General features: G+C 69.2%; 106 protein-coding genes, 2 tRNA genes and 1 pseudogene (2 of these 109 running past the window's edge). 75 read left to right on the top strand and 34 right to left on the bottom strand.

Annotated features, from left to right (window positions below; all coding sequences use genetic code 11):
- The 3 genes from HQ314_RS04800 to HQ314_RS04790 form a co-directional block, all read left to right on the top strand.
- On the top strand, positions 1-3,894 hold the 3' portion of the coding sequence (locus HQ314_RS04800; protein WP_222647151.1) for an NAD-glutamate dehydrogenase. Its footprint begins 972 nt before the window's first position; the window shows 3,894 of its 4,866 coding nt (coding positions 973-4,866); the start codon falls outside the window, past its left edge; its stop codon occupies positions 3,892-3,894.
- Positions 3,895-3,956: 62 nt separating this feature from the next.
- Positions 3,957-4,388: a thioesterase family protein gene (locus HQ314_RS04795; protein ID WP_027505634.1), complete on the top strand. Its 432-nt coding sequence runs from the start codon at positions 3,957-3,959 to the stop codon at positions 4,386-4,388.
- Positions 4,385-5,056, top strand: a complete 672-nt coding sequence (locus tag HQ314_RS04790) for a hypothetical protein (protein WP_374197812.1) — start codon at positions 4,385-4,387, stop codon at positions 5,054-5,056. The genes HQ314_RS04795 and HQ314_RS04790 overlap by 4 nt, the downstream gene beginning before the upstream one ends.
- Before the next feature lie 21 nt (positions 5,057-5,077).
- Here HQ314_RS04790 and HQ314_RS04785 read toward each other — a convergent pair whose 3' ends face one another.
- A complete protein-coding gene (locus HQ314_RS04785; protein WP_374197811.1) occupies positions 5,078-6,691 on the bottom strand; it encodes a glycoside hydrolase family 13 protein in 1,614 nt (537 codons plus the stop codon).
- A gap of 247 nt (positions 6,692-6,938) precedes the next feature.
- Between HQ314_RS04785 and HQ314_RS04780 the strand changes: the two genes are divergently transcribed.
- The gene (locus HQ314_RS04780; RefSeq protein WP_222649368.1) at positions 6,939-7,370 is read left to right on the top strand and encodes a cupin domain-containing protein; all 432 of its coding nucleotides are present in this window, start codon (positions 6,939-6,941) and stop codon (positions 7,368-7,370) included.
- Between the two features lie 10 nt (positions 7,371-7,380).
- Here HQ314_RS04780 and HQ314_RS04775 read toward each other — a convergent pair whose 3' ends face one another.
- Both HQ314_RS04775 and HQ314_RS04770 read right to left on the bottom strand, forming a co-directional pair.
- The gene (locus HQ314_RS04775) at positions 7,381-7,776 is read right to left on the bottom strand and encodes a globin (RefSeq protein WP_222630239.1); all 396 of its coding nucleotides are present in this window, start codon (positions 7,774-7,776) and stop codon (positions 7,381-7,383) included.
- A gap of 20 nt (positions 7,777-7,796) precedes the next feature.
- Positions 7,797-8,750: a mechanosensitive ion channel family protein gene (locus HQ314_RS04770; protein WP_222630254.1), complete on the bottom strand. Its 954-nt coding sequence runs from the start codon at positions 8,748-8,750 to the stop codon at positions 7,797-7,799.
- Positions 8,751-8,986: 236 nt separating this feature from the next.
- On the opposite strand from HQ314_RS04770, the gene HQ314_RS04765 reads away from it, so the two are divergent.
- Genes HQ314_RS04765 through HQ314_RS04755 form a run of 3 tightly spaced genes read left to right on the top strand, consistent with a single transcriptional unit; the run spans position 8,987 to position 10,472 of the window.
- On the top strand, positions 8,987-9,709 hold the full coding sequence (locus tag HQ314_RS04765) for an HNH endonuclease (RefSeq protein ID WP_231476311.1): 723 nt from the start codon (positions 8,987-8,989) through the stop codon (positions 9,707-9,709).
- A 24-nt stretch (positions 9,710-9,733) separates the two neighbouring features.
- Entirely contained in the window at positions 9,734-10,003 is a 270-nt protein-coding gene (locus HQ314_RS04760; protein WP_027505641.1) for a hypothetical protein, read from the top strand.
- The gene (locus HQ314_RS04755; protein ID WP_222630258.1) at positions 9,990-10,472 is read left to right on the top strand and encodes a DUF5130 family protein; all 483 of its coding nucleotides are present in this window, start codon (positions 9,990-9,992) and stop codon (positions 10,470-10,472) included. Before HQ314_RS04760 ends, HQ314_RS04755 begins: the two co-directional genes overlap by 14 nt.
- An 82-nt stretch (positions 10,473-10,554) precedes the next feature.
- Here the strand turns inward: HQ314_RS04755 and pepN are convergent, their stop codons facing one another.
- The gene (gene pepN, locus HQ314_RS04750) at positions 10,555-13,137 is read right to left on the bottom strand and encodes an aminopeptidase N (RefSeq protein ID WP_222649367.1); all 2,583 of its coding nucleotides are present in this window, start codon (positions 13,135-13,137) and stop codon (positions 10,555-10,557) included.
- A gap of 188 nt (positions 13,138-13,325) precedes the next feature.
- Between pepN and HQ314_RS04745 the strand changes: the two genes are divergently transcribed.
- Positions 13,326-13,937, top strand: coding sequence for a DsbA family protein (locus HQ314_RS04745; RefSeq protein WP_027505644.1), 612 nt, complete (start codon positions 13,326-13,328; stop codon positions 13,935-13,937).
- Between the two features lie 39 nt (positions 13,938-13,976).
- On the opposite strand, the gene HQ314_RS04740 is transcribed toward HQ314_RS04745, so the two are convergent.
- Positions 13,977-14,687 carry a DUF429 domain-containing protein gene (locus HQ314_RS04740; RefSeq protein ID WP_231476312.1) on the bottom strand — a complete coding sequence of 237 codons (711 nt, stop codon included), beginning with the start codon at positions 14,685-14,687 and terminating at the stop codon, positions 13,977-13,979.
- 16 nt (positions 14,688-14,703) lie between these two features.
- Between HQ314_RS04740 and HQ314_RS04735 the strand changes: the two genes are divergently transcribed.
- A complete protein-coding gene (locus HQ314_RS04735; RefSeq protein WP_027505646.1) occupies positions 14,704-15,201 on the top strand; it encodes a ribose-5-phosphate isomerase in 498 nt (165 codons plus the stop codon).
- Between the two features lie 39 nt (positions 15,202-15,240).
- Positions 15,241-16,038, top strand: coding sequence for an Fpg/Nei family DNA glycosylase (locus tag HQ314_RS04730; protein WP_027505647.1), 798 nt, complete (start codon positions 15,241-15,243; stop codon positions 16,036-16,038).
- Between the two features lie 112 nt (positions 16,039-16,150).
- On the opposite strand, the gene HQ314_RS04725 is transcribed toward HQ314_RS04730, so the two are convergent.
- The 4 genes from HQ314_RS04725 to HQ314_RS04710 form a co-directional block, all read right to left on the bottom strand.
- The gene (locus HQ314_RS04725; RefSeq protein ID WP_222649366.1) at positions 16,151-16,966 is read right to left on the bottom strand and encodes a DUF1542 domain-containing protein; all 816 of its coding nucleotides are present in this window, start codon (positions 16,964-16,966) and stop codon (positions 16,151-16,153) included.
- A 37-nt stretch (positions 16,967-17,003) separates the two neighbouring features.
- Positions 17,004-18,020: an iron-containing redox enzyme family protein gene (locus tag HQ314_RS04720; RefSeq protein ID WP_222647157.1), complete on the bottom strand. Its 1,017-nt coding sequence runs from the start codon at positions 18,018-18,020 to the stop codon at positions 17,004-17,006.
- Positions 18,021-18,038: 18 nt separating this feature from the next.
- Positions 18,039-19,373, bottom strand: a complete 1,335-nt coding sequence (locus HQ314_RS04715; protein ID WP_222649365.1) for an EAL domain-containing protein — start codon at positions 19,371-19,373, stop codon at positions 18,039-18,041.
- An 88-nt stretch (positions 19,374-19,461) separates the two neighbouring features.
- On the bottom strand, positions 19,462-20,295 hold the full coding sequence (locus HQ314_RS04710) for a universal stress protein (protein WP_222649364.1): 834 nt from the start codon (positions 20,293-20,295) through the stop codon (positions 19,462-19,464).
- A 229-nt stretch (positions 20,296-20,524) separates the two neighbouring features.
- Here HQ314_RS04710 and HQ314_RS04705 point away from each other — a divergent pair, with 229 nt between their 5' ends.
- Positions 20,525-20,941 carry an STAS domain-containing protein gene (locus HQ314_RS04705; RefSeq protein WP_051613329.1) on the top strand — a complete coding sequence of 139 codons (417 nt, stop codon included), beginning with the start codon at positions 20,525-20,527 and terminating at the stop codon, positions 20,939-20,941.
- Positions 20,942-20,996: 55 nt separating this feature from the next.
- Here the strand turns inward: HQ314_RS04705 and HQ314_RS04700 are convergent.
- A tRNA-Gly gene (locus tag HQ314_RS04700) sits at positions 20,997-21,070 on the bottom strand.
- A 192-nt stretch (positions 21,071-21,262) separates the two neighbouring features.
- Between HQ314_RS04700 and HQ314_RS04695 the strand changes: the two genes are divergently transcribed.
- From HQ314_RS04695 to HQ314_RS04670, 6 genes are all read left to right on the top strand, one after another.
- A tRNA-Pro gene (locus tag HQ314_RS04695) sits at positions 21,263-21,336 on the top strand.
- A 115-nt stretch (positions 21,337-21,451) separates the two neighbouring features.
- Positions 21,452-22,870, top strand: coding sequence for a trigger factor (gene tig, locus HQ314_RS04690; protein ID WP_056445908.1), 1,419 nt, complete (start codon positions 21,452-21,454; stop codon positions 22,868-22,870).
- A 241-nt stretch (positions 22,871-23,111) separates the two neighbouring features.
- Entirely contained in the window at positions 23,112-23,708 is a 597-nt protein-coding gene (locus HQ314_RS04685) for an ATP-dependent Clp protease proteolytic subunit (protein WP_051613384.1), read from the top strand.
- Between the two features lie 79 nt (positions 23,709-23,787).
- Positions 23,788-24,453: an ATP-dependent Clp protease proteolytic subunit gene (locus HQ314_RS04680; RefSeq protein WP_027505653.1), complete on the top strand. Its 666-nt coding sequence runs from the start codon at positions 23,788-23,790 to the stop codon at positions 24,451-24,453.
- Positions 24,454-24,678: 225 nt separating this feature from the next.
- Positions 24,679-25,959, top strand: a complete 1,281-nt coding sequence (clpX, locus tag HQ314_RS04675) for an ATP-dependent Clp protease ATP-binding subunit ClpX (protein WP_027505654.1) — start codon at positions 24,679-24,681, stop codon at positions 25,957-25,959.
- Positions 25,960-26,066: 107 nt separating this feature from the next.
- The gene (locus HQ314_RS04670; RefSeq protein ID WP_027505655.1) at positions 26,067-26,336 is read left to right on the top strand and encodes a SelT/SelW/SelH family protein; all 270 of its coding nucleotides are present in this window, start codon (positions 26,067-26,069) and stop codon (positions 26,334-26,336) included.
- On the opposite strand, the gene HQ314_RS04665 is transcribed toward HQ314_RS04670, so the two are convergent.
- Positions 26,333-27,541 (bottom strand): acetyl-CoA C-acetyltransferase, encoded by a 1,209-nt coding sequence (locus HQ314_RS04665; protein ID WP_222649363.1) that lies wholly within the window; start codon positions 27,539-27,541, stop codon positions 26,333-26,335. The two genes, HQ314_RS04670 and HQ314_RS04665, sit on opposite strands and share 4 nt — an antisense overlap.
- A 45-nt stretch (positions 27,542-27,586) precedes the next feature.
- On the bottom strand, positions 27,587-28,408 hold the full coding sequence (locus HQ314_RS04660; protein ID WP_222649362.1) for an IclR family transcriptional regulator C-terminal domain-containing protein: 822 nt from the start codon (positions 28,406-28,408) through the stop codon (positions 27,587-27,589).
- A gap of 107 nt (positions 28,409-28,515) precedes the next feature.
- Between HQ314_RS04660 and HQ314_RS04655 the strand changes: the two genes are divergently transcribed.
- Genes HQ314_RS04655 through HQ314_RS04645 form a run of 3 tightly spaced genes read left to right on the top strand, consistent with a single transcriptional unit; the run spans position 28,516 to position 31,280 of the window.
- A complete protein-coding gene (locus tag HQ314_RS04655; protein ID WP_037185784.1) occupies positions 28,516-29,262 on the top strand; it encodes a CoA transferase subunit A in 747 nt (248 codons plus the stop codon).
- Positions 29,259-29,903, top strand: a complete 645-nt coding sequence (locus tag HQ314_RS04650; protein ID WP_222630304.1) for a CoA transferase subunit B — start codon at positions 29,259-29,261, stop codon at positions 29,901-29,903. The genes HQ314_RS04655 and HQ314_RS04650 overlap by 4 nt, the downstream gene beginning before the upstream one ends.
- A gap of 18 nt (positions 29,904-29,921) precedes the next feature.
- Positions 29,922-31,280, top strand: a complete 1,359-nt coding sequence (locus HQ314_RS04645) for an amino acid permease (protein WP_222649361.1) — start codon at positions 29,922-29,924, stop codon at positions 31,278-31,280.
- Here the strand turns inward: HQ314_RS04645 and fdhD are convergent.
- On the bottom strand, positions 31,249-32,097 hold the full coding sequence (fdhD, locus tag HQ314_RS04640) for a formate dehydrogenase accessory sulfurtransferase FdhD (RefSeq protein ID WP_027505660.1): 849 nt from the start codon (positions 32,095-32,097) through the stop codon (positions 31,249-31,251). The genes HQ314_RS04645 and fdhD overlap by 32 nt on opposite strands.
- A 164-nt stretch (positions 32,098-32,261) precedes the next feature.
- On the opposite strand from fdhD, the gene HQ314_RS04635 reads away from it, so the two are divergent.
- From HQ314_RS04635 to proB, 14 genes are all read left to right on the top strand, one after another.
- Entirely contained in the window at positions 32,262-33,251 is a 990-nt protein-coding gene (locus HQ314_RS04635) for an iron-siderophore ABC transporter substrate-binding protein (protein ID WP_156380558.1), read from the top strand.
- A 40-nt stretch (positions 33,252-33,291) separates the two neighbouring features.
- Positions 33,292-33,672 (top strand): dimethylamine monooxygenase subunit DmmA family protein, encoded by a 381-nt coding sequence (locus HQ314_RS04630; protein ID WP_222649360.1) that lies wholly within the window; start codon positions 33,292-33,294, stop codon positions 33,670-33,672.
- Complete coding sequence (locus tag HQ314_RS04625) at positions 33,669-34,589, top strand: PDR/VanB family oxidoreductase (protein ID WP_222649359.1); 921 nt, start codon at positions 33,669-33,671, stop codon at positions 34,587-34,589. The genes HQ314_RS04630 and HQ314_RS04625 overlap by 4 nt, the downstream gene beginning before the upstream one ends.
- A complete protein-coding gene (locus HQ314_RS04620; protein ID WP_222649358.1) occupies positions 34,586-35,557 on the top strand; it encodes a DUF3445 domain-containing protein in 972 nt (323 codons plus the stop codon). Before HQ314_RS04625 ends, HQ314_RS04620 begins: the two co-directional genes overlap by 4 nt.
- Before the next feature lie 18 nt (positions 35,558-35,575).
- Complete coding sequence (locus tag HQ314_RS04615; protein ID WP_222649357.1) at positions 35,576-37,630, top strand: alpha/beta fold hydrolase; 2,055 nt, start codon at positions 35,576-35,578, stop codon at positions 37,628-37,630.
- A gap of 9 nt (positions 37,631-37,639) precedes the next feature.
- Entirely contained in the window at positions 37,640-40,291 is a 2,652-nt protein-coding gene (locus tag HQ314_RS04610) for a valine--tRNA ligase (RefSeq protein WP_222649356.1), read from the top strand.
- A 29-nt stretch (positions 40,292-40,320) separates the two neighbouring features.
- Positions 40,321-41,724 (top strand): folylpolyglutamate synthase/dihydrofolate synthase family protein, encoded by a 1,404-nt coding sequence (locus HQ314_RS04605; protein WP_374197810.1) that lies wholly within the window; start codon positions 40,321-40,323, stop codon positions 41,722-41,724.
- Positions 41,721-42,119, top strand: coding sequence for a DUF4233 domain-containing protein (locus HQ314_RS04600; RefSeq protein ID WP_027505665.1), 399 nt, complete (start codon positions 41,721-41,723; stop codon positions 42,117-42,119). Before HQ314_RS04605 ends, HQ314_RS04600 begins: the two co-directional genes overlap by 4 nt.
- 46 nt (positions 42,120-42,165) lie before the next feature.
- Positions 42,166-42,579 carry a nucleoside-diphosphate kinase gene (gene ndk / locus HQ314_RS04595; protein ID WP_056445877.1) on the top strand — a complete coding sequence of 138 codons (414 nt, stop codon included), beginning with the start codon at positions 42,166-42,168 and terminating at the stop codon, positions 42,577-42,579.
- 433 nt (positions 42,580-43,012) lie between these two features.
- Positions 43,013-46,381 carry a translation initiation factor IF-2 N-terminal domain-containing protein gene (locus tag HQ314_RS04590; protein WP_222649354.1) on the top strand — a complete coding sequence of 1,123 codons (3,369 nt, stop codon included), beginning with the start codon at positions 43,013-43,015 and terminating at the stop codon, positions 46,379-46,381.
- Positions 46,382-46,628: 247 nt separating this feature from the next.
- A complete protein-coding gene (gene rplU, locus HQ314_RS04585; RefSeq protein WP_027505669.1) occupies positions 46,629-46,940 on the top strand; it encodes a 50S ribosomal protein L21 in 312 nt (103 codons plus the stop codon).
- 104 nt (positions 46,941-47,044) lie between these two features.
- Positions 47,045-47,308 (top strand): 50S ribosomal protein L27, encoded by a 264-nt coding sequence (gene rpmA / locus HQ314_RS04580; protein WP_027505670.1) that lies wholly within the window; start codon positions 47,045-47,047, stop codon positions 47,306-47,308.
- 188 nt (positions 47,309-47,496) lie between these two features.
- Positions 47,497-48,948 (top strand): GTPase ObgE, encoded by a 1,452-nt coding sequence (gene obgE / locus HQ314_RS04575; protein WP_027505671.1) that lies wholly within the window; start codon positions 47,497-47,499, stop codon positions 48,946-48,948.
- Complete coding sequence (gene proB / locus HQ314_RS04570) at positions 48,945-50,066, top strand: glutamate 5-kinase (protein ID WP_222630327.1); 1,122 nt, start codon at positions 48,945-48,947, stop codon at positions 50,064-50,066. Before obgE ends, proB begins: the two co-directional genes overlap by 4 nt.
- An 8-nt stretch (positions 50,067-50,074) precedes the next feature.
- Here the strand turns inward: proB and HQ314_RS04565 are convergent, their stop codons facing one another.
- From HQ314_RS04565 to ectA, 5 genes and pseudogenes are all read right to left on the bottom strand, one after another.
- Positions 50,075-51,253: an MFS transporter gene (locus HQ314_RS04565; protein WP_222649353.1), complete on the bottom strand. Its 1,179-nt coding sequence runs from the start codon at positions 51,251-51,253 to the stop codon at positions 50,075-50,077.
- Positions 51,250-52,029, bottom strand: coding sequence for a Sir2 family NAD-dependent protein deacetylase (locus HQ314_RS04560; protein ID WP_027505673.1), 780 nt, complete (start codon positions 52,027-52,029; stop codon positions 51,250-51,252). Before HQ314_RS04560 ends, HQ314_RS04565 begins: the two co-directional genes overlap by 4 nt.
- A 206-nt stretch (positions 52,030-52,235) precedes the next feature.
- Positions 52,236-52,634 carry an ectoine synthase gene (locus tag HQ314_RS04555; protein WP_027505674.1) on the bottom strand — a complete coding sequence of 133 codons (399 nt, stop codon included), beginning with the start codon at positions 52,632-52,634 and terminating at the stop codon, positions 52,236-52,238.
- A 43-nt stretch (positions 52,635-52,677) separates the two neighbouring features.
- Complete coding sequence (gene ectB, locus HQ314_RS04550; protein WP_027505675.1) at positions 52,678-53,955, bottom strand: diaminobutyrate--2-oxoglutarate transaminase; 1,278 nt, start codon at positions 53,953-53,955, stop codon at positions 52,678-52,680.
- A 60-nt stretch (positions 53,956-54,015) separates the two neighbouring features.
- A pseudogene (gene ectA, locus HQ314_RS21200) lies at positions 54,016-54,519 on the bottom strand (diaminobutyrate acetyltransferase); the annotation flags it as partial.
- Between the two features lie 320 nt (positions 54,520-54,839).
- Here ectA and HQ314_RS04545 point away from each other — a divergent pair.
- A complete protein-coding gene (locus tag HQ314_RS04545; RefSeq protein WP_222649351.1) occupies positions 54,840-56,381 on the top strand; it encodes a hypothetical protein in 1,542 nt (513 codons plus the stop codon).
- Between the two features lie 66 nt (positions 56,382-56,447).
- Entirely contained in the window at positions 56,448-57,092 is a 645-nt protein-coding gene (locus tag HQ314_RS04540; protein ID WP_222649350.1) for an SDR family oxidoreductase, read from the top strand.
- Here the strand turns inward: HQ314_RS04540 and HQ314_RS04535 are convergent.
- The 4 genes from HQ314_RS04535 to HQ314_RS04520 form a co-directional block, all read right to left on the bottom strand.
- Positions 57,075-58,823, bottom strand: a complete 1,749-nt coding sequence (locus HQ314_RS04535; RefSeq protein ID WP_222649349.1) for an ABC transporter ATP-binding protein — start codon at positions 58,821-58,823, stop codon at positions 57,075-57,077. The genes HQ314_RS04540 and HQ314_RS04535 overlap by 18 nt on opposite strands.
- A 102-nt stretch (positions 58,824-58,925) precedes the next feature.
- Positions 58,926-61,013 (bottom strand): RecQ family ATP-dependent DNA helicase, encoded by a 2,088-nt coding sequence (locus tag HQ314_RS04530; protein WP_222649348.1) that lies wholly within the window; start codon positions 61,011-61,013, stop codon positions 58,926-58,928.
- Complete coding sequence (locus HQ314_RS04525; RefSeq protein ID WP_222649347.1) at positions 61,010-61,903, bottom strand: PfkB family carbohydrate kinase; 894 nt, start codon at positions 61,901-61,903, stop codon at positions 61,010-61,012. The genes HQ314_RS04530 and HQ314_RS04525 overlap by 4 nt, the downstream gene beginning before the upstream one ends.
- Before the next feature lie 11 nt (positions 61,904-61,914).
- Positions 61,915-62,667 carry an aspartate/glutamate racemase family protein gene (locus tag HQ314_RS04520; RefSeq protein ID WP_027505679.1) on the bottom strand — a complete coding sequence of 251 codons (753 nt, stop codon included), beginning with the start codon at positions 62,665-62,667 and terminating at the stop codon, positions 61,915-61,917.
- A gap of 139 nt (positions 62,668-62,806) precedes the next feature.
- Here HQ314_RS04520 and HQ314_RS04515 point away from each other — a divergent pair, with 139 nt between their 5' ends.
- The 10 genes from HQ314_RS04515 (at position 62,807) to HQ314_RS04470 (ending at position 73,862) form a co-directional block, all read left to right on the top strand.
- Positions 62,807-63,220, top strand: coding sequence for a gamma-glutamylcyclotransferase (locus tag HQ314_RS04515; protein WP_027505680.1), 414 nt, complete (start codon positions 62,807-62,809; stop codon positions 63,218-63,220).
- A 3-nt stretch (positions 63,221-63,223) separates the two neighbouring features.
- Positions 63,224-64,285: an allantoicase gene (alc, locus tag HQ314_RS04510; RefSeq protein WP_222649346.1), complete on the top strand. Its 1,062-nt coding sequence runs from the start codon at positions 63,224-63,226 to the stop codon at positions 64,283-64,285.
- Positions 64,282-65,631, top strand: a complete 1,350-nt coding sequence (gene allB, locus HQ314_RS04505) for an allantoinase AllB (RefSeq protein ID WP_222649345.1) — start codon at positions 64,282-64,284, stop codon at positions 65,629-65,631. The genes alc and allB overlap by 4 nt, the downstream gene beginning before the upstream one ends.
- Before the next feature lie 45 nt (positions 65,632-65,676).
- On the top strand, positions 65,677-66,993 hold the full coding sequence (locus HQ314_RS04500) for an aspartate aminotransferase family protein (protein ID WP_222630350.1): 1,317 nt from the start codon (positions 65,677-65,679) through the stop codon (positions 66,991-66,993).
- On the top strand, positions 66,990-68,468 hold the full coding sequence (locus HQ314_RS04495) for an NAD-dependent succinate-semialdehyde dehydrogenase (protein WP_222649344.1): 1,479 nt from the start codon (positions 66,990-66,992) through the stop codon (positions 68,466-68,468). The genes HQ314_RS04500 and HQ314_RS04495 overlap by 4 nt, the downstream gene beginning before the upstream one ends.
- On the top strand, positions 68,465-69,151 hold the full coding sequence (locus HQ314_RS04490; protein ID WP_231476313.1) for a GntR family transcriptional regulator: 687 nt from the start codon (positions 68,465-68,467) through the stop codon (positions 69,149-69,151). Before HQ314_RS04495 ends, HQ314_RS04490 begins: the two co-directional genes overlap by 4 nt.
- A gap of 82 nt (positions 69,152-69,233) precedes the next feature.
- On the top strand, positions 69,234-70,418 hold the full coding sequence (locus HQ314_RS04485; protein WP_222649343.1) for a Xaa-Pro peptidase family protein: 1,185 nt from the start codon (positions 69,234-69,236) through the stop codon (positions 70,416-70,418).
- A gap of 5 nt (positions 70,419-70,423) precedes the next feature.
- The gene (locus HQ314_RS04480) at positions 70,424-71,650 is read left to right on the top strand and encodes a PLP-dependent aminotransferase family protein (protein ID WP_027505687.1); all 1,227 of its coding nucleotides are present in this window, start codon (positions 70,424-70,426) and stop codon (positions 71,648-71,650) included.
- Positions 71,647-72,879, top strand: coding sequence for a M20 family metallopeptidase (locus tag HQ314_RS04475; RefSeq protein ID WP_222649342.1), 1,233 nt, complete (start codon positions 71,647-71,649; stop codon positions 72,877-72,879). The genes HQ314_RS04480 and HQ314_RS04475 overlap by 4 nt, the downstream gene beginning before the upstream one ends.
- The gene (locus HQ314_RS04470; protein WP_222649341.1) at positions 72,876-73,862 is read left to right on the top strand and encodes a D-2-hydroxyacid dehydrogenase; all 987 of its coding nucleotides are present in this window, start codon (positions 72,876-72,878) and stop codon (positions 73,860-73,862) included. The genes HQ314_RS04475 and HQ314_RS04470 overlap by 4 nt, the downstream gene beginning before the upstream one ends.
- On the opposite strand, the gene HQ314_RS04465 is transcribed toward HQ314_RS04470, so the two are convergent.
- Entirely contained in the window at positions 73,797-75,143 is a 1,347-nt protein-coding gene (locus HQ314_RS04465; protein WP_222649340.1) for a DUF3533 domain-containing protein, read from the bottom strand. The genes HQ314_RS04470 and HQ314_RS04465 overlap by 66 nt on opposite strands.
- 75 nt (positions 75,144-75,218) lie before the next feature.
- On the opposite strand from HQ314_RS04465, the gene HQ314_RS04460 reads away from it, so the two are divergent.
- The gene (locus HQ314_RS04460) at positions 75,219-75,869 is read left to right on the top strand and encodes a TetR/AcrR family transcriptional regulator (RefSeq protein WP_222649339.1); all 651 of its coding nucleotides are present in this window, start codon (positions 75,219-75,221) and stop codon (positions 75,867-75,869) included.
- Between the two features lie 34 nt (positions 75,870-75,903).
- Here the strand turns inward: HQ314_RS04460 and HQ314_RS04455 are convergent, their stop codons facing one another.
- Positions 75,904-77,007 carry an NADH:flavin oxidoreductase/NADH oxidase gene (locus tag HQ314_RS04455; RefSeq protein ID WP_222649338.1) on the bottom strand — a complete coding sequence of 368 codons (1,104 nt, stop codon included), beginning with the start codon at positions 77,005-77,007 and terminating at the stop codon, positions 75,904-75,906.
- 156 nt (positions 77,008-77,163) lie between these two features.
- Here HQ314_RS04455 and HQ314_RS04450 point away from each other — a divergent pair, with 156 nt between their 5' ends.
- The 10 genes from HQ314_RS04450 to holA all read left to right on the top strand — a co-directional run bounded on the left by HQ314_RS04450 (position 77,164) and on the right by holA (position 86,747).
- Entirely contained in the window at positions 77,164-78,441 is a 1,278-nt protein-coding gene (locus HQ314_RS04450; protein WP_222649337.1) for a glutamate-5-semialdehyde dehydrogenase, read from the top strand.
- 55 nt (positions 78,442-78,496) lie between these two features.
- A complete protein-coding gene (locus HQ314_RS04445) occupies positions 78,497-79,378 on the top strand; it encodes a MoxR family ATPase (RefSeq protein WP_027505693.1) in 882 nt (293 codons plus the stop codon).
- Between the two features lie 3 nt (positions 79,379-79,381).
- Positions 79,382-80,824, top strand: coding sequence for a VWA domain-containing protein (locus tag HQ314_RS04440; protein ID WP_222649336.1), 1,443 nt, complete (start codon positions 79,382-79,384; stop codon positions 80,822-80,824).
- A 58-nt stretch (positions 80,825-80,882) separates the two neighbouring features.
- Positions 80,883-81,629, top strand: a complete 747-nt coding sequence (gene nadD / locus HQ314_RS04435; RefSeq protein ID WP_268788579.1) for a nicotinate-nucleotide adenylyltransferase — start codon at positions 80,883-80,885, stop codon at positions 81,627-81,629.
- On the top strand, positions 81,626-82,081 hold the full coding sequence (rsfS, locus tag HQ314_RS04430; RefSeq protein ID WP_051613344.1) for a ribosome silencing factor: 456 nt from the start codon (positions 81,626-81,628) through the stop codon (positions 82,079-82,081). The genes nadD and rsfS overlap by 4 nt, the downstream gene beginning before the upstream one ends.
- Complete coding sequence (locus tag HQ314_RS04425; protein WP_056445828.1) at positions 82,078-82,719, top strand: histidine phosphatase family protein; 642 nt, start codon at positions 82,078-82,080, stop codon at positions 82,717-82,719. The genes rsfS and HQ314_RS04425 overlap by 4 nt, the downstream gene beginning before the upstream one ends.
- On the top strand, positions 82,719-83,441 hold the full coding sequence (octT, locus tag HQ314_RS04420) for a diglucosylglycerate octanoyltransferase (RefSeq protein ID WP_222649335.1): 723 nt from the start codon (positions 82,719-82,721) through the stop codon (positions 83,439-83,441). The genes HQ314_RS04425 and octT overlap by 1 nt, the downstream gene beginning before the upstream one ends.
- A gap of 77 nt (positions 83,442-83,518) precedes the next feature.
- Positions 83,519-84,238 (top strand): ComEA family DNA-binding protein, encoded by a 720-nt coding sequence (locus tag HQ314_RS04415; RefSeq protein ID WP_222649334.1) that lies wholly within the window; start codon positions 83,519-83,521, stop codon positions 84,236-84,238.
- Positions 84,235-85,761, top strand: coding sequence for a ComEC/Rec2 family competence protein (locus HQ314_RS21640; protein ID WP_222649333.1), 1,527 nt, complete (start codon positions 84,235-84,237; stop codon positions 85,759-85,761). The genes HQ314_RS04415 and HQ314_RS21640 overlap by 4 nt, the downstream gene beginning before the upstream one ends.
- Positions 85,758-86,747, top strand: a complete 990-nt coding sequence (gene holA, locus HQ314_RS04405; RefSeq protein WP_027505699.1) for a DNA polymerase III subunit delta — start codon at positions 85,758-85,760, stop codon at positions 86,745-86,747. Before HQ314_RS21640 ends, holA begins: the two co-directional genes overlap by 4 nt.
- Positions 86,748-86,884: 137 nt before the next feature.
- Here holA and rpsT read toward each other — a convergent pair whose 3' ends face one another.
- A complete protein-coding gene (rpsT, locus tag HQ314_RS04400; protein ID WP_027505700.1) occupies positions 86,885-87,145 on the bottom strand; it encodes a 30S ribosomal protein S20 in 261 nt (86 codons plus the stop codon).
- A gap of 266 nt (positions 87,146-87,411) precedes the next feature.
- Between rpsT and HQ314_RS04395 the strand changes: the two genes are divergently transcribed.
- The 3 genes from HQ314_RS04395 to HQ314_RS04385 are packed head-to-tail and all read left to right on the top strand — an operon-like array spanning position 87,412 to position 90,886.
- Entirely contained in the window at positions 87,412-89,076 is a 1,665-nt protein-coding gene (locus tag HQ314_RS04395) for a circularly permuted type 2 ATP-grasp protein (RefSeq protein WP_197027785.1), read from the top strand.
- Complete coding sequence (locus tag HQ314_RS04390; RefSeq protein ID WP_027505702.1) at positions 89,076-90,047, top strand: alpha-E domain-containing protein; 972 nt, start codon at positions 89,076-89,078, stop codon at positions 90,045-90,047. The genes HQ314_RS04395 and HQ314_RS04390 overlap by 1 nt, the downstream gene beginning before the upstream one ends.
- A gap of 8 nt (positions 90,048-90,055) precedes the next feature.
- A complete protein-coding gene (locus tag HQ314_RS04385) occupies positions 90,056-90,886 on the top strand; it encodes a transglutaminase family protein (RefSeq protein ID WP_222630380.1) in 831 nt (276 codons plus the stop codon).
- On the opposite strand, the gene HQ314_RS21635 is transcribed toward HQ314_RS04385, so the two are convergent.
- Positions 90,870-92,303: an ATP-binding protein gene (locus tag HQ314_RS21635; protein ID WP_222649331.1), complete on the bottom strand. Its 1,434-nt coding sequence runs from the start codon at positions 92,301-92,303 to the stop codon at positions 90,870-90,872. The genes HQ314_RS04385 and HQ314_RS21635 overlap by 17 nt on opposite strands.
- A 191-nt stretch (positions 92,304-92,494) precedes the next feature.
- Here HQ314_RS21635 and HQ314_RS21630 point away from each other — a divergent pair, with 191 nt between their 5' ends.
- Positions 92,495-92,914, top strand: a complete 420-nt coding sequence (locus HQ314_RS21630) for a hypothetical protein (RefSeq protein WP_222649330.1) — start codon at positions 92,495-92,497, stop codon at positions 92,912-92,914.
- Positions 92,915-92,921: 7 nt separating this feature from the next.
- Here HQ314_RS21630 and HQ314_RS04370 read toward each other — a convergent pair whose 3' ends face one another.
- Entirely contained in the window at positions 92,922-93,503 is a 582-nt protein-coding gene (locus HQ314_RS04370) for a type II toxin-antitoxin system PemK/MazF family toxin (protein ID WP_222631571.1), read from the bottom strand.
- Between the two features lie 130 nt (positions 93,504-93,633).
- Here HQ314_RS04370 and HQ314_RS04365 point away from each other — a divergent pair, with 130 nt between their 5' ends.
- The 3 genes from HQ314_RS04365 to HQ314_RS04355 all read left to right on the top strand — a co-directional run bounded on the left by HQ314_RS04365 (position 93,634) and on the right by HQ314_RS04355 (position 97,315).
- Positions 93,634-94,638, top strand: coding sequence for an iron-siderophore ABC transporter substrate-binding protein (locus tag HQ314_RS04365; RefSeq protein WP_051613348.1), 1,005 nt, complete (start codon positions 93,634-93,636; stop codon positions 94,636-94,638).
- Positions 94,639-94,707: 69 nt separating this feature from the next.
- Complete coding sequence (lepA, locus tag HQ314_RS04360; protein WP_269320095.1) at positions 94,708-96,594, top strand: translation elongation factor 4; 1,887 nt, start codon at positions 94,708-94,710, stop codon at positions 96,592-96,594.
- 28 nt (positions 96,595-96,622) lie between these two features.
- Complete coding sequence (locus HQ314_RS04355; protein ID WP_051613349.1) at positions 96,623-97,315, top strand: TetR/AcrR family transcriptional regulator; 693 nt, start codon at positions 96,623-96,625, stop codon at positions 97,313-97,315.
- Between the two features lie 3 nt (positions 97,316-97,318).
- Here HQ314_RS04355 and HQ314_RS04350 read toward each other — a convergent pair whose 3' ends face one another.
- Positions 97,319-99,367, bottom strand: a complete 2,049-nt coding sequence (locus HQ314_RS04350) for a glycoside hydrolase family 15 protein (protein ID WP_027505707.1) — start codon at positions 99,365-99,367, stop codon at positions 97,319-97,321.
- 67 nt (positions 99,368-99,434) lie between these two features.
- Here HQ314_RS04350 and HQ314_RS04345 point away from each other — a divergent pair, with 67 nt between their 5' ends.
- The 6 genes from HQ314_RS04345 (at position 99,435) to HQ314_RS04325 (ending at position 103,769) form a co-directional block, all read left to right on the top strand.
- Positions 99,435-99,674: a hypothetical protein gene (locus HQ314_RS04345; protein ID WP_222649545.1), complete on the top strand. Its 240-nt coding sequence runs from the start codon at positions 99,435-99,437 to the stop codon at positions 99,672-99,674.
- Positions 99,675-99,737: 63 nt separating this feature from the next.
- On the top strand, positions 99,738-99,881 hold the full coding sequence (locus tag HQ314_RS21845; protein WP_374197809.1) for an Ms4533A family Cys-rich leader peptide: 144 nt from the start codon (positions 99,738-99,740) through the stop codon (positions 99,879-99,881).
- A 120-nt stretch (positions 99,882-100,001) separates the two neighbouring features.
- The gene (locus tag HQ314_RS04340; RefSeq protein ID WP_222649329.1) at positions 100,002-101,021 is read left to right on the top strand and encodes a sulfate ABC transporter substrate-binding protein; all 1,020 of its coding nucleotides are present in this window, start codon (positions 100,002-100,004) and stop codon (positions 101,019-101,021) included.
- A 2-nt stretch (positions 101,022-101,023) separates the two neighbouring features.
- Positions 101,024-101,926, top strand: a complete 903-nt coding sequence (gene cysT / locus HQ314_RS04335) for a sulfate ABC transporter permease subunit CysT (protein WP_222649328.1) — start codon at positions 101,024-101,026, stop codon at positions 101,924-101,926.
- Positions 101,923-102,726, top strand: coding sequence for a sulfate ABC transporter permease subunit CysW (cysW, locus tag HQ314_RS04330; RefSeq protein ID WP_027505710.1), 804 nt, complete (start codon positions 101,923-101,925; stop codon positions 102,724-102,726). Before cysT ends, cysW begins: the two co-directional genes overlap by 4 nt.
- 5 nt (positions 102,727-102,731) lie before the next feature.
- Positions 102,732-103,769, top strand: coding sequence for a sulfate/molybdate ABC transporter ATP-binding protein (locus HQ314_RS04325; protein WP_307108611.1), 1,038 nt, complete (start codon positions 102,732-102,734; stop codon positions 103,767-103,769).
- Between the two features lies 1 nt (position 103,770).
- Here the strand turns inward: HQ314_RS04325 and HQ314_RS04320 are convergent, their stop codons facing one another.
- The 5 genes from HQ314_RS04320 to HQ314_RS04300 form a co-directional block, all read right to left on the bottom strand.
- The gene (locus tag HQ314_RS04320; protein WP_222649326.1) at positions 103,771-104,253 is read right to left on the bottom strand and encodes a hypothetical protein; all 483 of its coding nucleotides are present in this window, start codon (positions 104,251-104,253) and stop codon (positions 103,771-103,773) included.
- A gap of 73 nt (positions 104,254-104,326) precedes the next feature.
- Positions 104,327-106,084 carry a GTP-binding protein gene (locus HQ314_RS04315; protein ID WP_222630393.1) on the bottom strand — a complete coding sequence of 586 codons (1,758 nt, stop codon included), beginning with the start codon at positions 106,082-106,084 and terminating at the stop codon, positions 104,327-104,329.
- Positions 106,084-107,010: a sulfate adenylyltransferase subunit CysD gene (gene cysD, locus HQ314_RS04310; RefSeq protein WP_222630395.1), complete on the bottom strand. Its 927-nt coding sequence runs from the start codon at positions 107,008-107,010 to the stop codon at positions 106,084-106,086. Before cysD ends, HQ314_RS04315 begins: the two co-directional genes overlap by 1 nt.
- Positions 107,007-107,738 carry a phosphoadenylyl-sulfate reductase gene (locus tag HQ314_RS04305; RefSeq protein ID WP_027505713.1) on the bottom strand — a complete coding sequence of 244 codons (732 nt, stop codon included), beginning with the start codon at positions 107,736-107,738 and terminating at the stop codon, positions 107,007-107,009. Before HQ314_RS04305 ends, cysD begins: the two co-directional genes overlap by 4 nt.
- A 70-nt stretch (positions 107,739-107,808) precedes the next feature.
- Positions 107,809-109,509 carry a nitrite/sulfite reductase gene (locus HQ314_RS04300; protein WP_056445789.1) on the bottom strand — a complete coding sequence of 567 codons (1,701 nt, stop codon included), beginning with the start codon at positions 109,507-109,509 and terminating at the stop codon, positions 107,809-107,811.
- Between the two features lie 298 nt (positions 109,510-109,807).
- Between HQ314_RS04300 and hemW the strand changes: the two genes are divergently transcribed.
- Positions 109,808-110,983 carry a radical SAM family heme chaperone HemW gene (hemW, locus tag HQ314_RS04295; RefSeq protein WP_056446332.1) on the top strand — a complete coding sequence of 392 codons (1,176 nt, stop codon included), beginning with the start codon at positions 109,808-109,810 and terminating at the stop codon, positions 110,981-110,983.
- A 127-nt stretch (positions 110,984-111,110) separates the two neighbouring features.
- Here hemW and HQ314_RS04290 read toward each other — a convergent pair whose 3' ends face one another.
- A complete protein-coding gene (locus HQ314_RS04290) occupies positions 111,111-111,416 on the bottom strand; it encodes a type II toxin-antitoxin system VapB family antitoxin (RefSeq protein WP_027505715.1) in 306 nt (101 codons plus the stop codon).
- A gap of 107 nt (positions 111,417-111,523) precedes the next feature.
- On the opposite strand from HQ314_RS04290, the gene hrcA reads away from it, so the two are divergent.
- The 4 genes from hrcA to HQ314_RS04270 all read left to right on the top strand — a co-directional run.
- Positions 111,524-112,567, top strand: a complete 1,044-nt coding sequence (gene hrcA / locus HQ314_RS04285) for a heat-inducible transcriptional repressor HrcA (protein WP_027505716.1) — start codon at positions 111,524-111,526, stop codon at positions 112,565-112,567.
- 73 nt (positions 112,568-112,640) lie between these two features.
- Positions 112,641-113,792 carry a molecular chaperone DnaJ gene (gene dnaJ, locus HQ314_RS04280; RefSeq protein ID WP_027505717.1) on the top strand — a complete coding sequence of 384 codons (1,152 nt, stop codon included), beginning with the start codon at positions 112,641-112,643 and terminating at the stop codon, positions 113,790-113,792.
- A gap of 18 nt (positions 113,793-113,810) precedes the next feature.
- Positions 113,811-114,572 carry a 16S rRNA (uracil(1498)-N(3))-methyltransferase gene (locus HQ314_RS04275; RefSeq protein ID WP_222649324.1) on the top strand — a complete coding sequence of 254 codons (762 nt, stop codon included), beginning with the start codon at positions 113,811-113,813 and terminating at the stop codon, positions 114,570-114,572.
- A 340-nt stretch (positions 114,573-114,912) separates the two neighbouring features.
- On the top strand, positions 114,913-115,343 hold the 5' portion of the coding sequence (locus HQ314_RS04270; protein ID WP_056446329.1) for a PhoH family protein. Its footprint extends 589 nt past the window's final position; 431 of the gene's 1,020 nt are visible here — the first part of the coding sequence; it begins with the start codon at positions 114,913-114,915; its stop codon lies off the right edge, out of view.

The raw sequence follows: 115,343 nt of genomic DNA, 5'->3' as shown, positions 1-115,343 counted from the left end.
ACCATCTCCGCACTGCACGGCAACGTCCTCGACATCCCGGTCGTGGGTGACCGCGTGCGCACCGTCATCGAGCGCGCCGGGCACACCCTGTCGTCGTACTCCGGCCAGGCCATGCTCGAGTCGATCCAGTCCTTCCCGCGCACCGAACTCTTCTCGGCGGACAGCAGGTCGCTCTTCGACACCATCTCGGCCGTGGAGCGCAGTGCCCTGCGCCGCGAGGTGCTGCTCTTCCTGCGCCGCGACGGGTACGGCCGGTTCGTGTCGGCGCTGGTCTACCTTCCGCGCGACTCCTACACCACCCGCCTGCGTCTCGAGACCCGCAGGATCCTGCTGCACGAGCTCGGCGGTACCGACGTCGAGTACGAGGCACGCGTCTCGGACAGCCCACTCGCGTTGGTGCACTTCACTGTTCGCTTCGACGGACAGAGCGCGGACGCCGTCGACGTCTCGGACGCCAACCGCGACCGCATCAGGGCCCTGATCGCCGACGCCACCCGCACGTGGGACGACGCTCTGCGTGAGGCGGCCGCGGCCGACCCGTCGGTGTCGCCCGACAACGCGGCGCGCTATGCCGTCGCCTTCCCCGAGGCCTACAAGCAGGACTTCGACGCGGACCGGGCGCTCGTCGACATCGCTCGACTCGACGCGCTCGTCGGCGACGACATCGACATGTGCCTGTACCGCCCGCGCGACGCCGAGGCGGGTCACTGGCGTTTCTCCCTCTACGTGACCGGCAGCGAGGTCTCGCTGAGCCAGGTGCTGCCCGTCCTGCAGAGCCTCGGTGTGGAGGTGGTCGACGAGCGGCCGTACGCCGTGGTGCGCAAGGACGGAACGCGCTGCTGGATCTACGATTTCGGCCTGTCCGCGGAGCCCGAGGTCATCGAGGGCGCCGAGAACCAGACGAGTGTGGTCAGCCGACGATTCACCGACGCGTTCGCTGCCGTGTGGAACGGCCACGCGGAGGCCGACCGCTTCAACGAACTGGTTCTGCGGGCCGGTCTCGAGTGGCGCCGCGCGGTGGTGCTGCGGGCGTACGCGAAGTACCTGCGCCAGGCCGCTTTCCCTTTCAGCCAGACCGGCATCGAGGGTGTTCTCCTCGCCAACCCGGTGACGGCTCGGCTGATCGTCGACCTGTTCGACGCGCAGTTCGATCCCGCCTCGGCGTCCGAGGAGCGTGCCGACGAGATCGCGTCGGAGCTCGCCGAACTGATCGATCAGGTGGTCAGCCTCGACGCCGACAGGGTGCTGCGTGCCCTGTTCACCCTCGTGCGAGCGACGCTGCGCACCAACCACTTCGTCGTCGACGAACAGGGTCGCGAGCGCGATTTCCTGTCCCTGAAGTTCGACCCTCGCGGCATCGACGTGCTGCCCAAGCCGCGCCCGCGTTTCGAGATCTTCGTGTACTCGCCACGCGTCGAGGGCGTGCACCTGCGCTTCGGCACGGTCGCGCGCGGTGGTCTCCGCTGGTCCGACCGGCGCGAGGACTTCCGCACCGAGGTGCTCGGACTGGCCAAGGCGCAGGCCGTCAAGAACGCGGTCATCGTGCCGGTGGGGGCGAAGGGCGGCTTCGTCGTCAAGCAGCCGCCGTCTCCGACCGGCGATGCTGCGACCGACCGCTCCGCGACCACCGCCGAGGGGCGAGCCTGCTACCGCATGTTCATCGCGGGGCTGCTGGACGTCACCGACAACCTCGACCGTGCCACCCGCGCCGCGATCCCACCGCAGCGTGTGGTGCGACGCGACGACGACGACTCGTACCTCGTGGTCGCGGCGGACAAGGGCACTGCCACGTTCTCCGATCTCGCGAACGAGGTGTCCGCCGAGTACGGCTTCTGGCTCGGCGACGCCTTCGCCTCGGGCGGGTCGGTGGGGTACGACCACAAGGCGATGGGCATCACCGCCAAGGGTGCCTGGGAGAGCGTGAAGCGTCACTTCCGCGAGTACGGCATCGACACGCAGTCCGACGAGATCACCGTGGTCGGTATCGGTGACATGAGTGGCGACGTGTTCGGCAACGGGATGCTGCTCAGTGAACATCTCCGCATCGTCGCCGCGTTCGACCACCGGCACATCTTCCTGGATCCCGCACCCGACGCGGCCGCCTCCTTCGCGGAGCGACGGCGACTGTTCGAACTGCCGCGCTCGTCGTGGGCGGATTACGACACCTCCCTGATCAGCAGGGGTGGCGGAGTACACGAACGCACCGTGAAGTCGGTACCGGTCAGCGCCGAGGTGCGCGCGGCTCTCGGACTGGCGGACGACGTCACCGCCCTGTCACCGCCCGAACTGATGCGCGCCATCCTCACGGCGCCGGTGGACTTGCTGTGGAACGGCGGCATCGGCACCTACGTGAAGTCGCGCACCGAGAGCGATGCCGACGTGGGAGACAAGGCCAACGACCCGGTGCGCGTGAACGGCGCGGACCTGCGGGCGCGCGTGGTCGGAGAGGGCGGCAACCTCGGGGTGACCGCGCTCGGCCGCATCGAGTACAGCGCCGCGGGCGGCAAGATCAACACCGACGCCGTGGACAACTCCGCCGGCGTCGACTGCTCCGATCACGAGGTCAACATCAAGATCCTGCTCGATTCCACCGTGACGTCGGGTGACCTGGCCGCGGAGGACAGGGAGTCCCTGCTGGCCTCCATGACGGACGAGGTGGGCGCCCTCGTTCTCGAGGACAACGTCGCGCAGAACGAGCTGCTGGGTGTCTCACGGGCACACGCCCCCGAACTGCTGGGCGTCCACGCTCGACTGATCGCCGACCTGGTGGCGTCGGGGCGGGTGGACAGGTCGCTCGACGCGCTGCCGACGAAGTCGGAGATCTCGCGACGCCTGCAGAACGGGCTGGGTCTCACCTCGCCCGAGCTGTCGACTCTCATGGCTCACGTGAAGTTGGCGCTGCAGGAAGACCTGCTGGCATCGGATCTGCCGGACAACGACGTGTTCGCCCCGCTCATGACGGACTACTTCCCGACGCCGTTGCGCGAACGTTTCGCCGGTGCCATCAAGGCGCATCCGCTGCGCCGGGAGATCGTGGCCACGCGGGTGGCGAACGAGACGGTCGACCACGGCGGCATCACCTACGCCTTCCGCCTCGCGGAGGACTCGGGAGTCGGGAGCACGGACGCGGCGCGAGCGTTCGCGGCGACGAGCGAGATCTTCGGTCTGCACGACATCTGGGCCGCGATCGCCGCGGCCGACATGCCCACGGACGCGTCCGACGAACTGGTGCTCGAGTCTCGTCGCCTCCTCGACCGAGGATCCCGCTGGCTGTTGTCGAACCGGCCGCAGCCCATCGCTGTCGGTGCCGAGATCACGAGGTTCGCGCGCAAGGTGCGGATCCTGGAATCGCAGCTTCCGACCTGGCTGAAGGGTCGGCAGGCACGCAGCGGACTCGACCGTGCCACGTCCGCCATCGAGAAGGGCGCACCGGAAGAGCTCGCGCACAGAGTGTTCCGGCTCCTCGACGTGTTCTGCCTGCTCGACGTCATCGAGACGGCGGACATCGCGAACGAGGACGACGAGGTGATGGCGAGCCTCTACTACGCCCTCAGCGAGCACCTCGGCATCGACTGGCTGCTGTCTGCGGTGTCCACGCTCGAACGCGGCGACCGCTGGCACTCCCTGGCGCGGTTGGCGTTGCGGGACGACCTGTACTCGTCGCTGCGTGCCCTCACGCTCGACGTGACGGGCGGCGGCGAACCGGGGGAGACGGCGGACGAGATGATCGCCGACTGGGAGTCCACCAATGCCTCCCGGCTCGCTCGTGCCCGAGCGGCCCTCACGGAGATCGGCGAGTCCGGAACGCTGGATCTGGCGACGCTCTCGGTGGCGGCGCGGCAGATCCGCAGCATGGTGCGAGGGGCGGGTGCGCGGACCGACGTCTCGCGTTGACCACGCCCGGGGGGACGGGCGTGCCCGGCCCGGTGCCGCGCCGGGCCGGATAGGTTGGGGGCGTGACAGACGACGAGCTCATCGGCTTCCACTGCCCCGTCGAGGTGCGCTGGTCGGACATGGACGTGTACCAGCACATCAACCACGCACGCATGGTGACGCTGCTGGAGGAGGCCCGCATCCCGTGGCTCATGGCCGACGGTGTCCCCACCGCGACCCTGCGGAACAGTGCGGTGATCGCCGACCTGCACGTGCGCTACCGCGGCCAGTTGCGCCACGAGGACACGCCTCTCGACGTGTTCATGTGGGTGGAGCAGTTGCGGGCCGTCGACTTCACGGCGGGATACGAGGTGCGCCCGCACGGCGCACCGATGAGTACTCCGCCGGCCATCGTGGCGTCGACGCAGATCGCAGCCTTCGACATCGACACCCAGCGCCTGCGCCGGCTGTCCGGCGACGAGCGTGAGTACCTGCAGCGCTGGCAGCGGCCGTGACGGGTGCGCTGGCCGAGCGGTCGGTGACCGTCCCGGACTCGCGGGACCGGGACGATCTGTCGACCTTCCTGACCCACGCCGCGCGGCTCGACCCGGGCGCGGTGGTGCGCCTCCGGCGCCGCGGTGACAGTCACGTGGTCGCGTGGATCGAGACCGGATTCGACGTCCTCGCCGCCCGCGTGATCCGCGCCCGGGTGCTGCCGTCGGACGTCACCGTGGCCGCGGACGGGCTCCTCTCGGCGATGCGATCCGCCGGACCTGCACCGTTCGATCCCGGCTTCGGCATGGACTCCGCCTGGCGCGGTCCGGTGCCGCCGGACGCCGGGTGGACCCATGTGGACGACGTCCCCGGTCCGGTGTTCGTGGAGCTGGCCGAGCGTGGTGTCGCCCTGGCCCGCGAACACGGAACCGATCACGGCCCGCCCGTGTCGCTGCTCGATCAGGGCGTGGTGACCGTCGAGGCCGACGGCGAGGCGGTGCCCGTGTCGATGCGCATGATCTTCGCGCTCAACGCCATGAAGTTCGTGCCCACGGTGTCCGACTCGTCGCGGAGTGCGGACGACGCGCGCGTCCGGGTGCGAATCGCTCGGTCCTGGATCCGGCTCGACGCCCGCTACGGATCGGTGTTCCGCAGCCGGGGCGCCACGATCCCGCTCATGGTGTCCTGACCGACCCGCACCGCGACTCGCTCAGACGAGCCAGGCCGCCGCGTCGGCCGGAAGCAGCCCGTCCTGCAGCGGTGCGCTGGCGAGCAGCAGCGCTCCCGGCGGCAGGGTGATGGGCTCGGACGTGGTGTTCAGAGCGCAGATGACGCCGCCGCGGCGCCGGAACGCCAGACACCCGGGAGGGCTCCCGTACCACTCGACTCCGGGCTCGCTGAACTCCGGCCGCGCGGCCCGCAGGCTCAACGCCGTCCGATAGAGGCTCAGCATGGACTCCACGTCCTCGAGTTGGCTCTCCACGGTCAGCGGGGCCCACTCGGCGGGAATCGGCAACCAGGTCTCCCGCGCCGTCGAGAATCCGAACGGCGGCTCGGTGCCCTCCCACGGCAGCGGGACGCGGCACGCGTCTCGTCCGCGTTCCTGGCCGCCGGATCGGAACCAGGCGGGATCCTGCAGAGCGGAGTCGGGGAGGTCCGCGTTGGGCAGCCCGAGCTCGGAGCCGTTGTAGACGAACACGACACCGGGGAGCGCCAGCAGGACCAGGGCCATCGCGCGTGCGCGCTGCAGACCCTGCTCACCTCCGCCGTACCGGGTGACCTCGCGGTCGATGTCGTGGTTGGACAGGGTCCACGTCGGCGTGCCGCCGACACGGTCGACCGCGTCGAGCGAGTTGTCGACGGCGTCCCTGATGGCCGAGGCGTCGAACGCGGACTCGGCCAGCCGGAAGTTGAAGCCCAGGGTGAGCTCGTCGGGACGGATGTAGCGACTGAAGCGTTCGTTGTCCTGGACCCACACCTCGCCGACCGTCATCGCGCCGTCGTACTCGTCCACGACCCGGCGGATGGCGCGGTGGATCTCGTGCACCCCGTCGTCGTCGAAACGGGGGTCCCCGTCCTCGTTGCGCATCAGCTCGTTCACGGACAGATCCATGTCCGGGAGATCCGCCGGCTTGGCCATGCCGTGGGCCACGTCGATGCGGAACCCGTCGACACCGCGGTCGAGCCAGAACCGGATCGTCGCCTCCAGGTCGGCGAGCACCTCGGGTTCGGTCCAGTTCAGATCCGGCTGCTCGGGCGCGAAGATGTGGAGGTACCACTGACCGGGTGTGCCGTCCGCCTCGGTGACGCGGTGCCACGCGGGACCGCCGAAGATGCTGGGCCAGTTGTTCGGCGGCTCGGAGCCGTCGCCCTTGCCGTCCCGGAACACGTAGCGGGCCCGCTCCGGGCTCCCGGGCGCCGCGGCCAGAGCGGCCTGGAACCATTCGTGCTGATCGCTGGTGTGGTTCGGGACCAGGTCCATCGTGACCTTCATGCCCCGCGCGTGCGCCTCCGTCACCACGGCGTCCATCGTCTCGAGAGATCCGAACAGCGGATCGATGTCGCGGGGATCGGACACGTCGTATCCGTGGTCGACCATCGGCGACCGCATCACCGGACTGAGCCAGAGTGCATCGACGCCGAGCAGTTCCAGGTATCCGAGCTTGTCCCGGATGCCACCCAGATCACCGATCCCGTCGCCGTCGGAGTCCGCGAACGAGCGGGGGTAGATCTGGTAGAAGACGGCGTCGGACCACCAGGGGGCCGGGGCGGACGGGCCGTCGGCGGGGGACGGGCCGGCAGACGCGTCGATCGGAGTGCTCACAGGCGCAATAGTGCCAAAGGCCGAGCCGCGAGGGGCGGTGCGCCCGTCACCACGACCCCTCCGGCCTGCCCGGCCTCTCGTGGCGACCGGCCTCCGGCCTGCCCGGCTCCCACGAGAATCACCACGCGTCCGCTGTTCATGCCATGGGAAGGTCGAGAAAATCGGGACGATCGGCGTGAAAACTACCCAAAGTTTGTTTGGTGGGGTATTTTCAGGCGGAACTTCAAGCGACGGTAAAGGAACCTCCATGACGACTCCTGTTTTCGAAGCCGTGAGTCTCGACTCCGTCGAGCTCCTGCCGGCTCCGATCGATCCTTCGTGGATCCTCGAGGGTGCTCCCGTCGCGCGCAGCGGTCAGTGGTCCTGCAGCCCGGACACCACCACGTCGTCGTGGGTCTGGGACTGCACCGCCGGCACCTTCAACTGGTACTTCGAGCAGGACGAGACCATCCACGTGATCGAGGGCGAGGTCGTCGTCCAGTCCGCGGGCAACGAGCCCCGCGTGCTCCGCGCCGGGGATGCCGCTCTGTTCTACGCCGGCACCTGGGCCGAGTGGCACGTGCCGCACTACGTGCGCAAGCACGCCATCCTGCGCCCCCACATCCCGCGTCCCCTGTGGTTCGCGATGCGTGTCGCCCGCAAGCTGCGGGGCAAGAGCCGCTCCGGCGCCCTCGGCTGAGCGCGCAGCACTACAACGGCGAGTTCACCATCGAGTTCGCCGCCATCTCGATGTAGTCGACGAACTGCTGTCGATGCACATCGTCCATCGTGTCCGAGTCGATCGACGCCAGGGCCGTGTGCATCGCGCGCAGCCAGGCGTCGCGCTCGAACGGCCCGATGACGAACGGCGAGTGCCGCATCCGCAGACGCGGGTGGCCGCGCTCGTCCGAGTAGGTACGCGGACCACCCCAGTACTGCTCGAGGAACATGCGCATCCGGCGCTCCGCCGGGCCCAGGTCCTCCTCCGGGTACAGCCGCCGCAGAATCTCGTCCCGCTCGACCTCGGCGTAGAAGCGCGCGGTCAGGGTGCGAAACGTCTCCGCACCGCCGACCGCGTCGTAGAAGGTCTGTGCCGGCTCGGTCATGGCTCCATTGTTCTCCACGATCACGTGCTCATACTCGGGGCGGGTCCGAAGGGCCGCCCGTTGGGGTAGGGCGCCGCGATGCCGGACTCGTCGAAGGCGTCCAGGATCTGACGATGCAACTGGCGCTGCACGGCCCACTGCCGGCCGGGTCGGACCTTGATGGTCAGGCGCAGCGTCACCGTGTCCGACGTGACGGCGTCGACGCCGAGCATCTGCGGGGCCTCGAGAATGTCCTCCTGGAACTCGCCACGCTCGATGGACTCGCGCGCCGTGCGCTCGGCCACCTCGCACGCGACGTCGATGTCGGCGGAATGACTGACGGGGAGGTCCAACACCGCGACGGCGTGACCCTGGCTCATGTTGCCGACACGCAGCACCTCGCCGTTGCGGACGTACCAGAGCGTCCCGGAGATGTCGCGGACCGTGGTGACCCGCAGGCCCACGGTCTCGACCGTGCCCGATGCCTCGCCGAGATCGACGATGTCGCCGACTCCGTACTGGTCCTCGAGCAGCATGAAGATGCCGGAGAGGAAGTCGCGGACGAGGTTCTGCGCGCCGAAACCGAGCGCGACACCCACGATGCCTGCGGACGCGATGAAGGGGGCGACGTTCACACCGACGATGGAGAGCGCGGAGAGCACGAACCAGACCAGGATGCCGACGGAGACCGCCGACTTGAGCACCGAACCGATGGTGCGGGCGCGCTGGTTGCGGCGCTCGTTCAGGATGGTGGTGGTGACGCCGGCGGGGGCACGTTCGCGCAGCGGCCTCAGCAGGGGCGGTTTACCCGCAGCGCTGCGACCCGCGCCGGGTGAGCGGCTGGTGAACCGGTCGATCATGCGGTGCAGGACGTAACGCAGAACCACGGCGAGCAGGGCGTACCCCAGAACCTGGAGCGGGCGTTGGATCAGCCAGTCGCGACCGGTGTCGGAGAGCGAGAGGGCGAGGACGTCGTTCGGGTCGAAGGAATACACCCGAAAAGTCTACGGATCTCCTCGGCGCACGCCACCTGTCACCACCCGTCTCGGCACCCACCCCGCCACCCGTGCGGGGGGACACCCGGAGTTCACCGCGTGGCCGTCGGCCGGACCTCGAATGAGCGTGCGAACGGCACCGATTCGTGATGCACTGTGGTTGGTCTTCACGTGCGGGCGGTGGCTGTCGCAAACCAGTGGTAGTCGCGCCGCGCGCAGTGGTCACTGGAGGTGGCATGAAGAAGAGCGGGACTGTCGCGAAGGTTCGGGCCGGGCATCGACAACTGTCGCCCACCGACGCCGTGCAGGGCGGCGCGTCGGGGGCGCGACCCCAGTCCGAACACCCTGTCGTCTTCGGCGGCGCGTCGTTGCACGCCGTCACCGATCACTCCGATCCGGCCGACGTCGACGGGCACCTCGATCACGAGGACGCCGTCCCCGCCTGGGTGAAGCGGCGCGTACTCCTCCTGAACGCCACGTTCGAACCACTCACCGCGCTGCCCATGCGGCGTGCCGTCGTCCTGCTGGTCTGCGAGAAGGCCGTCGTGGTGCACGACGACGACGACGGTCCCGTCGTCCACTCGGCGGACATCGCTCTGCAGGTGCCGTCGGTCATCCGCCTCCGCTCGTACGTGCGGGTGCCCTACCGGGCGCGCATCCCGATGACGCGGGCGGCTCTGATGCATCGGGACCGTTTCCGGTGCGCGTACTGCGGTTCCAAGGCCGAGACCATCGACCACGTGGTGCCGCGCAGTCGCGGCGGCGGTCACTCCTGGGAGAACTGCGTCGCGTGCTGCGCTTCCTGCAATCACCGCAAGGCGGACAAGATGCTCAGCGAGCTGGGGTGGACCCTGCGCGCCGCGCTGGTCCCGCCGAAGGGTCCGCACTGGCGACTGCTCGCGAGCATCAAGGAACTCGATCCCACCTGGCTGCCGTACCTGGGTGAGGGCGCGGCCTGACACCCGTCCACTAAGGTGATGGGCGTGAGCATCCTCGAAACCGCGCTGATCTTCGGACTGATTCCGTTGGCACTGTTCCTCGCGCTCTTCGTGTTCGCGAAGATCACGTCGACCGATCCCGCGCCGCGTCCCGCCCCCTACCGACTCGGGCAGCAGTGGGACCACGCCCCGGTGCTGTGGTCGGCCACGGACGAGGTGACGCCGTACTCGCAGCACGCTGCGCATTCGACACACGCCGAACTCACCGCGGGTTCGGCTTCGCTGGTAGGAGGCCGGGCAAGTGGCAAGTGGTGAACTCTCGACCCGTCGGATCGACGAGGAGAACCTTCCCGTCGGCCATGTGGTGACCGCGAGCGGTCGAGTCTCCGGTGTGCACCAGGTGGGCACCGTCAACCCCGACCTGTCCCCATTCGCGACCGACGAGCTGATCCAGCTCGACGAGTCGCTCATCGAGGCCACCCGCCGTACGGGCATCCGCTTCAACGTGCTGGTCGGTGACCTCGGCCCCGACACCGCCGCGGGTGCGGACGCCGCTCTCGCGGGAACGCCCGAGGCCGAGTACTCGGTGCTCATCGCCGTCTCACCGAACCAGCGCGCCATCGAGGTTCGTTCCGGTCGAGGCGTCGCCCATCTCGTCGACGACCGCATCGCGCAGCTCGGTATCACCGCGGCCACGGGATCCTTCCGTGACGGCGACCTGATCGACGGCCTCGTCGCCGCCGTGCGCGTCATGAGCGCGGCGATCACCGGCCCGTCCGCCTGACACGGCGCCACCCCGGCACAGAGACAAGGGCCCATCATCCACGAGGATGATGGGCCCTTGTCCGTGCGCGAGTCAGGTGCGGTCAGGCACCGTCCGCCGCACGGGCGGCGAGCGACCGCACCACGGACGCGCGACCCTCGACGACGAGGCGCGCGAGGGCCGGCGGGTGGTCGCCCGCGAGGAACTCGTCCGCCGCCGCCACCGACTGCTCAGTGATGGACCAGGTCGGGTACAGACCGACGACGACGGTCTGCGCGACCTCGCTGGAACGACGTGCCCACACATCGGAGATGGCGTCGAAGTAGCGGGAGACGAACGGCTCCAACAACTCTCCCTGGCCCGCACCGGGAAACGCGCCGATGATGGCACGTGCGGTGATGTTGGGTAGGGAGTCGTTGTCGATGACCGTGGTCCACGCCTCCTCCTTGACCGAGGCCTGCGGGCGGGCAGCTCGCGCCGCCGCCGCGTTGCGGGCACCGGCCGCGGTGTTGTCCTTCTCTGCCTCGGCGTCGATCACGGGTGTGTCGGACCCCGTGTCGATCGCGCCGCTGCGAGCCAGAGCGGTGACGAACCGCCAGCGCAGATCGGTGTCGACGGTGAGGCCGCCCAGATCCTGGCCGTCCACGTCTCCGTCGAGCAGCGCCTGCAGCGCTGTCGTGTGGCGCTCGGCCAGCACGGACGAGGCCAGCGCGTTGACGTAGGCCAGCTGATGATCCGACCCACCGTCGGCCGCGCGCGCCAGCTCGAGGAGACGGTCGGCGAACTCGGGCCATCCCGTGGACTGCGCCCACCCCGGCTCGGCATAGCTGCCGAGCGCGGTCTGCGCCTGCAGCAGGAGCCGCTGCACGACTCCGACCTCGGTCTCGGAGGTGATGCCGCGCTGCACCAGTGCGGCGAAGTCCCGTGCCTTCAGATCGGCCTGCCGGGTCATCTCCCACGCCGCCGACCACGCCAGGGTGCGGGGAAGCGACTCGGTGATGTCGCCGATGCGCGCGATGAGCGTCTCGAGCGAGGTCGGATCCAGCTGCAGCGAGCAGTACGTCAGGTCGTCGTCGTTGACGAGCACCAACCGACCGGCGGGCGTGCCCACCAGCGCGGGAACCTCGGTGCGCTCCTGCGGCTCGACGTCGAGCTCGACCCGCTGGGTGCGAGTGAGCGCGCCGGAGTCGTCACCGTCGTAGATGCCGACGGCGATGCGGTGCACGCGGCGCTCACCCTTGCCGGGTGCCGCGGCCCCCTGCACGACGGAGAAGGACGAGTAGTTGCCGTCGTCGTCGATCTCGAATTCCGGTGTCAGGGTGTTCAGGCCGGTGGTGCGCAGCCACTGATCACCCCAGTCCGACAGGTCGCGACCGGACGAGGCCTCGAGAGCCGACAGCAGATCCGAGAAGGTCGCGTTGCCGAAGGCGTGGTCGCGGAAGTAGCTGCGCAGGCCCGCGAGGAAGTCCTCGAGCCCGACGTAGGCGACGAGCTGCTTGAGGACGCTGGCGCCCTTGGCATAGGTGATGCCGTCGAAGTTGACCTCGACTGCGGCGAGATCGGGAATGTCCGCGGCGATGGGGTGCGTCGACGGCAACTGGTCCTGGCGGTAGGCCCAGCTCTTCTCGACGTTCGCGAACGTGGTCCACGCGCTGGTGTACTCGGTGGCCTCCGACTGGCAGAGCACCGACGCGAACGTGGCGAAGGACTCGTTGAGCCACAGGTCGTCCCACCACCGCATGGTCACGAGATCGCCGAACCACATGTGGGCCATCTCGTGCAGCACGGTCTCGGCGCGGCGCTCGTAGGAGTAGCGCGTCACCTTGGACCGGAAGACGTAGTCCTCCAGGAAGGTCACCGCGCCGGCGTTCTCCATGGCGCCCGCGTTGAACTCGGGCACGAACAGCTGGTCGTACTTGCCGAAGGCGTACGGGACACCGAAGTTACGGTGGTAGAACTCGAAGCCCTGCTTGGTCTCGGTGAAGAGGCGATCGGCGTCCATGTACTCCGACAGCGATGCGCGGCAGTAGATTCCGAGCGGAATGGTGCCGTGGTCGTCCGAGTAGGAATCGGTCCACTGCGCGTACGGGCCGGCGATGAGCGCGACGAGGTAGGTGCTCATCACAGGAGTCGTCTCGAACACGTGCGTCGTGGCACCGGACGCCTCGGAGGTCTCCGCGGCAGCCGCGTTGGAGATGACGGCCCAGTCCTTCGGTGCCGTCACCGTCACGTCGAAGGTCGCTTTGAGATCCGGCTGGTCGAAGCACGCGAACATGCGCTTGGCGTCCGCGGTCTCGAACTGGCTGTACAGGTAGACGGAGCCGTCCGACGGATCGACGAAGCGGTGCAGGCCCTCACCGGTATGGGAGTAGACGCATTCCGCGACCACGGTGAGCTCGTTGTGCTCCGCGAGGTCGGTGAGCGCGATGCCCGTCGATTCGTCGTAGGAGGAGACGTCGACGTCGGTTCCGTTGAGCGTCGCGGAGCTCACCGAGGCGGCGACGATGTCGACGACACTGGAGGCTCCGGCAGTCGCGTCGAAGGTGACGGTGGTGGTCGAGGAGAAGGTCTTCTCGCCCGGGCCACCGGCTCCGTCCGTCAGGTCGAGAGTGATGGAGTAGTGCGTGACCGTGAGCAGCGAGGACCGTTCCTCTGCCTGGTCCCTGGTCAAATTGGGGGCAACCACGTGCACCCTTTCTGTCGATTTCTTCTGCCACCGCCGAACTGCGGTCGCGGCTGTGTCCATCCCATCATGACGCCGGTCGCCGCGGGCGGGTAGAACAGGTGTGCAGAGTTCGTGTCACCGGCCCACTGTGCGGGACGCTCCGCAGACCAGCCGAACACCGAGCACTACCCGACGACGAAAGGACCGACGTGAGCGATAGCAAGGACGTGGCAGATTTCTGGTTCGACCCGCTCTGCCCGTGGTGCTGGATCACCTCGCGCTGGATTCTCGAGGTGGCGAAGGTTCGCGACATCGAGACGAACTTCCACGTCATGAGCCTGGCGGTCCTCAACGAGGGACGCGATCTTCCCGACGAGTACCAGGACATGATGAAGAAGGCGTGGGGTCCCGTCCGCGTCGCGATCGCGGCCGCGCAGGAGAAGGGCGACGAGATCCTCGCGCCGCTCTACACCGAGATGGGGACGCGAATCCACAACGAGGGCAACAAGGACTTCCCGGACGTGATCCAGAAGTCGCTCGCTGCACTGGACCTCCCGGCCTCGTTGGCCGAGGCCGCCGCGAGCAGTGAGTTCGACGACGCGCTGCGCAAGAGCCACCACGCGGGAATGGACAAGGTGGGCAAGGACGTCGGCACGCCGACCATCCACGTCAACGGTGTCGCCTTCTTCGGTCCCGTGCTGTCGAGGATCCCGCGCGGCGAGGAGGCCGGCAAGCTGTGGGACGCGTCGGTGATCTTCGCGTCGTACCCGCACTTCTTCGAGCTCAAGCGTTCTCGCAACGAGGACCCGCAGTTCGACTGAGTCGACCGCGCACCCCGTCGGTGATTCCGGCGGGGTGCGTCAGACCACGATGAGGTCGGGACGGCCGCGGCGATCGCGAGTGCCGTCCCCGAACTCCAGTGCCTCGCCGCCGAGCCAGCGGCGCGCGGACCAGGCGGCTGCCACCGCGTCGAGCACGTCGTCCATCGCGGGCCCGTCCTCGATCGCACTCGTGGCCTCCAGCAGCGCCGGCACGTCCACCACCACCGAGAGTGCTTGCAGCCGTTGCGCGATGCCGCGGGCTCGTTTCTTCGACGTGAAGCGGGTGGCGGGGGCGAGTGCCCGGAACGACGATTCCGGGTGCACCTCGATCACCCGCGCGATGTCTGGGTCGGCCGCGTCCCAGGCCCGGATGTGGTCGGTGAGGTACCAGGACTGCTTGCTGATGGCCTTGCCCGTGCGGGCGCGGGCGATCACGCAGGCGTCCTCCCAGGAGGCCGCCCACACCGCGTCGCGTACCGGCGTGGGGAAGAGCGACGATCGCGCCGGGCCCAGGAACGTCCGAACCTGGAGTTCGCTCGCTCGCACTCCGGCGTCGGGAACGGTCAGCGGCATGTCGACCCCGACGGCCGCGCAGTCCCGGGTGGTGTCCAGGACGGCCGCGACGGTGTCGACCAGGGTCAACGACACTCGTCCCTCGTGGAGGCGAGCCACCACCCACCGGCCCGCGGCGCCGTCCACCCCGGCGACGGGGCCCCACCCGCACGGTGGCGTCGGGGCGGAGGGGGGCACCTGTCAAACTCTAGCCATGCGCGTATACCTGGGTGCCGATCACGCCGGCTTCGAGTTCAAGAATCAGATCATCGACCACCTGCGGGAATCGGGACACGAGCCGATCGACTGCGGTGCGTTCACGTACGACGCGGTGGACGACTACCCGGCGTTCTGCATCGAGGCGGCTCGCCGCACGGTCGCCGACCCGGAGAGCCTCGGACTGGTGCTCGGTGGCTCCGGCAACGGTGAGCAGATCGCGGCCAACAAGGTCCCCGGCGCGCGGTGCGCTCTCGCCTGGAGCGTCGAGACGGCCCAGCTCGCGCGTCAGCACAACAAGGCGCAGCTGATCGGCATCGGCGGCCGCATGCACACGCTGCCCGAGGCGCTCGCGATCGTGGACGCGTTCCTCGAGACCCCGTGGTCGGGCGAGGAGCGCCACCAGCGCCGCATCGACATCCTGTCCGAGTACGAGCGCACCGGCGACGCGCCGGCCGTTCCCGGTGCACCCTCGGCCGACGGCGGCTCCGAATAAGAGGGTCCGCACCACAGCCCGAGTAGTCAGGTACCACCCATGCCCGAGGGGCACACTCTCCATCGTCTGGCGCGACTGCACCAGAAGCGTTTCGGCGGCCAGGTCATCGAGGTGTCCAGTCCGCAGGGACGTTTCGTCGACGGTGCCGAGTGGGTCTCCGGGCATGTCCTGAAGCGCGCCGACGCCTGGGGCAAGCATTTGCTCCACCGGTACGACAACGGGGCGATCGTCCACGTCCACCTCGGGCTGTACGGAAAGTTCGGCGAGCAGTCCGTTCCCATGAAGGAGCCCGTCGGCCAGGTGCGGATGCGCATGGTGGGGGAGGAGTACGGCACCGATCTGCGCGGCCCCACCCGCTGCGAGATCTTCGACGACACTCAGGTCGACGCGCTGGTGGCGCGCCTGGGTCCCGATCCGCTGCGCAAGGAGTCCGACCCGGAGAAGGCGTTCCACCGGATCCACAAGTCGGCCATGGCGGTCGGCGCGTTGCTGATGGAGCAGGACGTCATCGCCGGCATCGGCAACGTCTACCGGGCCGAGCTGCTGTTCCGGCACCGCGTGAGCCCGTTCCGCACCGGCAAGCACCTCGACCACGAGGAGTGGGACGAGATGTGGACGGATCTCGTCGAGTTGATGAAGGTGGGCGTGCGACGCGGGCGCATCATCACGCTGGACAAGGAACACGACTCGGGCACCGGGTCGCGAGGACCGGGACGCCCGCGTTCCTACGTCTACAAGCGGAACGGCCAGCCGTGCCTGATCTGCGGCACGACGATTCTCACCGCGGACATGAAGGGCCGCAACCTCTTCTGGTGCCCGACGTGTCAGGCGACGTGAGGTCGGTCGAGCACTGATCCGTCCGCACGAGTTCCGGGGGGCGCGCACCCGGTTCCGCTGACTGGACGGGGTGCACGGCACCGGGGGGTGTGCGGACCGGCGCCCGTGGAGGTCAGAAACCTCCGAAGTCGCCGCCGCCCCCGAAGTCGCCACCACCGCCGAAGTCGCCACCACCGCCGAAATCGCCACCACCGAAGTCGCCCCCGGCATCGCCGCCCATGTCGCCGCCACCGTCACCCGTGTCGCCGCCCATGTCGCCGCCGTCGTTCATGTCGGTCCCGTCGCCCTCACCACTGGCGAAGTTGTCCGCCCCGTAGCCCACGCCGGCCATCCCGGAGAACATCGCGGAGAACAGGAACATGGATCCCATGCCCCACGCGCCGGCCACGAGGGCGGGCTTCCACCACGGCTCGGAGTACCAGCCCGCAGGGACGGGGCGACCCGCCACGCGTCCGCCGGGGTAGTAGTTCGGCGTCTTCTCGGACGGTCCGGGGCTCGCGGTCACGGCCCGACCCTCGTAGTCGACGGTGCGTTCCTCGGTGACCTCGCCCGCGGACTTCTGTCCGTCGATCGTGGGGACCTCGGGTCCGGGGTCCATGCCCATCGCCAGCCGGGCAGCGCGGATGTAGTAGAGCCCTTCCAGCGCAGTCTGTTTGGCCAGACGCGCCTGGGTGGGGGACTGCGCCTGATCGATCTGTGAGCCCGCGGCCGTGTAGCGCTCGGACGCGTCGGCCAGAGCCTGCTTGGAGGCAGTGTCCGAGCCCACCAGGTTGTACACCTGGCCGCCGAGGCGCTCGATGGCCTGACGCGCGTCGGCCTTGGCGTCGTCGAGCGACTCGAGACTCCGTCGGCCGGACCTGCGCTGGGACGCGACGACGACGCCGACGACCAGAGCCACGACGACGATGATCAGGAGCAGAGGTTCCATGGTCCCAGTGTACGGAGAGTCCGGTTCCGGTCGCGGATCACGACGCGGGGCGCAGCGACTCTCGACCGTTGCTCCACGCGTCCATGAGATGGTCCGCCAGGACGTTCTCGACGTGGTCGATGGCGCGCATCCCGAAGACGACGTCCGCCTCGAGTTCCGGTTCGCGCGCGATGAGGTCGCCCACCACGTCGTGTCGCATGACCTGTTCGTGCACCGCGTCCGCCTCGACGTGCTCGGCGTAGAACGCGACGCACTCGGCCGGGAACTCCAACCGCTGCAACGCTTTCACCAGCCGCTGCGATCCGGGTGAGGAGGTGATCTCGGTCGCGGCGAGGTGTCCGACGGCGGCACCCCGCAGCGATCGGTGCAGACCGAACATCGACATCAGGTTGACCGGTGCGAGGGTCGGTGCACCCACCCGGTCGAGGTAACCGAGGTAGTTCGCGTCGAGTCCCGCCGCTGCCAGGAGGTCGCGAAAGAGGTTCTGGTGCATCCGGCTTCCGCGCCCGCCGCCGAACTCGTCGAACTCGACGGCGACGTAGGAGGCCTTGGCCTGACCCTGCAGCCGCGGGATCGTCCACGCGTGGGGGTCGGCCTCCTTGAGGTGGTACAGCGACCGGTGCGCGAGGTACTCCCGCATCTGCTCGGCGGTGCCGGTGTCGCGGAGGTGGAAGGACGGGCCGGACCCGTCGACGTGCTCCGTCGACAACAGGTCCATCTCGTCGGCCGCCGAGCCGCCCACCGTCACGTGCGCACGGACGTCGGCGAGGAAGGCGCTCTCCATCTCGGCACGCAGACGCAGGAGGTCGGGATTCCACTCCCAGGCGTCGTCCACACCGGGGAGCCCGCGGTAGTGCAGTTCGTAGCAGAGGTACAACGCGAGATGAAGGTCGTCGCCGTAGGGATCGGCGTCCGTGACGGGGGCGACGACGCTGCCCGCGTCCGACGGGGACTGCACGAGTGCGGACAGGACGGCGGAGGACAGCGGCCCACGCGCCGTCGGCAGCGCGGCTGCGGTCGGCGGGGTCGAGGTGGTCGGGGTGTCGTTCAGCATCGCGGTCACCTCGTCCGACTACCCGTTTCGACCGTGTCCGAACATGCGGGGCGGTCGCTGGGGTCCGAAGACGGGCAGCGGACCCGATCCGGGTTCGGTCGGTACGGGAGTGGTGCGGCGGAGCAACAGGGTGGCCGCGTCGAGCACCAGTTCGCGGTCGTACGTCAGGCGGTAGTCGAAGACCGGGTCCGACTCGGTCGATCCGTCGCCGTCCGTTTCGGCTCCGATGACGGCGGCGGTGAAGTGCGGGCTCACGACGATCACCGACAGTTCCCGCAACAGCGGGTCCGCGGCGGGCAGCCTCATGGTGTGCAGGCCGGGCACCGGCGGTGTGGTCGCCGCGCCGCCTCGTCCGAACAGGGCGACGAGCGTCCCGGACGCGGCGAGGTGCGCGGCCTGTTGCATCTGCTCGGCGGACACCTCGAACGAGTGCGGAACCGTGGCCAGCACGATGGTCGACGGTCCGGTGGCCGCCGCGTGGAGCGCGAACTGGTCGATGATCGTGGAGAGCAGGGACAGACGCCCGCGTCGGATGCCACCGGTGGCCGCGGCGAGTGCGAAGGGCGTCGGCGCGGACGGCATGCGGTGGGTGAGCCCGACGGCGAAGGGGGAGTCCGACGGCAGGTCGGCGGCGGTCGGGCCGGCGTGTGGCTCACGGCGCGGCAACGGAGCGGGCGTGCCGAAGAGCCAGCCCTGGCCGAGAGCAGCGCCCATCTCACGCGCGAGATGCAGGTGTTCCTCGGTCTCGATGCCCTCGGCGAGGACCACCGCGCCCGTGCGGTCGGACTCCGCCGAGACCGCCGCGAGCACCCGCGCGGTGTCCGCCGTCGCCCGCTGCTGGGTGAACGTCATGTCCAGCTTGATGATGTCGGGCCGCAGGAACGGCAGCAGGGCCAGGCTCGCCGTCTCGGCTCCCACGTCGTCCACCGCCACGAGCCACCGTCGGTCGCGCACTCGTTCCACTGCCTCGAGCAGCGATGCGGGGTCGGCGAGCAGGTCACGTTCGGTGATCTCCACGACCACCGACAGTCGCGACGCCTCGGCGAGCAGAGCGGCCACCCCCGCGGGAGGCGCGAGGTTCATCGCGCTGGGTTCCATGTTGACGAACAACTGCAACCCGGTCGGCAGATTGGCCTCCAGCGCCCCCCGGAGCGCACTGACGCGGCACATCCAGTCCAGCTGACCGACGGTCCCGTGCGCACGCGCCGACTCGAACAGCGCAGCGGGTGACTCCCAGGGTGTGCCGACGGGGCCGCGGGCGAGGGCCTCATAGCCGACCAGCGCACGCGTCGAGAGGTCGACGACGGGTTGGTAGAGGGAGTGGACCGTCAGGCCTGCGGGGATCTCTTCCACGCCCGGTCCTCTCGTCGGCGGACCGAGTCCGCGTGCCTGCAGCATCTGAAACAGTAGGCCGATCACCCCTCGCGAGGGCGAGGACGGATCAGACGGGCGACGGCACGACGGTGACAGGGACGTCCACCGAGTGCATCACGGCTCGGCTGGTCGATCCCAGCAGGAGCGAGGTGAATCCACCCCGCCCGCGGCGACCCACGACGACGAGGTCCGCCTCGGCCGATCTGGCCACGAGTTCCCGCACCGGCCGGTCCTGGACCACCACGCGCTCCACCTCGACGTCGGGGTAGTCCTGCGACCACCCGGCCATCGTCTCCGCGAGGACGGCCTCCTCGTCCTCGGCAGACCGACCGCGGCCGCCGGGAACGTCGATGTCGCTCCACGCGTGCACGGCGATCAGCGATGCCCCGCGTGACGAGGCGATCTCGAACGCCCAGCGGACGGCCGGCACGCTGTTGTCCGTGCCGTCGACGCCGACGACGACGGCGTGTCCCGTGCCCTCGTTCGGCGGCGTGTCCAGAGGCACCACGGTGACGGCGCACGAGGCGTGTGTCGCCACCGCCGTGCTCACCGACGCGGAGAGTCCTCCGGTGAACTCGCCGAGCCCCCGCGTCCCCACGACGATCATCGCGGCGTCCGTCGATCGTTCGACCAGTACTCCGGCGGGGGTGCCGTGGTGGGTCTCGGTGGAGACCGACACGTCGGCCGCCACGGCCCGCGCCGCGTCCACTCCGTCGGCGAGAATGCGGTCGAGTGCACTCGCTGCAGTGTCGTCGACGTCCGCGAAGGCCGGCGCGGACACCGCCGTGACCAGTACGAGGGGCAGGCCGCGAGCGGTGCAGAGCCGCGTGGCCCATCGCACGGCCGCGAGCGCTGCGGACGATCCGTCGACTCCGACGACGACGGGGTGGGACACGGGCATGCAGGCCTCCAGCGGTTCGAACGGACGGTGCCGAGATGACCACAGTGTTCCCGACGCGAGGCGATGTCATGCCCGGAACAGGCAGTTGAGTCTGCAACGGCGTTATCTCGATGTGCTGTGAACGTTATCGGATCGTGATGCTCTGCACGCAGCCTCGTCACTCTGGCGGGCGAATCTAAGGCAGACGCCGAGGAACGAGATCGACGCACACGAACCGGGAGACACAGCAATGACCGCACACGGACTCGACACCCACTTCTCTTTCGACGCCGCCGATCTCACCGTCCTCGAATACGAACGCGGCGACGTCGCCGTGGTGTCGGTCGGCGGCGAGATCGACATGAGCACCACGCCCGAACTCCGCGAGGTCCTGGCACGCGTGGCCGCTCGCGGCCACGAGGACGTGGTTCTCGACCTGTCGGACGTCACCTTCCTGGGCAGCGCCGGCGCCGTCCTTCTCCTCGGCGCGGCGTCCTCGCTGTCGGTCCGTCCGATGGTGCTGGTGGCCACCGACCCCGCAGTGCGGCGCCCGCTCGAGCTCCTCGGCGTCTGCTCGCCGATCACCGTGTGCGGAAGCATCTTCGAGGCAGTGTCGCTGGTCACCTCGGCGCGCGACGGCGCCGGAGTCCTGTCCGACGCCGGCTGACCCCCGAACACACGAGAGCCCCCCGATTCGGTGAATCGGGGGGCTCTCTCGTTCGTGGAGCGGGCGACGGGAATCGAACCCGCGTAATCAGTTTGGAAGACTGAGGCTCTACCATTGAGCTACGCCCGCATGCCTGCGGCGGTGCTGGGATCGCCAGCTCCTGCCGCCTGCGTTGAGGAACTGTACCGAACGTCGCGCGCGATCGAGAAATCGGCCCGCCGTCGGCGCCTCCGCGGTACCGCCGTAGGATCGTCGGCGCACGTCGCTGTGGCCTTGCCGGTGCGAATCGCCACGATCGAGGGTGACGGCGTGCACGAGGAACGGGATGTGGCGCAGCTTGGTAGCGCATCCGCTTTGGGAGCGGAGGGTCGCAGGTTCGAATCCTGTCATCCCGACAGACGTCGGTCGCCGCGATCGAATGGTCCAGATCCACCTTCCCACCGGAACCACCCCGCACCACCACAGTCCGACAACGAATCACTGCAGTCGAGCAGATGAAGGAGCACGTTCGTGAAGAGCACTGTCGAGCAGCTGAGCCCGACGCGAGTCCGTATCAACGTCGAGGTGCCCTTCGAGGAGCTGAAGCCTGATTTCGACCGCGCCTACAAGACGCTCGCGCAGCAGATCCGCCTGCCCGGGTTCCGGCCCGGCAAGGCGCCCGCGAAGCTTCTCGAGGCACGCGTCGGCCGCGCGAACGTCCTGAACCAGGTGGTCAACGACGCGTTGCCCGCCAAGTACAACGACGCGCTCAGCTCGACCGAGCTGAAGCCCCTCGGCCAGCCGGACATCGAGATCACCAAGCTCGAGGACGGCGAGGAGATCGTCTTCACCGCCGAGGTCGACGTGCGTCCCGAGATCACGCTGCCCGACTTCTCGAGCGTCACCGTCACCGTCGACCCGGTCGAGATCACCGACGAGGCCGTCGACGAGCAGCTGCTCTCGCTGCGTCAGCGTTTCGGCACCCTCACCGGTGTCGAGCGCGCTGCGCAGACCGGCGACTTCGTCTCCATCGACCTGTCGGCCACGGTCGACGGCGAGGACGTCGCGGAGGCCTCGACCGAGGGCCTGTCCCACGAGGTCGGCTCCGGCCAGCTCATCGAGGGTCTCGACGACGCGATCGTCGGCCTGTCCGTGGGTGACTCCAAGGAGTTCCCGACGACGCTGCTCGCCGGTGAGCACGCCGGCCGGGAAGCGCAGGTCACCGTCACGGTGAAGTCGGTGAAGGAGCGCGAGCTGCCCGAGCCCGACGACGAGTTCGCCCAGCTGGCGAGCCAGTTCGACACGTTCGACGAGCTGATGGCCGATCTGCGCGAGCGCGTGGCCCGCGTCAAGAAGGTCGAGCAGGCCGGACAGATCCGCGACAAGGTGCTCGAGGCTCTGCTCGAGTCCGTCGAGGTCCCGGTTCCCGAGGCCTTCGTCAAGGCCGAGGTCGATTCCGCGCTGCACGACGCGATCCATCCGCTCGACCACGACGAGGACAAGCTCGCGCAGCAGCTCGAGGCCGCAGGCTCCTCGCGCGAGGAGTTCGACACGAACGCGCGTGAGAGTGCCGAGAAGTCCGTGCGCACCCAGCTGTTGCTCGACACCATCGCCGACGCCGAGTCGGTCCAGGTCGGACAGGAAGAGCTGACCCAGAACATCGTCTTCCAGGCACAGCGGTACGGCATCGCACCGGAGGAGTTCATCCAGCAGGTGCAGCAGGCCAACCAGCTGCCCGCACTGTTCGCCGACATCCGACGCAGCAAGGCACTCGCCGCGATCGTCGATCGCGTCTCCGTGACCGACACCGCCGGTGCGAGCGTCGACACCAAGGAGCTCTTCGGAGATCCCGAGGACGAGGCCACCGACGAGACCGAGTCGGCGGAGATCGAGTCGTCCACGGACGAGTCGGCTGCGGACGATTCGTCTGCGGGCGAACAGCAGAAGTAACGCTCACAGCGAACGACGGCGGTTCCGGGACTCCGGGGCCGCCGTCCTTCGTTAGTGTCGGTGACAGAGAACGTGAGCGTTCCGTCCACAGGGAACGTTCGCGCTCACGGCGAGAAACTCGTTCAGGCGAGACCACATCGAGCACGAGAAGGCAGGTACCGTGACCACCACGAACCCGGCGACCAACACCGACCAGGCAGGGCCGTCCCGTCAGGCAGGGTCGATCGTGACCGCTCCGGCCATGACGTCCGCGACCGCCGGACTCAACCTCAGCGACTCCGTCTACGAGCGTCTGCTCCGTGAGCGCATCATCTTCCTCGGCACGCAGGTCGACGACGACATCGCGAACAAGCTGTGCGCCCAGATCCTCCTGCTCTCGGCAGAGGACCCCACTCGCGACATCGCGCTCTACATCAACTCGCCCGGCGGTTCCGTCTCGGCCGGCATGGCGATCTACGACACGATGAACTTCGCCGAGTGCGACGTCGCGACCTACGCGATGGGCCTGGCGGCGTCGATGGGCCAGTTCCTGCTCACCGCCGGGACCAAGGGCAAGCGCTACGCCCTGCCGCACGCCCGCATCATGATGCACCAGCCATCCGCCGGAATAGGTGGCAGCGCGGCGGACATCGCCATCATGGCCGAGCAGTTCGCCCTCACCAAGCGCGAGATGGCCGAACTGATCGCACAGCACACCGGCCAGTCGTTCGAGCAGGTCACCGAGGACTCCGACCGCGACCGGTGGTTCACGGCGCAGCAGGCCCTGGAGTACGGCATGGTCGATCACGTCATCACACGCGCCGAGCAGGCCGGCGGCACCAGCGGAGCCGACAACTGATCGGACCGGACAGCGCAGCGCGCGACGCGCTCGCTCCTGTCGGTCGTCCGATCTCTTCACCCACACCCTTGGAGTACTGATGTCCCAGCTCTTCGATCCCCGTTCTCTCCCCGGCTCCAGCTCGCCCGCCGGGCCCGATTCCCGCTACATCCTCCCGTCCTTCGTCGAGCACTCGAGCTACGGCGTCAAGGAGTCGAACCCGTACAACAAGCTCTTCGAGGAGCGCATCATCTTCCTCGGCGTGCAGGTCGACGACGCCTCGGCGAACGACATCATGGCGCAGCTGCTCGTGCTCGAGGGTCTCGATCCCGACCGCGACATCACGATGTACATCAACTCGCCCGGTGGCTCGTTCACGTCGCTGATGGCGATCTACGACACGATGCAGTACGTGCGCGCCGATGTCGCGACCGTCTGCCTCGGTCAGGCCGCGTCGGCCGCCGCCGTGCTGCTCGCAGCGGGTGCCCCCGGCAAGCGTGCGGCACTGCCGAACGCTCGCGTCCTCATCCACCAGCCGTCCACCGGCGGTGTGCAGGGCCAGGTGTCGGACCTCGAGATCCAGGCTCGGGAGATCGAGCGCATGCGTCGTCTGATGGAGACCACCCTCGGTCGCCACACCGGCAAGGACGCCGACGTCATCCGCAAGGACACCGATCGCGACAAGATCCTCACGGCCGAGGAGGCCAAGGACTACGGGATCATCGACACCGTCTTCGAGTACCGCAAGCTCTCCGCACGCAAGTGACGCCGGCCGGCCGGAGGCCGCTCCCGACACGCCCGGACGACGGGTCGTCGACGGGTGGCTCCGGCCGGTTCCGAGCCCCCGGACTGCATCGATTCACCCACGTCCGAGGGGGTGCGACGCCGCTCCGACATGCCTGCTCGGGTTGCGTCAGAAGTCGACCTCCGACCGCGAAGGCGGGTACGGTCGCACGCAGAGATTCTCTTTCACTAGTGAGGACTAACGCTCATGGCACGCATCGGTGACGGTGGTGATCTGCTCAAGTGCTCTTTCTGCGGAAAGAGCCAGAAGCAGGTCAAGAAGCTCATTGCCGGACCAGGTGTCTACATCTGTGACGAGTGCATCGATCTGTGCAACGAGATCATCGAGGAAGAACTGGCCGAGTCGAGCGAGGTCAAGCTCGACGAGTTGCCCAAGCCCGCGGAGATCCGCGACTTCCTGGAGAACTACGTCATCGGTCAGGACACGGCGAAGCGTCGTCTCGCCGTTGCGGTCTACAACCACTACAAGCGCATCCAGGCCGGCGACAAGGCCCGTGATGCCCGTGGTGAGACCGTGGAACTGGCCAAGTCCAACATCCTGATGCTCGGCCCCACCGGTTGCGGCAAGACCTACCTCGCGCAGACGCTGGCGAAGATGCTGAACGTCCCGTTCGCCATCGCCGACGCCACCGCGTTGACCGAGGCGGGGTACGTCGGTGAGGACGTCGAGAACATCCTCCTCAAGCTGATCCAGGCCGCGGACTACGACGTCAAGCGCGCCGAGACCGGCATCATCTACATCGACGAGGTCGACAAGATCGCTCGCAAGAGCGAGAACCCGTCGATCACGCGCGACGTCTCCGGCGAGGGTGTGCAGCAGGCCCTGCTCAAGATCCTCGAGGGCACACAGGCCAGTGTCCCTCCGCAGGGTGGACGCAAGCACCCGCACCAGGAGTTCATCCAGATCGACACGACCAACGTGCTCTTCATCGTCGCCGGTGCCTTCGCCGGGCTCGAGAAGATCGTGTCGGACCGCATCGGCAAGCGAGGCCTCGGCTTCGGCGCCGAGGTCCACTCCAAGGCCGAGATCGACACGCAGGACCACTTCGCCGAGGTCATGCCCGAGGATCTGATCAAGTTCGGTCTGATTCCCGAGTTCATCGGTCGCCTGCCGGTCGTCGCGTCGGTCACGCATCTCGACAAGGAGTCCCTCGTGACCATCCTGTCGGAGCCGAAGAACGCTCTGGTGAAGCAGTACACGCGCCTGTTCGACATGGACGGTGTCGAATTGGAGTTCACCCCGGACGCGCTGGACGCGATGGCCGAGCAGGCCATCCATCGCGGCACGGGCGCTCGTGGACTGCGCGCGATCATGGAGGAAGTGCTCAACCCGGTCATGTTCGACATCCCCAGTCGTGACGACGTGGCGAAGGTGGTCGTGACGGCGGAGACCGTGAACGACAACGTGCTCCCCACCATCGTGCCGCGCAAGCCGGACCGGCCGGAACGGCGCGAGAAGAGCGCCTGACCCCTCAGCTCGATCGAGAGCCCCGACGACCGATGGTCGCCGGGGTTCTCGTGCGTCGGGGCTCTGGAGCGTCGGGGCTCTGGAACGTCGGGGGTAGGGTCGCCGCCATGCGCGTCGCGATCACGTACTGCACCCAGTGTCAGTGGCTCCTGCGAGCCGGATGGATGGCGCAGGAACTGCTGCAGACTTTCGGATCCGACCTCACCGAGGTGGCGCTGATTCCCGGCACCGGCGGAGTCTTCCGCGTCGTGGTGGGGGAGTCCGTGGTGTGGGATCGCAAGGAGCGCGGCGGTTTTCCCGAGATCACCGTCCTGAAGCAACTCGTTCGAGACGAGGTCGACCCGGAGCGCGACCTCGGGCACGCGGACCGTCCCTAGACGCGCTCGAACACCGCCGCGAGTCCCTGGCCGCCGCCGATGCACATCGTCTCGAGGCCGTACCGCACGTCTCGTCGCACCATCTCGTGAGCGAGGGTGGTCAGGATGCGTGCGCCGGTCGCGCCGACCGGGTGGCCGAGGGAGATGCCCGAGCCGTGCGGGTTGAGCCGAGGGTCGGCGGGGTCCATCGACCACTCGGTCAGCACCGACAACACCTGGGCGGCGAACGCCTCGTTCAGTTCGACGACGTCCATGTCGTCGAGGGTGAGGCCGAGCCGGCCGAGAACGGCGGCCGTCGCCGGGACCGGGCCGATGCCCATCGTCGCCGGCGCGACACCGGCCACCGCCCATCCGGCGAGTCGGACCAGGGGTGTCAGCCCCAGCGCTGCGGCCCTGTCCGCCGTGGTGACGAGGCAGAGCGCGGCGCCGTCGTTCTGGCCGCTGGCGTTGCCGGCGGTGACCGTCGATTCCGGATCGATCGTTCCGCGGATCGGGCGGAGCCGGGACAGCGACTCGAGGGTGGTGTCGGCTCGGGGGTGCTCGTCGTCGGTGACGACGACGGGATCGCCCCTGCGCCGAGGCACCGTGACGGGCACGATCTCCTCGGCGAAGACGCCGCTCCGTTGCGCAGCGACGGCGCGCTGGTGGGACTGCACCGCGAAGGCGTCCTGGTCGGCGCGGGGCACACCGTACTGCTCGCGGAGGTTCTCGGCCGTCTCGATCATCCCACCGGGCACGGGAAAGTGTGTGCCGCCGGCCGTGATCCGGGCCCGTGCGAGCCTGTCCTGGAGGGGCACGGAGTCGGCGCCGACGCCCCACCGCACACTGTCGGTGTAGAACTCGGTGGAGCTCATCGACTCCACGCCGCCCGCGAGCACGACGTCGCTCACGCCCGTGGAGACCTGCATGCAGGCGTCGAGAACGGCCTGCAGCCCGGACCCGCAGCGGCGGTCGACCTGGCGGCCGGGGACGCCGATGCCGAGCCCCGCATCGAGTGCGGCGACGCGTCCGATCGCCGGTGCCTCGCCGTTCGGTGAGCCCTGCCCGAGGATCACGTCATCGATGTCGGCGCCGGACAGCCCGGTGCGCGAGAGGATCTCGATGATCACGGCAGACGCGAGGTCCGCTGCGGGAACGGTCTTCAGGGCCCCGCCGAAGCGGCCCACGGGGGTGCGCAGCGGAGCGCAGATGACGGCGTCGAGCATGGCGTGGTCTCGTCTCGTGTGTCGGTGGTCGGGTGGGGGGAGAGGTCAGGAGGTGCGGGCTGCGTCCGACCGCGACGCGACGCGGGCGAGATCGGCGTCGATGGCGGCCGCGGTGCTCAGCAGCGCCGGCACGACGGTGGTTCTCAACTCGTCGAGCGAGTAGCGCGCCGCGGGCGTGCTGATGTTGACCGCGGCGGTGACGGCGCCGCCGTGCCCGTGCAGCGGCGCGGCGACCGAGCGGAGTCCGATCTCGAGTTCCTGATCGACGATGCAGAAGCCCTGTGCCCGAACGCGATCGAGTTCGGCGCGCAGGCTCGACTCCGTCGTCACCGTTCGTCCCGTGAGGTCGCGGAGGTCGGTGCGCGCGAGAAGGTCCGCGAGAGCGTTCTCGTCGACACCGGCCCACAGGACTCTGCCCATCGAGGTGGCGTAGGCGGGGAAACGGGTGCCGATGGTGATGGACACGGTCATGATGCGGCTCACCGGGACCCGGGCGACGTAGACGACGTCGAGGTCGTCCAGGACGGACACCGACGAGGACTCGTGCACGCGCGCGGTCAATGCCTCGAGATGCGGTCCGGCGATCTCGGGGAGCGAGAGCGACGAGAGGTACGAGTAGCCGAGATCGAGGACCCTCGGAGTCGGCGCGAAGGTGGTGCCGTCGGTGCGGACGTAACCGAGTTCGACCAGGGTGAGCAGGAAGCGACGGGCCGTGGCGCGGGTGAGATCGGTGGCTCGGGCGACCTCGGACAGCGTGCGACGGGGATGGTCCGCGTCGAAGGCCCGGATCACCGCGAGTCCGCGGGCGAGGGACTGCACGTGATCCGCGGCGGCAGCGCGGGTCTGCGGCGGTGCGGGCTCGGTCATGGGGTCCACTCCTCGTCGGCTCGGATGCGCGTGTCTCATTGAAGCACAGTGTTCGCATCGCGGATTTCTGTTCACTTGTCGAACAGTGCGTTAGGGTCACGGTCATGATGAACAAGGTGGTGGCCTCGGCCGCCGAGGCGGTGGCCGACATCCCGAGCGGATCGTCGATCGCGGTGGGCGGATTCGGTCTGGTCGGTGTGCCGGAGCTTTTGATCGCTGCACTGCTCGATCAGGGTGCGACCGATCTCGAGACCATCAGCAACAACTGCGGGACCGACGGCTTCGGGTTGGGAATCCTGTTGGAGCAGGGCCGGATCCGCAGGACCGTCAGCTCGTACGTCGGGTCGAACAAGGAGTTCGCCCGCCAGTACCTCGGCGGTGAACTCGAAGTGGAGCTGACACCGCAGGGCACGCTCGCCGAGCGGCTGCGAGCGGGCGGCGCCGGAGTCCCGGCCTTCTTCACCCCCGCGGGGGTGGGGACCCAGGTCGCCGAGGGCGGGCTGCCACAGCGGTACGACGGCGCCGGCGGGGTCGCTCTCGCCTCGGCCCCGAAGGAGACGCGCGAGTTCGACGGTGTCACCCATGTCCTCGAGCGCGGGATCGCCGCCGACTTCGCACTGGTGCACGCCTGGAAGGGTGATCGGTACGGCAATCTCGTCTACCGGGCCAGCGCCCGCAACTTCAATCCACCGGCAGCGGAGTCGGGGCGCATCACCATCGCCCAGGTGGAGCATCTGGTCGAGCCGGGGGAGCTGACGCCCGAGGACGTGCACACGCCCGGAATCCACGTTCAGCGCGTCGTCGTCGTCGGGCCCGTGACGGTCGGGATCGAGCGCAGGACGGTGCGGTCATGACCCCGACTCCGCGCACACGGGACGAGATGGCGGCACGGGTGGCCGCCGAACTCGAGGACGGGCAGTACGTGAACCTGGGCATCGGTATGCCCACGTTGATCCCGGCCCACATTCCCCCCGACAGGACCGTGATCCTGCACTCGGAGAACGGAGTTCTGGGCGTGGGCCCGTACCCCACCGAGGACGAACTCGATCCCGAGCTGATCAATGCCGGCAAGGAGACCGTCACCGTGCTCCCGGGGGCCTCGTTCTTCGACTCGGCACAGTCCTTCGGCATGATCCGCGGCGGCGCCGTGGACGTCGCCGTCCTCGGCGCGATGCAGGTGGACAGCCGCGGTGATCTCGCCAACTGGATGATCCCCGGCCACATGGTCAAGGGGATGGGCGGCGCGATGGACCTGGTCCACGGAGCGCGACGCGTCATCGTGATGATGGAACACGTCTCCCGCAGCGGGGAGCCCAAGATCGTCGACAGGTGCACGCTCCCGCTCACCGGTCGCGGCTGCGTGCACCGCATCATCACCGATCTGGCGGTCCTCGACGTCACGGCGGACGGGCTCGAACTGATCGAGACCGCACCCGGCGTGGGGGTCGACGACGTCCTCGCGGCGACGGGCGCCGAGGTCCGCGTCCGGACGTAGCGTTACCGTTTCCTTCTCATGGTCGACTCACTCACCGACGGACTGAAGGTCCGCCACCTGACGATGATGGGCCTCGGCTCCGCGATCGGCGCCGGGCTGTTCCTGGGCACGGGCGCCGGCATCGCCGCCGCGGGACCCGCCGTCCTCCTGTCCTACGCCCTCGCCGGCTTCCTCGTGATCCTCGTCATGCGCATGCTCGGCGAGATGGCCGCCGCCTCGCCGTCGTCGGGATCGTTCTCGACCTACGCCGAGATGGCGTTCGGCCGCACCGCCGGCTTCGTCACCGGCTGGCTGTACTGGTTCACCCTCGTCATGGTCATGGGCGCCGAGATGACCGGCGCCGCAGCCTTCATGGGTGCATGGTTCGGCGTGGATCCGTGGATCCCCGCCCTCGTGGCCATGGTCGTCTTCGCCGCGATCAACCTCGCGAAGGTGTCGAACTTCGGCGAGTTCGAGTTCTGGTTCGCCGCCATCAAGGTCACCGTCATCATCGGGTTCCTCGTCGTCGGGACGTTGCTGGTGTTCGGCCTGCTCCCCGGTTCGGCCCCTGTCGGCGCCGCCAACTTCACCGGTCTCGGTGGGTTCGCGCCCAATGGCGTCTCGGGCATCGCCGCGGGGCTGCTGGTCGTGGCGTTCGCCTTCGGCGGCATCGAGATCGTGACCATCGCGGCGGCCGAGTCGAAGGACCCGGCCCTGTCGGTGGGGCGCGCGGTGCGCAGCGTCGTGTGGCGCATCAGCGTCTTCTACCTCGGGTCGATCCTGGTGATCACGTTGCTGCTGCCGTGGAACCGCCTCGACGAGGCGCAGTCGGCCGCGGAGAGCCCGTTCACGCTGGTGCTGCAGCAGGCGAACCTCTCCGGGGTGGTCGGCTTCATGGAGGCCGTCATCGTGCTGTCACTGCTCAGTGCCTTCAACGCGCAGATCTACGCGACCAGCCGGATGATGTACTCGCTGGCGTTGCGGGAAGGCCGGAGGGGGCCGTTGGCGCGGGTGGATGCGTCGGGGGTCCCGCGCGCCGCGCTGCTCGTCTCGGTGTTCTTCGGCTTCGTGGCCGTGCTGCTGAACTATCTCGACCTCGACGGTCTGCTGACGTTCCTGCTCAACGCCGTGGGCGCGTCCCTGTTGGCGATCTGGGCGATGACGGTGGCATCGCAGCTACGACTACGACGCCGTCTGGAGGCGGCAGGTCCACTGCCCGTTCGCATGTGGGCGTTCCCGTACCTCAGCTGGATGGCGCTCGCGCTCCTCGTGGGCCTGACCGTGCTCATGCTGACGGACGCGTCGTCCCGTCGTCAGGTACTCGCCACCCTCGCGGTGGTCGTGCTGTTGACCGTCGTCGGTCTGGTCACCGGGCGTCGTCGGGCGGCGGCTCGCTGATCACACGGTGGGCGTGGGTGTAGACGTTCATACCGTCTCCGCGGAGGAAGCCGACGACAGTCAGGCCGGACTCGTCGGCGAGGTCGACGGCGAGCGACGACGGCGCGGACACCGCGGCGAGGATCGGGATCCCGGCCATGACGGCCTTCTGCGCGAGCTCGAAGGATGCGCGTCCGCTGACCATGAGCACCGTTCCCGTGAGGGGAACCCGTCCCTCGAGAACCGCCCACCCGATCACCTTGTCCACGGCGTTGTGTCGGCCGACGTCCTCCCGCACCGCGAGAAGCGTGCCGTCCGTGTCGAAGAGCGCGGCCGCGTGCAGCCCGCCCGTGGACGCGAAGATGCGCTGGTGCTCGCGGAGGGTGTCCGGGAGCGTGGTCAGGACGGTCGTCGTGACTGTCGCGCCGTCGGCTCCGGGGGAGTGGCGGGTCTTGAGCCGCACCGCATCGAGTGACGCCTTGCCGCAGACGCCGCAGGACGACGTCGTGTAGAAGTTCCGTTCGACCCCGGGGTCGGGTGGTGGGACGTGCGCTGCCAGAGCGAGATCGAGCACGTTGTAGGTGTTGAGCCCCTCGTCGTCGACACCGTCGCAGTACCGTGCGGCCAGAATGTCGTCGCGGCCGCCGATGACGCCCTCGGTGGCGAGGAACCCGTGCGCGAGTTCGACGTCGTGTCCGGGCGTACGCATGGTGACGGCCAACGCCTTGCCGCCGACGCGTAACTCCAACGGTTCCTCGGCGACCACGGTGTCGGGCCGTGACGAGCGGTGCGGTCCGCGGATGCGGACGACCGGTCGGCGGACGGTGGCGCGGCCCATCAGTGGTGGCTCTCGTGCGACGTGCTCATCACTCCATAGTGGACCCGCGTCGGCCCGGCGCGCGGACGGACCCGTGTCCGAGGCGGCGGTGCATAAGTTAGCCTTGCCTACGCCAGGGGGGCTGGGTCCCCGCCGTCCATCGAAGGGACCACCTCACCATGGCCATGTCGGCCGGCGTCTCACGTCGTTCTTTCCTCCTCGGTGCCACCGGCGCGATCGTCGCGGTGGCCGCTGCGTGCAGCAGTTCGGACTCCGGCGGATCGCAGGACTCCGGCGCGACCGTGTCCACGAAGTACGGCGAGGTCAGCGTGCCGTCGGATCCGCAGCGCGTCGTCAGCGTCGGGTACAACGACCAGGACACCCTGCTCGCGCTGGGTGTCGTTCCGGTCGGAGTGTTCGACTGGTACGGCGACTACCCGTCCGCGACCTGGCCCTGGGCGCAGTCTGCGCTGGGGGGCGCCGCACCGGCGATCGTCGGGACCGCGTCCGAGGGCATCGACGTGGAGAAGGTGGCGTCGGCAGGCCCCGATCTCATCGTCGGTACCTATGCGGGTATCACGCAGTCGGAGTTCGACTCGCTGTCCCAGCTCGCCCCGACCGTCACCCAGCCGACCGGTTTCGTCGACTACGGCATTCCGTGGCGCGACCAGACCACACTGCTCGGCCAGGCGCTCGGTCGGGCCGATCAGGCGAGCACGCTGATCACCGATCTCGAGCGCGAGTTCGCCGACACGGCTGCCGCCAACCCGTCGTTCGCCGGCAAGACGGTGCTGCTCGGAGCGCTGCAGGGCCCCGGACAGTTCGGTGTCTACGGCGCGCAGGACCCGAAGGTGCGCTTCCTCAACGAACTGGGCTTCGTGAATCCGCCGGTCGTCGACCAGGTGGGCGAGCGCAACTTCGCCACCGTGAGCACCGAGCAGTTGTCTCTCGCCGATGTCGACGTGCTCGTCTGGTACGCCGGTGGCGGCTTCGGTGACAAGCTCCGTGCCGAGCTGGCGGCCACTCCCGTCTACCAGCAGCTGACCGCCGTCCAGGAGAATCGCGTGATCATTCTCGAGGACGAGGCCGCCGAGGCCATGGCGTGGAGCACCGTGCTCAGCCTGCCGTTCGCGTTGCAGGAGATCCCCGGCCGGCTGGCACCTCTCGTGCGCTGACAGGCCCGACGGTGGATCGGCCGGCGGTACTGTCGGCGGCGTGACCGTGCTGATCATCGGCGACGCCGACCGTCTGGACTCGGCCGGTGAGAGCCCGGGCCGATTCGCGGTGCGAGGTCCGGAGTCGGACGCGTGGTTCGACGCCGAGACGGACCGTGCGGTGGTCGGCTGGCGCTGTGTGCTGATCGGTTCCGCAGCCCATGTCGCGGTCTACCGCGAGCGAGCGCTGCGGGCGGGCGCAGAACCCGACGAGATCTCCGTCGTCGTCACGCAGGACGGCAGTGTCGACGTCTACTGCCCGGTGTGCGGAACGGTCGGACCGGCACCGCCCTGTGGGTCCTGCGGTGCGAATCTCGTGGTGACCGACCATGTCTCGAGCCGTCTCGCTGCTCGCCTCGGCGTTCCGGACGCCGCGTCGTGACACTGCGGGTGGTCCACTCGACCGCGGTCACTCCGGACGGTGCGGTGCGGCGCATCGACCTCGCGCCGCTGCGCTCGGGGGACGCGCTGCCGTCGTTCGTGCCCGGAAGCCACGTGGTGGTGCGCTGCGGCGACGACGCGTCCGCCCCGTACAACGCCTATTCCCTGATCGGGCCGCCGCACGCCCCGTCCCTCTACTCGTGCGCGGTACTCGCCGTCGGCGCCGGGTCGCGATGGCTGCAGAGCCGGCGCCCGGGTGACCTCGTCGAGGTCGACACTCCGCGCAGCACCTTCGCTCCGGTTCTCCGTGCGCGGAGGCACCTGCTGGTGGCCGGCGGGATCGGCATCACGCCGATCCTGTCCCTGGCGCGGTGGCTCGGGTCGACCGCCGAGGTGCACTACGTCCACCGGCCGGAACGCGGCGCGTTCGCCGAGGACGTGGCCACGTCGTGCGATGCGCGGATCAGCACCACCCGCGAGGACTTCACGAGCGGACTGGCGGACGCGCTCACCCGGCAGCCACTGGGAACTCACCTGTTCGTCTGCGGGCCACCCTCTCTCGTCGAAGCGACGCTGACTGCCGCGCGTGCGGTGGGCTGGCCGGAGAGCCGTCTGCACACCGAGGCGTTCATCCGCCCCGATACTCCTCGCCGGTCGTTCGTGCTCGAACTCGCGCGCAGCGGTCGCACCCTGCCGGTGTCGGCCGACGAGTCGGTGCTGGACGTCCTCGACACTGCCGCCGTGTCCGTCGACCGGCAGTGTCGTCACGGTGTCTGCGGTCGGTGTCGGACGCCCGTGCTCGCGGGCGCCGTCGATCATCGCGACCTGTTCCTGTCCGACGACGAACGCACACGGTCGGATTCGATGATGGTCTGCGTGTCCCGCGCCGCGGGGGACCGTCTGGTGGTGGACCTGTGACCGACCTACGGGCCTTCCCGTTCCCCTTCGACGGTGACACGTACCGGTACAGCACGAATCTCGAACCGGCGCGCACGGCTCATCGGACCGCCGCGGGCGGCTGGGGTGAGCACGTCGTCGAACCGGGCACCGACTATCGGGGCGCGCTGGCCGAACGCGCCCGCATCCTCGCACGGGACCCCCGGCGAGCGGTGTCGTTGCCGCACATGGCGCCGGCCGGGTGGGACGCGCTCGAGACGGTGCTGACCGAACTGCACCGCAGCATGCCCGACGAGACGACGCTCGATCTCGACGACGGGCGTGTCCGTTTCTCGAATAGATTGTCCGGCACCAGCATCGACGTCGCCAGAGGTGACCCGAGCGTCGACCCACTGCTGCTGGCGGCGGGGGAGACCCCGGACGATCTCGTCCTGCTCGACACCCGCGGGGGCGAGCTGTTCGCCGACGCGGGCGTGGTGACGTTCGCGTCGGGGTGGTCCGTGAACTTCGCTCTGGGTGCGAGCTTCGAGGACATCCACGGTCCCGTCCCGCGTGTGCGGGAGGAAGGGGTCGTGGCGCGGGCGCGCGCGTTCCTCCTCGGGCTGGGTGCGGGAGCGATCGTGCGGCGCACCAACTGGTCGCTCGGGGTCGATCATCGGCTCGACGCCTCTCTGGAGACGCGCGGGGAGTGGGCACCCGCGCGACGGCACCTCGAGACCGCGTCCGTCGACGAGGTCGGCCGGCGCCTCTGCCTGCGGGTCGAGGTGCAGCACCTGACGCGCCTCGCTCCGTCCGGTGCGATCCTCTTCCTCATCCGCACCCATCAGGCCTCGCTCGACGAACTCGCGGCGGTGCCCGGCTGGGCGGAGCGCGTCGTCGCGGTCACCGCGGAGCTGCCGCGTGACATGGCCGACTACAAGGGGCTGACCGCGCTGCGACCGGCGATCGACCGCTGGTGGCGGAGCAGACGTCGCGCGGTGCTCGGGTGATCGCCTAGGTTCGGGGGCATGACCGACGCGAGCGCTTTCCGGACTCCCGACGCCTACCTCGACCTTCCCCGCATCGCGGGCCTCGCACTGTCCGTCGACGGAGCGTCGCTCGTCACCACGATGTCCGAGCTGAATGCCGCACGGACGAAGTACGTCTCGAGTCTGTGGTCCATCGCGACGGACGGCACGTCGGCGCCGCGCCGGCTCACCCGGTCCGCCACCGGTGACTCCGCACCGACCTTCGCCGCGAACGGCGACCTGCTCTTCGTGCGAGCGGAGTCCGGTGACGACGACGCACCGTCCGCGGTGTGGGCGCTGTCCGCGCGGGGCGGAGAGGCCCGCAGAGTCGCGCACCGCGGCGGAGGGGTCGGGGGAGTCGTGGCCGCGTCCGACGCGCCGGTGTTCGCTGTCTCCGGTGAGGTTCTGGGCGACGTCGACCGTGACGAGACGCTGCGCGCGCTGCGGAAGGACAAGGCCGTCTCCGCGATCCTGCACAGCGGATATCCGATGCGGCACTGGGACAGCGACCTCGGTCCGGCGTCCACGCACGTCTTCGTGGGGAACCTCGGCGACACCGAGGACACCGATGTCGCACTGCGGACGGTGACGCCGCGACCCGGCGGTTCGGCGGGCGGCGGCGCGTACCGCGACACCTCCGTCGCGGTGGCTCCCGACGGCTCGTGGCTGGTGGCCACACGCAGGGTCGCGGGAGCCGATGCCACCACACGGCACGTGCTCGTCCGGATCGACACCTCGGACGGTGCCGACGCCGTGCTGGTCGACGACCCGGTGGCCGACGTAGGTGCCCCTGCCGTCTCGCCGGACGGAACGCGCGTCGCCTATGTGCGCGAGACGCATCCGGAGCCGGATGCGGCGCCGCGGACCACGCTGCACGTCCTCGACCTGACGACCGGGCTGCCGGAGCAGTGGGCGGCCGGGTGGGACCGGTGGCCGTCGTCGCCGGTGTGGTCCGCCGACGGGCGCAGCATCCTGGTGACGGCGGACGACGACGGCCGGGCACCGATCTTCGTCGTGACGCGCGACGCGGCCCGCCGCCTGACGCAGGACGACCACGCCTACACCGACCTGCGCCCGGCTCCGGACGGTGATGTCGTCCACGCGCTGCGCTCGTCGTATCTCGTTCCGCCGCATCCGGTCCGGATCACGCTCGTCGACGGTGCGGTGACCGAGCTGCGATCACCGGCCGCCACGCCGACACTGCCGGGCACCCTCGAGGACGTCGAGACCACCGCCGAGGACGGCGTGCGGGTGCGCGCCTGGTTGGCTCTGCCCACGGGCACGTCCGCCGACTGGCCCGCGCCGCTGGTGCTGTGGGCGCACGGCGGACCGCTCGGATCGTGGAACGCCTGGTCGTGGCGCTGGAATCCGTGGATGCTGGTGGCACAGGGATTCGCCGTCCTGCTCCCCGATCCGGCACTGTCCACCGGGTACGGACAGGCGTTCGTGCAGCGCGGCTGGGGCCGATGGGGGACGGAGCCCTACACGGACCTGATGGCCGTCACCGACGCCGTCGAGCAACGCGAGGACATCGACTCCACGCGCACGGCGATGATGGGCGGCTCGTTCGGCGGCTACATGGCCAACTGGGTCGCAGGTCACACCGACCGCTTCCGGGCGATCGTCTCGCACGCCGGTCTGTGGGCGCTGGACCAGTTCGGTCCCACCACCGACGAGGCGTCGTACTGGGCGCACGAGATGACGCCGGAGATGGCGTTCGAGAACTCACCGCACCTGGCCGTCGCGGACATCGTCACCCCGATGCTGGTGATCCACGGCGACAAGGACTATCGCGTGCCCGTGGGCGAAGCGCTGCGGTTGTGGTGGGAGCTGTTGTCCGAGTCCGGTTCTCCCGCCGACGAGAACGGGGAGACCGTGCACCGGTTCCTGTACTTCCCCGACGAGAACCACTGGATCCTCTCGCCGCAGCACACCGCTGTCTGGTACGGCGCCGTGCACGCCTTCCTGGCCGAGCACGTACTCGGACAATCCACTCCGATGCCCGAGATCCTCGCGGCGCGACCGGGCCGGACCGTCGATCCCGACGCGCACTAGAATCACCCGGTGACCAGATCGACGACAGCGCCCGACGAGAACCCTGCCGACCGCCTGCCCAAGGCCTGGAATCCCGGTGACGTGGAAGCAGGCCTCTACCAGGGATGGGTCGACTCCGGGTACTTCGTCGCCGATCCGGACAGCGCGAAGCCGGGGTACTCGATCGTGCTCCCGCCGCCCAACGTCACCGGCAGCCTGCACATGGGCCATGCCCTCGATCACACACTGATGGACGTCCTGTCCCGCCGCAAGAGGATGCAGGGCTACGAGGTGCTGTGGCTTCCCGGCATGGACCACGCGGGCATCGCCACGCAGTCGCTCGTGGAGAAGCAACTCGTCGCCGAGGGAACGTCCAAGGACGAACTGGGTCGGGACGCCTTCATCGAGAAGGTGTGGGAGTGGAAGCGTGAGTCCGGCGGCACCATCGGCGAGCAGATGCGCCGGATCGGTGACGGCGTCGACTGGAGCCGCGAGCGGTTCACGATGGACGAGGGCCTCTCGCGTGCCGTCCAGACCATGTTCAAGCTGCTCCACGATCGTGGCCTGATCTACCGCGCCGAGCGCCTCGTCAACTGGTCGCCGGTGCTGAAGACGGCGATCTCCGACATCGAGGTCAAGTACGAGGACGTCGAGGGCGAACTGGTCTCGCTGCGCTACGGATCGTTGAACGACGACGAACCGCACGTGGTGGTCGCCACCACTCGTGTCGAGACGATGCTCGGCGACACCGCCGTCGCCGTTCACCCCGACGACGAGCGCTACCGGGACCTGGTGGGAACGACGCTTCCGCACCCGTTCCTCGACCGCGAGATCCCGGTCGTCGCCGACGACTACGTCGACCCCGAGTTCGGCACCGGCGCCGTGAAGATCACGCCGGCACACGACCCCAACGACTTCGAGATGGGTCTCCGGCACAGCTTGCCGATGCCGTCGATCATGGACACGTCGGGCCGGATCGCCGACACCGGAACGCAGTTCGACGGTATGGACCGCTTCGAGGCTCGTGTCGCCGTGCGCGAGGCACTCGCGGAGCAGGGCCGCGTCGTCGCCGAGAAGCGTCCGTACGTCCACAGTGTCGGCCACTCCGAGCGCAGCGGCGAGCCCATCGAGCCGCGACTCTCCCTCCAGTGGTGGGTGAACGTCTCCTCGTTGGCGGCCTCCGCCGGCGACGCCGTGCGCGACGGGCGCACCGTGGTGCACCCGAAGAGTCAGGAACCGCGGTGGTTCGCGTGGGTCGACGACATGCACGACTGGTGCATCTCGCGCCAGCTGTGGTGGGGGCACCGCATCCCCATCTGGTACGGACCCGACGGTGAGACGGTCTGCCCGGGCCCCGACGAGACGCCGCCCGAGGGCTGGGTGCAGGACCCGGACGTGTTGGACACGTGGTTCTCGTCCGGCCTGTGGCCCTTCTCGACGATGGGCTGGCCCGACCGCACTCCCGACCTCGAGAAGTTCTATCCCACCAGCGTTCTCGTCACGGGTTACGACATCCTGTTCTTCTGGGTCGCCCGCATGATGATGTTCGGCACCACCGTCGGCGACGAGCTGCCCGGTCCGGTGCCGTTCCGCGACGTGTTCCTGCACGGGCTGGTGCGTGACGAGTTCGGCCGCAAGATGTCTAAGTCGAAGGGCAACGGCATCGACCCTCTCGACTGGGTCGACCGATTCGGTGCGGATGCACTGCGTTTCACGCTGGCGCGCGGCGCCCATCCCGGCGGTGACCTCTCCGTCGGCGAGGACAACGCGCAGAGTTCGCGCAACTTCGCCACCAAGCTGTTCAACGCCACCAAGTTCGCGTTGATGAACGGCGCTGTGGTGCAGGATCTCCCGGCCCGCGAGACGCTCACGGACGCCGACCGCTGGATCCTCGACCGGCTGGCGACGGTACGCGCCGAGGTGGACGACGCGCTGGACCGCTACGAGTTCGGCAAGGCGTGCGAGGCGCTGTACCACTTCGCCTGGGACGAGGTCTGCGACTGGTACCTCGAACTGGCCAAGGTGCAGTTCTCGTCGGAGAGCGCGGCGGAACCCACTCGTATCGTCCTCGGTGTCGTGCTCGACTCCATTCTCCGCCTGCTGCATCCGGTCGTCCCGTTCGTCACCGAGACGCTCTGGAAGGCGCTCACGGGCGGCGAGAGCATCGTGGTCGCACCGTGGCCGAAGGAGACCGGGGTCGGAGCCGATCCCGTCGCGTTGCAACGCGTGTCCGACATGCAGAAGCTCATCACCGAGGTGCGCCGCTTCCGCAGCGACCAGGGCGTGAAGCCGAAGCAGAAGGTCCCGGCGCGGCTGCTCGGGGTCGAGGAGGCGGACCTCACGGCACAGATCCCCGCGACCCGTGCGCTCGCCTTCCTGACGGAGCCGGAGGAGGACTTCGCCGAGACGGCGTCCATCGAGGTTCGACTCTCGCTCGGTACCGTCGTCGTCTCCGTCGACACGTCCGGCACCGTCGACGTGGCGGCCGAGCGCAAGCGCGCCGAGAAGGATCTCGCGGCCGCGGAGAAGGAACTCGCCGCCACCACGGCCAAGCTGGGCAACGAGGCCTTCATCGGCAAGGCCCCCGAGGCGGTCGTGGACAAGATCCGCGCACGGCAGCAGATCGCCCGCGAGGACGTCGAGCGCATCACCGCACGTCTGCGTGAGATGGGGCCGGCGTGAGCTATCCGGGAAACTCCGGGCCGGAGGGGGTGACGGGACCCTCCCTGGTCGATCTCGCCGAGTTCACGCTGGTGGAGTCCGAACTGGACCAGCGCTGGGGCGAGACGACCATCGAGCCGTCGCTCACGCGCATCAGTGCGCTGATGGACCTGCTCGGGTCCCCGCAGGCGAGCTACCCGTCCATCCACGTCGCGGGCACCAACGGCAAGACGTCGGTCACCCGGATGATCGAGTCGCTGCTGCGGGCGTTCCACCGGCGCACCGGTCGCACCACCAGCCCCCACCTGCAGTTGGCCACCGAGCGGATCGCGGTCGACGGGGTGCCGCTGACCCCTCGCCAGTACGTCGACACGTACCGCGACATCCTGCCGTACGTCGAGATGATCGACGCGCAGTCGGAGGCCGCGGGCGGGCCCAGAATGAGCAAGTTCGAGGTGGTGACCGCGATGGCGTTCGCGGCGTTCGCGGAGGCCCCGGTCGACGTCGCCGTCGTCGAGGTGGGTCTCGGCGGGCGGTGGGACGCCACCAACGTGGTGGACGCGCAGGTCTCCGTCATCACCCCGATCGGTATCGACCACATCGAGTACCTCGGTACCGATCTGGCCGGTATCGCCGAGGAGAAGGCCGGCATCATCAAGAAGGCCCCCGAACGGCTCGATCCGGTCGACACGGTGGCGGTTCTCGACGAGCAGCAACCCGAGGTCACCGACGTCCTGTTGCGGCGTGCCGTGGAGATGGACGCGGCGGTGGCCCGCGCCGGGTCCGAGTTCGTGGTCCTGGCCCGTCGCGTCGCGGTCGGCGGTCAGCAGCTCGAGCTCCGCGGCCTCGGCGGCGTGTACGACGACATCTTCCTTCCGCTCCACGGTGAACACCAGGCGCGCAACGCCTCGCTGGCACTCGCGGCGGTCGAGGCGTTCTTCGGCGCGGGTGCCGACCACGGACTCGACGTCGAGACGGTGCGCGAGGGTTTCGCCTCGGTGGTGAACCCGGGCCGACTCGAGCGGGTGCGCAACGCACCGACGGTCTTCGTCGACGCCGCGCACAACCCGCACGGCGCCGCCGCACTCGCCGCGACGCTCACGGCCGAGTTCGACTTCCGCAAGCTCGTCGGCGTCGTGTCCGTGATGAAGGACAAGGACGTCGACGGCATCCTGCAGGCACTCGAACCCGTGCTCGACGAGATCGTCGTGACCCACAACGGCTCCCCACGCGGGCTCGACGTCGAGGCACTCGCCGACGCCGCCGTGGCCAAGTTCGGCGACGAGCGTGTCGTCGTCGCGGAGACGCTCCCGGACGCACTCGAGATCGCGATCGGCATCGCGGAGGACGTCGCGGACGAGGGCGAGGCCGTCTCCGGTGCCGGCGTCGTCGTCACGGGATCCGTGGTGACCGCCGGTGCGGCACGCACTCTCTTCGGGAAGGACCCGGTATGACAGTCCCCGAGGCGGGCCAGGTCCCGCCGCCCGCACGCGATCCGTGGAAGGGGTTCCGCGGCGTCTGCGCCGGCACCCTCGTCCTCGAGGCGATCGTCGTCTTCCTGTCGCTCCCGGTCGTCGCGACCGTCGGCGGTGGACTCACGTGGATCAGTGGGACGTACATCATCGCGCTGGGCGTGGTCATGTTGCTCGGTGCAGGACTGCAGGGTCGGTCGTGGGCTCTGTCCTTCGATCTCGCGTTGCAGGTCCTGGTGATCCTCGGCTTCTTCGCGCACCCGTCGATCGCCGTCGTGGGCGTGCTGTTCCTCGCCGTGTGGGTGTACCTGCTGTATCTGCGCCGCGATCTCCGCAAGCGCATCGCCGAGGGCCGGTTGCCGAGCCAGCGAGAATGACGCCGGTGCTCCGGGGCCGATCGAGGGTCCTCTAGGCTCAGCGCTCGTGACCGAACGCACTCTCGTACTGATCAAGCCGGACGGCGTCGAACGTCGCTACGTCGGCGACATCCTCGGCCGTATCGAGCGCAAGGGGCTCGACCTCGTCGCCCTGAAGCTCCTGACGGTGGACCGCGAGGTGGCGGAGAAGCACTACGCCGAGCACGCCGAGCGGCCGTTCTTCCCCGACCTCATCGAGTTCATCACCTCGGGACCGCTCGTCGCGGCGGTGCTCGAAGGTCCTCGTTCCATCGAGGCCTTCCGTCAGATCGCCGGTGGCACCGACCCCGTGGCCAAGGCGACGCCCGGCACCATCCGCGCCGACCTCGCGCTGGACGGACAGAAGAATCTGGTCCACGGCTCCGACTCGCCCGAGTCCGCTGCTCGTGAGATCGCGCTCTGGTTCCCCGAGCTCGGCTGACGCTCCACCTCGAGTCCCACCCCCGACCGCCGGGCCGCACCGCGAACCCCGCAGTGGCACGCGGCGGTCGGGGAGTGTGGGATACTGGCCTAGGTCGCGGCGCGCACCACGCGAACGTGACCGGATGACAATCACGGACCGAAGCCCGTCATCGCGAACACGCGCAGGCATCGATGCGAGTCTCCTTCTCGCACCGCCGACGCGTCCCGCTGAAGATCAGGTGCTCGGATCGGCCATCCGCCCAGGCAGTGCGGTGACAGTCGCCGACCGTTCCGGTCGACGACCTGACGCAGTGCGAACCCGCTTTTTCGTCGGATCGTCCGATCCCGCGAACGAACCATGACTCCCGCGTGGCCGCGTGCCATTCGACGGACGACGCCCGATCGGGCACCTCGACCGTGGATGTTCGCGCCCGGGAGCCCGAGGAGAACACGTGGCCGACACCGTGCCGCCCCAGGAGCCGCTCGATCAGGGCGCCCCCACCTTCCCCGAGCGCATCCGCGTTCACGCGCTCGCCAAGCTGCTGGGAGTGACCAGCAAGCAGGTCGTCGCCCAGCTGGCCGAGATGGGCGTCGACGTCCGCAGCGTCCAGTCCAGCGTCGTTCGTGACGACGCGCAGACCGTCGCCTCCGCACTGGGTGCTCCGGCGCTCGACGCCGCCGACGTGGCAGATCTGCCCGCTGCCGAGAGCACACCTCCCGCCGCCGAGGAGACCAGCTCGGCGTCCACGGCCGACGAGAGTCCGGCCTCTCCCACCGAGCCGGACCTCTTCACGAACATCGAGACGGCCGAGGCGACGGCCCCGTCGTCCGCCGACCCCGCCACCGCGCCGCTGTTCCTGCAGCCCGAGGTCACCGAGGCGCCGAAGGCTCCCCGGACGCGGGCACGTCGCGCTCGATCCGCGCCGAAGAAGGCGGAGGTCGACGAGACCACGACAGCGGACGCACCCGAGGCCGACGGCACTGCCGACGTGTCCACCCCTGTCGTCGAGACGGCGACCGAGTCCGACACCTCCTCGTCCGATGCCTCCGCGTCCGACGAGGGCACCGACGACGACGCGAACGAGCAGGACGGATCGTCCGGTCCTCGCCGCCGCCGCCGTGGCCGTCGTGGCCGTGGTCGCGGACGCGGTGACAACCAGAACGACGACAACCAGAACGACGATCAGAGCGACGACGACGAGTCGGACGAGTCCGCCGCGGATCGCTCCGATGCGCCTGCCGCCGAGGACGCGACGGCGGAACCGGTGACCACGGACACGGACGACGCCGCGGAGGGCGACGACGCCCCGAAGCGCTCCTCGAGCCGCCGCTCGCGCAGCCGTCGTGGGTCGCGGGCGGACACGTCCGCCGACTCGGACGCGCCCGAGACCACCGATTCGACCGACGCGTCGAGCACGAGCGACACCACTGCCGGCGAGACGGAACCGTCCGCGGAGGACACCGACGGTGCCTCCGGGGAGAACGACGGCGCCTCCGGGGACAACGACGACGACTCGACCGGGGACAGCGCGAGCCGTCGCCGGCGCCGCCGTCGTCGCCGCAAGAGCGGTGGCGAGAGCGCGGACGCCGAGACCACGACCGACGACGATCCGCCCAACACGGTGGTGCACGAACGCGAGCCACGTCAGCGAGCGGCCAAGTCCAAGGACGAGGTCCAGGGCATCACCGGGTCGACCCGGCTCGAGGCGAAGCGTCAGCGTCGCCGCGACGGTCGTGACGCCGGCCGTCGCCGTCCGCCGATCCTGACCGAGTCCGAGTTCCTCGCGCGCCGCGAGTCGGTGGACCGGACGATGGTCGTGCGCGAGAAGTCGCTGGCCGGGCACCCGGACCTGACCCAGGTCGCGGTGCTCGAGGACGGCGTTCTCGTCGAACACTTCGTCACCAGCACGGCCTCGGGCTCCATCGTGGGCAACGTCTACCTCGGCCGCGTGCAGAACGTGCTGCCCAGCATGGAAGCCGCGTTCATCGACATCGGCAAGGGCCGCAACGGTGTGCTGTACGCCGGCGAGGTCGACTGGGACGCCGCCGGTCTGGGCGGCAACAGCCGCAAGATCGAGCAGGCGCTCAGGCCCGGTGACCAGGTGCTCGTGCAGGTCAGCAAGGATCCCGTCGGGCACAAGGGCGCCCGGTTGACCACGCAGATCTCGCTCGCCGGCCGCTTCCTGGTCTACGTGCCCGGTGGCTCGTCCACCGGCATCAGCCGCAAGCTGCCCGACAACGAGCGCAAGCGTCTCAAGGACATCCTGCGCGACATCGTCCCGTCCGAGGCCGGGGTCATCATCCGGACCGCGTCGGAGGGCGTCAGCGCCGAGGAGCTCGAGCGCGACGTCACCCGTCTGCAGGCGCAGTGGGCCACCGTCTCGGAGCGTTCGACGGGTGCCGAGGCCTCCAAGTCGTCGGCTCCGGTCACGCTGTACGAGGAGCCCGACCTCCTGGTCAAGGTGGTCCGCGATCTCTTCAACGAGGACTTCTCCAAGCTGGTCATCGAGGGCGACCGTGCCTGGTCGACGGTGCAGAACTACATCGAGACCGTCGCCCCCGACATGCTGCCCCGCGTCGAGCGGTACACCTCGGCGTCCAAGGACGTCGATGTCTTCGGTGCCTTCCGCATCGACGAGCAGCTGGCCAAGGCGCTCGACCGCAAGGTGTGGTTGCCGTCCGGCGGCACGCTGGTGATCGACCGCACCGAGGCCATGACCGTGGTCGACGTCAACACCGGCAAGTTCACCGGTGAGGGCGGCAACCTCGAGGAGACCGTCACCCGGAACAACCTCGAGGCGGCCGAGGAGGTCGTGCGGCAGATGCGCTTGCGCGACATCGGCGGCATGATCGTCGTCGACTTCATCGACATGGTGCTCGAGTCCAACCGCGACCTGGTGCTCCGTCGCCTGACCGAGGCCCTGGGCCGCGATCGCACACGGCACCAGGTGTCCGAGGTGACGTCGCTCGGACTGGTCCAGATGACGCGCAAGCGCATGGGTACCGGTCTCATCGAGGCGTTCTCCACGACGTGCGAGCACTGCCACGGGCGTGGGCTGATCATGCATCAGTTCCCCGTCGAGCCGGCCAAGGACGAGGGTGGGCGCTCCCACTCCCGCTCCGATCGGTCGCGGTCCGACAACTCCCGTTCGGACACCACCTCCCGCTCCGACAGCCAGGCCTCCGAGGGCGGCTCGCGTCGCAAGCGCGGCGGCCGGGACCGTTCGGAGAATCGAGTCGACGAGACGACGACGGCCGAGACCACCGAGTCCGAGTCGGGAAGCGACACGGCTGTGCGTCGTGCTCATCCCGTCGCTCTGGCCATGGCGGCGCACCTGCATCCGGACGATGTCGCCGAGGTGGCGGACACCGTGTCGGATCCGATCGAGGACGCGACGGCCGCCGTGGCAGCGGTGCGCGACGCCGCCGGCCGCAACGGCCGATCGGACTCGGCCGCCGAGGTGACCGAGACGTCGGACACGCCGTCGACACCCGATTCCGCCACACCCGAACCCGCAGCGCCGGAGCCTGTCGCTCCCGAACCCACCGCCGCGACGCGTCCGCGCCGCAGTCGTCGGGTGTCCCGAGCGGCGTCCGCGCCGGCCGGGGACTCCGCCGGCACGGTCATCGTGGTGCCCTCGGCACCCGAGACGTCCACGGCAGCACCGACTTCCGACAGCGGCGACGAGGGCGGCGCTGCCGAACCCGTTGCAGTGACCGTCGGGGGCGGCGCCTCCGTGGAGCCCGTCGCACCGGTCCGGCGTCCGCGCCGTCGGGCAGCGGGTCGGCCGGCCGGACCGCCGGTGGACGACGAGGCCTGAGCTGCGGCCGAGCACCGGGCCCGGCGGTTTGACCGGGCCACGGGCTCTACCGTAATCTTGGACAGTCGCTGCCGGCGACGTGGCTCCGTCCTGTCCTCCGCGAGGTGAGCGGGCGCAGCCACCCGGACTTCGGTTCGCCGGCGCAGGAGTGTGACCAGCAGGGGCTGCGGAACCGCAGCCACGAGACCAGTCACGTCCCCGACCAGGGACGTGAGAACGCATCAAAGAAGCAAGGGGTAGCCCTCCGATGGCAACGTACGCGATCGTCAAGACCGGCGGAAAGCAGTACAAGGTCGCTGTAGGTGACCTCGTCAAGGTCGAGAAGATCGAGGGAGCGCCCGGAACGGCTGTCTCGCTTGCTCCTGTTCTCGTCGTCGACGGGTCCGAGCTGACCACCGGGGCCGACAAGCTGGCCGGCATCACCGTCACCGGTGAGGTCGTCGAGCACACCAAGGGCCCGAAGATCCGCATCCACAAGTTCAAGAACAAGACCGGGTACCACAAGCGTCAGGGACACCGGCAGAAGCTGACCGTCCTGAAGGTCACCGGCATCAAGTAAGTCCTGATACCGGTCTCCATCCGGCGTCTCTGCGTCACCACGGCTCGTTCCACCAGGGCTCGTCCATCACGGCACCGGCTCCACCAACCCCGGGAGGGTTTCTCATGGCACACAAGAAGGGCGCGTCCAGCTCACGCAACGGTCGCGATTCCAATGCTCAGCGTCTCGGCGTCAAGCGCTTCGGCGGACAGTCGGTCAGCGCGGGCGAGATCCTCGTCCGTCAGCGCGGCACCCACTTCCACCCGGGTGTGAACGTCGGCCGTGGCGGCGACGACACGCTCTTCGCCCTCTCGGCGGGTGCAGTTCTCTTCGGCACCAAGCGTGGCCGCAAGACCGTCAACATCGTCCCGGCCGCCGCGGAGGCCTGATTCTCCTGCGGCGCCCGCGAGGTCCGGCTTCGGCCGTTCGCGCGACGTCAGTGCACGTTCCCGTCAGGGGCGGTTCGGAGGGCTCGTCCTCCGTCCGCCCCTGACGGCGTTTCACCCCTCGGCGCCCTGTCGGCCGCCGATCTCTCAGCAGTTCAGCATCATCTGCCTTTCGGAAGGACCCTCCACCCATGTCGCGTTTCGTCGACCGTGTCACCCTGCACGTCAGTGCGGGAAAGGGCGGTAACGGGTGCTCCTCCGTCCACCGGGAGAAGTTCAAGCCCCTCGGTGGTCCGGACGGCGGCAACGGCGGCCGCGGCGGCGACGTGGTCCTCGTGGTGGATCCGAGCGTGCACACCCTTCTCGACTTCCACTTCCACTCCCATGCGAAGGCAGGAAACGGCACGCAGGGGGCCGGCAGCAATCGCGACGGCGCCGTCGGCGAGGACCTGATCCTGGGTGTCCCGGACGGCACCATGGTTCTCGACAGCGACGGCCGGATCCTTGCCGACCTGGTGGGCGAGGGCACGCGTTTCGACGCGGCGGCCGGCGGTCGCGGCGGCCTGGGCAACGCCGCCCTCGCATCGCGAGCACGCAAGGCGCCCGGCTTCGCGCTCCTCGGCGAGGACGGGGTCGAGCGCGACCTGGTCCTGGAGCTCAAGTCCGTGGCCGACGTCGGTCTGGTGGGCTTCCCGAGCGCCGGAAAGTCGTCTCTCGTCTCCGTGCTCTCGGCCGCCAAGCCGAAGATCGCCGACTACCCGTTCACGACACTGGTCCCGAACCTCGGCGTCGTCTCGAGCGGCGACACCACGTTCACCGTCGCCGACGTCCCCGGCCTCATCCCCGGCGCCAGCCAGGGCAAGGGGCTGGGCCTGGACTTCCTGCGTCACCTCGAGCGCTGTGCTGTGCTCGCCCACGTCGTCGACTGCGCGACCCTCGATCCGGGTCGTGATCCCGTGTCCGACGTCGACGCTCTCGAGGCCGAACTGGCCGCGTACACGCCCGCCCTGTCGAGCGACGCCGGCCTGGGCGAGTTGGCAGATCGCCCGCGCATCGTCGTGCTCAACAAGGTGGACGTTCCCGAGGCGCAGGAACTGGCCGACATGGTGCGCGAGGACTTCGAGGCCCGCGGCTGGCCCGTCTTCGCCATCTCCGCGGTGAGCCGGGAAGGTCTGCGTCCCTTGACCTTCGCCCTCGCGGAGTTGGTCGCGCAGTACCGCATCGATCATCCCAAGGCCGTCGCGCGTCGGCAGGTCATCCGGCCCGTCGCCACCGACAAGGCGGGCTTCAGCGTCATCTCCGATCCTGACGAGCCGGGCGGCTTCATCGTGCGCGGCGAGCGCCCGGAGCGGTGGGTCATGCAGACGGCCTTCGACAACGACGAGGCCGTCGGTTACCTCGCCGACCGACTCGCTCGTCTCGGTGTCGAGGCGGAACTGGTCAAGCAGGGCGCGCAGCCCGGGGCGTCCGTGACCATCGGCGACGTCAGCTTCGAGTGGGAGCCGCAGACCCCCGCCGGTGTCGACGTCACCATGACCGGCCGCGGTACCGACTCGCGCATCGACCAGGTCGAGCGCATCGGCGCGCCCGAGCGCAAGCACGCCCGCCGTGTCCGTCGAGGGCTGGAGAGCGACGAGCAGTGACCGCGACGCAGCCGCACGGGAGTACGCGGGAGATCATCGCGTCGGCGCGCAGCATCGTCGTGAAGATCGGGTCGTCGGCTCTCACCAGCATGGAGGCCGGACTCGACCTCGCCCGGCTGGACGCGTTGGCGGATGCGATCGAGGCGCGGATGCGTGCCGGGTCCGACGTCGTCGTCGTGTCGTCCGGAGCGATCGGTGCCGGTATGGCGCCGTTGGGTCTCAAGCAGCGGCCTCGTGACCTGGCGACGAAGCAGGCCGCGGCCAGTGTCGGCCAGTTGGCGCTGGCGCACGCGTGGGGCACCTCCTTCGGCCGCTACGGTCGGACCGTCGGTCAGGTGCTGTTGACGGCGGACGACATCGCCCGTCGGTCGAATCACCGCAACGCTCAGCGCACCTTTGACCGACTGCGCTCACTCGGCGCCGTGGCCGTCGTCAACGAGAACGACACCGTCGCGACGGCCGAGATCCGCTTCGGCGACAACGACCGTCTCGCAGCCCTGGTCGCGCACCTCGTCGGCGCGGACGCGTTGCTGCTGCTGTCCGACGTCGACGGCCTCTACGACGGCGACCCCCGCAAGGACCCCGACGCGACCTTCGTCCGCGAGGTCGCGAGTCCCGAGGATCTCGACGGCGTCGTCGCCGGATCGGGCGGCTCCCTCGGCACCGGCGGCATGGCGTCCAAGTTGTCCGCGGCCCGCCTGGCAGCGGACGCGGGTGTTCCCGTCCTGCTGGCGGCGGCGTCCGAGGCGGCCTCCGCGCTCAGTGGCGGACCGGTGGGGACCACGTTCACCGCGCGCCCGAACAGGTTGTCGGCCCGCCGATTCTGGGTCCGTCATGCCGCGGACACCGCCGGCGCCCTCACGCTCGACGACGGCGCCGTCACCGCGGTGATCGGCCGACGACGCTCGCTGCTCTCGGCAGGAATCGTCTCGGTCAGTGGCTCGTTCGACGCCGGCGACGTGGTGACCCTGCACGGCGTCGACGGCACCGTGGTCGCGCGCGGAGTCGTCGCGTACGATGCGGCGGAGCTCGCCGGCATGATCGGTCGCTCGACGGGCGATCTCGCCCCCGAGGCCCGACGCCCCGTGGTGCACGCGGACGACCTCGTCCCGGGCTGAGCGACCGGTCAGGCCGGAGCCGAGGCGGCGAGCACGCGCCGGAGTGCGAGGGCCAGCAGCGCCACCGCGACACCGGCCGCGACCATCGACCACAGCGCCCAGCCGAAGCCGGTCAGCTCTGCGAGAGAGCCGAACGCGACGGGTGCCAGCAGCACCCCGATCCGGGCGATCAGCGACACCACTGTGAGGGCCGTGCCCGCGGTGATGCCGGGGAGTCGTCCGGCCAACCCGAACGCAGCCGGAAAGATCGGTGCCGCACCGAATCCCGCGACGGCGAACATCACCGAGGCGATCACGGGCGAGCTCACCACGGGTGCCGCCAGGAACGCGGCCGCGATGAGCAGTGCGCCGCCCATCAACACGGCGTGGCGTCCGACGCGGTCCACCACGGCGTCACCGACGAGGCGTCCGACGAACATCGCGGACGAGAAGGCCACGACGGTGAGTCCCGCCAGTCCCGGCCCGGCCCCGAGATCGGTGGAGTAGATCGCACCCCAGGACTGCGGCACGTCCTCGACCAGGGCGCACACCAACACGAGCCCTCCGAGCAACGCCAGGGCGCCGGAGAACACGCGCCGTGGCCCTCGGCCGGACGGTCGAGGGACGGTGTCGGGCACGGCGCGTCCGTCGGGAACCAGCGAGCGGTGAGCCACCAGCGCGAGCGCCAGCAGGACCCCACCGACGAGAGCGAAGTGGACGAGCACGGCGAGTCCGATCCCGGCCGCGGCGGCGCCCGTGAGGCCGCCGGTGACGGCCCCTGCGCTCCACGCCGCGTGGAATCGGTTGAGAAGCGAACGCCGCCGGTTCTTCTCGACGATCACCCCCTGCGCGTTCATCGCCACGTCCATGACGGCGTCGGCCCCGCCCAGGACGGCGAGAGCGAGTGCCAGTGCCCACCACGTCCCGGCGAGTGCCGGGAGTACAAACGCCAGGCACAGCACCGTCGCGGAGAGCAGGACGACTCGGCGACTGCCGAGCCGCCGGATACCGACGGCGGCCAGGGGAGTGGCGAGAAGGCCGCCGGTGCCGACTCCCGCGAGCGCCAGACCGAGCACCGACGCGTCGAGTTCGAGAGCGTCGCGGATCGCAGGCAGGCGCGGCGCCCAGTTACCGAGCACCGCACCGTTGACGAAGAAGATCGCCGCGACGGCCCACGGGGCACCGCCGACGGTCCTGCCGTCCGTCACAGAAAGGACGCCAGGACCTCGGAGCAGCCGGCCTCGATCTTCTGGGCGGCGAACTCGTCCCCGCGGGTGCGTCCTCGGTTGACGATGAACACCGGGATGTCGTTCTTCCACGCGTGCCGGACGAAGCGCAGTCCGGACATGACGGTGAGCGAGGACCCCAGCACCACGAGCGAGCGCGCGGCGTCGACCATGTCGTAGGCGCTCCGGACGCGCGGCTTGGGCACGCTCTCACCGAAGTAGACGATGTCGGGTTTGAGGATGCCGCCGCACACCTCGCAGCCGACCATGCGGAAGTGGGCGGTGCTCTCGATGATCGCGTCGGCGTCCGGGGCGATCTCGACGCCGTCGGCACCGACGACGGACTCGATGAAGCCGGGATTGGCAGCGGTCAGACGTTCGTCGAGAGCCACGCGGGAGACGAGGCGATCACAGTCGAGGCAACGGACCCGGCCGTACACACCGTGCAGGTCGATCACCGAGCGGGAGCCGGCCTTGGTGTGCAGCATGTCGACGTTCTGCGTGATGACGCCGGAGACGGTACCCACGCGCTCGAGCTCGGCGAGGGCGCGGTGCCCGGCGTTGGGGCGGGTGGCGTCCATGTGGCGCCAGCCGACGTGGTTGCGAGCCCAGTAGTGACGTCGGAAATCGTCGTCGCCGATGAACTGCTGGAACGTCATCGGGTTGCGCGGCGGAGAGTCCGGGCCCCGGTAGTCGGGAATTCCCGAGTCCGTGGACATCCCGGCACCGGTCAGCGCGACGACGCGGCCGTCGGCCATCGCGTCCTGCAGAGAGAGGGCGCTGCGCGGCGACCGATCGAGAGAGCGTGGGGAAACCGAGGTCACGTCTCCAGAGTAGGTCGCCGCGTGGGCTGGGGTGGAGCGGCAGGGTGGGATGTGCACACCTGCCACAGAGCGAACACACCCCGCTGCATCCTGAAGGGTGTCGTCGCTCGCGGCAGGGTGTGTCCGGTCGGCCCGTGGCGTCAGGCAGGAACCTCGATCAACGGGTAGACGCCGTTCTCGTCGTGACGCTCGTTGCCGACGACGGGCGGGTTGAACACGCACAGCATCCGCATGCGGGTCCGCGTCTCCACCGTGTGACGCTCGTGCCCGTTCAGCAGGTACATCGATCCCGGACCCAGGTCGTACGTCTCACCGGTCTCGCGGTCGGTGAGCGTGCCCTCGCCCTCGATGAGCCAGACGGCCTCGACGTGGTTGGCGTAATGGAAGTTGTTGACGGTGTTCGGCTCGATGGTGGTCTCGTGGAACGAGAACCCGACCTTGTCACCGCCCAGGACGATCCGCTTGGACCGCCACTGGCCGTCCTCGCTCGCGATGTCGCGCTCGGTTCCGGTGATGGCCTCGGTGGTGCGAACGATCATGTGGTCCTCCTCGTGCTGTGCAGACGTGCGGAACGCGATTCGGTCAGGAGCAGACGGTCGCGGTGGCGTCGGCCAGGATGCCGAGGCCGTGATCGAGATCCTCCTCGGTGATGGTGAGCGGCGGAAGCAGCTTCACCACCTCGTCGGAGGGTCCGGACGTCTCGGCGAGCAGGCCCTTGTCGTAGGCGAGCGCGGTGACCTTCGACGCCTTCTCCGCGTCGTCGAACACGAGACCCTGGACCATGCCGCGACCGCGGGTGCTCAGACCCTCGAAGCGGGCCGAGAGATCGATGAACGCGTCCTGGATCCGCTCGCCCTTGGCCAGGATCGACGCCTCGAACGCGCCGTCGGCCCAGTAGTGGTCGAGCGCGGCCTTGCTGGTGACGAAGGCCGGGCTGTTGCCGCGGAACGTGCCGTTGTGCTCGCCGGGACCCCAGACGTCGAGTTCCGGGCGCATGAGCGTCAGTGCCATCGGCATGCCGTAGCCGCCGATCGACTTCGACAGCGTGACGATGTCCGGCACGATGCCGGCGTCCTCGAAGGAGAAGAACGGCCCGGTGCGGCCGACGCCCATCTGCACGTCGTCCACGATGAGCAGGATGTCGCGGCGCTTCAGCAGATCTGCGAGCCCGCGCAGCCACTCGGCACGGGCGACGTTGACGCCGCCCTCACCCTGGACCGTCTCGACGATGACGGCCGCGGGGCGGTTGATGCCGCTTCCCGAGTCGTCCAGCACTCGTTCCATCCACTGGAAGTCGTCCGTGGCACCGCCGAAGTAGTTGTCGAACGGCATCGGGGTCGCGTGGACCAGCGGGATGCCGGCGCCGGCGCGCTTCATGGAGTTGCCGGTGACGGACAGAGCGCCGAGCGTCATGCCGTGGAACGCGTTCGTGAAGTTGATGACCGAGGAACGGCCGGTGACCTTTCGCGCCAATTTGAGCGCGGCTTCCACGGTGTTCGTTCCGGTGGGTCCGGGGAATTGCACCTTGTAATCCAACCCGCGGGGCTCGAGAATGCGCGTGGTGAACGACTCGAGGAATTCGCGTTTCGCGACGGTGGACATGTCGAGACCGTGCGTGATGCCGTCCCGCATGATGTAGTCGACCAGTGCCTGCTTGAGCACGGGATTGTTGTGGCCGTAATTGAGCGCACCGGCTCCGGCGAAGAAGTCGAGGTAGCGACGGCCGTTCTCGTCGGTGATCCACGAACCCTGCGCGGTGTCGAACACTGCGGGCCACTGTCGGCTGTAGCTGCGGACCTGCGACTCGCGGGCCTCGAAGATGTCGGTGGTGGTGTCGGTCGGGGTGATGCTGGTGGTCATCGAGGTCCTTCGGGTGTGGTCGTCGGAAGTGTCGGCGAGCGTGCCGTCGAACGGGCCGACCGTGTAGAGGTCCTCCGGCTCGTGGCTGTCGGGAAAGTCCTTCGCTGCGAACAGATCTCGTCGGGTGATGGTGGTGTCACGTCGTCGCGCCAGAGATGTGAAGAGGGCGATCGACGCGTCGTTGTCGGGGCTGATGGTGGTCTCGAGGAGGCGTGCTCCGCGTGGGGTGGTGCGGTCGACGAGGCCCTGCAGCATGCGCACGGCCAGGCCGTGCCCGCGCTGGTCGGAGTCGACCGCCACCTGCCAGACGAACAGGGTGTCGTCGGCGTCGGGACGGATGTATCCGGTGACGAAGCCGACCGGACGGTCGTCGGCGTCCACTGCCACGATCGAGGTGCCGGAGAAATCGCGGCACCACAGCACGTACGAGTAACTGGAATTGACGTCCAGTACTCGGGAGTCCCTCGCGATCTCCCACACTCGCGTCCCGTCGGCCACGCGTGGTGGGCGGAACGAGAAATCGATGTCGTCGGTCGGGGCGGCTCTCTGTAACACTGGCGTCATATTGCAGACGAACGTAACAAGGCTGACCGGACATGTCAGGCGCCCTCGTCGTCAGGCACGAGAATGGCACGCCTATCGCCAGTACGTTCGCCCCTTGTGAGTGTGGTCACACGACGATGCGTTCGTCGGCGACTCGGGGGCCTGCCGTGGTCCGCGGGAGGCGCGGGAACCCTCGCAGCGGCACCGCGGCGTGGGGCTGCTGTGACCAGTGTGAACAGGGTGATCAAGACTGAATGGTCTCGACGACGGTGAAATAAATGGTCAGAGCCCGGCGAGGCACCCACCGTTCCCGTTCGGTGATGGCTAATGTCCGGCACACTATGACTCCCACGGTCAGACTTCCCCGGCCCGCCCGACTGCGAGGCGCCGCTGCACGTGTCGGTGCAGCCAGCTCGACCCCCGTCGCGATGGTGCTCGCCGTTCTGCTCCCCACCGTGGCGGCCGGAGTGTTCTGGGTCTCGCAGACCGATCGCCCCGCCACCACCGGCACCGTTTCCGTCGCCGCCACTGCGGGCGGGTCCACGACGGACCCGCTCGGGTCGAGTCGGGCCGCCCTGACCAACACGGTCCTGCCGCTGCAGATCCTGAGTGGCGGTATGGCCGAGCTGTCCGACGGCAGCGTGGAGCTGGACGACGGCGCTCACCAGATGTCCGACGGCCTGCACCAGGCCCGCGACGGCTCGGCCGAACTCGCCGACGGCATGACCCAGCTCCGAGCCGGCCTCTGGCAGCTCGGTGACGGCTCGTCGCAGGTGAGCGGAGGAGTCGATCGCGTGGTGGGTGCGCTCACCGGCGTCGGAGCCGCGCAGGGCCAGATCGAACTGATCGTGCAGCAGACTCTCGACTCGCTCGCCGCGTCCACCGATCCGGGCGCCGCCGCGTCCGCGGATCAGCTGCGGCCGGTCCTCGACCTGCTGCGCACCCAGGGACTGAACGCCGGGGTGATGACCGACCTGCAGACGCTGCGCGATGGTGCGCGCACCGTGGCGTACCAACTCGACGATCCGTCCTCGGAGTTCGTCGACGGCATGGTGCGTGCCACCGACGGATCCGCGCAGCTGCGCGACGGCCTCGTCCTGCTCGACGACGGCGGGGTACGCCTCGTCGACGGCACCACGCGCCTGGTCGGGGGAGTCGGCCCGATGGAGACCATGTTCTCCACCCTGCGCACCAACGTGGAGAAAGCGTCCACCTCACTGCCGGCAGCAGAGCGGATCGAACCCGACCCGGCCGGCGGCGGTACCTCGTACGTGGTGCGGTCCGCCTCGGACGCGTGGCCGTACCTCGCGGCGGCGTTCGCGCTGGTCGCAGCAGCGCTCGTCGGATTCTTCGTCCCGCGCGCCCGCGCCGCGGTCCTGGGGGCGGTGGCCACCGCGTCGACGATGGTGTTGGCCCTGACGTTCGCCGACACCGGCGCGAGTCTCTCGGGCTCGATGGTCTCGACCGTCCTGATCGGAGTCTGGGTCGCCGCGGTGGCCACCGCGGCCCGTGCATTGCGCACCGCACTCGGAGCCGTCCGTGCCGGAGTGGTGCTCGGGGTCCTCGGGCTCGTCCAGGTGGTGCTCGGCGGGCTGGTCCTGCGCGGGGTCGGTGGTCTGCCCGACACGGTCGGACTCTTCACCCCCCTCGGCCAACTGGTCCGGTCGTTGGAGAACGCCGCCGCGGGCGGAAGCATCGTCACCTCGCTCGTGTCGGTGATCGCCGCACTGGTCACGGTGGCTGTATCGGTGGCCGTCCTGGCCGCGCATCGCACGATCGACGACGCGGAACCGGTCGACCACGGCGCCGATGCGGCTGTCGAGAACGACGCCGACGAGGCCGACCGAACCGAGGACGACAGCGTCTCGTCCTCCGTACGCTAGGACCACCGGCCGGACGATCCCGCGGCAGGAATACCTGTCGGCGCCGGGTGGGCGGAGGAGCGTGACGTGCTGCTCGACGGAGCCAACGCACTGATCTACGGGGGCGGCGGTGTCGTCGGAAGCCGGCTGGCCGTCGCCCTGGCCCGCGACGGAGCGCGCGTGCACCTCGCCGGCCGCTCCCGGACGAAGATGCAGCACGTCGTCGACATCATCCGCGCGGACGGTGGCCACGCCGAGGCGGCCGTCATCGACGTGCTGGACGAGGTCGACGTCGACGAGTACGTGGACGTCGTCGCCGCCTGTTCCGGGAGCATCGACGTGTCGATCGACGTCATCATCCCTGGCCGGGCGTCGCGTTCGACCCACTCCGAAGCGTCGGCGCGTCGGCTCGATCGCACCGAGGTCGCGGATCTCGAACGTCCGGTCCTGGACGCGCTGCGTGCCCACTTCATCACCGCGCGGGCGGCAGCACGGCACATGGTGTGCCAGCACTCCGGTCTCATCCTCGTTCCGCGCTGCCTGCCGACCGCAGGCGACGCGGGGCTGGACGCGTCGTCGCTGGCCTCCGTCGTCATCGATCGGCTCGCCGCGCAACTTGCCGGCGACCTGGTCAGCACCGGGGTGCGCGTCACCGCCGTCGACACCGATCCGACGTCGGCCGACGAGACGGCCCGACGGCTGGTGGCCGCGGCGTCAGACGGCGATACGTAGTGCCTCGACGAGATCCCGGTACAGGGTGTCGGTGTCGAGCAGCTCGCGGTGCGTTCCCTTCGACCGGACACGTCCGCGCTCGAGCACGAAGATGGTGTCCGCGTCGATGACCGTCGACAGGCGGTGCGCGATGGTCACCACGGCACCGTGCACCGACAGGTCGCGGATGGCGTCGTGGATGGCGGCCTCGGTGATGCCGTCCACCTGCGCGGTGGCCTCGTCCAACAGCAGGATGTCCGGTGGGCGGACGATGGCACGGGCCAACGCGATGCGCTGACGCTCGCCGCCCGAGACCGCCGAGTCGCGCAACTCGGTGGCGAGACCGGCCGGCAACAGCTCGATCTTCTCGGCCAGCCGCACGCGTTCGAGTGCCGCCCACAGCTCGGCGTCGGTCGCGTCCGGGTGGGTGAGCCGGAGATTGTCGGCGATCGTGCCCGGCAGTGTGGGTGTGGCCTGCTCGACGTAACCGATGCGCGCGCGGATCTGACTGTGGGACAAAGCCGAGTACGGGACACCGTTCAGGGCGAGTTCGCCGTCCCGCGGTTCGAGGAAGCGCAGGATCAACGAGAACAGCGTCGTCTTGCCGGCGCCCGACGGCCCGACGACGGCGGTGTGGCCGCGCGACGGAATGCTCATGTCGATCGCGTTCACCGCGGCGCCCTCGTCGCCGTACCCGGCCGTGACCCGAGTGAGGGTGAGCGCCGAGACCTCCGCGCTCGCCGGCAGGTCCGCGACCGCGGTGGGCGCCTCCTTCTCGAGGTCCATCACCTGCACCTCACGAACGCGGGCCGCGGCGGCGATGCCGCGCTGCAGCTGCGAGACGTAGAGCGTGAGCTGGGCGACCGGGCCCACCAACTGGAACGCGTAGAGCAGGAACGCGACCAGGCTGGAGACGGCCAGCGCTCCCGAGCTCACCCGATACGCGCCCACGCCGAGCACTGCGATGATGGTGAGCTGGATCCCGGAACCGGTGATGGTCCACGCCCAGGCCTCGAGACGCACTGCCCGGATACCGTAGGACGCCGAGACGCGGGCCTCCTCGATGACCAGCTCGCTCGAACGACTCTCCGCCCGACTGGCCTTGACCGTGCGAACGGCGCGCAACGCGCCCTCCAGGATGCCGCCGAGCCGACCCATCGCCTCCTGTGCATTGCGTTGAGCGCGAGCCACCTTCGGCATGAGGAACCCGGCGGCGACACCGATGAGACCGATGCCGAGCAGAGCCGTCCCGAGGAGGGGGAGGTCGAGGGTCGCCATGAGCACGATGACACCCACGATCGCGATGCTGCCGTTGACGATCTCGACCAGCGCCCAGGACGACGCCTCGCGGAGCAGCATCGTGTCGGACGTGACCCGCGTGAGCATCTCGCCCGCGGGACGAGCGGTGACCGCCGGGATGGTGGCGCCGAAGAACCGCCGCACCATCGATGATCGCGCCTCGAGCACGACGCGTTCTGCCATGGTTCCCAGGAGCAGGCGTTGAGCCAGACCCACGATGATCCCCACGACGAGGAGCCCGACCAACAGGACGATGGCCGACCGCGTGGCGCCCGGGACGTCGAAGGAGTCCAGCAGTCGCTTGGTGACCAGCGGAGTGGCCAGGGACGACGCGGTGACCAGCAGACCGAGGAGCAGACCGAACCGGAACAACCGGCGATGCGGGCGGATGAAGGTCCAGAGGAGGCGGAGATTGGGGAGCCGACCTGGTGCATCGGGAGTAGCTGTCGTCACCTCGTCACACTAGTCGCGCGCCGACAGACACCCCTTCTGTCGATCCTCCGGCCTACCCGGCCGGCCTCCGGCCTACCCGACCACCCGCGGCCGGCCTCCGGCCTACCCGCGACCGATCAACGCGAACGGAAGCACCGCATCGGCCCCCGCCTGCCGGAGCGCCCGCGCCGCCATGGTGAGCGTCCACCCGGTGTCGGTGGAGAGATCGAGCAGCAGGACGGGTCCGCGATGCGCCGTCAGATCGGGTGCCTCGAAGGCGTCCACCAATGAGGCGACGCGGAACGCGGAGTTCGCGCCCGAGACGGGCCGGGCATCGGGCCGACGGTGCAGAACGCCCAGTGGCTCCAGCCTGCCGACCCTCGCCAGACGCTCCCCGAGGTCGTTCAACAGCGCCGGTCGGGAGTCGCTCTCCATGACCATCAGCCCGGTGGGCCGCTCGTCCCACGTCCACTCCGCGAGGACCTTGATGCACGCGGCCTCCAGCCCGTCGGGTGCCGGACCGTCCTCGCCGTCCGTCAGCGCGCGCAGGCGTGGTCCCCACACCGGGTCGGTGAGACGGCCGAGGATGCGGCCGGTCTCCGGGCCGTCGGTGATCTTCCCCGACAGCTCGACGCCGACCTTCTTCAGTCCCGTCGGCCACTGCTTGCGGATTGCGAGGTCCAGCCCGGGTCGATCGAGACGCCGCCGGGTCGACTCCACGTGATCGGCCGACACGTCCGCGGAGAGGTGCTGACCGGTGCAGTTGTCGCAGCGCCCGCACCGGTCCGCCTCCGCATCCCCGGTGAGGGACGGATCGTCGAGTTGCCGGCGCAGGAACGCCATCCGGCACTCGTCGGTGCTCTGGTACTCGATCATCGCGCGCTGCTCGGACAGCCGTGCCTCGTCGAGTCGTTCGTAGCGCTCCCGGTCGTAGTGCCAGTGTTCCCCGGTGCCGAGCCAACCCCCCTTGACCCGCCGGACGGCACCGTCGACGTCGAGGACCTTGAGCACCATCTCGAGCCGAGTGCGTCCGAGCTCGACGAGCGGTTCGAGAGCCTGGGTGGACTGGGCGCGCTCGGTGTCCAGCACCTCGAGCACCCGACGTACGACGTGCTCGCGAGGGAAGGCGACGGACGCGAAGTAGCTCCAGATCTCCCGGTCCTCCGGACCGGGCAGGAGGACGACGTCGGCGCGCTCCGTGGCGCGACCCGCGCGGCCCACCTGCTGGTAGTAGGAGATGGGCGACGACGGTGCACCCACGTGCACGACGAACCCCAGATCGGGTTTGTCGAAACCCATGCCCAACGCCGAGGTCGCGACGAGCGCCTTCACACGGTTCTGCAGCAGATCCTGTTCCGCCGCTTCGCGTTCCGTCGGATCGGTCTGGCCGGTGTAGGCGGCCACCTCCATTCCTCGATCGCGCAGCAGCGCCGCGAGGTCGTTGGCTCCCGCGACCGTCAGCGAGTAGACGATGCCCGAGCCGGGCAGGGTCTCGAGATGGTCGGCGAGCCAGGCTATGCGCGCCGTCGGATGGGGGATGGTGACCACGGACAGGTGCAGCGACTCGCGCTGGAGACCGCCACGCAGGACGGTGGTGTCGGCCCCGCCGACACCGAGCTGTGCCGCGACGTCCTCGACCACCCGATCGTTCGCGGTGGCCGTGGTGGCGAGAACGGGGACCCCCTCGCGCAACTCGGCGATGAGCGACCTGATGCGGCGATAGTCCGGCCGGAAGTCGTGACCCCAGTCGGAGACGCAGTGCGCCTCGTCCACCACGACGAGCCCCGCGTCCGCGGAGAGCGAGGGCAGCACCTGATCGCGGAAGTCCGGATTGTTCAGCCGCTCCGGGCTCACCAGCAGCACATCCAGTTCACCGGCCGCGACGCGTGCGTGGACGTCGTCCCACTCGGTGACGTTGCCCGAGTTGATGGTGGCGGCGGTGACCCCGGCGCGCTCGGCCGCCGCGACCTGGTTGCGCATGAGCGCGAGCAGAGGCGACACGATGACGGTCGGTCCGAGCCCCTGCTCGCGCAGCAGGCGTGCGGCGATGAAGTACACGGCCGACTTTCCCCATCCGGTGCGCTGCACGACGAGTGCGCGTCGATGATGGACGACGAGCGCCTCGATCGCCGTCCACTGGTCCTCACGGAGAACGGCATCGGGGCCGGCGAGGTCGGTCAGCAGCTCCTGTGCGCGCTCACGGGTACTCATGCGTCACGCGTCCCGGCGAGGGCCCGGTCGACCTCGGTGACGGTGGGAGCCGAGGACCCCGCGCCGTCGCGCGTGGTGGCCACGGCCCCTGCCGCACACGCGCGCCGAACCGCGGCGGCGGGGCCGTCGCGCCACGCGGCGGCGAGCGTGCCGGCGAAGACGTCGCCGGCGCCCGTGGTGTCGACGGCCTCGACGGCGGGCGAGGGATGGGCGGTGACGACGCCGTCGGCGCCGTGATGGCGGGCACCGTCGGCCCCCAGCGTGGTGACCACGTGCGGAATGCGGGCGAGTGCGTCGACCCCCAGGGCTTTCTCCTCGTCGCGGTTGACGATCGCGACGTCGACGAGACCCAGCAGATCGTCGGAGAGCGGTTGCACCGGTGACGGATTGAGGAACACGAGCGTGCCGTTGGCCCGCGCGTGTCGCGCCGCCGCGACGACCGTCGCGACGGGCGTCTCGAGTTGGCACAGCAGGACGTCGGCTTCGGCGACGGCAGCCAGTTCCTCCGCCGTGAGCTCGGTCAGGGTCTCGTTGGCACCGCCCACGACGACGATGGAGTTCTCCGCGGCGTCGTCGACCGTGATGACAGCGACGCCACTCGCGCCCTCGACCTCGCGCAGCAGCGACGCGTCGACCTCGGCCCCGACGAGGGTCTCGCGCAGTTCGAGCGCGAAGGTGTCGGAGCCGACTGCTCCGACGAAGACCACCTCGGCGCCGGCCCGAGCGGCGGCGACCGCCTGATTGGCGCCCTTGCCGCCGGGGGAGGTGCGGAACGCGCTGCCGAGGACCGTCTCACCCGGTGCGGGCAGCGTGGGGGTGCGGGCGACGAGGTCCATATTGATGCTGCCGACGATGGTGATGCGGGGACGTGCGGTGTCAGGATCGGCCATGGTGCACGACACTAACGGGTGGTTCGGACACCCGAGCCGTCTCGACGAGCGGGCGGCCAGTCCACGAACGACTTGCTCCGCGGCGGCGCGAACGTGCGCACCTTGGACGTGCGGAGACCCTGCCGGACCAGCCCCTCGGCGACGGTGATCGCCGCGGTCACCCCGTCGACGACGGGAACGTCGACCCTGGCCCGCACGGCGGCGTCGAGACCGGACATTCCGCCGCACCCCAGGACGATCACCTCGGCTCGGTCGTCGCGCACCGCGCGCTCCGCCTCGTCGACGACGGCGCGCACCGCCGCGTCGGGATCACGGTCGAGGTCGAGCACCCCGAGGCCGCTGGCGCGGACCGACGCGCAGCGGGTGTGCAGGCCCGCGACGAGCAGTCGGTCCTCGATCAGCGGGACCGTGCGATCGAGGGTGGTCACCACCGAGTACGAACGCCCCAGGAACATCGCGGTGCTCGCCGCGGCCTCGGTGATGTCGACGACGGGAACGTCGAGCAGCTCCTGCAGGCCCTCGCGGCCGTGCTCGCCGTAGCCGGCCTGCACGACGGCGTCGAACGGTTCCGCGTACGCGCGGACGGTCTCCATGACCGCGACGGCGGCGAGGTACGACTCGTAGTTGCCCTCCACCGACTCGGCCCCGAACGCCGGCGTCAGCGCGACCACGGTGGTGCCCGGCGACGCGATCTCGCGGGCGCGCGCACCGATGGCCTCGGTCATGGATCGCGTCGTGTTGACGTTGACGACGAGGATGCGCACGGCAGCTCCGGAGTTCGACGGGAACGGGGTTCGGCGTCGCTCAGAGTAGACCCGCTCCGCAGGCCGGAAGATATATCGCGAACTCGGTTACGTTGGCAGCGCACGAGCGTGAACCGAACGAGAGGACCGGACCCACACCATGGCCGAACTGTTCTGCAACGGAGGCGCCATGCGTGGCGGCAACCTGCACCACAACGTCTCCAGTCACACCTTCCTCGGCTCGGTGCGGACGGCGCCGAACTACCGGTTCTTCGCGGTGCGCGACGAGTTCCCCGGCCTGCTGCTGACCGAGACCGGTGGCGCCTCCATCGCCGGTGAGCTGTACGACGTCCCGATGGAGAACATCCGCACCGACTTCCTGCCGGAGGAGCCCGTCGAACTCGAACTCTCGGTCATCGAGCTCGCCGACGGACGGTCGGTGATGGCCGTGGTGCTGCGACCGGGCCTGGTCGACTCGCTGTCCGCCGAGCTCACCGAGATCACGGATCTCGGTGGGTGGCGTGCCTATCGCGGGCTTCCCGATCCGGACGAGACCGTTTCTGCGGGAGCATGAGTCGTGTCCGCCGCTGCTGACTTCCTCCTCTTTCCCGATCTCGCCTCGCGCGCTCTGGGCGGGTCGGTGAGCGCCGCCAACGACGAGTTGTTCGCGCAGCGCGAGAACCTGATCAAGCCGACGGCGCCGTTCTTCGATCCGTCGGAGTTCGGCCACAAGGGCAAGGTGTACGACGGCTGGGAGACCCGCCGCCGACGCGACGACGGGCACGACTGGGCTCTCGTGCGGCTGGGTGCGGCGGGCATCGTGCACGGCGTCGTCGTGGACACCGCGTTCTTCCGCGGCAACTATCCGCCGTTCGTGTCGGTCGAGGCCGCGTCCGTCGAGGGCTACCCCTCGGCCGTGGAACTGTCGACGGTGCAGTGGCACACCATCGTCGAGAAGTCGCGGGCCGACGGCGACACGGCAAATCTGTATCCCGTGACCGACACCCGTCGCTGGACCCACGTCCGGTTGTCGATCTATCCGGACGGGGGAGTGGCGCGGTTGCGGGTGCACGGCGAGGTGGTGCCCGACCCGCGGTTCCTGACCGGAACGGTCGATCTGCTGGCGGCGGAACACGGTGGGCGGCTCGTGGAGTGCTCGGACGCGTTCTACGCGTCTCCGGCCAACATCATCCTGCCCGGCCGTGCCCGGAACATGGGTGAGGGGTGGGAGAACTCGCGTCGGCGAGGCGGCGGAAACGACCACGCGACGTTCGCTCTCGCTGTCGCCGGGGTGCCGCGGCACGTGGAGGTCGACACGTCGTACTACGTCGGCAACGCCCCGGGCTGGGTGCGACTGAGCACCGTCGACGATCGGGTCGCCGACGTCGCGGATCCGTCCGCGTGGGCCGAGGTCCTGCCGCGCACGGCGGTCCAGCCCGACACGCGGCACCTGTTCCTTCTCGACGGCGCCCCTGCCGCAACACATCTGCGCCTCGACGTCTACCCGGACGGGGGTCTGTCCCGGCTGCGGTTGTTCGGCGATCCGGACGAGCGTGGCCGCGTCGACGCGCGCGCCGCCTGGTGGGACGGGCTTCCCGCCGAACACCGCGCACTCCTCGCCGAGCAGGCCCCGGCATGAGCGCGTGGGATCTCGCGTTCCGCGCGCGCCGTGCGGTCGTGACCGCGGCCGACGGTTCCCGTACCGAGACGGCGTGCACGGTGGGGGTGCGGGACGGCCGCATCGTCGCCGTCGTGGGTCACGACGATCCGGTCGATGCGGACGTCGTCGTGGACCTGGCCGACGACGAGGTACTGCTCCCGGGCCTGGTGGACACCCACGTGCACGTGAACGAGCCCGGTCGCACCGAGTGGGAGGGTTTCGCGAGTGCGACGGCCGCCGCGGCCGCCGGGGGCATCACGACCCTGATCGACATGCCGCTCAACAGTATTCCGTCGACGGTCTCCACCGACGCACTCGACGTCAAACGAGCGGTGGCCGAGCCCAAGGCTCGCATCGACGTCGGCTTCTGGGGTGGCGCCGTACCCGGCAACGTCCCGGACCTGCGCGCGATGCACGAGGCCGGTGTCTTCGGCTTCAAGTGCTTCCTGCTGCACTCGGGTGTCGACGAGTTCCCGCCTCTCTCGCCCGACGAGCTCGAGGAGGCGATGCGGGAGATCGCCTCGTTCGACGGACTGCTCATCGTGCACGCCGAGGACGCGCAGATCATCGCCGACTCCGAGAACGCCGGCGGCCGGGACTACGCAGGTTTCCTGGCGTCGCGACCGCGCGCCGCGGAGAACACGGCCATCGCCGACGTGATCGCCGCGTCGCGGCGGACGGGATGCCGCGTCCACATCCTGCACCTGTCGAGTGCCGACGCCGTGCCGCTCGTGGCGGCGGCGAAGAAGGACGGTGTGCGGATCACTGCCGAGACCTGCCCGCACTACCTGTCGTTCGCGGCGGAGGAGATCGCGGACGGGGCGACCCAGTTCAAGTGCTGCCCGCCCATCAGGGAGGCCGACAACCGGGACGCGTTGTGGCAGGCGTTGTCCGACGGCGTGATCGACACGGTGGTCACCGATCACTCGCCGTGCACCACGGAGCTCAAGCGGTTCGACATCGGCGACTTCGGTGTCGCGTGGGGCGGCATCGCCTCGCTGCAGGTGTCCTTGGCCGCCGTGTGGTCCGAGGCCCGTCGGCGTGGGCACTCTCTCGCCGACGTCGTCGGGTGGATGTCCGCGGCGACGGCTGCTCAGGTCGGACTGGAGAGCAAGGGCGCGATCGCGGTGGGCAAGGACGCCGACCTGGCGGTGTTCGCACCGGACCAAGAGTTCGTCGTGCACGCGGAGGAACTGAGGCACAGGAATCCGGTGAGTGCGTACGACGACCGCACGGTGACGGGCTGTGTGCGCTCGACCTGGCTCGCCGGACGACGCATCGATCTCGACGGTCCACCGCAGGGAGGGCTGCTGACGCGCGGCTGATTGCAGATTGTTGACAATCAGACGATCGTCCTCGACAGTGAGGGCATGACTGCAGCAGCATTCGTGCCTCGAACAGCCGACGCCTCCACCGGTGCTCCCACCGCTCGGCTGTCGCCCGCCCTGAAGCAAGCCACACCCATCGTCGTGGATCACGCGTCGGGAAGTTGGATCACCGGGACCGACGGGCGCCGCTACCTCGACTTCACCACGGGTATCGGCGTGACCAGCACCGGACACTGCCATCCGCGCGTGGTCGCGGCGGCGCGCGAGCAGGTCGGCAAGATCATCCACGCGCAGTACACGACCGTCATGCACACGCCTCTGCTCGAGTTGACCGAGAAGCTCGGCACCGTCCTGCCGGTCGGCCTGGACAGCGTGTTCTACGCCAACTCGGGGTCCGAGGCCGTCGAGGCGTCGATTCGTCTGGCGCGCATGGCCACCGGCCGCCCGAACATCATCGCGTTCCACGGCGGCTTCCACGGTCGCACCGTCGCCGCGGCGACACTCACCACAGCCGGGACCAAGTTCCGGTCCGGCTTCGCTCCGATGATGGGCGGCGTCCACATCGCGCCGTTCCCGTACGCGTTCCGGTACGGCTGGGACCTCGACACCGCGGTGACCTTCGCCTTGCGCGAGCTCGACTACCTGCTGCAGACCGTGTCCGCCGTCGCCGACACCGCGGCGTTCATCATCGAGCCGGTCCTGGGCGACGGTGGTTACCTTCCCACCCCGCCGGCGTTCCTGGACGGACTCCGCGAGCGAGCCGATCGGCACGGCATCGTGCTCATCGTGGACGAGGTCCAGGCGGGAGTGGGCCGCACGGGGAAGTTCTGGGGTCACCAGTTCTCCGATTCCACCCCGGACGTTCTCATCACGGCCAAGGGTCTCGCCAGCGGCTTCCCTATCTCCGCGATCGCCGCCTCGACCGCCCTCATGAGTACCGCCCTGCCGGGATCGCAGGGCGGCACCTACGGCGGGAACGCGGTGGCCGCGGCGGCCGCCGTCGCCACGCTCGACGTGGTCGAGGACGAGGGCCTGGTGGAGAACGCCCGTCTGCGCGGGGAGCAGCTTCTCGGTGGACTGCGTGAGATCGCGGCTCGGCACGACGAGATCGGAGATGCCCGCGGGCTCGGTCTGATGGCGGCATTCGAGTTCGTCGACGACGCCGGGGACGCCGATCCGGGCGCCGCGCTCGCTCTGCAGAAGGCAGCTCTGGACCGCGATCTCCTGTTGTTGACGTGCGGTGCGCTGGGCAACGTGGTGCGCATCATCCCGCCCCTCGTGGTGACGCGGGACGAGGTCGAGCTGGGACTCGAGCGCATCGCGGAGGCGTGCGACGCGGCGCTGGGAGTTCGGTCGTGACGACGACGGTCGACCGACCCGTGCCGGTGGCCGATCGCAGCATTCTGATCGGTGGTCGTTGGCGGGACGCGGTGGACGGCCGCACGTTCGACGTCGAGAACCCTGCCACCGGTGAGATCATCGCGCGCGTCGCCGACGGGGGGCCCGCCGACGCCGCTCTGGCGCTCGATGCCGCGAGCGCCGCCCAGTCTGCGTGGGCGGCGACGTCGCCGCGGGAGCGGAGCGTCGTGCTGCGCCGTGCGTTCGACCTCGTGGTCGAGCGGACGGAGGACCTCGCCGCCGTGATGACCGCCGAGATGGGCAAGCCGCTCGCCGAGGCGCGCGGCGAGGTCGCCTACGCAGCCGAGTTCCTTCGCTGGTTCTCCGAGGAGGCCGTCCGCATCGCCGGCGATCACATCCTGACCGGCGACGGGTCGACGCGCATGGTGGTCACACGAGTACCGGTGGGACCGTGTGTGCTGGTGACGCCCTGGAACTTTCCGCTTGCCATGGGTGCCCGCAAGATCGGGCCCGCTGTGGCCGCCGGATGCACCATGGTGTTCAAGCCGGCCGAACAGACACCGCTCACCTCGCTCGCTCTGGCCCGCATCTTTCAGGAGGCCGGACTGCCGGACGGCGTCCTCAACATCGTCACGACCTCGGACGCGGGTGGCGTCGTCGAACCGTGGTTGCGCAGCGGTGTGGCTCGGAAGCTGAGTTTCACGGGCTCCACCGCCGTCGGCAGGCTGTTGCTCGGCCAGGCGGCGTCCACCGTCATGCGGACGTCGATGGAACTGGGCGGGAACGCGCCCCTCGTCGTCTGTGCGGACGCCGATCTGGGGACGGCGCTCGACGGAGCCATGATCGCCAAGATGCGCAACATGGGGGAGGCCTGCACCGCCGCCAACCGGTTGTTCGTCCATCGGTCCGTCGTCGACACCTTCGCGGAGCAGCTGACCGCGCGGATGGCCGAGCTGACCGTGGGAGACGGTGCGCACGAGGGTGTCCGGGTCGGCCCGCTGATCGATGCGGAGGGCCGCGCAAAGGTGCAGCGCCTCGTCGACGACGCGGTGAGACGCGGGGCGCGAGTCCTGACCGGCGGTGCCACGCCGGAGGGGCCGGGATACTTCTACCCTCCGACGGTGCTGGTAGACGTTCCACCCGACGCCGAGATCGTGCACACCGAGATCTTCGGGCCGGTCGCCGCGATCATCACCTTCGACGACGAGGACGAGGTGGTGCGCATCGCCAACGACACCGAGTGGGGTCTCGTGGGCTACGTGTTCACTCGTGACGTCGACCGGGCCTTCGATCTGGGCGAGCGTCTCGAGGTGGGCATGGTCGGTCTCAACACCGGGCTGGTGTCCAACCCCGCGGCACCCTTCGGCGGGGTCAAGCAGTCCGGACTGGGACGTGAGGGCGGGCGTCTCGGCATCGACGAGTTCCTCGAGGTGAAGTACTTCGCCGTGCCGCGTCGGCCGGGGCGGACGCTGTGACGGCCACTCGACGGCTGACGCCTCTCGACGCCCGCACCACGTCGATCGTCATCGCGGACCAGTTGCGCGAGCGCATCATCGACGGATCGTTCGCACCGGGGGAGCAGGTCCACGAGGCGACGGTCGCGACCGAACTCGCCGTCTCCCGCGGACCCGTTCGCGAGGCGCTGCAGCGGCTGAGTCAGGAGGGGCTGCTCGTCTCCTTCCGCAATCGCGGCGTCTTCGTCGTCGAGCTGGGTGAGTCCGACGTCGCCGAGATCTACCAGGCGCGCGCGGCCATCGAGATCGGTGCCGCGTTCACCGTTCTGCGGCGTGGTGACTCCGGACGCGTCGCGGACGCGTTGTCGCGCATCGTGGTCGAGATGCAGCCGGCCATCGACCGGGGCGACTGGCGGTCGGTGGCGGAGCGGGATCTCGCGTTCCACACCGCACTGGTCGCGGCGACGGGCAACAGCCGGATGGGCCGGATGTACGCGACGCTCGCCGCCGAGGCCCGCATCTGCATGGCCAACCTCGAGACCGCGTACCACCGGCCCGACGCGTTGATCGAGGAGCACACGCTGCTCGTCGATCTGCTGCGAGCGCAGGACTGGGCCCGGCTCGAACCTGCTCTGCGCGAACACATGGACACCGCCGTGCACGATCTGACGGCGTCGCTACGTGAGTCGGCGGAGACCGCGTAGTCACTCGCGCTGCGCCCGTGGGTGCGAGCACCTACGCTCGCTCCAGGAACCCGGATAACCTCGAAACTGTCAGGGGTACAGCATGATCGACACGATCAGTACGGCCGAACACAGCTCCCGCCTCGCTGCCGTGCGTGCCGTCATGGCCGAGCGGGGTCTCGCGGCGCTCATGATCACCGATCCGTCGAACATCTACTATCTGACGGCCTACAACGCCCTGTCGTTCTACACCCCGCAGGTGCTCTTCGTGCCGGCCGAGGGCGACATGCTGTTCTTCGCCCGCGCCATGGACGCGCACGGCGCCTCACGCACGTCGTGGCTTCCCGACGACCAGGTGTTCGGCTATCCGGAGACCCTGGTCCAACGGCCGGACACCCATCCCTTCGTCTGGGTGGCCGACACGCTGCGCGGACTGAGCCTGGTCTCGAACTTCGAGCACGGCCAGGTGGGGCTCGAGATGGACTCCTACTACTTCAGCCCGAAGGCGTTCGAAGCACTCGTGAAGTGCCTGCCGGAGTACCGGTTCGTCGATTCGCGTGAGCTGGTGAACTGGGTGCGATCGGTGAAGTCGGACAACGAGATCGAGCTGATGCGCGGGGCGGCGGCGATCTGCGAGAGCGCCATGGCGACCGCGATGGACGCGATCGCCGTCGGTGTGCGCCAGTGTGACGCCGCCGCGGCGATCTCCGCGGCGCAGGTACGCGGCACGGACGACTTCGGCGGCGACCACCCGGCCATCGTTCCGATGCTGCCCACCGGTGAGGGTGCGGACACCCCGCATCTCACCTGGACCGACCGGCCGTTCCGGGACGGGGAGTCGACCGTGGTGGAACTGACCGGGGTGTTCCGCCGCTACCACGTCCCGATGGCGCGGACGGTCTCGCTCGGGCGACCGGACCCGCGCATGGCCGGTCTCGCCGCCGCCACCGACGACGCACTCGGAGCCGTGCTCGCGGAGATGAGGCCCGGAGTGCAGACCAGTGACCTCGCGGCGACGTGGAACCGTGAACTGGGCCGAGCGGGATTTCACAAGCCTTCCCGCATCGGGTACTCGATCGGTATCGCGTACGCGCCGGACTGGGGCGAGCGCACCATCAGCCTGCGCAGCGACGACGCCACGATCCTGCAGCGCAACATGACGTTCCACGTCATCGGCGGTATGTGGCTCGACGGTTACGGATACGAGGTGTCCGAGTCAGTGGTGGTCACCGACACCGGTATCGACACCTTCACCGCCTACCCGCGATGCCTGACAGTCAAGGAGTGACGGACATGCACGCACAGACGTACGAGACGACCACGCTTCCGTGGGCGCTGCGCACCGATCACCTCGTCGGGTCGATGATCGACTCGTCGACCTCGCTGCTCGCCGCGCAGAAGCACGACATCGTGCGCTTCGCCATGGGATCGCCCGCCGCCGAGGCGGTTCCGCACGCGGCGATGGCGGAGATCGCGGGCCGAGTCCTGACCGCAGATGCCTTCGACTACGGTGCGACGGAGGGTGATCCGGCTCTGATCGAGCAGCTGGTGGCCTTCTGCGACGCCTTCGGTGAACCGACGTCTCCCGATCGGTTGGTCATCACGTCGGGTGGCATGCAGGGGCTCGATCTCGCGTGCACGCTGTTCGTCGACCCCGGCGATCTGGTGATCGTCGAGAGCCCGACGTACACGAACGGCACCGCGACCGTGCTCAGCTACGGTGGCGACATCCTCGAGGCGCCGATGGATTCCGACGGGCTGATCGTCGAGGCGCTTCCCGAGTCGGTCGCCCGCGCGGGCCGACTGCCCACGATGATCTACACCATCCCGACATTCCAGAATCCGTCCGGGACGACCATGTCGCTGCCGCGCCGACTGGCGCTCCTGGAACTCGCCCGCGAGTGGGGCGCCGTGGTGCTCGACGACGACCCCTACGGCCACCTCCGCTTCCAGGGAGATCCGGTTCCGAGCCTGCGAGCGCTCGCTCCCGACGACCCGCTCGTGTTCTCCGTGCGCACGTTCTCGAAGCTCATCGCCCCGGGTCTGCGCGTCGGGTGGGTGGACGCGGACCCCGCCGCTCGCCGGTTGATCATCAACGCGAAGCAGGCGATGGACACGTGCACCAACGTGCCGAACCAGCGGATCGTGGCCGAGTTCCTGCGACAGGGACTGCTCACCGAGCACCTGGCGTCCCTCGCGGACATCTACCTGCCCCGCAAGATCGCGATGCAGACGAGCCTGGAGCGGCACCTCGGTGGGAGGGTGCGCACCACCGATCCCGAGGGCGGCTTCTTCCTGTGGGTCACGCTGGTGGGTGACGATGCCGCAGTGGACACGCGGCGGCTGTTCGAGATCGCACTCGCGCACGGTGTCGCCTTCATCCCGGGTCCGGCGCTGTCCGCGAACGGCCTCTTCGGCGATGCGATGCGACTGTGCTTCGCGTCCTCGACCCCCGAGCGCATCGACGTCGGGGTGCAGCGGTTGGCGGGTGCGCTGGACGCGGCCCGAGCCGAACTGTGACGGCGGCCGACCTCCAGCAGGATCGCGCGTCGACCGACGTCGCGACGGTCGAGCGGATCACGAGAGCGCTGATCGACGCCGGTCCCGACGAGTCCGCCGTGGTGGCCGAGATCTGCCGCATCGCAGAGAGTCTCGGTCTGCAGACCGTCGTCACCGACGCGTCGCCGGGGCGGCCGAACGTCGAGGTGGTCCTTTTCGGCGAGCCCGGCCCGGGCCTGCTGTTCCTCGGACACTCGGACGTGGTGCCCGCCGGGGAGGGCTGGACCGGGGACCCGTTCCGCTCCCGGGTGCACGACGGACGGATCGTGGGACGCGGCGCCTGCGACATGAAAGGTGGTCTCGCCGCGATACTCGCCGCGATGGGGTCACTGGCCCGGCGCGGTGTGGTCCCGGCGCGCACCGTGACACTCGCCTGCGTGGTGGACGAGGAGGACACGGGCCTGGGCATCCGGGCATGGGTGTCCGACCGTACCGACCAGACCGGCCGGCCTCCGGCCTTCACGGTCGATGGCGGCCGGCCTCCGGCCTTCAGGGTCGATGACGGCCGGCCTCCGGCCTTCACGGGATGCGTCGTGGCGGAACCCACGGCCGGCACCGTGATCGTCGGGTGCCGCGGAGCGGCGAACATCGTGCTCACCGTCACCGGTCGGAGCGCGCATGCCGGCCGGCCCGAGAACGGTCGCAGTGCCGTGGTCGCGGCGGCCCGCCTCGTGGGCGAGATCGACGGGCTGCACGCGGAACTGGCCACCGTGCCGCACCCGGTGCTCGGCGCCGCGTCGTGGAACGTCGGCCGGATCGACGGTGGGACCGGACCGTCGATCGTCGCGGGCCGCTGCCGGCTGGAGATCGATCGTCGCCTGCTGCCGGACGACGACGTGGACGCCGTCGTCGCGGACCTGCTCCGCCGGGCCCGCCTCGTCACGGATCTGGACGTCGACGCGTACGTCGAGATGGAGATGCCGGGATTCCTCACCGACGAGTCGAGCCCGCTCGTCGAGTCGGCGCTGGCGGCGCTGCGCTCCACGGGTGCGCCGGACCCGTCGACCGCGGTGTGGACGGCGTCCTGCGACGGGGGGTTCGTCGCCCGTGACCTCGGAGTGCCCACCATCGTGCTGGGTCCCGGTGATCTCGAGGCGCAGGCCCATCAGCCCGACGAGTCCGTGGACCTGCTCGAGGTCGCTCGCCTCTCCCGGGCCTACGCTCGACTGATGACGGAGCAGCGACCGTGAGCCCCTCCCGCACGAACGGCGGAGCGAGGCCGATCATCACCGTCCTGCACGACGGACTCCTTCCCGACCGGGTGGAGGAACTCGACACCTCGTACGAGGTGCGGCATGCCACCGCCGACACGTTCGGCGATGCGGTCGACGGCGCGCAGGCGGTCCTGCTGTGGGACTTCTTCTCGTCGGCGCTCCGGGACCAGTGGTCGCGCTGCTCCGCACTCGAATGGGTGCACGTCGCCGCAGCAGGGGTGGACAAGCTGTTGTTCGACGACCTCGCGGCGTCCGACGTCGTGGTGACCAACGCGCGCGGGGTGTTCGACGTGCCGATCGCCGAGTTCGTGCTCGCGTCCGTGCTCGCTCTGGCGAAGGACGTGCGCGGCACCGTCGAACTCGGCCGACAGGCGCAATGGTTGCGCCGGGAGACCGAGAACATCGCGGGGCGTCGAGCTCTGGTGATCGGAACGGGCAGTATCGGCCGGGCCACGGCGCGCATGTTGCGTGCCGTCGGTATGGACGTCGCCGGGGTCGGACGGACGGCTCGCACGGGTGATGCGGATTTCGGAACCGTCCACGCCAGTACGGATCTCGCGTCGGTGGTACCCGGCGCCGACTACCTCGTTCTCATCGCACCGCTGACACCGTCGACACGGGGCATGGTCGGCCGCGACGTTCTCGCGGCGGCCGATCCCGGGGTGCGCGTGATCAACGTGGGTCGTGGCGAACTGCTCGACACCGACGCGCTGGTCGACGCTCTGCGCAGCGGCCACGTCGGGGGAGCTGCCCTCGACGTGTTCGACACCGAGCCGCTGCCACCCGAGCACGTGCTGTGGACCCTCGACCACGTGCTGCTGACCGCACACATGAGCGGTGACACCGTGGGGTGGCGCGACCGGCTCTACTCCGGTTTCGCCGAGAATGCCGAACTATTCGCGGCCGGCCGACCGCTGCGCAACGTCGTCGACAAGTCCCTCGGGTTCGTCGCCGGGTGACCCGGTGACCGCGGGCGTCCGGTCGTATCCCTTGCGGTCGTAGATCGCGATCACCAGAGCGCCGAGGACCAGGCCGATGACGAGCCCGAGCAGCGTCATGCCGAGTCCGTGGGCGAGACCCGAGTTCCAGCGTGAGTCGAAGTAGAGGATCGAGCGCACGGCGAGATACACCTGATGCATCGGTTCGAATTGCGCGAGCCACCCGAAGAGCGCAGGTGACGCCTGGATCGGGATGGTGGCGCCGGCGGACGGCAGGCCCAGGATCACGAAGACGACGAGGTTGAGGATCAGCCCCGGAGTGCCGAAGATCGACAGCACCGACACCGCGGTGATCCCGACGGCCGAGATCGCCAGCACTCCGAAGAGCCACAGGCCCAGCGCATTCGGGATCGGCATGCCCAGTGCGGTGGCGATCGCGACGTAGAGACCGGACACCACGAACCCGATCACCACCATCGTGAGCCATTTCGCGGCGAGCACGCGCAGGCGACTGTCGGTGGATCGGCGACGCTGCAGGAAGGTGGGGCCGAACTCGAGCGGCACGAAGCCGAGTGCGCCGTCGACGAGAGCGCTGGCGATCATCGCGCCGGTGAAGCCGGCGAGCACGAGCAGCAGGGCGTAGTAGAAGGCGGACAGCCCGAGCCCCGTGCCGTCCGGAAGTGGGTCGTAGGGAGTGACGACGATGTCGACCGGCGCAGCCAGTGTGAGGGCCGCGGCCCCGGAGAGGGTGGCGCCCGCGGGCAGTGCCTCGGTCACTTGCGTCGTGAGTCGTTCTCCCAGAGTGCCGTTCGCGGAGTCGAGCGCCGTGTCGCCGATGGTGGTCATGAGGGAGGACCCGAGTGTGCCGGCACGCGGATTGGTCATGATCGTCACGATGGGTCGCTCGATGTCGCCCGCCACGACGGAGCCCTGCGTCAGGATCGACACTCGTTTGGTGAAGTCGCTCGGCACGACGATCGCGCCGTAGACGTCGCCGTTCGCGAGGAGGTTCTGCGCCTCCGCGATACCGACCTGCTTCAGATCGATCTTCTCCGCGTCGATGCCGTCCGCGATGCCCTGGCCGATCTGCTGCCCCAGGTTCGCCTGCTCACCGTTCGGCAGCACGTCGCCCTCGTCGCTGACCACCAGTGCCACCGGGAAGTGGCGGAGGTTCTCCTTGGGGTCGAGGATGCCGCCGAGGTACAGCGCCGCGAGCAGCGACATGACGACGGAGACCGCGACGACCGGCAGCACCCAGGTGGTGGGGCGCCGGAATGCGGGCGCAGCGGCTTCGGGGGACATGGCGGGCCTTCCGTCGGCACGTTCTCGGGTGACCGATACACATCTGTATCGTCTCGTTCGATACGATAGTGGATCATGGCGGCGACTTCAGGCAACGTGACCGCGAGAACACGCAGGACCGCCACTCGCAGCAGAGCACAGACTCGCGAGCGAGTGCTGGACGGCGCCCTCGAGGTGTTCGTCGAACGGGGCTTCGGGCGATCGACCCCGGAACAGATCTGCGAGCGAGCGGGATTCACTCGCGGAGCGTTCTACTCGAACTTCTCGTCGATGGACGAGGTCTTCCTCGAACTGTGGACGCGACAGGCGTCGGGACTGATCACGCGGGTACGCGGAGTGGTCGACGCCCTGGAGTACGACGCGTCCGACGGGCGGTCCTTCGAGGAGATCGTCGTGGCAGCGCTGAGCGGACTGGTCGGCGACGTGTCGTGGCACGTACTCATGGCGGAGTTCGGCGCCCACGCGGCGCGGAACCCGGGGCTGGCGGCCGTGGTGACCGGGCACCGGGCCGCGCTCCGTGACGCCCTGCGTCCCATGATCGTTCACGGTCTCGCGATCCACGGGCGCGAGGTGGCGGTGGACGACGACACCCTCGGTCGGGGTGTCGTCGCCGCCTACGAAGGAGCGATGGCCCAGGCGATGATCGAGCCGGCCAACCCGGTACCCGCGCGACTCGCCCTCGAGCTCGTGGCCGCGGTCATATGGTCGTTCTCGCGCGAGCGCTGACTCCGCACATGGTCGTTCTCGCGCGAGCGCCGACTCAGAACGCCCGCTCGTACTGCGGAGGTGTGGCCGGGATGATGTCCGCGCCGAGCTCGCGTGCCGCACGACGGGCCCAGTAGGGGTCGCGCAGCAGTTCGCGCGCCAGGAACACGGCCACGGCCTCGCCGGACCCGATGATGTCCTCGGCCTGCTTGGGCTCGGTGATCAGTCCGACAGCGGCCGCGGGGATGCGCGTCTCGCTCTGGATGCGCCGGGCGAACGGCACCTGGTAGCCGGGTTCGACGGGGATGGACGCCTTTGCGACGTTGCCACCCGTGGAGACGTCGACGAGATCGACACCATGATCCTCGAGCTGCTGGGTGAGCAGGACGGTCTGGTCGGGCGTCCAGGCCTCGGAGTCGACGCCGCGCTCCTCGCCGGTCCAGTCGGTCGCGGACACGCGCACGAAGACGGGCTTGTCGGCCGGCCACACCTCGCGGATCGCGTCGACCACGCGCAGGGTCAGGCGGATGCGACCCTCGAAGCTGCCGCCGTACTCGTCGGTCCGGTGGTTGCTGGCCGGGGACAGGAACTGGTGCAGCAGGTAACCGTGCGCCGCGTGCACCTCGGCCACGTCGAAGCCGGCGGCCAGCGCGCGTACCGCGGCGGAGCGGAAGTCGTCGACGACCTTGTCGATGTCCGCGGTCGTCATCTCGCGCGGAGCCGGGTAGTGGCCGAACTCGACAGCGCTGGGTCCGACCGTCTCCCACGCGAGGGAGTCGTCCGCCGCCAGCGGCTTTCCGCCACGCCACGGTGCGTCGGTGGACGCCTTGCGACCGGCGTGGGCCAACTGGATCGCGGGCACACTGCCGTGCTGCCGGATCTCGGTGACCACCTCGGCCAACGCGTTCGCCTGATGGTCGTTCCAGATGCCGAGGTCCCACGGCGTGATGCGGCCCTCCGGGCTCACCGACGCCGCCTCGGTCATCACCAGGCCGACGCCGCCGACGGCACGCGAGACGAGGTGAGTCCGGTGCCACGGTGTGACCGCGCCCGTCGAGGGTCCCTCCGCGTCCGCCGAGTACTGGCACATCGGCGACATCCACACCCGGTTGGGAAAGGTGACCTCACGCAGGGTCAAGGGCTCGAATAGCAGGCTCACAGTCATCTCCTCGTCTCGTCCGACACGCGCGCCGTCCACGACGACAGCGCTCAGGATGAACGAACAATCGGGCCGGGCGATCATTCCCGTCGGCCGGATCGTCCCGGGTGCGCTCGGGCGTACGGGCTGGTGGGAGCGTGACCTACCCTGGACGGCGTGACTGCCACCACCAGCGCCGAGGTGTCCACCCCCGATGCTCTCGAAGCGGACGTGCACGCCGCTGCTGCCCGCGCTCGGGTCGCCGCGCGCGCGCTCGCTCTGCTGACGACCGCGCGCAAGGACGACGCTCTGCACGCCGCGGCGGACGCCGTCCTGGCCTCCGCCGACGCGATCCTCGCCGCCAACAGCGAGGACCTCGCACTCGCCGAGGCGTCCGGCACCCCGCCCTCGCAGCTCGACCGACTGCGGTTGACCCCTGACCGCATCGACGGCATCGCCGCCGGACTGCGCCAGGTGGCGTCTCTGCCGGATCCCGTGGGGGAGCTCCTCGAGGGTCGGACCCTGCCCAACGGACTCGAGATCCGGCAGCTCGCGGTGCCGCTCGGCGTCGTCGGCATGATCTACGAAGCCCGGCCCAACGTCACGGTCGACGCGTTCGGGCTCACTCTGAAGTCGGGCAACGCCGTCCTCCTGCGGGGGTCGTCCTCCGCCGCGCGATCGAACGCCGCGTTGGTGGGCGTTCTGCGGGCGGCCCTGTCGGCGCTGGACCTTCCCTCCGACGCCGTCCAACTCCTGTCCAGCGAGGATCGCGCGACGGTCACGCACCTCATCCGGGCTCGCGGACTCGTCGACGTCGTCATCCCGCGCGGTGGGGCCGGCCTCATCTCGGCGGTGGTGCGCGACGCGACGGTGCCCACCATCGAGACCGGTGTCGGCAACTGCCACGTCTACGTGCACGCGTCCGCGGACCTCGACATGGCCGAGCGCATCCTGCTCAACGCGAAGACACGTCGAGTGAGCGTGTGCAACGCCGCGGAGACGGTGCTGATCGACGCCGCCGTGGCCGACGTGGCGGTGCCGCGTCTGGTGCAGGCGTTGTCGGACAACGGCGTACGTGTCCACGGCGATCTTCCCGGTCTCGTTCCGGCCACCGAGAACGACTGGGCCGACGAGTACCTGTCCGACGACATCGCCCTCGCCGTCGTCGACGACCTGGATGCCGCCGTCGCGCACATCGACAGGTACGGCACGGGACACACCGAGGCGATCGTGGCATCGGATCTCGCTGCCACGCGTGCGTTCTCGGCTCGGGTGGACGCAGCGGCCGTCATGGTCAACGCCTCCACCGCGTTCACCGACGGTGAGCAGTTCGGCTTCGGAGCCGAGATCGGCATCTCCACCCAGAAGCTCCACGCCCGCGGCCCCATGGGGCTGCGGGAACTCACCTCGACCAAGTGGATCGTCCAGGGCGACGGGCACATTCGGCCGGCCTGACCCGCTCCACCACACTCGAATCACCGACTGTCTCGAACCATTCGAAAGGCCCGGCGTGACGCAGACGTACTCCGACATCGTTCCGTTCTTCTCCGACGTCGACGACGTGGCGACCCGCCTCGCCGCCACGGGGTACCTCGCCGACAAGGCGACCGCCACGGCGGTGTTCCTCGCCGATCGTCTGGGCAAGCCGCTGCTCATCGAGGGCCCGGCAGGCGTCGGCAAGACGGAGCTGGCTCGCGCCGTCTCGCAGGCCGCGGGAGCCGAACTGGTCCGCCTGCAGTGCTACGAGGGCGTCGACGAGGCGCGGGCACTGTACGAGTGGAACCACGCGAAGCAGATCCTGCGCATCCAGTCGAGTTCCGGCGCGGGGTGGGACGAGACACGCCACGACGTGTTCTCCGAGGAGTTTTTGCTGTCGCGGCCCCTGCTCACGGCGATCCGTCGATCGGATCCCACCGTGCTGCTGATCGACGAGACCGACAAGGCGGACATCGAGATCGAGGGCCTGCTCCTCGAGGTGCTCAGCGACTTCGCGATCACCGTGCCGGAGCTCGGCACCATCTCGGCGACCAGGCGGCCGTTCACGGTGCTGACCTCCAACGCGACACGCGAGTTGTCGGAGGCGCTGAAGCGTCGCTGCCTGTTCCTGCATCTCGACTTCCCGGACGCCGACCTGGAGCGGCGCATCCTGGCCAGCCGGGTCCCGGAGCTGCCGGAGGCGATGGCCGAGCAGATGGTGCGCATCGTGCAGGTGTTGCGGGACATGCAGTTGCAGAAGTTGCCGTCGGTCGCCGAGACCATCGACTGGGGCCGCACCCTGCTGGCTCTGGGCATGGACGAGGTGAGCGACACGGCCGTGCGGTCGACGCTCGGCGTCATTCTCAAGCACCGCTCCGATCAGGACCGCGCCGTCGCCGAACTCCGACTCGGCTGACCCGTGACCGGGACGGTGGACATCTCCGGCATCCCCGCACACCTGGTGGGGTTCGTGGAGGCGCTGCGTCGCCGCGGTATCGACGTCGGCCCGTCGGAGACGGTCGACGCGGGCGCGGTGCTGGCCGTTCTCGACATCCTCGATCGGGAGGTGGTGCGGGAGGGTCTCGCGTGCGCGCTGGTGCGCCGACCCGGCCATCGCCCAGCGTTCGACGCGCTCTTCGATCTGTGGTTCCCGGCCGCGATCGGTGCGCGGACCGCCGACGAGGAGAACACGGTCGGCCCGCCTCTCGCCGAGGACGGCACCGTCGATCTCGACGCTCTGAAACACGTGCTGGCGGAGCTGCTCGCGGACGGTTCCGCGGAGGCCATGGCGCAGGTCGAGCGCCTGGTGGGCGACATCGTCGAGACCTACGGCAAGTACAGCTCCAGCCGCGGCGAGTCGTTCTCGGAGTACCAGACGCTGCGCACGGTGGAGCCGTCGACGCTGCTGGCGAAGATTCTCGACGGACTGATCGGCCGCTCCAGCGGTCCCGGTGCACCCACGACCGGCGAGTTCGAGTCCGAACTGGCCCGTCGGACGGCCGCGGTCCGCATCGCGGAGTTCCGGTCGATGATCGAGAAGGAGACCCGTCGCCGCACCGCCGAGGTGCTGGGCAAGGAACGGGTGGCGTCCTACGGCGTCCCGCGCCTGGCCGAGGACGTCGACTTCCTCCGCGCGTCCGAGTCGGAACTGGCGGCCCTCCGCAAGAACGTCGCTCCGTTGGCGCGGCTCCTGGCGAGCCGACTGGCGGCCCGTCGACGGCGGTCGCGAGCGGGGTCGATCGACCTGCGGCGCACCCTGCGCAAGTCCTTGTCGACGGGCGGCGTCCCCATCGACCTGGTCAACCGCAAGCCCCGCACCGCGCGGCCCGAACTGGTGATCTTCTGCGACGTCTCGGGATCGGTCGCCGGCTTCAGCCAGTTCACCCTGCTGCTCGTGCACACGTTGCGCGAACAGTTCTCCCGAGTGCGTGTCTTCGCGTTCATCGACACCGCCGACGAGGTGACCCGGTTCTTCGACGCCTCGGCCGGACGCGCGTCGCTCGCCGAGTCGATGTCGCGCATGATCGCGGAGTCGGAGCTGATCACCTACGACGGCCATTCCGACTACGGCCACTCCTTCGAGACCTTCACCGCGCATCACCTCGATGCCATCGGTCCTCGGGCGTCGCTGTTGATCCTGGGCGATGCCCGCACCAACTACCGCGATCCGCGCACCGAGTCCCTCGCCCGCATGGTCACCGTCGCCCGGCGCGCGCACTGGCTCAACCCCGAGCCGAAGGCGCAGTGGGGGACCGGTGACTCGGCCGCCGACGTCTATCGGCGGGTGATCTCGATGCACGAGTGCCGGTCGGCGGCGCAACTGGCCGAGGTCGTGTCGCGGCTCCTTCCCACGGGATCCTGACGTCTCTCGGTTCGGCCGAATCCTCTGTTCGGGGCAGGTCCACGTAGAGTCGTCACTCGTGCAGGAACCGACGACGCCGCCCGAGGGCCGACGCCCGCGACGTCTCGGCGTCATGGGTGGCACGTTCGACCCCATTCACCACGGGCACCTCGTGGCCGCCAGTGAGGTCGCCGACCGGTTCCAGCTCGACGAGGTCGTCTTCGTTCCCACCGGCCAGCCCTGGCAGAAGCAGGACCGGACGGTGAGCCCGGCGGAGGACCGCTACCTCATGACGGTCGTCGCCACCGCGTCGAACCCTCGCTTCTCCGTCAGCCGCGTCGACCTCGACCGTGCCAAGCCGACGTACACCGTCGACACGCTTCGCGATCTCGCCGACCAGCATCCCGGTGACCAGTTGTTCTTCATAACCGGGGCCGATGCTCTCAGCAGCATCATCGGCTGGCAGAACTGGCAGGAACTGTTCGAGCTGGCCCGCTTCGTCGGCGTGTCCCGCCCCGGGTACGAACTGGGTGCCGACCATCTGGCCGAGTACCTCGATCGGTTGCCGAAGGACGTCCTGACCCTCGTGGAGATCCCGGCCCTGGCCATCTCGTCCACGGAATGTCGACGGCGTGCCGCCGAGAACCGTCCCGTCTGGTACCTCGTGCCGGACGGCGTCGTCCAGTACATCTCGAAGCGGGACCTGTATCGACCCGCCGGGGAGGAGCGTCACGACGGCATCGCGACCGTCTCCGAGCCCGCACCCCAGCACACCGGCACTTCCGCCACCACCGCATCAGCCCTACCAGGAGAGAACACCACGTGAGCGCTACACCCGAGGCCATCAGGGTCGCCAGCATCGCCGCACTCGCGGCGGACGAGAAGCTCGCCGCCGACGTCATGGCCCTCGACGTCTCCGACCAGCTGGTCATCACCGACTGCTTCGTCATCGCGTCGGCACCCAACGAGCGCCAGGTCAACGCCATCGTCGAGAACATCGAGGAGAAGCTCCGCGAGGCGGGCAGTCAGCCCGTTCGTCGTGAGGGCACCCGCGAGGGCCGATGGGCACTGCTCGACTACGTCGACGTGGTCGTCCACGTGCTCCACAACGACGAGCGTCACTTCTACGCCCTCGAGCGTCTGTGGAAGGACTGCCCGGTCCTCGAGATCGAGGGTCTCGGAGCCACGGACACCTCGACGCAGTACGGCACCGACGATCACGGTGTCGACGACGCCCTCGACCACGGTGTCGATCGCGTCACCGAACCGGACGAGTGACGTCCGTTCGTCGGCTGGTGCTGCTCCGGCACGGTCAGACCGAGTACAACGCGGCCTCGCGCATGCAGGGTCATCTCGACACCGACCTGACCGAGCTGGGTCGCACACAGGCCGAGGTCGCCGCTCGAGCGTTGGCATTGCTGCAGCCGCATCGCATCGTCTCGTCCGATCTGCGACGGGCACACGACACGGCGACCGCGCTGTCGACGGCCACGGGTGTTCCCGTCGAGCTCGACGAGCGGCTCCGGGAGACGCACCTCGGTGACTGGCAGGGGCTGACGCACCTCGACGTCGACGACGTCTCACCCGGCGTCCGCGAATCGTGGCGCGCCGACGCCGAGTTCCGTCCGCCGGGCGGCGAGTCGCGCGTGGACGTCGCCGAGCGCTCGATGCCGCTGATCCAGGAGCTGCTGAAGGACCCGGAGTGGACCACGGCGCCCGTCGTCGTGGTCGCCCACGGTGGAACCATCGCCGCGCTCACGGCCGCACTGCTCGATCTGCCGGTCGACCGGTGGCCGGTGCTCGGAGGACTGGGCAACGCCAGCTGGGTGCAGGTCGCCGGACACGGAACGGACGACGTCTCCTGGCGCCTGGACGTGTGGAATGCGACGGCCGCCGTGGCGGGTGACGTTCTCTGATGTCCGAGGCGGATCGCCCGGTCCTGCTCGTCCTCGCGGACTCGCTCGCGTACTACGGTCCCGAGGGCGGACTGCCGGCCGACCATCCCCGCATCTGGCCCACCCTCGTCGCGCGCGAACTGGGCTGGGACGTCGAGCTCGTCGGCCGCATCGGCTGGACCTGTCGCGACGCCTGGTGGGCACTCACCCAGGATCCCCGTGTGTGGGCGTCGATACCGCGTGCCGGGGCGGTGGTCCTCGCGACCGGCGGGATGGACTCGTTGCCGTCACCTCTGCCGACGGCCCTGCGGGAGCAGATCCGCTACGTCCGACCGCCCATCCTGCGGCGCGGTGTGCGCGCCGCCTACGGGTGGCTGCAGCCGCGGCTCTCACACCTGGGCCGTCCGGTGGCCCTGCCGCCGCAACTGAGTGTCGACTACCTCGAGCAGATCCGCGCCGCCCTCGCGGCAGTGCGTCCGGAGATACCCGTCATCGCGACGCTCCCGTCGGTGCATCGATGCGACGCCTACGGACGAGTGCACACCGGCCGCGAACCAGCGGTGCGCGCGACCACGGCGTGGGCGGTGGGACACGATCTCCCGCTCGTCGACCTCAAGGCGGCCGTCGAGGAGAACATCGTGTCCGGGAACGCGAATCCCGATGGTATTCACTGGGGTTGGGACGCACACGTGCGCGTGGCCGAGTCCGTCGTCGCTGCCGTGCGCGCCTCCGCCCGCATCTGATCCACAGGGTCGTGGCCGTCCACAGGTGAGCCCGGCGGCGGCTCGTCTCGTCCTGGCCCGGGCCTACCGTCGCGGGCATGGCACCCGAGATCGCTGCTCACGAGCCGGCCGACCCCGACGGCGGCCGGTCCGACGCGGTGCATCGCCGCGCGGGTCTCGTCGGCTCGCGCTTCCGGATCGATCCGGGGTCCCGCGGCGTCCGTGCCCTCGCCGTGGCCGCCGTCCTTCTCGTGGGCGCCGTGGGGGCAGTGGTGATGCGAGATTCTCCGCAGGTCATCGCGGTGCCGCCGCTTCCCCCTCTGATCACCGAGTCCGAGACGCCGACGACGTCGGCACCGGAATCCGCGGGAGTCGTGGTCAGCGTGCTCGGCGCTGTGATGCGCCCGGGACTCGTCACCGTTCCCGCCGAGTCCCGCATCGCCGATGTCGTCGCGGCCGCGGGTGGGCGCCGGGACGACGCGGACCTCTTCGGGCTCAATTGGGCGGCGAAGGTGTCGGACGGTGACCAGGTGGTGGTGGGGTCGACGACGGGGTCGGTACCGCTCGCTCCGGCGCCCGTGTCCGTGGCCGGTGAGGGGTCGTCCGATGCCGGCGGGAAGGCCCCGGGTCTGGTGTCGCTGAACGAGGCGACGGAGGCGGAGCTCGATGCCCTGCCCGGTGTCGGTCCGGTGACCGCGGGCGCGATCGTGCAGTGGCGCACCGAGAACGGCGGCTTCACGTCCGTCGATCAACTGTCCGAGGTGAGCGGCGTCGGCCCCGCTCGGCTCGAGAAGCTGACGCCCCTGGTCACGGTGTGACCGACGTACCGGCCGTGGATCTGCGGCTCGTCCCGAGTGCGGTGGGGGCGTGGGCTGCGACCGTGGTGGCCGTCGGCGCGGGGTGGCGGCCCGCGGCAGTGCTGGCCGCGGTGTGCGTTCTCGTGGCGGTCGTCGGCTGGTGGTGCCGGCGTCGGCACGGCTGGGGATCGGTGGTGATGCTCGTCGTCGTGGCGGCCTGCTGCGTCACCGCGGCGTTCGCGGCGATGTCGTCCCTGCGGATGCACGAGGTGACGACGGGCCCGGTCCGCGAGGGCGCGCTGCGCGGTGCGTACGCGACGGTCGAGGGCGTCGTCACGGACGATCCACGTCCGATCACGGGCTCGTTCGCGGATCAGGTGCTCGTGCCGATACGAGCGAGCCGAGTGACGCTGCGCGGCACCGTCGTCGATGGGTCGGCCCGGATCACCGTGTTCGCGCCCCCGGATCCGTGGCGGGCACTGGAACCGGGTGTGTCGGTGACGTTCCGGGCGCGGCTCGCGGCTCCCGATCGTGTGGGCGCGGTGGATGCCGTCGCACGTGCCACCGGGCCACCCGAGGTGGGGAGCGCGCCGGCCCTGCTCCGGTGGTCGGGCGTGGTGCGACGTGCTCTCGCGGAGGCCGCTGCCATCGCTCTGCCACGTGAGGAGGCGGGGCTGCTCCCCGGGATGGTGGTGGGTGACAGGTCGGGACTCGACGTCTCCGTCCAGGACTCGTTCACGGCGGCCGGAATGTCCCACTTGACGGCTGTCTCGGGCGCCAATTTTTCTTTCGTCATCGGGTGTGTCGTCCTCGGCTCTCGGCTGCTCTCGGCCGGGCCTCGAACCACCGCGGCGCTCGCGGGAATCGTCCTCGTCGCGTTCGTCGTGGTGGCGAGACCGTCACCCAGCGTCCTGCGTGCGGCGGTCATGGGTGTGCTGGGTCTGCTGGCAGTGATGACCGGCCGCCGTCGCCATGTGATGCCGGCCCTGTGCACCGCGGTGCTGGTGCTGCTGGCCGTCGATCCGGGACTGGCGGTGTCGTGGGGGTTCGCGCTGTCGGTGACCGCGACGGTCGCTCTCGTGCTGCTCGCCCCGGTGCTGACGGCGATGGTGAGCCGCGCCGACGCACCGCCCGGTCGCCGACGTCCGGTGTTGGACGCCGTGGCCGTGGCGCTGGCGGCGCACCTGGTGACCGCACCGCTGGTCGCCGCCATGGCCGGAACGTTCTCCGTCTACTCGGTGGCGGCGAACGTTCTCGCCGCACCCGTCGTCGGGCCGGTCACCGTGATCGGCGCGCTGGCGGCCGTGGTGGCCGTCGTGAGCGTGGAGGCCGGGGCCGTCGTCGCCGGGGTGGCGTGGGTGCCGCTGCGGTGGTTGCTGGCCGTGGCCGCGTACACGGCGGACGCTCCCGGTGCGACGGTGCTCACTCCGACCGGGCCTCGGGGCGCCGCCGTCGTCGGGGGATGTGTCCTCGTCGCGGCGGGCGCGGCGGTGCTGGTCCGGCGTCGGTGGCTGTCGGCCCACCGTGGCACCATCGACCGGTGAGTTCGACAGCGAGCAGCACCCGTCCCGAGCCCCTGCACCTCGTCCTGGGCGACGAGGAGCTCCTCGTCGAGCGTGCGGTGTCGTCCATCGTGGCCGCGATGCGCGCGGCAACGGTGGGGGCCGGGGCAGAGGTGCCGGTCGACCGTCTGCGGGCGGGGGACACGACGGTCGCCGAGCTCGCGGAACTGCTCAGCCCCTCCCTCTTCGCCGAGGATCGCGTGGTCGTCTTCGAGGCGGCCGCGGAGGCCGGTAAGGACGCGATGACGCTGGTTCTCGACGCCGCGGCGACGCCGGTGGACGGTGTGGTCCTGGTCGTTCTGCACTCCGGTGGAGGCCGGGCCAAGGCCATGGTGGGGGCGCTGCAGAAGTCCGGTGCCGTGGTCCACGAGTGCGCGAAGCTGTCCAAGGCGTCGGAGCGCGTCGACTTCGTGCGGGCCGAGTTCCGCTCCCACTCGGAGACACGCGTCGCTCCCGATGCCATCGCCGCGCTCGTCGACGCGGTGGGGTCCGATCTCCGCGAACTGGCCGCCGCGTGCTCGCAACTGGTGTCGGACACGGCGGGGAAGGTCGATGTCGCGGCGGTCCGCCGCTATTACTCGGGCCGTGCGGAGGTCACGGGCTTCGACATCGCCGACAAGGCCGTGTCGGGTGACCGTGCCGGCGCCCTCGAGGCACTGCGGTGGGCGATGTTGGGCGGCACACCGCACGTGCTGCTCGCGGACGCACTGGCCGAGGCCGTCCACACGGTGGCGCGGGTCGGTTCGGCGGGCCGCGGCGATCCGTTCCGGATGGCGTCCGAACTGGGGATGCCGCCGTGGAAGATCAAGAAGGCGCAGGCGCAGGCCCGCATGTGGGATCCGCAGCGCATCGCCGAGGCACTGCAGGTGGTGGCCGCGCTCAACGCGGACGTCAAGGGCCAGGCCGCCGATGCGGACTACGCGGTGGAACGCGCCGTGAACGTGGTGGCGGGGCTGAGTTCGCGCTGACAGCGCCGCCCGGGCACACGACTACGCCCCGGGCATCGTGCTCGCCCGGGGCGTAGTGCTGACAAGCTACTGCACAGGAACTCTCGAGAAGAACTGCACAGGGACTCTCGAGAGGAGCCGCGAGGGCTCGGGAGAGATCAGAGCTTGTTGAAGGCCAGCGACAGTGCCGACTTCTTGTTGGCAGCCTGGTTCTTGTGGATGACGCCCTTGCTGGCTGCCTTGTCGAGCTTGCGGCTCGCAGTCAGCAGGATCTCCTCGGCCTTGGCCTTGTCGCCGGCTTCGGTCGCCTCACGGAAGGAGCGAATCACGGTGCGGAGCGACGACTTCACCGACTGGTTGCGCAGGCGCTGACGCTCGTTGGTAGCGATTCGCTTCACCTGGGACTTGATGTTGGCCACGCGTAGTTATCCTTCGTCTCTTCTCGGTCCGGGACGGCTGACTCCGGGGAACACTCTCGAGCCGTACGTGCAGTGCTTGTGAAAGCTGGTGACGGTGGGTGCGCACGAGCGTGCCCACGTCCGACGTACGAGACTACCAGCGTCGGTCCGGTAACCCAATTCGGTGATCTCGCTGCAGGGAGTCGGTGTGCACGTGACTCGTGAGGTTGCATGGAATTAACGTGTCCACCGTGCTCCAGGGGTACCTGTGAGGCAGCATGGCGACCATGAGTCCCCGATCAAGCGCTGCACCACAGGCGAAGAAGAGCCGTTCGCAGTCGCAGTCCTCGTCCGGGCCGAGCGTCTTCGACGGTTACCGGGACATCGGGAAGTACGGACTGGCGTTCGACGAGATGTTCGACGGCGACGGCGGGCTGCGTGGACCGTACAAGGGAATCCACAAGGCGCTCGCGCCGTCGGACGCCGCGGAACTGGACGCCCGCTCGGACGCCCTCGGCCGCGCCTTCGTCGATCAGGGCATCACGTTCGCTCTCGAGGGGCAGGAGCGTCCGTTCCCTCTCGACCAGGTGCCGCGGGTCATCGCGGCGTCCGAGTGGAACAAGCTCGAGCGCGGGATCAAGCAGCGGGTCAAGGCACTCGAGTTCTTCCTGGCGGACATCTACGGGGAGCAGGAGATCCTGCGTGACGGCGTGGTCCCGAAATCTCTGGTGACGTCGTGCGAACACTTCCACCGCGAGGCGTTCGGCATCGTGCCGCCCAATGGTGTGCGCATCCACGTCGCCGGTATCGACCTGATCCGGGACGCCGAGGGCACGTTCCGTGTCCTCGAGGACAACCTGCGCTCGCCGTCGGGGGTCTCGTACGTGATGGAGAACCGCCGCACCATGGCGCGCGTGTTCCCCGACCTGTTCGCCAGCCACCGGGTGCGTGCGGTCGGTGACTACGCCACGCACCTGCTGCGCGCCCTGCGTGCCGCTGCCGCGATCAACGAGGCGGACCCCACCGTCGTCGTTCTCACACCCGGCGTCGCGAACTCTGCGTACTTCGAGCACTCCCTCCTCGCCCGGCTGATGGGCGTCGAGCTGGTCGAGGGCCGCGACCTCTTCTGCCGCGACAACGTCGTCTACATGCGCACCACCGAGGGCGAGCGCCAGGTCGACGTGATCTACCGCCGCATCGACGACGACTACCTCGACCCCATGCAGTTCCGACCCGACTCCGTTCTCGGTGTGGCCGGACTGGTCAACGCCGCACGTGCCGGCAACGTCGTCATCTCCAGCGCCATCGGCAACGGTGTCGGCGACGACAAGCTCACCTACACGTACGTGCCGACCATCATCGAGTACTACCTCGGCGAGAAGCCGCTCCTGGCCAATGTCGACACGTACCGGTGCTGGCTGCCGGACGAGTGCGAGGAGGTGCTCGACCGTGTCGACGAACTGGTGATCAAGCCCGTCGAGGGCTCCGGCGGATACGGCATCGTGTTCGGTCCGGACGCGTCGCCCAAGGAACTGGCCACGATCAGCAAGAAGATCCGGGCCGATCCGCGCGGATGGATCGCGCAGCCGGTGGTGCAGCTGTCGACGGTGCCCACCAAGATCGGTGACCAGCTCGCACCGCGGCACGTCGACCTGCGGCCGTTCGCCGTGAACGACGGTGACGACGTGTGGGTGCTGCCCGGCGGACTGACCCGAGTGGCGTTGCCCGAAGGGTCCCTGGTGGTCAACTCGAGCCAGGGCGGCGGCAGCAAGGACACGTGGGTGCTGGCCGGCCGCGCCACCAAGGAGGACGAGCGTGAGCTCGGCGGGGCGGAGATCGTATCCGAACCCCCGTCGTCACCCACCGCGGAGCAGGGCCCCGAGCTCAACAGCCAGCAGATCCAACAGCAGCAGCAACAGCTGACCCACTCCCCGAAGGACGGTGCCCGCTGATGTTGGCTCGTAACGCCGAATCGCTGTACTGGATCGGCCGCTACGTCGAACGCGCCGACGACACCGCGCGCATCCTCGACGTCACGGTGCACCAGCTGCTCGAGGACGCGACCGTCGATCCCGACCACACCTCCCGAGTCTTGCTGCGAGTGTTGGGATTCGAGCTTCCCGACGAGCGCCTGGACGTGTGGTCGCTGACGGAACTCGTCGCGTTCTCCCGCGAGGGCAACGGCTCCATCGTCGACTCGTTGTCGAGCGCCCGCGAGAACGCTCGCGGCGCACGCGAGGTCACCTCGAGCGAGATGTGGGAATGTCTCAACACGACGTACAACGCACTGGGTGAACGCATTCGAGCGTCGAAGCGTCTGGGCCCCCACGAGTTCCTGGGGTTCATCGAGGAGCGCGCAGCGATGTTCGCCGGCCTCGCCGACTCGACGCTCAGCCGCGACGACGGCTACCGGTTCCTGTTGCTCGGTCGCTCCGTGGAACGCATCGACATGACCGTCCGCCTGCTGCTCGCCCGTGCCGGCGACCGACCGTCGTCGCCGGCGTGGGTCACGGTGCTGCGGTCGGCCGGTGCACACGACACGTATCTGCGTACCTACCGTGGCGCTCTCGACGCTCAACGCGTCCTGGAGTTCATGCTCCTCGACCGGCTGTTCCCGCGCTCGGTGTTCTACGCACTGAGCGAGGCCGAACACTCGCTCGACAGCCTCGACCATCACCCCGACATGCGCGTCGGATCCCGTGCCGAGGCGCAGCGACTTCTCGGCCGCGCTCGCAGTGAACTCGAGTTCCTGCAGCCGGGTGTTCTGCTGGAGGACCTGCAGGACCGTCTGATGTCGTTGCAGGAGACCTGCCGCGAGGTGGGTGAGGCGATCTCCAAGCAGTACTTCCACGCAGCGCCCTGGGTCGCCTGGACGGACGCCGGAAGCCGAACGGACGAAGCACAATTGGAGGGTGAACTGTGAGCTGGCGGATGCGCGTCGTGCACACCACGGGGTACAACTACGACGCACCGGTCACGTCCTCGTACAACGAGGCGCGACTGACGCCGCGGAGCGACACCCGGCAGAACGTCATTCTGAACCGCGTCGAGACCGATCCGGCGACGAGGTCGTACCGGTACACCGACTACTGGGGCACCGCGGTCACGGCGTTCGATCTGCACGCTCCACACACGTCCCTCGAGGTGGCCGGGTCCTCCGTCGTCGAGACGGACGCGTTCGTCCCGCCGGAGGAGACCCTCGACTGGGAGGACCTGGCCGCAGACCCCGTGGTGGACAGGTTCAACGAGCTGCTCGGCCACAGCACCTACGTCCCTCGGAACCGTCAGCTGACGTCCGTCGCGAAGAAGTTGGCGAAGGATCTGGGGCCGTACGACGCCGTGGTGGCCGTCTGCGACTGGGTGAACCAGGAGATGTCCTACGTTCCCGGCACCACCGGGGTGCACACGTCCGCGGTGGAGGCGTGGGCCGAGAAGAAGGGCGTCTGCCAGGACTACGCACACCTCACGCTGGTGTTGCTCCGCAGTATCGGCATTCCTGCCCGCTACGTCTCGGGCTACCTGCACCCGAATGCCGAAGCGGTGGTGGGTGACTCGGTCGAGGGTCAGTCACACGCATGGATCGAGGCGTGGACCGGATCGTGGTGGGGCTACGACCCGACCAACGGTGTGCCGGTGAACGAACAGCACGTCTCGGTGGGTATCGGACGCGACTACGCCGACGTGCCACCCCTCAAGGGAATCTTCTCCGGTGGCGGGTCCACGGAACTGGACGTCGTCGTGGAGATCACCCGGCTGGCCTGACGCCGGATCCGCCCAACAGCGAGCGCGTCAGTCTCTGACGCTCGTCCACGCAGGCGGTGAGCACCGCGGCGACGTCGTCGTCGGTGATCACCGTCGGGTGCCCGTCGGCGCCATGGTCGTCGCGTTCGATCGCGGCCACCACGGTGCGGCGCACGAGTTCTCGGACGTACGAGGCGGTTCCACCCTCGGTCGCCTCCACCAGCGGTGTGAGATCGGCTGCCACGTTCACGGCCGACAGGTAGAGCCGTGCCAACCGTTCGCGACCGCGGGTGTCGGGCAACGGGATCTCGACCGCGAGGTCGATACGGCCGGGCCGGTCCCGGACCGCTCGCTCGATGGAGTCCGGTCTGTTGGTGGTCAGGACGAACGTGACGTCCGCGTCGCCGTCCATGCCGTCCATCGCGTCGAGCAAGGCGAACAGGAGCGAGTTCACACCCGTTTCCTCGCGCTCCCGGGCGATGAGATCGACGTCCTCGACCACCACGACCGACGGGCTCAGGCGGCGTGCAAGGGTGGTGGCCTCGGCGATGTGCCGCATCGCGGACCCGGTAAGTACGATCACCGTGCTCATCGGCACCAGTCCCAGCAGGTGACGGACGGTGTGGGTCTTGCCGGTTCCGGGCGGTCCGTACAGCAGTAGTCCGCGGCCCACATGCTGGCCGGCCTCGCGGAGCCGCGCCGCGGAGGACCCGACGGTGACGAGATGGCGAGTCATCGCCTCGAGGGTGCCGTCGGGAAGGATCAAGTCCTCGCCCGCGACGGTGGGCCTCGCCATGAACCTCACGAGGCCGTTGCCGCGTCCACCGCTCCCTCCCAGGGTCAGGACCTGCCCGCGCATGACGTCGTGGTCGGTCATGAGCGAGAGGAGGGCGTCCAGCGTGCTCGCACCGGCGTCTCGATCGCCGGACAGCACCTCGATCTGGAGTGGGGCCTGGTGGGCCGGGTCGGGAATGTGGAGCGCGACCGCCACGGGAATACCGCCGGGAGAGTGGGTGTCGAGCAACCCGAACACCGGGACGGACATCGTCGACGCGGGACCGACGTCCACCGACCGGTACTCGACCGGTGCGCCGCGACAACTGCCACCGCGACGGCAGGAACTCAGCATGGCGACGAGATCGTCGTGGTACCGCTCGTGGCCACGAACCGACGACCACCGTTGTGCCGCAGATGAAGTCGACTCCTCCGGGCGGTCATCGGCATAGGCCTCGACGGCGAGGACGAGGGTCGCGGCCTGATAGGCGGGGAGTGAGCGGCGATGCGAGATCACCGCATCCGGAGGCGCCGCCAGGTGCGAGAAGATGTGCAGCGCAGGCTCTTCGAGCGGACCGGTGTCGAGTGTCCGGGCGCGATGGGAGAGATGGGACAGGGCTCCGCTGACGATGTCGAGGGAGTCCGGGGAATGCGTGAGGGTCACAGTGAACGCACTACCAGTGCGGATGGTTCGAAGGAATGTGACGCAGGATGTGGCGCCCGTGAGAATGGGGAAGAATGGGGCGGAAATAACATCCGCACAGAGACGGTAGCACCGCGGCATGGATGTGCGCCAGAGTCGGCCGGAGCTGACGACCCTCGCGGCGTCCGGGCGGAGGTGATTCACCGGAGATTATGTCGGCCTCCGGATGGTTCCTCGTCGCCCTGGTCGTTCTCGTCGCCGCCGTTCTCGCGTTCCGACTTCTCGGACGCGCCGCATCCGGCAGGCCCACTACCTCCGGCGAGGTCGGAACGGTCGGGTTGGACGACGGTGCTCGCGCCGAGATTCATCGACTGCTGGCCGCCGACAAGAAGATTCAGGCGATCAAGGTCTATCGGGAACGAACTGGAGCCGGACTGCGCGACGCGAAGGTGGCGGTCGAGTCCCTCGAACGCGGTGAGTCCCTCACGCCGGGCCCGGCGCGGTGGGACGACCTCGTTCCACGCCTCACGGCACTGAAGAACGAGGGACAGGCGATCGCCGCGATCAAATTACTCCGCGAGCGGACCGGGTTGTCGCTGCTCGAGGCCAAGAACGCCGTCGATCGACTGTGATCCGAGTTCAGTGCCAGGAGAAGTCGGAGCGCAGGCGCTGTGCCACAAGGTCGAAACGATCACGGGGGAGGACGGCTCCCTCTCGTCGGATCCCGCCCTCGGGAACGTCGAGCACGCGGTCGAGACGGACCCAACTCGGGCGTCCCTGCGCGTCCCACGGCCCGCCGCCGAGGCCGAGCCAGTCGCGGTCGCCGTCGTGCTTGCTCTGACTCGAGAGCATGAGGCCGAGCAGAGTGGAACCGTCGCGGCCGACCACGAGCACCGGTCGATCCTTGCCCTGCGACGGATCCTCCTCGTAGGCCACCCACGTCCACACGACCTCGCCCGGATCCGCGGCGCCGTCCAGCGCGGGGGAGTACTCGATGCGCCGTGCGCGCATGGCGGTGGGAACCGAGGTCGACGTCACGGGCCGTCCCGACGGTGCTCCGGTGGGTGACGTGCCACCGGCACCGGACGCGCCGATGCGTGAACCCAACGACTGCGTCACCTTGTCGAGGGCGCCGGACCGCTGCAGCTGCCGGAACAGGCGCGGGCCTTCCGCCACTGCGAGTCGTCCCAGTTTCTTGCCGATCGACGCCAGAGTTGCCATGCCGACCAGGCTACCGAGACCCGAGGACGTAGCTCACCACCCGTGAGTGAGGTTCGGCTACCCTAAGTCCGATTTCGGGAGATTCCCGATGTGAAAGAGGGTTGTCGTGAGGCGTGGAAGTGTCGGACGTGTGGGTTACCGCACGGTGGTGGCCGTCGGACTGAGTGTCCTGGCGCTGGTGTCGGCGTGCTCGTCCGACACCGAGAGCGGATCGACCGAGGGGTCGGTGACCGTGACTCACGCCTACGGCGAGACCGTCGTGCCGGCCGATCCGCAGCGTGTGGTCTCGGTCGGACTGACCGAGCAGGACACCCTGCTGGCTCTCGGCGTCGTTCCCGTCGGTGTCACGGAGTGGTACGGAGAGCAGCCGGACGCGACGTGGCCCTGGGCTCACGATCTGCTGGGTGACGCCCGGCCCGAGGTGCTCACCCAGGACGACGGCATCCAGTTCGAGAAGGTCACCGCCCTCGAACCCGACCTCATCATCGGCACCAACGCCGGCATGACGCAGGACGACTACACCCGGTTGAGCGCCATCGCCCCGACCATCGCCCACAGCGACGTCGATTCCCCCTACTTCGAGCCGTGGGATCAGCAGACCCGCACCATCGGAGCCGCGCTCGGCAAGCCCGACGAGGCGGAGGCGCTCGTCGAGAACGTCCGCACCCGGTACCGAGAGGCCGCCGAGGCCCACCCCGAGTTCGCGGGGAAGAAGGCCGTCCTCCTGCAGAACGCGATCTACGACGGCAACGCCATCGCCTATCAGGACGGTCTGAGCACCGACTTCCTCACCTCGCTCGGGTTCGAGATCCCGTCCGAGCTCGACGCCTTCGTCCAGGAGGAGGACGCCCAGGCGTACATCCCGTTGGAGAACCTCTCCGTGCTCGACACCGCCGACGTGCTGCTCTGGGCCACCGAGTCCCCGGAGGACCGCGCGACCCTCGAGGCCGACCCGGTGTACTCGTCGTTGCAGGAGGTGCGGGAGAACAGGCTCGTCTTCACCGACGCGATCACGGCCGGCGCCATCTACTTCACCTCGCCGCTGAGCCTGCCGTACCTGCTCGACTCGCTCGTACCGGCATTCGAGAGCACCCTCGCGGGTGCCGGAGCGGCCACCACCACGGCCCCCGCCTGACCCCTCCGGCCTGCCCGCCCCACCTGCACGACCGGCCTCCGGCCTGCCCGGGACCCCGGCCGTGGTGACGTGCAGATATTCTGTACGTCACCACGGCCGTCTCGTCAGGAGTACCCCATCACCAATTTTGCGGACACGACGTTCACGGATCCCACCAGGATCCGTAACTTCTGCATCATCGCCCACATCGACCATGGCAAGTCGACGCTGGCCGACCGCATGCTGCAGCTCACCGGTGTCATCGACGACCGGTCGATGCGCGCGCAGTACCTCGATCGCATGGACATCGAGCGTGAGCGCGGCATCACCATCAAGGCGCAGAACGTCCGCCTGCCGTGGAAGGTGGGGGACACCGAGCATGTCCTGCACCTGATCGACACCCCCGGGCACGTCGACTTCACCTACGAGGTGTCGCGTGCACTCGAGGCATGCGAGGGTGCCGTGCTCCTCGTCGACGCTGCACAGGGCATCGAGGCGCAGACGCTCGCGAACCTCTACCTGGCACTCGAGAAGGATCTGACGATCATTCCGGTGCTGAACAAGATCGACCTGCCCGCGGCCGACCCCGACCGCTACGCCGCGGAGATCGCCCACATCGTCGGCTGCGAGGCGGACGACGTGCTGCGCGTCTCGGGCAAGACCGGCATGGGCGTCGAGGCATTACTCGACGAGGTGGTCCGTCTGGTGCCCGCGCCGGTCGGCGACGCCGACGGCCCCGCACGCGCCATGATCTTCGACTCCGTCTACGACGCGTACCGCGGCGTGGTGACGTACGTGCGCGTGGTGGACGGCAAGATCCTGCCGCGCGAGAAGGTCACCATGATGTCGACCGGTTCGACGCACGAGCTCGTCGAGGTGGGCATCGTCTCGCCGGACCCCAAGGCGACGAAGGGCCTCGGCGTCGGTGAGGTGGGCTATCTCATCACCGGCGTCAAGGACGTGCGTCAGTCGAAGGTGGGAGACACCGTCACCAGCGCCCGCAACGGCGCGACCGAAGCGCTCACCGGATACCGCGAGCCACGGCCGATGGTCTACTCGGGTCTCTACCCGGTGGACGGGTCCGATTACCCCGATCTGCGCGACGCCCTCGAGAAGTTGCAGCTCAACGACGCCGCCCTCACCTACGAACCGGAGACGTCCGTCGCTCTCGGGTTCGGGTTCCGCTGCGGATTCCTCGGTCTGCTGCACATGGAGATCACCCGCGAGCGCCTCGAGCGCGAGTTCGGGCTCGACCTGATCTCGACCTCGCCCAACGTCGTGTACCGGGTGGAGATGAACGACGGCGCCGAGCACATCGTCACCAACCCGTCGTACTGGCCGGAAGGCAAGGCGCGCGCGGTGTTCGAGCCGATGGTCAAGTGCACCATCATCTCGCCGAGCGAGTTCATCGGGTCCATCATGGAGCTGTGCCAGAGCCGCCGCGGTGAGCTCGGCGGCATGGACTACCTGTCGGAGACCCGCGTCGAGCTGCGCTACACCATCCCGATGGCCGAGATCATCTTCGACTTCTTCGACATCCTCAAGTCGCGCACCCGCGGATACGCGAGCCTCGACTACGAGGAGATCGGCGAGGAGTCGGCCAACCTGGTGAAGGTGGACATCCTGCTGCAGGGCGAGGCCGTCGACGCGTTCTCGGCCATCGTGCACGCCGACGCGGCCGGTGCCTACGGCAACAAGATGACCACCCGACTCAAGGACCTGATCCCGCGCCAGCAGTACGAGATCCCGATCCAGGCGGCGATCGGGTCGAAGATCATCGCGCGCGAGAACATTCGTGCGATCCGCAAGGACGTCCTGGCGAAGTGCTACGGCGGTGACATCAGCCGTAAGCGCAAACTGCTCGAGAAGCAGAAGGCCGGCAAGAAGCGGATGAAGACCATCGGTCGTGTCGACGTGCCACAGGAGGCGTTCGTCGCTGCCCTGTCCACCGACGCGTCCGCGGACAAGAAGAAGTAGGTCCGCGGTCGCTCCCGCGGGGACACCCATGACCAGGACCCCGCCGGCCGGCACCGGGTCCGCCGCCGACGACGATCCGCCGTCGCTGGCCGACGCGGACCTGCTCCGTACTCCGCCGGCGACGCCGCGCGGAGTGCGCACGCGCGCTGCGCTCGTCGCGGCGGCACGGGTGGTGTTCGAGCGTGCCGGGTACCTCGACGCCCGTCTGGTGGACATCACCGCCGAGGCTCGCTGCTCGTCCGGCACGTTCTACACCTACTTCGCGAGCAAGGAAGAGATCTTCGCGGCGGTGCTCGAGGTGTCGCAGGACGACATGATGCACCCCGGTACCGAACACGTGCCGGACGACGGTGATCCGGTCGCCGTCATCGAGGCGAGCACGCGCGCGTACTTCGAGGCGTACGAACGCAACGCGAAGCTGATGGAACTGCTCGAACAGGTGGCGGCCATCGACATCCGGTTCCGGCGGCTCCGACGCAACCGTGCCGACGCGTTCGTCCGTCGCAACGCGCGCAGCATCGCCGGTCTCCAGCGACGAGGCCTGGCGGACAGCGGCGTGGATCCCGTCGTCGCATCACTCGCGTTGTCGGGCATGATCTCCCGGCTGGCGTTCACCCATTTCGTGGTGGAGCCGTCCCTCGGCGAGCCGCCGACGTGGTCGTCGGATCAGCTGGTGCACGCGGCGACGCGCCTGTGGGTCAACGCCCTCCGACTCGACTGACCGTCACGAGTGCGGGTGGCCGTGGGCGGGCTGGAACTGCCCGGCCTGCGCTGCCTCCTCCGCCCGGATGACGTGCACCACGGCGTTGATCAGCGCGAGGTGGGTGAACGCCTGCGGGAAGTTGCCCAGGTGCCGACCCGTCTTCGCGTCGATCTCCTCCGCGTAGAGTTTCAGTGGGCTCGCGAACCCGAGCAGCCGTTCACACAGTCGCTTCGCGCGGTGCAGTTCGCCGATCTCGACCAGTGCGGACACCAACCAGAACGAGCAGATGGTGAAGGTGCCCTCCTCGCCGGAGAGCCCATCGTCCGTGGTGTCGACGCGGTAGCGCAGTACCAGGCCGTCCTCGGTGAGCTCGTCGGCGATGGCGAGCACCGTCGCCCGGACGCGCTCGTCGTCCGAGGGCAGGAACCGCAGGAGCGGCACCAGCAGCAACGAGGCGTCGAGTGAGTCGTCGCCGTATCGCTGGGTGAAGACTCCGCGCGAGTCGACGCCGTGCTCGAGAACGTCGGCCTTGATCTCGTCGGCGATGCTCGACCATTCCTCGGCGTACGCCTTCTCGCCGTGCAGCACAGCAAGTTTCGCTCCGCGGTCGAGCGCCACCCAGCACATCACCTTGGACGACGTGAAGTGCTGCGGTTCCCCACGTACCTCCCAGATGCCCCGGTCGGGCTCGCGCCAGTGCTCGATCGCTTCCTCCACCTGACGCTTGAGCAAGGGCCACAGCGACTCCGGAACATTCTCCCGCGAGCGCACGTGCAGGTAGACGGAATCGAGCATCGTGCCCCAGATGTCGTGCTGCACCTGGTTGTAGGCACCGTTACCGATGCGCACGGGGACGGCTCCGTCGTACCCGGACAGGTGTCCGAGCTCCTCCTCCTCGAGCGTGCGTTCGCCGCCGATGCCGTACATCACCTGCAGCGGAACGGGTTCGCCGTCCGGGCCCGACGTCACGTCGGAGATGAAGGCGAAGAAGTCGTTGGCCTCGCGATCGAGCCCGAGCGTGTACAGACCCCACAGGGCGAAGGTGGAGTCGCGTACCCAGGCGTACCGGTAGTCCCAGTTCCGCTCTCCGCCCGGCGTCTCCGGCAACGACGTGGTGCTCGCGGCGAGCAGCGCGCCGGTCGGTGCGTACGTCAGACCCTTGAGGGTGAGCGCGCTGCGCTGCAGGAACCCGCGCCACGGATGGTCGGGAAAGCGGCCGATGGTGATCCACTGGCGCCAGCACTCCGCTGTCTGCCACATCTTCTCGGCGGACTCCTCGAAGGTGCGGGGAGGATCGAGCGTCGACCACGACAGCGCGACGAAGACGTTGTCGCCCTCCGTCATCCGAGTCCGGGCGCGGGCCTCTCGCCCCTCGAGGCCGATGCGCAGATTGGTGGTCAACTTGAGAGTGGGTTCGGTGCCGTCGCCCGCCGTGGCGGTGGCCGTCGCCTCCTCGTAGACGTTGCCGGTGTACTCCCACACGGCAGGCTTGCGGTGGTAGTCGAACGCGGGCTCACAACTCATCTCGAGCTCGACCGTTCCGCTGACACACTTCACACTGCGGATGAGGCAGTGCTCGGCGTCCCAGTCGGACGGGGCCCGGCGGTGCGTGCGGGAGCGCTCGTCCGTGTTGTGCCACTTGCCCATCACCAGAGCGTCGCGGACCACCAACCATCCGGTCTCGGTCTGCCACGTGGTCTCGACGATCAGACCGCCCGGGAGATAGCGCCGCGCCGCGGGCACGTTCTGACCGTAGGGGCCGATGCGGAACTGCCCTGCGCCGCGATCGAGCACCGCTCCGAAGATGCTGGGGGAGTCCGGTCGCGGAATGCACATCCACTCCACCGCACCGTTGCGAGCGATCAGACACGTGGTCTCGCAGTCCGACAGGAAGGCGTAGTCGTCGATCGGCGGAAACGTCGTGCGATGCGGCAGCCAGGTCTGGGCCGTGCCGGGAACGGTGTCGAGCGCGCCGCCCTCCTCGGCCGGCTCGGCCGCGCCGGGGCCGAAGACGGCTTCCCCCGCGCTGGCGACGCGGGGGACCACGGACTGTTCGTCGAACGGGCTCATCCGCCCATCATGAAGCCGTCCGGCGCCCCAGTCCACCGCGGAGAGCGAGGGACTACTGTCGTGAGGTGTGAACGCAGTGGCCACGTGGTGGGACGGAGTCGAACTCTGGATCGCCGGGTTGCCGTTCGTGCCCCAGGTCGCCGTCGTCCTGCTGGTGGTCGTGCCGGCAGCGGCACTCACCGCGCACGTCGTCGACATCGTGTTGTCTGCGCTCTTCGATGCCAGGCGGCGCTACTTCCGCCGGACACCCGCCGACCGGGATCCCGCAGCCGTGACCACCGGCGACTCCGACCCCCGAGAGAAGTGACACCGTGCCCCGCTCCCGTGTGACCCTGGCCCTCATCGCGCTGATCGTGCTGGTGATCGTCGCGTGGCTGCTGACTCGGTAGCAGGCTCTCTCCGACTTTCTGCTAAATTCTCGGCTGTGTCCGACGCAGCCCCGCACCCGATCCGCCATGAACTGGCGCTGATCGCTGTCGGCATGCTCGCGGTCGCTGACGTCGACTGTCGCTGACCCCACACGGCGCGCCCTCACCGATTCCGGCGCGCTCCGCTCGTCAGTTCCGTCCATCACCGCTGTTCATGTCCGTGCCGCCGCGCGCTCGCGTGTGCCGCACTTTTCGAGAGGTCCACCGTGTTCCCATCACGTCGTGTCCGCCTGCTGTCCGCCGCCGCCGTCGCGGCCGCCCTCACCCTGACCGCGTGCTCCACCGGGTCCTCCGACACCGTCGGTGAGACCGCCGCGTCCACGTCCGGTCCGTCGCTCACCCTCGTCGGGTACGCCGTGCCCAAGAACGGGTGGGATGCCATCGGCGCCGCGTTCGCCTCCACCGAGAACGGTGACAACGTCACCATCAACGCCGACTACGGCGCCTCGGGCAACCAGTCGCGCAAGGTCGCCGACGGCGCACCGGCCGACATCGTCAACTTCTCGGTCGAGCCCGACGTCACCCGACTGGTGAAGGCCGGCAAGGTCGACGAGGCCTGGAACCAGAACGCCTACGGTGGCGTGCCGTTCGGCTCCGTGGTGTCCATCGTGACGCGACCGGGCAACCCGAAGAACATTCGCACGTGGGAGGACCTGATCCGCCCCGACGTGCAGGTCATCAGCCCCAGCCCGCTCAGCTCCGGCTCGGCGAAGTGGAACTTGTTGGCGCCCTACGCCTCCGTGAGCAACGGCGGCCAGGATCGCCAGGCCGGCCTGGACTACGTCACCGAACTGGTGAAGCACTTCCCGGTGCAGCCCGACTCCGGCCGCTCCGCGTCCGAGGCGTTCCTCCAGGGCCAGGGCGACGTCCTGCTCAGCTACGAGAACGAGGCGCTGTTGCTCGAGGGGCAGGGTCAGCCGGTGGAGCACATCGTTCCGGACCAGACCTTCCGCATCGACAACCCCGTCGCCGTGATCAACTCCAGTGCGAATCTCGAGCAGGCCAACGCGTTGAACGACTACCTCTACACCGCGGACGGCCAGAAGATCTGGGCCGACAGCGGTTTCCGTCCCGTCGACCCCGCAGTCGCCGCCGACTACACCGACAAGTTCCCGACGCCGCAGAAGCTGTACACCATCGACGATCTCGGTGGCTGGGCTGCGGTGGACAGTGACCTGTTCGGCGAGAACGGTGCCATCAACGCGATCTACAAGGCATCGAGCTGACCATGACGACAGAGGTCGCCGGTCGGCGAAAGTTCCTCCCTCGCCGCCCGGCCTCCGGCCTTGCCGCCCGTCGCCGGCCGGCCTCCGGCCTTCCCGCCTCTCGCCGGCCGGCCTCCCATCTTCCCGGGGGATCGCTCACGCTCGGCACCGTCGTCCTGTGGCTCTCGATCATCGTCCTGCTGCCCCTGGCGGCCGTGCTGAGTCGCTCCCTGTCCGACGGACCCGCCGAGTTCTGGGACGCGGTCACCGATCCGCGGGCGCTGGCCACTCTGCGCGTGACGGTGCAGGTCTCGGTGGTGGCGGCGCTGATCAACGTGGTGATGGGCACCGTCATCGCCTGGGTGTTGGTGCGAGACGACTTCCCGGGCAAGTCCGTCGTCAACGCCCTGATCGACCTGCCGTTCGCCCTGCCCACCATCGTCGCGAGCCTGGTGCTCCTGTCGCTGTACGGACCGATGAGTCCGGTGGGCATCACGTTGAACGCCACCAAGGCCGGTGTCGTGCTCGCCCTCGCCTTCGTCACGCTTCCGTTCGTCGTCCGCGCGGTGCAGCCGGTCCTCATCGAGCTCGACCGGGAAGTGGAGGAAGCGGCCGCCTCGCTCGGTGCGAGCAATCTGGTGATCTTCCGGCGGGTCGTGCTGCCGGTGCTGCTGCCGTCGATCCTCTCGGGTGCCGGACTGGCCTTCTCGCGGGCACTCGGCGAGTTCGGATCGGTCGTCCTCATCGGTGGCAACATTCCCGGCGAGACGCAGATCGCGTCGCAGCTCATCCGCGAGCAGATCGAGACCGATCAGCCCGTCGACGCGGCCGCGATCTCGGTGGTGCTGTTGCTCATCGCCTTCGTGGTGCTGTTCGTGCTGCGCATCTCCGGTAGCCGCCTCGCCCGGCGGGAGGAGCAGAAGTGAAGCTGTCCACCGGAACTCGACTGAGCCTCCGTACGGTCGCTCTGCTCTACTTGGCCGTGCTGGTGGTGTTCCCGCTGGGCGCGATCCTGTACCGCACGTTCGAGAACGGCATCGTCTCGTTCTTCCAGCTCATCACCACACCGGCCGCACAGTCGGCGTTGCAGTTGTCGCTGATCATCGTCGCGATCGTCGTGCCGCTGAACGTGGTGTTCGGCGTCGTCACGGCCCTGGCTCTCGCGCGCGGCAACTTCCGTGGCAAGGGTCTCGTGCAGGCGGTCGTCGATCTCCCGTTCGCGGTGTCCCCGGTCATCGTGGGTGTCGCGCTCATCCTGCTGTGGGGTGCCGGCGGCTGGTTCGGCTTCCTCGCCGAGTGGGGCATCACGATCATCTTCGCGCTGCCCGGCATGGTACTGGCCACCATCTTCGTCACGCTGCCGTTCGTGGTGCGCGAGGTGGAACCGGTGCTGCACGAGATCGGACAGGAACAGGAGGAGGCCGCGGCCACGCTGGGCGCGACGTCGTGGCAGACCTTCTGGCGCATCACACTTCCCGCCATCCGCTGGGGGCTGACGTACGGCGTCGTCCTGACGGTCGCCCGCGCGCTCGGCGAGTTCGGTGCCGTCATCATCGTCTCCACCAACCTGCCGGGCATCTCGCAGACGCTGACGCTGCTGGTGAACGCCAGGTACGAGGACTTCAACCAACCGGGCGCGTACGCCGCGTCGACACTTCTCATGGTCGTCGCCGTCATCGTGTTGTTGCTGATGACGGTTCTGGACCGCAAGCGAACCAAGGAATGAGCACCGTGACGACGACGACCACGACGACAGAGGAGCGCACGGGCGGCATCGAGATCTCCGTCCGGGGAGCGCGGAAGAACTACGGCGACTTCGCGGCCCTCGACGACGTGTCCCTCGACATCCCGTCCGGATCGTTGACGGCGCTGCTGGGGCCCAGCGGGTCGGGCAAGTCGACACTGTTGCGGTCGATCGCCGGACTCGAGGAGCTGGACTCCGGCGTGGTGGTCATCGCCGGCGACGACGTCACCACCGTCAGTCCGCAGAAGCGCGACATCGGATTCGTCTTCCAGCACTACGCCGCGTTCAAGCACCTCACCGTGCGCAAGAACGTCGCCTTCGGGCTCGAGATCCGCAAGCGGCCCAAGGCCGAGATCGACGAGCGCGTCGATCAGCTGCTCGACATCGTCGGCCTCTCGGGTTTCCAGACGCGCTTCCCGGCGCAACTGTCCGGTGGACAGCGTCAGCGCATGGCCCTGGCCCGCGCGCTCGCCGTGGATCCGCGGGTGCTGCTGCTCGACGAGCCGTTCGGTGCCCTGGACGCCAAGGTGCGGGCCGATCTCCGCACGTGGCTCCGTCGACTGCACGACGAGGTGCACGTCACCACGGTGCTCGTCACGCACGATCAGCAGGAGGCGCTGGACGTCGCCGACCGGATCGCGGTCATGAACAAGGGCCGGATCGAACAGGTGGGCGCCCCTCGCGATCTCTACGACACCCCGGCGAACGATTTCGTCATGTCCTTCCTCGGCGAGGTGTCGCGGCTCAACGGCCAGCTGGTCCGTCCGCACGACATCCGGGTCGGCCGCACACCGGATCTCGCGAACGCGCAGCAGACCGGCACGGCCGAGAACGCGGGGGTGTTGCGGGCGACCGTCGAGCGTGTCGTGCACCTGGGCTTCGAGGTGCGGGTGGAGCTGCGCAACGGCGCCACCAACGAGCTGTTCTTCGCGCAGATCACCCGCGGCGACAACGAGGCGCTGGGGCTGCAGAGCGGGGAGACCGTGTACGTGCGTGCCACGCGCGTGCCGGTGATCCCCGGCTGACTCACGCGCGTTCGACGCACCCCGACCGGACACACACGGTCGGGCCACGGAACGCCGGATCACCGCATCGCGTGACCATCGCCAGCACGTCGCCGGCGTGGATGTCCGACGGCAGGTCGAGCGCGGGGCACACGCAGCGCCCCGACCGGGTGCAGAGGCAACACGGAACCGGTCGGCACACCGGATGGCGCGAGGCGAGGCGGACGGACACCGGGGCGACACCCGAGTCGGCACCGGTCGTGACGACGCGGAGGAGCCCTCGGTACACGTCCACCGACCGGACTCGGGTCACCGTGACCACCGCGGTGCCCGCTCGGACGGCCACGGCGTCGCCGTACTCGTCGCACAGATCGTCGAGGAACGTCTCGGCGCGCCCGTCGCTTCGGACACACAGCCTGCCCCCGTGGGTGTGAATCTCCCCGGGCCACAGCGCACGAGCATCGTCCGGAGACGACAGCGACGGCAGTAGTTCACGCAAGGTCATGACTCGACCCTGCATGCTCCACTGCCGTCGTCGGCGGTTCCTGACGTCGTCTCGACGCGGGGGCGTCTCTTCCTTACGCGTTCGATGCGCGCAGCACGGCTGCCGCGACCTCGGCCGGCGTCGCGGTGTCGTCGGCATCGACGTGGTGATCGGTGACCGGGATCCCGGCCGCAGCGATCTCGACTCGCGCGGCAGCGAGATCCTCGCCGTCCGCCGACGAGATGGGCACGATCGCGACCACTCCGGCATCCGCGAACAACCGGGCCAACCGGGCGAGTTGCACCGTCGCGGCGCGGGTTCCGGCTGCGGCGTCGATGTCGAGGACTCCGCGGACGTTGTCACCGCCGACGATGTAGGCGGTGCGACCGGAGGCGGTCAGTGCGTCCTCGAGCGCGACGGCGACCGCGGCCTTGTGCGAGGACGGGTGGCCGGTGAGCCAGATCGTCGCACCGTGCTGACCGGTACGGCGGACACGCTCGTCGCGGGTGATCGACGACGGAACCCAGGACGGGGTGTCCGAGCGGTCGAGCACCGCGCGGGACCCCTCGATGATGCCCGCGGCCACGGTGTCGTTCGTGTGCTCGTCCAGCAGGATGAACGCACCGGAGTCGCGGTTGTCCGCGTAGTCGTCGGTCACGATCACCGCACTGGTCCGCAGCGTCACCCGTGCGATGTCGTTGAGCGACAGGTTCTCCGAGCCGGGATGCTCGTCGAGCGTCTCCGGATCGAGTCGCGAGTGGATGCGCTGCACCGTCGCGCGCACCGTGGTGGTGGTGTGCTTGATCGCCAGTCGGTCGCCGACACCGAGAGGTGCCTCCGCCAGCCAGCACACGGTGGCATCGAATTCCCGTGCGAGCGTGGGCAGGTGGGCGTCGGGCTCGCCACTGACCAGGACGTCGCCGCGGGCCACGTCGATGTCGTCGGCCAGTTCGACGGAGACGCTGAGCGGAGCCACGGCGACGTCGCGGGCGTCGTCCAGCGTGTCGAGCGCCGTGACCACGCTGCGCGATCCGGACGGCAGCGCGACGATCGAGTCGCCGATCTGCACGGTGCCGGCGGACAGCCGGCCGGTGTACCGACGGCGTTCGCCGTCGGTGGGGCGAGAGACCCACTGCACGGGCAACCGCAGCTCCGTGGCGACCGGTGCGGGAGCGACCAGGTCGATGCTCTCGAGGTGATCGAGCAGAGTGGGGCCCGTGTACCAGGGCATGGTCGAGGACGGCCGAACGACGTTGTCGCCCAGCTTCGCCGCGATCGGGATGACCAGAATCTCCGTGCCGAGGCGGGCACCGAGGTCGGCGAGCTCGCGCTCGACGTCACGGAAGCGGGACTCGTCGAAGTCGATGAGATCCATCTTGTTGACGGTCGCCACCAGGCGGTCGACACCCACGAGCGTCGCGATCCGGGCGTGACGACGCGTCTGCCGCAACACGCCGGCGCGGGCGTCCACGAGCAGGATGGCGACGTTCGCGTTGGAGGCTCCCGTGAACATGTTGCGCGTGTAGCGCTCGTGTCCCGGGGTGTCTGCGAGGACGTAGCTGCGACTCGGCGTGGAGAAGAAGCGGTAGGCGACATCGATGGTGATGCCCTGCTCGCGCTCGGCACGCAGACCGTCCGACAGGGCGGCGAGGTCGGCCACGCCCTCCTCGTCGGTCACGGCGTCGAGGTGATCGAGCGGAAGACTGTCCGTGTCGTGCAGCAGCCGCCCGATGAGAGTGGACTTGCCGTCGTCGACGGAGCCGGCCGTGGCGATGCGCAGCAGCTGACGCGGGGCGGTGGGAGCCGGGGACACCGGAACGTCCGACACCGGAAGCGGATTGGTGATGGTCATCAGAAGTACCCCTCGCGCTTGCGATCTTCCATCGCGGCTGTGGACGTGCGGTCGTCGGCGCGGGTCTCGCCGCGCTCGGACACGGTGGCCGCGGAGATCTCCGTGATCACCCCGGCGATGTCGGTGGCGTGCGAGCGCACGGCGCCGGTGATGGTGAGGTCGCCCACCGTGCGGTAGCGCACCATCTCGACGGCAGCGGTCTCGTGCTCGGTCGGGGAGGTGAACTCCGAGGTGGCGAGCAGGATGCCGTCGCGCTCGAACACCTCGCGCTCGTGGGCGAAGTAGATGGACGGCAGTTCGAGCTGCTCGAGCTCGATGTACCGCCAGATGTCCAGCTCGGTCCAGTTGCTCAGCGGGAACACGCGGACCTGCTCACCGCGCTTGATGCGGCCGTTGTACAGCGACCACGGCTCGGGGCGTTGGGCCCGCGGATCCCACTGGCCGAACTCGTCGCGGAAGCTCAGCACACGCTCCTTGGCGCGCGCACGCTCCTCGTCGCGCCGCGCACCACCGAAGGCGGCGTCGAACTTGTTCTCCTCCAACGCGTCCAGCAACGTCCGGGTCTGGAGACGGTTGCGTGAGCCGGAGGACCCGCCGACCTCGCGGACGCGACCGGAGTCGATCGACTCCTGGACGGACGCGACGACGAGGCGATGGCCGCCCTCCTCGAGTCGTCGGTCGCGGAACTCGATGACCTCGGGGAAGTTGTGTCCGGTGTCGACGTGCATCACCGGGAAGGGAACGGGGGAGGGGCGGAACGCCTTCTCCGCCAGGCGGAGCAGGACGATGGAGTCCTTGCCCGCCGAGAACAGCAGTACGGGTCGTTCGAGCTCGGCCACCACCTCGCGGATGATGTGCACGGACTCGGCCTCGAGTGCCCGGAGCTCGTCGACGTGGGTGACGTCCACGCTCGTGGCGGCTGTCATCGGGTTCCTTCCTCGGTCGAGTGCAGTCCGCACTCGGTCTTGGTGCTGCCGGCCCAGCGACCGCTGCGCGGGTCCGCTCCGGGAGCGGGCTTGGCCGTGCACGGTGCGCACCCGATCGACGGGTAGCCCTCGTCGACGAGCGGGTTCACGAGGATGCCGTGCTCGTCGATGTAGGACTGCATCTCGTCGTCGGACCACGCCGCGATCGGGTTGATCTTCACCAGGCCGAACGCCTCGTCGAAGGAGATCAGCGGCGAGTTGGCGCGCGTGGGTGCCTCGACGCGGCGGATGCCGGTGACCCAGGCGCTGTAGTTCGCCAGCTCACGCTTCAGCGGCACGACCTTGCGCAGTGCGCAGCAGCGTGCGGGATCGCGGGCGAAGAGATCCTTGCCCTCGAGCCTGTCCTGCTCGGCCACCGACACGGTCGTCTTCGCGTCGATGACGTTGACCCCGTAGACCGACTCGACGGCGTCACGAGTACCGATGGTCTCGGCGAAGTGGTAGCCGGTCTCCAGGAAGAGCACGTCGACACCCGGATGCACCTGCGCGGCCAGATGGACCAGCGCGCCGTCCTGCATGTTCGACGCGACGATGTAGTCGTCGCCGAAGGTGTCCTCGGTCCAGCGCATGAGCTCGTCCGCCGAGGCGCCGTCCATCTCCCGCGCACCCCGCTCGGCGATGGCGCGGAGCTCGGACTCGGTCAGGTGGCGATGGGTGGCGACGCTCATGAGACAACCTTTCGCGGGCGGACGGTCCAGGAGACAACGCGAGGGCGGGACACGCGATTCCCGTGCTCGCTCACTGCAGATCCGCGTCGTCGGCGCGTACGGCCCACTGCGCGAACCGCTCGCCCTCGTCGCGCTGCTTGACGAAGTTGCGGACGACCCGGTCGATGTAGTCGCCCAGCTCGGCGCTGGTGACCTTGTGCTGGCGCAACTTCCGGCCGAAGGCACTGTCGAAGCCGAGGCTTCCACCGAGATGGACCTGGAAGCCCTCCACCTGTCCGCCGTCACCGTCGTCCACCAGTTGGCCCTTGAACCCGATGTCGGCGACCTGCGAACGAGCGCACGAGTTGGGGCAGCCGTTGATGTTCACGGTGATGGGGACGTCGAGCTGCGCGTTGACGTCGGCCAGCCGCTGCTCGAGTTCGGGGACGAGCACCTGCGAACGCTTGCGGGTCTCGGCGAAGGACAGCTTGCAGAACTCGATGCCGCTGCACGCCATCAGGTTCTTGCGCCAGATGGACGGCCGCGCCGGCAGACCCAGCGCGTCCATCTCGGCGATGAAGTCCTCGAGCTTCTCGTCGGAGATGTCCAGGACGATGAGCTTCTGGTACGGGGTGAAGCGGATTCGATCCGACCCTGCCCGCGCGGCCGCGTCGGCGACCTTCGTCAGGATGGTGCCGGAGACACGGCCAGCGATGGGGGCGAGTCCGACGGCGTTGAGGCCGTTCTTCAGCTTCTGGACCCCGACGTGGTCGACGGGCCGGGTCGGCTTCTCGGGGGCGGGGCCGTCGAGCAGCGGCCGCTTCAGGTACTCGGTCTCGAGCACTTCCCGGAACTTCTCCACGCCCCAGTCCTTGACCAGGAACTTCAGCCGCGCCTTGTTGCGCAGACGCCGGTACCCGTAGTCACGGAAGATCGAGACGACGCCTTCCCACACGTCGGCGACCTCGTGCAGCGGCACCCAGACCCCGAGTCGCTGCGCGAGCATCGGATTGGTGGACAGACCGCCGCCGACCCAGACGTCGAGGCCGGGACCGTGCTCGGGATGGTTCACCCCGATGAAGGCGATGTCGTTGACCTCGTGGACCACGTCCTGCTGGCCGGAGATCGCGGTCTTGAACTTGCGGGGGAGGTTCGAGTACTCCGGCCGGCCGATGTAGCGCTCGACGATCTCGTCGATGGCGGGCGTGGGATCGAGGACCTCGTCGAGCGACTCGCCGGCGAGCGGGGAACCCAGCACGACGCGGGGGCAGTCGCCGCACGCCTCGGTGGTCTTCAGACCGACAGACTCGATGCGGCGCCAGATCTCGGGGACGTTCTCCACCTCGATCCAGTGGTACTGCACGTTCTCCCGGTCGGACAGATCGGCGGTGTCGCGGCCGAACTCCTGCGAGATCTCACCCAGAGTGCGCAACTGCAACGCGCTGAGTGCGCCGGCATCGCAGCGGATGCGCATCATGAAGTACTTCGCTTCGAGCAGGTCGATGTTCTCGTCGCCCGTGAAGGTGCCGTCGTAGCCCTGCTCGCGCTGGGTGTAGAGCCCCCACCAGCGGAAGCGCCCGCGCAGATCGGCCTTGTCGATGCTGTCGAAACCCTGCTTGGAGTAGATGTTCTCGATCCGCGCGCGGACGTTGAGCGGGTTGTCGTCCTTCTTGCTCTGTTCGTTCGCGTTGAGCGGTTCCCGGTAGCCGAGTGCCCACTGGCCCTCGGACCTCCGCTTGGCGGGACGGGTCGACCGTGCGCGCGGCGCAGCGGTGTCGGGGGTGTTCGTCATGGGCGCTCCAAGGTCGGGCGCCGAACAGGAAGGGGTGTCTCGGAGGGCTGGTCCGCACACCTCGTCCCTGACCGGCCGGGGGGTGTGCGGGCTGGCGGGAAAGTCAGACGAGCGGCCTCAGACAGCTGCAGACGCGTGCGAGATCGACGTGGCGCCGAGCCACGAGCATGATCTCCACGACTGTCATGAGCCCCATTCTGCCACGACGCGGGTGCCTCCCCCGACCAGGGCGTCGACGAGGAGGGAGGAGGACACTGGTCCGGTGATCCCCGTTCCACTCGCTCCTCCCGCTGTCGGTGTGCTCGCACCCGAGTCGTTCGTCGATCGTCCGGCCGCGCCGTTCGGCCTCTACCTCCATGTGCCGTTCTGCGCGACGCGCTGCGGTTACTGCGACTTCAACACCTACACCGCCGGGGAGCTCGGAACGTCGGCGTCACCGCAGTCCTGGCTCGACGGGGTGCGCCGCGAGCTCGACCTCGCCGCGGCGACGTTCGCGCGGGAGTCGGGCAGCGTGCCCAGCGTCGACACCGTGTTCGTGGGCGGCGGAACGCCGTCGCTGCTCGGTGCCGACGGCCTCGCCGATCTCCTCGGTGCCGCGCGCTCGTCCTTCACGTTCTCGGCCGATGCCGAGGTGACGACGGAGTCGAATCCCGAGTCGACGTCGCCGGCCTTCTTCGACGGAATCCGCGCGGCCGGCTACACACGTGTGTCGTTGGGCATGCAGTCGGCGGCACCGCACGTGCTCGCGATCCTCGACCGCACCCACACCCCGGGACGCGCCGGGGACGCGGCACGGGAAGCGGCGGCGGCCGGGTTCGACCACGTGAACCTCGACCTCATCTACGGAACGCCGGGAGAGAGTGACGACGACCTCGACGCGTCGTTGACGGCGGTGCTCGACGCCGGTGTCGACCACGTGTCCGCGTACGCGCTCATCGTCGAGGACGGGACGGCCCTGGCGAGACGGGTGCGCCGGGGCGAGCTCCCGGCTCCGGACGACGACGTGCTGGCGTCGCGCTACGAGCGGATCGACGCGCGTCTCGGCGCGGCCGGCTTCGGGTGGTACGAGGTGTCCAACTGGGCGCGGGGCGACGGTGCGGAGTGCCGGCACAACCTGGGGTACTGGGACGGCGGTGACTGGTGGGGCATCGGTCCCGGCGCACACAGCCATGTGAACGGGACGCGGTTCTGGAACGTCAAGCATCCGGCGCGATACGCGGAGACGCTGGCGAACGGGGCGCTGCCGATCGCGGACAGCGAATCTCTCACGAGCGACGAGCAACACATGGAACGTGTCATGTTGACCGCGCGGCTGCGGGCGGGAATGGCCGCTGGTGATCTGTCGACGGACGAGGTGGCCCGTGCGGACTCGATCGCGTCCGACGGACTGCTCGTCCGTCTGGGCGATCGGTACGTCCTCACCGACCGTGGGCGGTTGCTCGCCGACGGGGTCGTGCGCGACATTCTCGAGTGAGTGCCGCTCAGGAGAAGTAGGCGAATGCCGAGGTCACCAGTTCGATCAGATCGACTCTGCCTGCGAAGAGGTCTGTGAAGAAGGTCTGCCAGCCTGTCCATGGGTCCATGCGGACAACCTATCGACTTCAGGCCCCGATCGCGTCGTAATCGAACACCCGCGCGTGCAGGACGACACGGTTTCGCAGCGCAGCCCGCACCGCCCGGTGCAGGCCGTCCTCGAGGTACACGACGCCGTGGTAATGCACGGCATGGGGAAACAGGTCCCCGTAGAACGTGCTGTCCTCGGACAGCAGACGGTCGAGTTCGAGCACCTTCGTGGTGGTCACGATCTCGTCGAGGCGCAACTGACGTGGCGGAATCTTGGACCAGTCGCGGAGCGACAGACCGTGCTCCGGATACGGCTTGCCGTCGCGCACTCCCTTGAAGATCACACCGGTCACAGTAGTGACTCGGGCGAGCGGAATGGGGCACCCGCGCGTCGCCGACTAGAATCGGCTGGTCCCGCACAGCCACCGGTCCCGAGCGTAGGAGGGTTGCGATGTCGAGTACGGAGGATCGACGTTTCGAGGTCCTGCGTGCCCTGGTCGCCGACTATGTCGCGACGCAGGAGCCCATCGGATCGAAAGCACTGGTCGATCGACACAATCTGGGAGTGTCCAGCGCTACCGTGCGCAACGACATGGCCGTGCTGGAGGCCGAGGGCTACATCACGCAGCCGCACACCAGCTCGGGTCGTATCCCCACAGACAAGGGCTACCGGCAGTTCGTCGACCGCATCGCCGACGTCAAGCCGCTCTCCGCGGCGGAGCGACGGGCGATCCTGCAGTTCCTCGACACCGGCGTCGACCTGGACGACGTGCTGCGGCGCGGTGTTCGCCTGCTCGCCCAGCTGACCCGTCAGGTCGCCGTCGTGCAGTACCCGACCCTGTCCGCGTCGTCGGTCCGCCATCTCGAGGTGGTGGCCCTGACGCCGGCGCGACTGTTGCTGGTGCTCATCACCGACTCCGGCCGCGTCGATCAGCGCATCGTCGAACTCGGCGACGTCATCGACGACGAGGACCTCTCGCGTCTGCGGTCGCTGCTCGGCGGCGCGCTGGAGGGCAAGCGTCTCGCCCTGGCGTCGGCCGCGGTGGCCGAACTCGCCGAGACGGCGCCCGAGGATCTGCGCGACGCCGTGGTGCGCTCGTCGACCGTGCTGGTCGAGACGCTCGTCGAACACCCGGAGGAGCGGCTCGTGCTCGGGGGGACCGCCAACCTGACGCGCAACGCCGCCGACTTCGCCGCGCTCAGTGGGTTCCCGGGGTCGTTGCGCTCCGTGCTCGAGGCGCTGGAGGAACAGGTCGTGGTGCTCAAGCTCATCGCGGCGACCCAGGACACCGGCCGAGTGACCGTCCGGATCGGCGAGGAGACCATGGCCCCGGAGATGCGGGGCACCTCGGTGGTCTCCACCGGCTACGGCTCGGCGGGCAACGTGCTGGGCGGTATGGGTGTGCTCGGCCCCACTCGCATGGACTACCCGGGAACGATCGCGTCGGTCGCGGCTGTTGCTCGATACATCGGAGAGGTGCTGGCCGAACGATGACGGCCGGTGCACTCACCTGCCCCACCCGAACTTTTCCCGACCCACCTTCCACCAAGAGGATATGAGTACACACGTGGCACGCGACTATTACGGAACTCTGGGCGTCGACAACAAGGCGTCGGACCAGGAGATCAAGCGCGCGTATCGCAAACTCGCGCGTGAGTTCCACCCCGACGTCAACCCCGACGAGTCGGCCCAGGCCCGCTTCAAGGACATCAGCTCCGCGTACGAGGTGCTGTCCGATCCCGAGAAGCGACGCATCGTCGATCTCGGTGGCGATCCGCTCGAGAGTGGCGGCGGAGGCGGAGCAGGCGGCTTCGGCGGTGCCGGCTTCGGCGGCGGACTGGGCGACGTGTTCGAGGCGTTCTTCGGCGGCAACGGCGGCGGCACCCGCGGACCCCGCGGTCGCGTCCAGCCCGGCTCGGACTCGCTGCTGCGCACCACGCTGACGCTGGAGGAGTGCGCCACCGGCGTCACCAAGCACATCGCCGTCGAGACGGCCGTGCTGTGCGACGTGTGCACCGGTTCCGGGACCAACGGCGACTCGACGCCGGTCCGCTGTGAGACGTGCAACGGTGCCGGCGAGGTCCAGTCGGTCCAGCGGTCGTTCCTCGGACAGGTCATGACGGCGCGTCCGTGCCCCACCTGCCGCGGCGCGGGCGAGACGATCCCCGATCCCTGCCGCAAGTGTGGCGGCGACGGGCGCGTGCGTGCCCGCCGCGAACTGGCCGTGAAGGTGCCGGCCGGTGTCGGCAGCGGGATGCGCATCCGCCTCGCGGCGCAGGGCGAGGTCGGCCCCGGCGGCGGTCCCGCCGGTGACGTGTACGCCGAGGTGGTCGAGAAGTCGCACGACGTGTTCGTCCGCGACGGCGACGATCTGCACTGCACCATCCGCGTGCCGATGGCGGACGCCGCCCTGGGCACGTCCGTCAGCGTCGACGCGATTCTCGACGGTCCCACGACGATCACCGTCGACCCCGGCACGCAGCCCGGCTCGGTGCAGGTCCTGCGCGGTCACGGCATGCCCAAGCTGCGCAGCGGTGTCCGCGGCGATCTGCACGCGCACCTCGAGGTGGTCGTCCCGGCCCGCCTGGACTCCACGGAGACCAAGTTGCTGCAGCAACTGCGCACTCACCGCGAACGCGACAACGCCGAGGTGGTCACCACCGCATCGCAGCACACCGGGGGACTGTTCTCCCGTCTGCGCGACGCCTTCAGTCGCTGATCGGGCGGGGGACCACTGGTGGCGGCGACCGTCTACTTCCTCGATCCGCTGCCGTCTCCGGGGGAGTCGGGCGCGTTGGACGGGGCCGAAGGTCGGCACGCGGCCACGGTGCGCCGGACGACCGTCGGTGAGCGGCTGGTGCTGTCGGACGGCCGCGGCTCGCTCGCGGCCGTCGAGGTCACCGGCGTCGAGAAGGCCCGGCTCTCGTTCACGGTGCTCTCCGTCACCACCGCGGAGCCGCCCCGGCCCACGGTGACCGTGATCCAGGCGCTCCCGAAGTCGGAGCGCTCGGAACTGGCCGTCGAGACGGCGACCGAGGCGGGTGCGGACGCGATCGTGCCGTGGCAGTCGCTGCGCTGCGTGTCGCGATGGGACGGCCCGAAGGCCGTCAAAGGTGTCGCGAAGTGGCGGAACGCTGCCTCCGCGGCCGCCAAGCAGGCGCGGCGTGCCTTCGTTCCCGACGTCGCCGACCTGCACGACACTCAGATGGTGCGCAGCCTGGTCGAGGGCGTCGTCGCACGTGGGGGCATCGTGGTCGCGCTGCACGAGGCTGCGCCCGGGGCCTTCGCGGACCTCCCGTTCCGCGGCGCACCCGAGGTGGTGCTCGTCGTCGGACCCGAGGGCGGGCTCGACGACACGGAGATCGACATGCTCGTCGGTGCCGGCGCGACGCCCGCGCTCCTGGGGCCGACCGTCCTGCGGACATCGACCGCGGCGGCCGTGGCGTTGGGCGCGCTCGGCGTCCTGACCGATCGCTGGTCCGGCGCGCCCCCTGCTTGATCTGCGGCGCGGGCCGCTGGTGCACGTGCTCCGGTTTCCGCAACCCGCTCCTGTTGTGACCGGAGCAGGTTGTTGCAACCGGAGCACCTGGCGCCGCCCGGCCCGTGTGCGGGAAGGGGCAGCTACGAGGGTTGCGCGCGACATACTGGAATGCGCTTCTCGGGGGAGACGTTAAGGTGGTGAGAGGTTCCCGTCGCGGCGAACCGAGTATCGAAACCCGAGAGAAGGCCATAGCCACCACGTGAGTGACAACATCCCTTTCGTCGGCACCAGAGGTGACGATGCGCAGGACACCACTCGTGCGTCCCGCGCGCAGAAGCGGCAGTCCTCACGCCCGGTTCTGACCGAGGCGCGTGTGACCGAGTCCATCGAACTCGACCCCGCCGTGATGTTCCCTCTGCTCGGGTCCGCCGACGGTAACCTCCGGGCGCTCGAGCAGGTGCTCTCCGCCGAGATCCACGTACGCGGCAACGTCGTCACGTTCGAGGGGGCACCGTCCGACATCGCCGTCGGCAAGCGGGTGCTCACCGAGCTCGCCGCCGTCGTGGTCGCCGGCGGACCGGTCACTCCGGACGCGGTGCGGCGCACCGTCGCGATGCTCAGCCGCGGCGTGAGCGAGTCTCCCGCCGAGGTCCTGAGCCTGGACATCCTGTCCCGACGCGGCAAGACCATCCGGCCCAAGACGCTGAACCAGAAGCGCTACGTCGACGCGATCGACGCCAACACCATCGTGTTCGGCGTGGGTCCCGCCGGAACGGGCAAGACCTACCT

This window comes from Rhodococcus sp. BP-332, from assembly GCF_019836065.1.
Taxonomy (GTDB): domain Bacteria; phylum Actinomycetota; class Actinomycetes; order Mycobacteriales; family Mycobacteriaceae; genus Rhodococcoides.
This window is presented reverse-complemented; position numbering and strand designations above follow the sequence as displayed.

Excerpts from the sequence above, each read along its gene's own strand:
- HQ314_RS04780 (WP_222649368.1), top strand. The coding sequence starts at position 6,939 with ATGACGACTCCTGTTTTCGAAGCCGTGAGTCTCGACTCCGTCGAGCTC.
- HQ314_RS04775 (WP_222630239.1), bottom strand. The coding sequence starts at position 7,776 with ATGACCGAGCCGGCACAGACCTTCTACGACGCGGTCGGCGGTGCGGAG.
- HQ314_RS04765 (WP_231476311.1), top strand. The coding sequence starts at position 8,987 with ATGAAGAAGAGCGGGACTGTCGCGAAGGTTCGGGCCGGGCATCGACAA.
- HQ314_RS04735 (WP_027505646.1), top strand. The coding sequence starts at position 14,704 with ATGCGCGTATACCTGGGTGCCGATCACGCCGGCTTCGAGTTCAAGAAT.
- HQ314_RS04730 (WP_027505647.1), top strand. The coding sequence starts at position 15,241 with ATGCCCGAGGGGCACACTCTCCATCGTCTGGCGCGACTGCACCAGAAG.
- HQ314_RS04725 (WP_222649366.1), bottom strand. The coding sequence starts at position 16,966 with ATGGAACCTCTGCTCCTGATCATCGTCGTCGTGGCTCTGGTCGTCGGC.
- HQ314_RS04720 (WP_222647157.1), bottom strand. The coding sequence starts at position 18,020 with ATGCTGAACGACACCCCGACCACCTCGACCCCGCCGACCGCAGCCGCG.
- HQ314_RS04710 (WP_222649364.1), bottom strand. The coding sequence starts at position 20,295 with ATGCCCGTGTCCCACCCCGTCGTCGTCGGAGTCGACGGATCGTCCGCA.
- HQ314_RS04705 (WP_051613329.1), top strand. The coding sequence starts at position 20,525 with ATGACCGCACACGGACTCGACACCCACTTCTCTTTCGACGCCGCCGAT.
- HQ314_RS04685 (WP_051613384.1), top strand. The coding sequence starts at position 23,112 with ATGACGTCCGCGACCGCCGGACTCAACCTCAGCGACTCCGTCTACGAG.
- HQ314_RS04680 (WP_027505653.1), top strand. The coding sequence starts at position 23,788 with ATGTCCCAGCTCTTCGATCCCCGTTCTCTCCCCGGCTCCAGCTCGCCC.
- clpX (WP_027505654.1), top strand. The coding sequence starts at position 24,679 with ATGGCACGCATCGGTGACGGTGGTGATCTGCTCAAGTGCTCTTTCTGC.
- HQ314_RS04670 (WP_027505655.1), top strand. The coding sequence starts at position 26,067 with ATGCGCGTCGCGATCACGTACTGCACCCAGTGTCAGTGGCTCCTGCGA.
- HQ314_RS04665 (WP_222649363.1), bottom strand. The coding sequence starts at position 27,541 with ATGCTCGACGCCGTCATCTGCGCTCCGCTGCGCACCCCCGTGGGCCGC.
- HQ314_RS04660 (WP_222649362.1), bottom strand. The coding sequence starts at position 28,408 with ATGACCGAGCCCGCACCGCCGCAGACCCGCGCTGCCGCCGCGGATCAC.
- HQ314_RS04655 (WP_037185784.1), top strand. The coding sequence starts at position 28,516 with ATGAACAAGGTGGTGGCCTCGGCCGCCGAGGCGGTGGCCGACATCCCG.
- HQ314_RS04650 (WP_222630304.1), top strand. The coding sequence starts at position 29,259 with ATGACCCCGACTCCGCGCACACGGGACGAGATGGCGGCACGGGTGGCC.
- HQ314_RS04645 (WP_222649361.1), top strand. The coding sequence starts at position 29,922 with ATGGTCGACTCACTCACCGACGGACTGAAGGTCCGCCACCTGACGATG.
- fdhD (WP_027505660.1), bottom strand. The coding sequence starts at position 32,097 with ATGGGCCGCGCCACCGTCCGCCGACCGGTCGTCCGCATCCGCGGACCG.
- HQ314_RS04635 (WP_156380558.1), top strand. The coding sequence starts at position 32,262 with ATGTCGGCCGGCGTCTCACGTCGTTCTTTCCTCCTCGGTGCCACCGGC.
- HQ314_RS04615 (WP_222649357.1), top strand. The coding sequence starts at position 35,576 with ATGACCGACGCGAGCGCTTTCCGGACTCCCGACGCCTACCTCGACCTT.
- HQ314_RS04600 (WP_027505665.1), top strand. The coding sequence starts at position 41,721 with ATGACAGTCCCCGAGGCGGGCCAGGTCCCGCCGCCCGCACGCGATCCG.
- rplU (WP_027505669.1), top strand. The coding sequence starts at position 46,629 with ATGGCAACGTACGCGATCGTCAAGACCGGCGGAAAGCAGTACAAGGTC.
- rpmA (WP_027505670.1), top strand. The coding sequence starts at position 47,045 with ATGGCACACAAGAAGGGCGCGTCCAGCTCACGCAACGGTCGCGATTCC.
- obgE (WP_027505671.1), top strand. The coding sequence starts at position 47,497 with ATGTCGCGTTTCGTCGACCGTGTCACCCTGCACGTCAGTGCGGGAAAG.
- HQ314_RS04560 (WP_027505673.1), bottom strand. The coding sequence starts at position 52,029 with ATGGCCGACGGCCGCGTCGTCGCGCTGACCGGTGCCGGGATGTCCACG.
- HQ314_RS04555 (WP_027505674.1), bottom strand. The coding sequence starts at position 52,634 with ATGATCGTTCGCACCACCGAGGCCATCACCGGAACCGAGCGCGACATC.
- ectB (WP_027505675.1), bottom strand. The coding sequence starts at position 53,955 with ATGACCACCAGCATCACCCCGACCGACACCACCACCGACATCTTCGAG.
- HQ314_RS04545 (WP_222649351.1), top strand. The coding sequence starts at position 54,840 with ATGACTCCCACGGTCAGACTTCCCCGGCCCGCCCGACTGCGAGGCGCC.
- HQ314_RS04530 (WP_222649348.1), bottom strand. The coding sequence starts at position 61,013 with ATGAGTACCCGTGAGCGCGCACAGGAGCTGCTGACCGACCTCGCCGGC.
- HQ314_RS04525 (WP_222649347.1), bottom strand. The coding sequence starts at position 61,903 with ATGGCCGATCCTGACACCGCACGTCCCCGCATCACCATCGTCGGCAGC.
- HQ314_RS04515 (WP_027505680.1), top strand. The coding sequence starts at position 62,807 with ATGGCCGAACTGTTCTGCAACGGAGGCGCCATGCGTGGCGGCAACCTG.
- allB (WP_222649345.1), top strand. The coding sequence starts at position 64,282 with ATGAGCGCGTGGGATCTCGCGTTCCGCGCGCGCCGTGCGGTCGTGACC.
- HQ314_RS04500 (WP_222630350.1), top strand. The coding sequence starts at position 65,677 with ATGACTGCAGCAGCATTCGTGCCTCGAACAGCCGACGCCTCCACCGGT.
- HQ314_RS04485 (WP_222649343.1), top strand. The coding sequence starts at position 69,234 with ATGATCGACACGATCAGTACGGCCGAACACAGCTCCCGCCTCGCTGCC.
- HQ314_RS04480 (WP_027505687.1), top strand. The coding sequence starts at position 70,424 with ATGCACGCACAGACGTACGAGACGACCACGCTTCCGTGGGCGCTGCGC.
- HQ314_RS04465 (WP_222649340.1), bottom strand. The coding sequence starts at position 75,143 with ATGTCCCCCGAAGCCGCTGCGCCCGCATTCCGGCGCCCCACCACCTGG.
- HQ314_RS04460 (WP_222649339.1), top strand. The coding sequence starts at position 75,219 with ATGGCGGCGACTTCAGGCAACGTGACCGCGAGAACACGCAGGACCGCC.
- octT (WP_222649335.1), top strand. The coding sequence starts at position 82,719 with ATGTCCGAGGCGGATCGCCCGGTCCTGCTCGTCCTCGCGGACTCGCTC.
- HQ314_RS04415 (WP_222649334.1), top strand. The coding sequence starts at position 83,519 with ATGGCACCCGAGATCGCTGCTCACGAGCCGGCCGACCCCGACGGCGGC.
- HQ314_RS04395 (WP_197027785.1), top strand. The coding sequence starts at position 87,412 with ATGAGTCCCCGATCAAGCGCTGCACCACAGGCGAAGAAGAGCCGTTCG.
- HQ314_RS04390 (WP_027505702.1), top strand. The coding sequence starts at position 89,076 with ATGTTGGCTCGTAACGCCGAATCGCTGTACTGGATCGGCCGCTACGTC.
- HQ314_RS04385 (WP_222630380.1), top strand. The coding sequence starts at position 90,056 with ATGCGCGTCGTGCACACCACGGGGTACAACTACGACGCACCGGTCACG.
- HQ314_RS21630 (WP_222649330.1), top strand. The coding sequence starts at position 92,495 with ATGTCGGCCTCCGGATGGTTCCTCGTCGCCCTGGTCGTTCTCGTCGCC.
- HQ314_RS04370 (WP_222631571.1), bottom strand. The coding sequence starts at position 93,503 with ATGGCAACTCTGGCGTCGATCGGCAAGAAACTGGGACGACTCGCAGTG.
- HQ314_RS04355 (WP_051613349.1), top strand. The coding sequence starts at position 96,623 with ATGACCAGGACCCCGCCGGCCGGCACCGGGTCCGCCGCCGACGACGAT.
- HQ314_RS04350 (WP_027505707.1), bottom strand. The coding sequence starts at position 99,367 with ATGAGCCCGTTCGACGAACAGTCCGTGGTCCCCCGCGTCGCCAGCGCG.
- cysT (WP_222649328.1), top strand. The coding sequence starts at position 101,024 with ATGACGACAGAGGTCGCCGGTCGGCGAAAGTTCCTCCCTCGCCGCCCG.
- HQ314_RS04320 (WP_222649326.1), bottom strand. The coding sequence starts at position 104,253 with ATGACCTTGCGTGAACTACTGCCGTCGCTGTCGTCTCCGGACGATGCT.
- HQ314_RS04315 (WP_222630393.1), bottom strand. The coding sequence starts at position 106,084 with ATGACCATCACCAATCCGCTTCCGGTGTCGGACGTTCCGGTGTCCCCG.
- cysD (WP_222630395.1), bottom strand. The coding sequence starts at position 107,010 with ATGACAGCCGCCACGAGCGTGGACGTCACCCACGTCGACGAGCTCCGG.
- HQ314_RS04305 (WP_027505713.1), bottom strand. The coding sequence starts at position 107,738 with ATGAGCGTCGCCACCCATCGCCACCTGACCGAGTCCGAGCTCCGCGCC.
- HQ314_RS04300 (WP_056445789.1), bottom strand. The coding sequence starts at position 109,509 with ATGACGAACACCCCCGACACCGCTGCGCCGCGCGCACGGTCGACCCGT.
- hrcA (WP_027505716.1), top strand. The coding sequence starts at position 111,524 with ATGTCGAGTACGGAGGATCGACGTTTCGAGGTCCTGCGTGCCCTGGTC.